We start from the raw sequence: 89,025 nt of genomic DNA on the forward strand, positions 1-89,025 counted from the left end.
GCGGAGCGAATTTGACATTCGTGAGCACCGAAGCGCAGGACTGACACCGAATGCGAGGGTTTGTCTACACGCTGAGCCGGCAATATGCCGGCTTTTCCTCTTTTACATTCTAAATTGTGTTTCATACAAACGCCGGTACATCCCGTCCATTGCCAGCAGGTCTTCATGCCTGCCTTGCTCCTTGATACCCTCTTTTGTCAAAACCACAATCCGGTCAGCATGCTGGATGGTCGCTAGGCGATGCGCAATAATAAACGTGGTTCGTCCTTCAGATAGTTCTTCAAGTGAGCCCTGAATAAAGGATTCTGTCTCCGTATCCAGAGAAGATGTGGCTTCATCTAAAATAAAAATTGGCGGATTTTTAAGAAAGATACGTGCAATGGAGATACGCTGTTTTTGTCCGCCAGATAACATCATTCCGCGTTCACCGATGATCGTATCAAGCCCATTTGGCAAGCTATTTACAAGATCCTTCAGTTGGGCTTTCTCCACTGCCTGCCACACTTCTTCATCAGATGCATCGAGTTTTCCGTATAAAATGTTTTCTCGGATGGTCCCATGGAATAAATAAATATCTTGCTGGACGACACCAATTTGTCTACGCAGCGAAGGCAGTGTCATCTTTCTTGTCTCTATGCCATCAATTGTAATGATTCCCTCCTGCCATTCGTAAAAGCGTGGCAGTAAACTGCAAAGCGTCGATTTCCCAGCACCAGAGGGACCTACGACCGCAATGGTCTCTCCTTGTTTCACCTCAAGATTGATGTCATGAAGAACCGGTTTGTCTGATTCATATTGAAAAGACACATGCTCAAAAACGATATCCCCTTTTAACTGATCAACTTCAATGGCATCATCCGCATCCTTTTCATCAGGTGATTGATCGATGAGTGATGCAAATCGTTTAAAGCCCGCTGCACCTTTTGGATACATTTCAATGACTGCATTGATTTGTTGAATGGGTCCTAAGAAGATGCCTGTTAATAGCACAAATGATACAAATTCCCCATACGTCATATTTTTTTGCAGCACAAACCATGCGCCGCATACAAGGCCAAACACTGTCACACTCTTAATAAGAAAATGACTGACAGCGGTATGCACAGCCATCATTTGATATGTGGTTAGCTTTGTCTTTCTAAATTGCTCGTTATGTTCAATAAATCGGTCCATTTCATGTGATTCATTTCCGAATGCTTTCACAACCCGTATGCCACTAATATTGTTTTCCACACGTGAATGGAATTGACCAATACTCGAGAACATTTTATCAAAAGCAGCAGACATTTTTTTCGTAAAGTAGACGGATAATCCGATCAAGAATGGAACGACAATAAATGTGAGAACTGCCAGCTGCCAATTAATCGACAGCATCAAGCCAAAGGCACCCGTGAGTGTCATGATCGCGATAAATAAATCCTCCGGGCCATGATGCGCAATTTCACCAATATCCATTAAATCATTTGTCATACGGGACACGAGTTTTCCCGTTTTCTTTTTGTCAAAGAAGCGAAAGGACATTCTTTGTACATGAGAAAATAGCTGATTCCTCATATCCGTTTCAATATTAATGCCTAATTTGTGCCCAAAATAGGTGACGACATAATGCATCGTAGAGCTGATCACGTATAAACTGAGGAGCAGAATGCCCCAAAACCAAATGGCATCCCAATCACCGTTTGGCAGCAAATCGTCCATCACTTTACTGATGGCAAGGGGAAAGGATAATTCGAGTAAGGCTGCCAGTACCGCACAGGAAAAATCTAATATAAACAGCCCCATATATGGTTTGTAGTATGAGAAGAAACGCTTTAACAATTGACAGACCTCCTACCGATTAGACATTTCTGTCAATATGTCAGCAAACTCTTCCGCTTGATTGGCTACTGCAATCGGATCGTAAGGCCAGAAGAACTCTGTATCCATTTGATAGGTCTGCTCTTTTTTGACAGATTCTAGACTCTTCCAAATAGAATTGTTTTTATCAAATGTTCCACCGTTGCTTTCATCAATGAAAATGTAATCTCCTGCATATTCAGGAAGGGTTTCATACGAAATGACTTCATACCCTGTCTTACTTTTTAAAATCGTATCTCTGACCTGTTTTGGCGGGTTTACCTGTAATTGCTGATATAATGCCTGCCCGCCTCGATAAATTCCGTTACCATATACATAGACATCATTTTTAAAAGCACCCATGATCGAGACTGTTTCATTCTCTTTTAAAGCAGACTTCACTTTTTTTCTAGCAGCCTCAATTCGTTGATCGAAGGCGGTGAGGAATGCTTTTCCTTCCTCTTCTTTATTTAAAATTTTTGCCAGCGTCGTTAATTCTTCATGTGCATCTTTGAAAGAACCGTAAGGATACACGATGGTAGGGGCTATTTTTTTGTACACATCATAGACTTTTTCATCCTGTACTGCTGTGATAATCAGATCAGGTTTTAAGCTAAGTGCTTTTTCAGCTGAACGCTCGTCACTGATGTCCTCTATTCCTTTTATCTTGCCCTTTAAGTGTACGTTCTTTAAATCCTGCGTTGTCGATCCAACAGGCTGAACGTCAAGTGCAATCACACTCCCTAAATATCCATCTACGAGAATTCGTTTAGGTTCAGCTGGAATCTCTATCTTTCCTTTCACTGTTTCAACCGTTTTCGTTTCTTGCTTTGATTCTGCTGTTTTGGCCTGTTCTTTATTGCCACAAGCCGTCAATATCATTAGAAGAATGACAGCACATATCCAATACGTCTTTTTCATCTCCATATTCCTCCTTCATTTTCGCCACTACAAATGAGAATAGTTATCAATTACTAGTCTCATGTATTCTATCAACCTCATCTGTCGTGGTCTATGGAGGATTCTCGCAACTTACATATGGACAATTGTTGGATAGGCTGGCTGTGTCAACTGAGAGACAAACCGGTCCATCAAAAGAAGTGCACGCTCTCCTTCATCAAATCGAAACTCCTCCAGTTTTACTGGATAAAAGGTACCATTTTTCACAGCCGATAATTGACGAAGAACATCACTTTCTTCCATTCGCTTGTCCATTTGCTTATACCACCCATATTGGTCAGAGACAATAAAAAACATATGATCCGCCTCGTATTCTCCAAGTCTCTCTAAAGGAATGACCGTATGTTGATTAGGAAGAAGAACTTCTTCTAAAATGGCTTTTGGAGGTTTTAAGCCAAGCGTTTCGTAAAGATAGAAGGCCCCTCTTGCCTCATAGGACCACATATACACTTTGTCATGTCCTCTCATTTCATAGATCGCAACGGTCTCGCCTTTTTCTCTAAAGGAAGACAGGGTGTTTCTTGCCTGTTGACTAAGCTGTTCAAATCGCTTCACCCAATCGTTTGCCTCATTTTCTCTTCCTAAAAGGTGTCCTATAGACAGTACCTCTTGTACAGCATGATGACCGGCGTATGGCAGAACAAGAACAGGTGCGATTTGCTCCAATCGCTTGATCAATGCAGGTTTTGAATAATAATAGTTAGGGACGATGATGACATCTAATTGAAGTGATTTAAAGACGTCATCAGGCGTGTGTTCATTTATGACGAGCGAACTAGCCAGATGTTCTTTGAGTATATCTGAATGGAGATCGGTTTCTTCGTCAATACAAACAGGCTCAATGCCTATTGCAACCAATGACCCGACAAATTGAAAAGCAGCAATCCGCTCTGGTCTTCGGTTCATTCGAAACTGACTGGGCGTTCTTCCTGTTTTTTGACGGAACTTCCTGCTGAAATATAAACTGTCTGCATACCCGACTTGCCGTGCTATGATTTGAATTTGATCGTCTGTTTGTAAAAGACGTTTTTTAGCTTCGTCTATTCGAATTTGTGCAATGTATTCTGTCACACTCATTCCCATACTTTGTTTGAAAAAGGTAGAAAAGTAACTCTCATGAAACCCCATCTTATGAGCTAAGTCTTTTCTTGTTAGTTTTTGATCATAATGCTCAGCCATATACTGCAAGATCATGTTAATCGAATAATGCACTTTTTCGTTGTATGGCTTGGATTGTTTGCGGAAAATGAACATGATTTCTTCCAGCCATTTCGCCTGTTCTTGTATGATTTGGCTCGTCTGTATTTGTTTGATGTAAGAAAAAAGGACGGCAGAGCCTTTCACCACTTCCCCGTTACCAGGGAGATGATCATGATTCACCTTATAGACCAATTCATTTTGTGCATCATGTGCCAGAGTGAATTGGTCAAATGTGACCGTATAGATCACTACTTGCTCGCTGGATAAAGATTCAACCATGACATCTATTCCTGAGCGGATCAACACACTGTCTTTGGCGTTTAGCTCATATCGAATTCCTTCCATGTCAAGTCTCACCGCACCGTCCGTAGTCAAGAACATCAGTGAAGATGTTTGCCATGAGTCCGTTTGTTTCACAGAAAGAGATCGTTTACTGCTTTCTTTCATGCGAAGAATTGTATGAGTATAGGCGGTCATTTTCTCTTTCTCCTTCCATATAAAAAAGTGCTAAAATAAACCATTTTAGCACTTCAATGTCTGACCGAATGGTGATTATCGCGCTCCAGCCGTTTGTAATTCTTTGTTTTTCTCTTTAAAGCGTTCATTATGTGAAGACACGTACGCTACTTTTTCTGCTTCTGGTTCGATGTATAGCTTTGCGCTATTGAGTGCATTGACTCCATCAACAAACGTACCGGCAATTAAACGCACTTTACTTTTATGTGTGCATAAGTCGCCAACTGCATAGACACCAGGTAAATTGGTTTCCATCTTTTCATTGACCTCGATGAGTCCCCACTCACCTTGCTTGAGTCCCCATTCTGATAGAACACTTAAATCGCCTTTCATGCCATGGTTGACGATGACAGCATCGGTTTCGATTCGTTCGATGTCGCCTGTTTCTAAGTGCTGAATGGTGACGGCTTCAATTTTGTCACCTTGACCATGAAGCTCTGTGAGTTCATGCGGTGTGAGAATGCGAGCACTGGATGCTTTCATGTTGGCGACGTTTTTTTCATGTCCGCCAAACATATCACGACGATGCACAACGGTCACACTTTCAGCAATTGGAACGAGGGCATTTGCCCAATCAACAGCTGAATCTCCGCCTCCAGAGATGACCACCCGCTTTCCTGCAAACGTCTTTAGCTCCTGCACGGTGTAATAAAGGTTTGTTACCTCATAACGGTCTGCATGCTCGATTTCAAGTTTTCGCTGAACTGGAATTCCGTGACCCATGGCTAAGATGAGGGTCTTTGTCAAATGACGATCGCCATTTTCAGCCGTCAGCAGGATATGACCATTCTCATCCCGCTCGAATTGCGTGATTTTTTGATTCAACGCAATCTCTGGTTCAAATGTTTTCGCCTGCGTTTCTAGCTGCTGAATCAGCTGTTCACCTCTTGTTGGTGGCAAACCGCCTACATCCCAAATAACTTTTTCAGGATAGAGGAGGATTTTTCCGCCAAGGCTTTCGTTATACTCCAGTACCTTCGTCTTTAAATCCCGCATCCCGCTATAAAAGGCGGTGTACATTCCTGCTGGACCGCCGCCAATAATGGTGACGTCAAACAATTCAAGCTGATCTGTCATTTGAGTCCCTCCGTTTTTTCATTGAATGATCTATTTATCATTGATATTGATTCTCATTATCATATGTATCTATTGTAGTCTACTCTAGCGAAGGGAATCAATAGCTTTCTATAAAAAAAGAACAGGACGAGCACTTTCTCGTCCTGTCATCCATCACACAATCGTTAATCCAAGGTCCTTTAATTCCAGCGAAACAAGCCTTGCAATCGCATCTGCTCCTTCTTTTGTAAAGTGCGTGCGATCCTCTATGCCTGTTGACAGCATAAAGTAAGAAGTCGTTTTCTCTATGCCGGAAATTTGATAAAACTGGAGACTAACTGTATTTAAATCAACGAGAAGAACTTCTTCTTCATCGGCTAGTTCTTTCATCGCGGCACAGTAATCAGGGAAATCATTGATATATTCTCCGTCTTTTTCATGAAAGCGGCCGACTGGCGTTAATAAAAGCGGTGTAGCTCCTTTCGCTCTTGCTCCGTGAATATATTGAGACAAATAGCTTTTATACGTTGTGAAAGGATCTGTATGCCGTTCGGGCTTCTCCGTTGAAGCATCATTGTGCCCCATTTGTGTAAACAGCCAGTCCCCAGGCTGAATGTCAGCCAATATTTTATCAAGCCGTCCTTCTTCAATGAATGTTTTTGAGCTTCTTCCACCGATTGCGCGGTTGTCGACGCTCACACCCTGCGCTGTGTAGCGATGTAAAAACTCTCCCCATCCTCCTTGAACAGGACGATCTGGATAAGATGCAACGGTTGAATCACCAGCTAAATAGATGGTTGTCATGTTCATACGCCTCCTTTTTCATTGAGCCACCTCTTCAAGAGCGATGCAGACGCTAGTGGCTACTGAAAAGATATGAAACCATTCACATCGCTTATTCAATGATTCTCTTTTTTGTGCTGAAAACCCTGCTTACGAGGAGATATGAGTGTATGAAATATGCGGCGGAAGTTCTATTTTTGTCTCAGTCGCTCTCTTTAATGCCTGAAGCATATAGCCAATGCCTTGATAGGGAGCGAGCGGATAATTCGCCTTTTGGTGAGGCTGTAATAAAGGATCGATCACTTTCCGATATTTCTTTCCGCCTAGTATGACTAACTCATCATATACAGCGAGATTTTTTTCATCAAATTGATGACTCAGTTCTTCTCGTGTCACCTGTTCCTTGTGCGGTTTGCCAAAAGCCACATCATAATTTTCATGAATCATGTCCCCCGCCTTTAGGAATCCGTGCTTTGCGGATAAAATCATCCAGTCTGAAAAGAATGTTTGAGCATAGATTTTCGTTCGCTGATGCAGCGGACTCAAGTAGACGAGATCCGCTGGCTGGCTTCCTGCCTCTGGATTCACGTCCCATATTTTCTTGGCGCCGCACGGGATGATACATATTCGCTTCATCTCTTATTCTCCTTTCTTCGCTGGTATGTTACATAGACGATACAGCCTAGTGCCGTTCCAAGTGTATTTAAGATCATATCATCTATATCACTGCTTCTTGTAATCATACCAGATTGTGAGAATATCCATTGAAGGATTTCAATGATCGCTGACAAGATCAACCCAGCCAGCACCGCCTTTTGAAAGCGACATTTCCGAAAAGCTTGATATAGAAAAAAACCGAGCGGCACAAATAAGAGAATGTTCCCTGCCAAATTTAACAAGACAAGGTTTGGATAGCCATGCTGAAAGGCGTGTAGGTTTTGTTGAATGGAGTGGAAGGGAATCAGATTGACGCTCACTTGATCTTTTGGTGCTGAAAAGCGATTCGGAAAGACCGTTAAATAAAAGAGAACATTCGTATATACAAATAGAAAAGCAAGGACCATTTCTGTTCGTAAATAGATAAAACGTTGCTGCTTTTTTGCCAGTCTATATCTCATATTTAGATAGAACGGGACGAGCAGAAGAAAATAAGCCATTGAAAACATAGCACTGGATGTCATACAAATAGCTGCCCCTTTCTTACATCATGCTTGACCATATTACAGGTTATTCAAGCTTTCCTGTATCTATTCATCACTTATTCTCACAATTCATGCGATATTGACAAATCGTCATTTTCTCGGTATACTGACTGACATTCAGTCATTTTAAGGTCGGTGATCCTGTGTCAAAACGAGAAAAAATTATGCTTGCTGCGATTGATGCCTTTAAAGAGAAGGGAATTGAAAAGACGACTATATCGGATATTGTGAAAACTGCAGGTGTTGCGCAAGGAACTTTTTATTTATATTTTCCTTCAAAGCTGTCTGTCATGCCTGCCATCGCTGAACATCTGATCGCACAGATGGTACCAGCCATTGAAATGGAACTCACTCAGCATGCGGATGTACTTGATCAAGCAGATGCGCTAGTTGAATTTATTTTCTCTTTTACAAGACAATACCGTGATGTTCTTGCCCTAACGTATTCAGGTTTAGCTGCCACCGAGCATTTAAAGGAATGGGAAGATATTTATGAACCGATTTACAAATGGGTCGCTTCTTTTTTAGAAAAGGCAAAACAGGACAAAAGAGTACGTGCGAACTTGAACTGTCAATATGCTGCGAAATTCATTATCGGTTTACTTGAATCATCAGCTGAGCAAATGTACTTATTTACAGAAACAGATACAGAAGAGGTTCTGATTCAAAAGCGAGAGGTCAAGCAATTCCTTCTTTACGCACTCGGCATAGAGACACCTTAACTTAGTACAGCACTTGCTGTACGCTCTTTTTTGGCTTCAAAATGACGAATCGTCAGTTTTAAGTTTTAGGAGGAAATACGATGAAAAAAAGCTGGATGTATGTTGCACTCACATGTTTATTTGAATTACTTTGGGTGTTTGGTTTAAATAGAGCTGATGCTGTGTGGGAGTGGGCGATCATTATCTGCCTGATCCCGGTTGATTTTTATTTTTTAATGAAAGCTTGCGAGAAGCTGCCGACAGGGACTGTGTACGCCGTGTTTGCAGGAGTTGGAACGATTGGTACATCTTTGATGGATTATGCGCTGTTCGGCGGTTCGTTTTCATTAGAAAAGCTTTTATTTATGGGTATTTTAATTCTCGGAATTATTGGACTGAAAGTGTCTGATGGAGATGCACATGAGCAGAAAGGAGAAGCGGTATAAATGGGCTGGTTTTTTGTACTGTTGGCCTCTGCCTGTGAAATTGGCGGAACCATTGGTCTCAATATGTTTAGTAAGAAAAAGCAACTCACGACAGGCATTATATTTGTCGGCGGATTTGCCTTATCCTTTTTGTTTTTGTACGCCTCGTTCTCTTCCGTTCAAGTCTCCGTTGCCTATACGGTTTGGATTGGACTTGGAACAGCGGGTTCTGTCTTGTTTAATATGATTCTATTTAAAGAGCCGAAAAACATGATTCGTATCCTCAGCTTGCTGCTGATTGTGATTGGCGTCGTTGGGCTGAAGTTATTTGCGTAATAGAAAAAGCAATGGAATAGATTATCCATTGCTTTTTAAGTTAATTTTTATACTTTTCTTGGTACGCTTTAAATTGTTTTTCGTATTTTTTCAACTTTTCCCCATCGACTTTTGAATTTAATTTCGGTTTCCGCTTTCCAATCACCATTACATCTTTATCTACAATAGGACTTGATAAAAAGATGTATGGTGCAAAACGATCACACTTCGTATGTGGAAGGGTGACGGATAATCTAGCGTATTCTTCTGTCGGGAATTGGTTTGAAATGTCAAGTTCCTTGAGTCCCTCTAATGCCGATATTGGCTCTAAAGACTCGTCCTTCACTTTTATATTTGATAAGCACAGATATTTTAAATGTTTGAGGTATCTTAAAGGTTGAAGAGTATTTAAATTTAATGTATTCCAAATCCCACCTGACAATTGCAACCATTCTAAACCAGTGTTTTTTTGCAAAGGAGCTATGTCATTCAACTTTGAAAAATCTGTTAAGGATAAAGATTTTAAAAAAGTGTTTTTTGATAGATCCCATAAACTTTGTGCCTTTGTATTCCATTCAAGTGACAATACCTCAACATCTTGAAGAGAACTGATGATTGATAAATCTTCTACTCTCAGTTCACGCATATAGAGCATTTTGGGATTAACTAAGCTCAAGATCGTATTGAATTCCTTTTGGCTCACTTTGTAAATCCACAATTTCGTCAAGTTAGAAAAAGAGTTCAACCTTTCAATATTTTTTGTTTTTCCTGTGATTACTAACTCTGTGGAATTTTCATCTATGTCGGCTAAATCATGAACAGCTTCTGGTCGTGCATCATGACGAAAAATATATTCAGGGTCTTCTTTTAACATTCTTTTACCTCCACACCTACTAATGATGGATATTTAAATGAATTTTATCAGAGTTTTGGAGTCAAAACATGATTCTTTCCGATCTTTCTGCCGAAGAAATAGAGGAAGGAATAAAAACTAGATGATCTTCTTTGTCCGTTTAACCACAATCCGCTAGTTATTACGCCTGTTTTCAATCCATTTTATAAAATCTTTATTATCTAAAATATGGAGCAACAACATATCAACGACTTCGCTTTCATTATACTCCATATATTCTGCACAGGTCTTGACGATAGCTTGTACTCTTTCATATAAACAAATAAAAGAACTCCAATTCATATACGAATTAGAGTCCTCATTATATGACTAATACAACTTTCCCACCTTAAAACCGAACCCGTTCATTAAAGATCTTTCTTTTTTATTTCTCGTTTAATGTGGATCATGCTGCTCAAGCAAGAAATCCATTGCGTAAATCGATTCGCCTTTTTCATCCAATAAAAAGTACACAATCAAAGGCTCTCCAAAGGACCCTATCTGCTGCGTGAACAAAACACATGTGAATTTTTCAATACCTATCGGAATCTTCCTTCTTAATAAAGGATGAAGAATAGGCGAAGTCCGAATTGTATCTATATCCACATCCCAACGTTCGTTTTTTAAAGTGGGATAATGCTCTACTAACAATTGGTGTAACATGTCGGTCGTGAGCGTTGCTTTTCCATCAAACTCATCATCTATTATGTTGGTGTTATACATCCGACGGTTGCTTATCCTTTGAAGCATTGATTCGTATTCCTTTTAAGACAAATCGTTTCTGGCCATCAAGAGTACAAGTGATCAATGTCAGTTCATTTTTCCCGCGATCCTTTAGTACATCAACATCCGTCGGTTCTATCGTAGCTGAGCTGACAATTTTGTATTCGTATGTTTCTGCTTGATGATGTAAGACGACTTTTTCTCCTTTAGGCACCTCTGGCAGCTGCCGGAAAAGCCGGTCGCCCCTATACCCTCTATGGCCTGCAATCGTGAAATTTCCTTCCCCTGGCATTTGATGAGATTTGATTTGAGTCAGTGCAATCCCTAAATTTTCTTTTGTTGTAACAGGAAGCACTTTTTCGTTTAAATCAATTGACGGGATTTCAAGCTCCATCGTATCTCGCAGGTCTTCTTCTGACACAGTTAAATGTGGAATAGAAGAAAGGGCATCACTGTCATTTTCTTCAATCATTTTCAATGCCTGTTCCATGGCTGCTGCCTCTTGAGACGTTCGCCACTCATATAGAAAAGGAACGGAGATGAGCATTAGTCCTGCGACCACCAAAAAGCTGCCTAATAAGGTTCTTTTTTTCATCAATACACTCGTTCCTTCCTTTTACTGAATGGTCCTTCTTCTGACTACAAGAAGAACAGTTCCAGACACTACTAGTAAAATCCCTGCATACATCAAATAACGTAGCCATTCTTCCCCAGTCTTTGGCAATTCACCGTTTGAGTCATGAGGCGGATGTTGATCCCCTTGATCTGAAGCTGGAGGATTTGTGTGGTCCACTTCATTCTTCATTGGAGCATTTTTCACAATCAATGTCTTGATCTCCACTTCGCCCATTTGAATTGTAAAAGCGAGTGGTTTTTTTAACGCTACATAACCATTTGGAGCTTTCGTCTCTGTGAGTGTATATTCACCAGGTTTAAGCCCTTTGACAATGGCTTCTCCGTCTTTTCCTGTTGTCACAGATTTGATGATTTTCCCAGCTTTTGTACGAATGTCAAAGGCTGCACCTTTTAAGGTTCTATCAGTCTGCTGGTCTACCTTTATGATACGCAGACTTCCTAAAATCAAGTGATTCTTCGCTGTTAATTGAAGAGGCTTCTGCTGATTTTTCTCAATCGTAAACCGGATCGGCTGATCATCTAATTCATAGCCATGAGGCGCTTTCGTTTCAACGAATTGATATTCTCCCGGTTTTAGATCGTTGATGTGAAGCTTTCCTTTTTGATCCGTTACAAGTGATTTCTTCAGCGTTTTCCCGTCTTTACTCTGAAGAGCAAACTCTGCGTTTTCCAGCGTGTGTCCCTCATCATCTACTTTGGTCAGTTCCACTGCTCCCGGCGTCAGTTTGTTGATCATTTCTACTTTTGTGGGTTTGTCTTGACCTAATCGAATCGTAAATGAGACAGGTGTCTGATCCAATTCATAGCCGGCAATGCTTGCTGTTTCGACAAATTGGTAGGTTCCTGGCTTCAGTTGATCGACTGTCAGTTGACCGTTTTTGTCTGTCTTTAAGTCTTTCTTCACACGCTGACCGTGCGCATCAATCAGGTCAAAGGTCACGCCAGCGAGCAATTGACCATCCTCCCCTTTTTTCTCAAGCTTCACAGCACTTGTCGTCCGAATATTTTCTTTTGTCACTTTCACCAGTTGATTTGGATTGAAATCAATCTTGAAGTCTACTGGTTCTGCATCAAGTTGATGTCCAAAAGGAGCCTTCGTTTCAACCAATTGGTAAGCGCCTGGTTTCAAATCGTTGACAGTGATGATGCCTTTTTCATTTGTTGTTAAACCTGACATCAATTCTTTACCATCGTCATTGAACAGGGTAAATTCTGCGCCTTTCAATCTTTCTTGTTCTTCCCCTATTTTTGTGAGTTCTACAGAACCTTTCTTGAGCTGATTGATGGCCTCCACTTGAATCAATTCTTTTTGACCTAATTCAACTTCAAAGACAAGTGGTTTCGTACTCAATTCATAGCCTTCAAGACTCTTTCTTTCAACAAATTGATAGGTTCCAGGTTTTAGACCTGTGAAGGTAATCTTTCCATCCTGATTGGTTGTAATCCCTTCTCCTCCTGCCACTATCTTTCCTTTGGCATCAGATAGATCAAAGACAACCCCTTTTAATGATTTCCCATCTTCACCTTTTTTGTGTAACAGCACTCCGCCAGTTGTGCGGCTATTTTCTTTTGTCACACTGACCAGCTTCTCAGGGTTAAATGGCATAGCAAAAGTGACAGGTGTTTCGTCAAGCTCATGACCGAATGGAGCCTTCGTTTCAACAAACTGATAGGTTCCAGGTTTCAGATCGTTGACGATGATCTTCCCGTTCTCATCTGTGACAAGACCTGTTTTTATCTCTTTTCCATTTGCATCTACTAGCTTGAATTCTGCTCCTTCAAGCACATCATTCTTTTCACCGAGTTTCGTGAGCTGGACAGCTCCAGTTTTGAGATCATTGATCACTTTGATCTCTGCCGGTTTTTTTTGTGCGATTTCGATGGTAAACGGATAAGGTTTATTTTTCTTTTGGTAACCATCAATACTCTCTGTCTCCACAAGCTGATATTTGCCCGGTTTGAGGTGATCGACCAAAAGCTTCCCATCTTCATCTGTTGTCAAATCTTTACGCACAACTTTGTCATTTTGATCCGTGATTTCAAATCGAACATCTTGAAGCTTCTTGCCATCTTCCCCTTCTTTCATCACTTCTAATGCACTTGTTTCATAGAGGTTCTTTTGTGAAATGATGACTGGTTCTTTTGGATCGAGTGGTACTTCAAATGTGATGGGTGTTTCATCTAATACATAACCGTCTGGTGCGTTTGTTTCGATGAGCTGATACGTACCCGGTCTTAGTTCATTGATCGTGATCTTGCCATCTTTTCCTGTGACAAGCGCACCATTTAGCTCATGCCCATCTTGATCTAAGAGCTTGAACTGTGCACCTTCTAGTCTCTCTCCGCCTTCACCTATTTTGCTCAATTCTGCAGAGCCTTTGATGATGTCATTTACTGCGGTGACAACCGTTGTTTCTGTTTGATTTTCTTTAATGGTGAACGGCCATTTTTGCTGATTTAATTGATAGCCTTTCGGTGCGTTTGTCTCAACAAAGTAATAAGAACCTGGCTCAAGATGTTTGAAAAGGATTTCTCCTTTTTCATCCGTTTTCAAATGGGTTTGGACGGTATCTCCAGATTCATTTCTCAGTTCAAATTCTGCATTTTCTAATGCCGTACCCGTCTCTTTGTCTTTTTTAGTGAGCTTCACATGCTGGCGGATTTCTTGGTTTTGCACCGTCATGCTATTTCCTGTTTTCGTTTGATCTCCTGATTCGTAAGGCTGATCAATCGTGACATTGATCGGTTCCTTCGTTTTCAAATAACCATCAGGTGCTTTCTCTTCTGTCACGATATAGTCACCATACAGAAGACGATCAAATCGAAGAGCTCCTTCTTCATCTGTTGTCTTTGTTCCAATGACGATACCGCTCGCAGCATCTGTCAGAGAAAAGCTTGCTCCTTTTAGCGCTTTTCCACTACTCGCATCTACCTTATGAATGGTTAAAGCGCCAATCGCTCCTGTGCCATCTCCCATGCCAGCGGTACGTTTGACCACAATTGAGGCTTCGGATTCCTTTTTGATTTCTTTTACATTTTCACCTCTAAACGTTACTTCGTTTTGAAGTGTACTTCCCACCTTATCTAAAATGAGAGATTGGTATTCTAAAATATAGGGTCTCGTGATTTCTTCTTTAAATTTGATTTGAAAAGAATCTGGATCGAATTCAAGGTCTAGTTCATAATCCTTCCCTTTTTCCAGCTCTTCCTTTTTGGTCACTTGCCCCTTTTCATCTATTGTTGTCGAGTACAGATGAAATGAGTTTTCTATAATGGCTTGGTTACTGCTCGGATGGTCGATAATCGTCGCATCTTGGACTGTTGATTGACCAAAGTTGATATTCAGTTTCCAATCAATGACTTTCCCTTGTTGATTTCCTGATTTGCTCGTGTATTTCCCTCCATTTGGAATGGACACCACAGCATTCACGTCTGATTCTTTCGTCTTTCTATCATAAAGGGTCGCTTTATTTTCGTAGGTTTTCTGTACTAAATCCATTCCTTCAACACTTGTTTGATACGTGATTTTGTATGGGGAATCAATGGCATGTTTGAAAATGACTTCGAAACCTGATTCTCCCTTTTCATTTTCAAGGAATTTGATGTCATAATGTTCTTTCGCTAATACTTCTTTTTCTTCCGCACCATTTTCCCCGCCTTGTAAATCAAGCGAGTAGACGATGATTGAATCTTTAAGCAAACGCTGATTTCCTTGAATGAAATCCTCGATTTTCGCCTCTTCTAGATGCTTCAAATTATAGTTCACACCGATATTCCATGTGATCTCTTTTTTCTTTGCATCATATGTTCCATTCTTGAACCCATTGGACTGCGTGTATGTGTCAGGCGTAAAGACAGATTGGTTTTCCTTCGTCAAATCCTTGCCTTCTTCATTTACCCATTCAAGTTTTACATGGTTACGCAAGTTCTTTTGATCTTTATCTGCTCTTTTTTCATAATCAAAAGACGTTGTATATGTGATAGTATGTTCTGTCTTGATTTCTTTTGTAAATTGAATATCAAATCCATTTGCATGTTCAACGATTTGATAATCTGTGCCTTCTTCAAGCACTGTATTACCTGTCGTCACTTTTAAACTATCTTTTTGCAGCGTCAATCCTTCGTTTGTAAACGTATCTTTTAATATCACGTTGTTCATGGTTTGTTGATCTTTGTTGAAGATGATACGCCATGGAATGGTTTTGTTCTTGTAATTCGGTGTTCCGTGGTTTTTCGTTAGGATTTGCTGATCAATTCTTTGCTTCGCTTGTTTGCTCTCTTTGCCAGCTGTTACAGTATTGATAATGTCTTCAGCTTCGAAAATTCGCTCGGTTGCTTTTGTTTGATATGTGATCAGGTAAGCCGATTGGATATCTTGATTGAATTGCAAGGTAAACCCGTTTTGTTCATCCTTTTTTTGAGGTTGAACCACGTAATTTTCAAATGCTTTTGTTCCTGCTTCATTGCCGTTCTGATCAATTGTGACTTCTTTGACTTGAATTGAGTCAGATATTAGCGCCTGTGTACCGTTAAAGAAGTCTTCTATCAAAGCATCCCTTTGAGCCAGCTTTTTTTCGTTATAGTTATACCGAATTTCCCAAGTAATCGTTTGAGTGACTTGATCGTAGTGGGCGGCTTTTTTATTTAAAGGACTGCCTCTTGTCACATTCACTGTTCCTTCTGCTGAACTAATCTCTTTATCAGCAGAGACAAGGGAGGCTTTATTACGAAATGCAGACTGATCTTGATTCGTAATGTCCGTTTCATACATTAAACGGTAAGCGAGATGCACGTCATCTTTAAATTCGATCGTGAAATCTTGACCATCTGCTGTTTGGCCGATGGTGTAGTGATTTTCGTCAAGCAGCTGTCCAAGCGATGTTTCACCATTTAGCTTTGTATCTACACGATAAAGCTTGATTGAATCTTTTTTTAACGCTTGACCTTCTTGAATCGGATCTAACAGTTTCGCTTGTTTCACATCATCTAAGTCCATATTAAAATCGACTGTCCATTGAATGGTTTCAGCATTGTAAGATCGATTGGGTTCTCCCTTTTTAGAGACATTCGGACCATTTGGAATGTATTGAATCGGAATCGATATCGTATCTTTGCCTTCAATCGGGGTAATCACCACTTCTTTTTCTTCAGTGATCACTGTTTGTTTATCTAATTGTGTCCATACTTGAAGTGTTCCTTGGATATTTGAATATTGTTTAATAAAATCTGTGAATTCGATAGAGGCATTTCCGCTTTCATCTACAGAAAAATAACCGATGATCGATTGATTAAATTTCATCTCGAGACGATCGATTTTTTCGTAAATGACTAATTCCTCTGGAACCTTGAAATGGAATTCATCCCCGCCATTATAGTTATGACCATTCGGGATGGCCCACTTATAGTTAATGGAAATCAGTGAGTTGACGTCAGGCTTATCAACTGAATTACCTTCCTGATCTTCAAAAATTAATTTCGCATCAGTAAGGAGATTTTCTTGTATCTGCATTTGTTTTGAAACACTTTGCAATCCTACACGATTAGACACATTCACTTTGTTTTTTAGTAACTCATCTTCATCGCTTTGTGTCTTTTGAACAGTTTCTTGATTGTTAGCAGCTTTGTCTTTCTCCGATGAGGTTGAATCATCTTTTGAAAGATTTTCTTTATGCTCATTTTGCTTTGTTTTCTCTTTTTTCTCAGCTATACTGGTGACGACAATATCTATAGATCCTTCTAAATTCGGATCAAGCTCAATATCCTCATTGAATGTGACCGTCACTTCATTTTGTTTTGAAACGGTATACTCACCAACAGGGATGTTATCGGCAGTAATGAGTTCTTTCTGCTCTTTCTCTACCTGCATGACTGAAGGAAGAGAGAGAATATACGGATATTGCTTTTTGAGATCAATTCCTTTGATAGACCAATGCACAATGGCCTTTCTAACTTGCTGATCTTCTATGTTTGATAACTTGTTGCCTTCGCTATCAGCAAACTCAATATTCCCATAGATATTCTCTTGAATGTCTTTAGCTTGTGCCCCTGCTAAAGGCAAGATTCCTAATATACTAGACTGTATGACTAACACGGTCATCAGTGCCACCGATAATATTCTTTTCAATACATCCACCCTTTTCTACAATTATTTTTCAACAACAATTAAAAAATCATTTGTATACTGTCTGATCAATCACTCCGCTTCTGATCAAATTTTTCTAAAAATTGCACCTTAAGACCCTATGAATAAAATGAGTTGATCAATCATGAGTTTGAAAGGTCATGATGAGTAGTAGATATAGTAGCTGGATAGGGGTCTATAGCAATGGGGAATAGTGAGAGGGAACATGAAAAGAATAAATGTGAATTTTTCTATTTATACTGGAATGAACAACAAATGATTAGTACATGCATATATAAGCATGTATTCACATATAGAACGTTCATATAAAACAAGCATGTATCATATGGTATGTATGGTGAGATAGTTCAGCATCATATAGATCGCATTCCTTCTACTCCCTTCCATATGTTAATCAAAAAGCCGATGCTTTTTATTCTTACATTTACCGTTTCAACAGCAAAAAAATAAACAAAATATCTAAAATGATCCATTTTTATAGGATTCTTGGCATATTTATCACCTTTCAATAGAAAAATATGGAGAATCAGGGCATAACATTTGTTTTCGTCTAATTTTTTTCTCTTTTATCATGAAAAGTGAAGACAAAACGATTTAGCCTAAACATTACAATCATTTCATGCCTATTTTGAGAATCAAATGTTCTTTAAGTGAACTTCATAATATAGAGGCAAGCTAAAGGAAGGAGTTAGTTGTTTGATGGAGCTCATTGATAATAAATCAAAGAGATGGATAAACATTTTAAAATTGCTTGTATCCAAAAATAAGTGGTGGAGCCTTCAAGAGATATCGAATGAACATATCGGTTCTGTTCGAGCCATTCAAAGCGATTTAGAACAAATGAAATCGTTCCAAACAGAGAATGGAGAAGCGTTAATCCACATAAAGCCAAGACAAGGCATATCCATTTGTAATACGCAGACGATACGAGTGGATTACTATATCAAAGAAATTCTAAAGGATACGATTGAAATTCGATTGATTGACGGCATTTTTTTTGAAGAAAACAGATCTTTCTATGAATGGATGGAAACGCTGAATATCAGTAGATCCACATTGTATAACACAATTCATAAAATCAACTCGATCCTTACATCCTATGACATCGAGTTACGCCCAGATAGTATGCAGTTTCATGGAAATGAGAAGGAGATTCGTCAATTCTTTGTTGAATTTTTATTTGAAGTGTATGGAAGCCGCCTTTGGCCATTTGATGATATTCAAAAACAAGACGCAGTGAATTTATTACAAGAACTATTTCAGGTGCTCGAAGTCAATGTACCAGATGTCGCGATAGATAAATACTGCCTGTGGCTCGGCGTTTCCATTCACCGAATGCGAAAAGGTTTTACAATCAGCCGTAAATATACATACTCAATGAATGAAGAAAAACAAACCTCTACAGCTAAAGGGATCTATGATCAAATCAAAAGATGGGAAGAGCACATCTGTCGAATGACCAAAGACGTATTTGATGTGACGCTGGATCACCATGAATTTGTCTTTTTGCTATTGATCGAACCAGCTATTGGACACTTTAAATCAATTGAGTCTGTCGAAGAAAAATTGACGTTCTTTCAGTCGCATACACCACGCCTCTATGATGCCATTCATTCATTTATCACCCAGTTGGAGTCGATTTTTCATCAAGAAATAGCGAATCGTAAGGTGATGACACTCGTTCTTCTCCAATATTATGTGTATTCCAATGAAATTACCGTGAGAGATGGATTCCTTTTCAAAAAGAAATCGAGCTATTTATCAGAGGTGAAAAAACAGTTTCCCTACTTCTATTCGAGGATTAGTCATATCATCCAAGAGTTAAAAACAGACGATATCCTCGCTTCTTTTGTGAAAAATGAACGGGAATTGATTCGTATCATTACATCTTCCTGGAGAGGGCTTGTTCATTTGGAGATGGAACGGAGAAACGTGCTGAACATTTTTGTTACTTCAACATTAGGTTATTATCATAGTTTGTTTATTGCTGATTTAATTAAATTAAGTGTGCCTCCTCTCATTCACATTTTCACAAGTCCAGAAAATACGTTAAATGATGTCACGATGGATCAACTTGGGATTGATATGATTGTGACCGATACTGAGCTTCCTCTTCAGTTCGGGCGATCTACGCTGCTGATCAGCTCTTTTCCAACAAAAAAAGAATTGGACAACTTGCACCGCAGATTGGTTGATATGACAAACTGATGTTCATCATAAAAAAAGCTGCTGAGACAAGCTCAAGCAGCTTTTTGGTTCTGTATTAATGAAGCACGATTTGTTCATTCATCAAATCAATGGCGTAAAGCGATTGCCCATATTCATCTAATAAAAGGTATACTTTGAGCGGGGCAGTGGTTTGATCTGTTTGCTGCGTGAATAGGACACAAGTGAATTTTTCAATCCCATCTGGCAGCTTGCTTTTCAGAAAAGGATGAAGAATAGGAGAGATTCGAAGGGTATCAACATCTTTCAGCCAAAGCTCATCTTGTAACGCAGGATAATGGTCAACCAAAAACTGACGAAACACTTCCAATGTACTCAAGGTAGATATCCTCACTTTCTTCTAACTTGGCTTCAAACTCACCTAAAAACAAACGGAACCAACTCATCATATGATCTCGGTACACGTATTTTCGCATACGGCTTGAGACATGATCACTCACTTTTTAGACTTGATACTGTAGATCAACTGTACTGTCACGAATGTTCAATATGTATAACGTTTCCTATGTCTTCTCATTGACTCCACCACGAATCCAAACAATGGACCTATGATCATATTCTTACCTGTTTTCTTTCGTGATGAAATGACAACTTCCTGCTACAATATTCCATTTTTCTGCAAAAAAGAGGGAGATGGGACAAAAAAAAGAACAGCTCCTCACTGTTCTTTTGGAAGTTATGAAAGGTCTGTCAAAGAGAACACTTCGCCGCTCACTGCATCAATGCCATCATGACAATCGAGCCTGCCGCATAAAACATATTGTTTTTGCACATCGTCATAGACATAGATAGGTATAAGTTCGAGGCGTTCTCTCAATGTTTCAAAGGCTTGTTTCTGAGTTATGGTGATTTCACTAGCTGTTTGAGATGGATTGAGTATCCCACATACTTGAAACATCTCTTTTTTATCTATGTAATTAATGGCTTCAAAAGTGTTGGCATCAATGAAGACCTTGATTTTATCCATAAATCCACAGCCTTCTTGTTCATTCGTTTTTAATATCGCATGGATGTATCCGTGATCACGTTGGAGTGTTTTTAGAACCCACTTTCCTGTATCCTTTGGATATTTTTGCGCCAAGAAGGTGCAGACTGCTTTGATACACTCATCCTGGTCTTCTTTTGATATCGGGAGGGAATCTGGTGATGATTCCAATGAGAAAGCTTGTTCAGCTGAAATGTTCTCATGAATGTCCATTTCTTTTTTTTCAAAGGCACTGTTTATCGGTTCATTCCACTCAATGACTTCATTCATGTGTATACAATGCGTTTCTTCACGCCCAATTTCAAACGGAAGAGTTCCTGTTCCATCGTTCTTCACATAGATTTCTTCTAACGCATAAATAGACCGGATTTGATTGTGCTCGAAGGAAGGCCATTGAAACAGCTGCACTTGCTGCTCAGCTAAGTTCTCCACCTGATCAAGGGAAAGCACATACTCCTCATCTTTCAGTAATGTTTTGGCTAAAAATGGACCGTGGTGTGTAAAGTACATGAGCTGTCCATGTTCATTCCATTTCACTTCGATTCTGCCTGAAGGTGTTACTTTCACACCATCTATTGCTTCTTCGAAAGAAAGTTCCCCTTTTTCCTTCTGATGCATATGAAAATGCTCTCCATAGATCAATCCTGTTTCTTGTTCGATCCATTGAATGACATGAGCTGGATAAGGTCTCTTAAACGTGACACCATGCTGCGCATAGGTTTTGTCCATAACAAAAATAACTGATTCGGTCTGTCCTGTATTCAAGTTCACTTCAATGACAGCTGTGCCGTCTGGGTTTAGATCATCGTCCTCAGGTTCCGTTTCATGAGAGGGAAACCATTCCATATTCAATGTATACACCGTTTCATTGAACATATTGACGTAGCGATGAAAACTGTGTCTTTTTAGATAGTAAAGATCTAAGCCAAATGTCACCTTTGTCTGGTCGATCAGTTGTTGAATGTTTGCATTCAATAAATTCACCTCAAAATGATGATGTTTTATGGAAGAATAAAAATAACGATAAAGATGAAAATGACGATTGCCATAAAAAATCCTAATGCGATTGCCATTATATTTGACTCTTTTGTGTAGCCTGTTAATTCACCTACAGTCGATCGGTCAATTTTTCTAAAACGAAAAAGCATGCTTATATTTAAAATGGCTAGAACCATCAAAAACAAGAAAATGATCAATGCAGGATCGACGTCACTGAATGCATTATCCACATTTTGTAAAGTGAATGATTGAATAAACATAATGACACTCAATATGATTTTCCACACATGATCTAACCGTTTTTCTTTTTCCCACTCTTTCCCTAATTTCTCTTTTTCATAAATAGCTACCTGCTCTAAAATAGGGATGAAAGACTTTGTTGTTCCTTTTCTGATAAAGCCTAAAATGCCTTGGATAAGGATTAAAATTCCTAAACAAAAAAGGAAATGTGTCAGTTGGATTTTAACAATTTGAATCAACATAAAAAAAATGATGATCATAAGTCCGACAAATAAATTAGAGATAGCGATTTGTTTTGTCCTCATCTTTTTTAGTGCAGCTTGTTCCATGTGATAAACTCCTCCTCGTTTCAAATTTTTCTGATAAACGCTCTATCCTTATTACGATTTTAACGAAAAAATGTTTCAATATTTTCCCTTTCAATTGTCAATTCGGCTTTTTCACAAATGAAAAGACGCCCACCATTCAATGAACGTCTTATCCTTCTTCATGAAATCAGCACATCATATTTGAGCTGTTCTGTCTTTTATTTGCTGGGCTGCCAAGTGTTTAAAGTCATCAATAGACAGCAGCTTTGACATTTTTTCTCCATGTTGTCTGATGTTCAGTGTTTTTTCTTGCATTTCTGTATCTCCAATGACAGCGATATAAGGAATTTTTTGCATTTGTGCTTCTCTCATTTTATAGCCGAGTTTTTCATCCCGTTCATCGATTGTGACTCTAATTCCGATATTTCTTAATTGCTGCCGCACCTCTATGCAGTAATCAAGGTGAACGCTTGAGACAGGTATGATTTGTACTTGGATTGGTGCGAGCCATAACGGGAAGACGCCCGCAAAATGTTCAATGAGAATACCAAGGAACCGGTCAAGTGAACCAAAAATGGCACTATGAATGACAACTGGCCGCACCTTTTCATTTTTCTCGTTGATATATGTTAAATCAAATTTCTCTGGCATTTGAAAATCCAGCTGAATTGTGGCGCACTGGTGGCTCCGCTTTAGTGCATCTTGAATATGAAAGTCGATCTTCGGACCATAAAATGCCCCATCTCCTTCATTTAAGTAGTAGTCAATCTTTAACTGATCAAGCACATTTTTTAGCGCTTTTTCGGATACATCCCAAATAGCGTCATCCCCTAATGCTTTTTCTGGACGAGTGGATAGTTCGACTGAATACTCAAAACCAAATGTCCGATATACGTAATCAACTAATTGGAAAATCTGTTTAATTTCAGCTTCAATTTGTTCTTCTCTCAAAAAAATATGGGCATCATCTTGGCAAAATGTTCTGACCCTGAACAATCCATTTAATGCTCCGCTGAATTCATGACGATGCACCTGACCAAATTCAGACATTCTAATTGGAAGGTCTCTATAGGAATATAAGTTATTTTTGAACATGAGCATATGCCCTGGACAGTTCATCGGCTTTAAAGCAAAACTTGTATCGTCTACTTCTGAGAAATACATATTCTCATGATAATGATCCCAATGACCTGACTTTTCCCAAAGTTCTTGGTTCATCATAAATGGCGTACTTACTTCTTCATATTGCGCTTTTCCTCGCACTTCTCTTGAAAAGGCCATTAATTCATTTCTGACAATCTGACCTTTTGGTAAATAAAACGGCATGCCTGGCGCTTCTTCTGAAAACATAAAGAGGGATAACTGTTTCCCTAATTTCCGGTGATCACGTTTATTTGCTTCTTCCATGAAATGAAGATAATCAGCTAGATGATTTGGATGCTGAAACGCTACACCATACACTCGCTGCAAGACATCCTGATTGCTATCTCCCCGCCAATAAGCCCCTGCCACACGTGTTAGTTTAAATGCCTTTAAATACCCTGTAGAAGGTAAATGGGGACCGCGGCACAAATCGATAAATTCTCCTTGCTGATAAATCGTGATGGCTTCTTGTCGAGGGAGACTTTTTAAAATATCCAGTTTATATGGATCATGTGCAAACATCACTTCAGCTTCTTTGTAAGAGACTTCCATTCTTTGAATAAGGTGATTCTCGTTTATGATGTTTTTCATCTCTTTTTCAATCATTGCCAAATCCTCTACGCTTAACGTTTGATTCAGCTTCATATCATAGTAAAATCCATTCTCAATGACAGGTCCGATCCCCAGTGTCACATTGTCATATAACCTTTTCACAGCTTGGGCTAATACATGTGTAGCTGTATGACGTAACACTTCCAGCCCTTCTTTTGAATCAAGTGTTAGAATCGAAACCCCCGCATCGTTGTTTAACGGATAACTTAAGTCCACTGTCTGATCATTGATCTTTCCCGCTACTGCTTTTTTTCTTAAACTTGGGCTAATATGGGAGGCAACCTCTGCGACTGTCGTACCTGCGGAGAACTCCTTGATCTTTCCATCTGGAAATTGAATTTTCACCATTTTTTCTCTCATCACTGACACACCTTTCTCTTTTTTGAAATAAAAAAACACACTCATCCCTCATAGAGGGACGAATGTGTAATCCGTGGTTCCACCCAAATTCCCATAACGCGTATTCGCTTTATGGCTCTGGTGCCGTAACGTGGCGTAGACGGTATTGGATACTGTAATGTTCCCCAATACAGCTCAAAGGTGGTAAGATAGCTTTTCTGCGTTAGGAAGATTTCACCGTGACTTCCCTCTCTGTGAACCGATAAAAGCTACTCATGTCCTTTTCAAAGCAATCATGCTATAAAAGTAAACAAAAAAAACACACCCATCCCTCATAAAGGGACGAATGTGTGATCCGTGGTTCCACCCAAATTCCCATAACGCGTATTCGCTTTATGGCTCTTGGTGCCGTAACGTGGCGTAGACGGTATTGGATACTGTAATTTCCCCAATACAGCTCAAAGGTGGTAAGACAACTTTTCTGCGTTAGGAAGATTTCACCGTGACTTCCCTCTCTGTGAACCAATAAAAGCTGCTCATGTCCTTTTCTTCGCTTTTGATTTCTCCATATATTACATGATGATGGGGAATGATGTAAAGATTTATTTTGTATAGTGCTATTGAATTTTATTCACTAAATGAAATGTCTTGTCATTTCACTGGGGCTATATTCGACTTGATACTTAGGAGATAACGCATTCTTCACTTCTTCCGTTATACACTCCCCTGCTTGATTAAATTTCTTTTCCATTTCTACCCCTTCTGGCAGCAAGTCATCTGTTTCTTCATCAAACCAACAACCATACTGTATGGCCCAATTCCATATTTTAGAGAATAGTACATCGCTTATAGGTACATCATCTCTTTCTAAATGACATTGACAATGTCCGCATTGAAAAGGTTCGCCACCATAGGTTCCTTCAATTTTCACATAAGGTTGGTGCTCAAAATCACGACAACATACCCATTTTTTGAATTCCCGACCAAATGTTGTCAGTTTTATCGAGTAATAACGCATGGACGTTCGTTTTCCTTTCATAGCAAAAACACCTTGATCAATCAGCTTCTTTAGCCGATACTCAATAAAATCATCTCCGATATATTGTTCTAAATGACCAAGGACTTCTCCAATTAAGCGTGGAGTTACAATGTATTCCTCTTCTGGCTCGGACAGATGAAGCCGCTTAGCCATTTTTACTAAATAAGCATCAAATTCATCTTCTGGTACGTTAATTGTTTGTTCACTTCGCCATATCCGCAGCGTATGATCTGTTTCGGCAATGTGAAGCCACTCTTCTTGTAATCGTTCTCTTTCTTCCTTGGAAATGGTGTGAAAGTGATTTTTACTTTCATAAATAATTTTAAATTTTTCAGATGGGATTTCCCCAGTATGTCGAAGGTCCATGCGAAACGTCTTTGTATTAAAATGGTGATCATATGCAATCGCTGTATTGATGACAGACACGTCCACGTTTTTTCCTTTTAATAAATAGATGGCAAATCGTAGACCTATTTGTTCATGTGCATTGTTGCCTATCCATATCATTAAATGTGATCCATCTTTTATATCCTTCACTTGTTGAATCATTATTTGCTGATCGATGACCATATCATCAAATCTACCAAACTCATTGGACATGACATGACGAAGCCACTCAATACGAGTCTCTTGTCCTTGACGTTCATGTAAGTGTGTAAGTGGGCCAATGGAGTAGATATCATCAAAGGTGATGATGTCTTCCACTGGTTTTTGCTTCATTTCTCGTAATGCTTGTTTTAAACTACCAGCAGTTGCTGCCCCAAATACGATATGTATCATTATTCGTCTCCCTTTATCTTACATTTTATATCATCTTCGCCTATTCATGGTTCTTACGTCAATTCTATTGAGTCAATTTCATTCAAAAGTACGACGATGAGAGGATAAGATCTATATAAAGAATGCAGAATTGAGGAGACTAGATTTTTTATAAAAAATGAAAAACCCCACGAAATGGGGCAGTTAGTTTACTGAGTTAACTTTGAGACTTTCTTTCTAATGATCTATTGATAGAAATACCCTCCAAAAGGGGAAATTCAGTTTATGTACTTCTTCACAAGTTCCCCTTCACAATCGTTCTTTTGGCTTTCTTGACAATTCTGCTGGTTGCTTTAGTATCAGAATCTTTTAACCACTGTTCACACAGGTTTATGACCCAATTTGGTTGTGTTTTACTAGCGTCATTGAGCCAGTTTCCTACAGAATCTTGAACATATGTTGATGGATCAGATTTGAGCAAGTCTAGAATAGGCTGTGCCCTCATTGGCTCTTGTTTTAATGACTCAATATGCTTTGTCCAAACACCTCTTGGGCGAATAGCTTCTACTGAGAATCGGCGAATATTTTCATCTTTACTTTTAGCCCATTCTGTTAAATGTTCTATACTTTGATCGAGCTGATCCGTTAGGCTTTCTCTCACTGACATCCACGCAATTTCTCGAACTCCAAAATGAGGATCAGCTGCAAATGGTTGAATGTACGCCAATTTCTCTTCCAAAGTTGATAAACGGTGTTTGTTCATATAAGCAGCCCAACAACGGACGCTATCAGATACATGGTGAGTAAATACCTGTAGCACTTCCGCTTGTTTTTCCCCATTCTCTTTCTGTAGCCATTCATCTAACAATTGACCGATAAGACGAATTGCTTTCATTCCAGACTCAGCCTTTTGTTGAGTGATCTTAGATGTTAAACCGTCTAAATGATGGTCTAAACCAACGGATGGCAAAACATGACGTAATAGCGTCACATGATTGACAGCCAGCCATTCAGTTAAATTCACACTCTCTATTTTTCCTTGATTCAAAAGGAACAAGACGTCATGAGGGATATCAGTCCCCTTTCGAGCACCTTTTCGATTGATGATCTCCTCGCTTATTTGCATTTATTTTCTCTCCTCGCCTAGTGGTGCTTTTGTTTGATATTCATCGTTTTTAAAAGAAATATATGAATGCCTTCAATCTTTGGATATTGCCCCCTATTGTATCAAATAAACAACTTTACTGGTGCATTCTTCAAATCAAAAAGGAACTACCCAAAATAAGTAGTCCCTTCCATACAAAATTGAATTTAAGTTACCTTCCTTGCTCGATCACCTTCAAACTCTTCTGCTGAGAAATTCTGTCAAACGCCACCATCAGTAAAGCGAGAAGAACCGTTCCAGCACTGATCCAGCTCAGGTGCAATATAGATGTCCTGCTCAATACAATCCCCCCTAACCCCGAGCCTAAAGCAAATCCGAATTGAATAAATGATGTATTGACACTTAATGCGATATCAGGAGATTTTGGAACAAGGGTTACAAGATATAGCTGCTGAGCTGGTGATGTACTCCATGTTGCGATCATCCATATCATGATAACAGCCACCATGACCACGAGATTCCCTGTGACAAATGCTAGTAGCATGAGCATCATGATTTGCAAGATGATGCCAGAAAAAATCGTGAAGATTGGTCCTTTTTTATCTGCTGCCATCCCTCCAAGGCTTGACCCTAAAAAGCTGCATATTCCCGCTAGTAACAAAATGCCACTGATTTCTGTGATGCTTAGGTTGGCTGATTTTTGCAGGAAGGGCGTTAAATAGGTAAATAACGTGGAATATCCCCCTACATAGAATAACGTGACTGCCACTGCAAGTAATATACGCTTGTCTTTTAAAATCGATAATTGCATACGAAGCGTCACCGGTTCTTGTTCTTTCATAGAAGGGATCCGCCTATACACCACAATCAGCGGAATAAGCGTGATCACTCCAATGGCTGCGAATAATCCTTTCCATCCGATCACACTGCTTAGAAATGTCCCGATTGGAACGCCTAAAACCAAGGAGCTGCTCAATCCCATTAAAATGATGCCAATCGCTGTTCCTCTTTTTTCCCGTTCTACAAGACGAGTTGCAACCGCCATCGCCACTACAATCGCCGTTCCCCCACTGATTCCTTGTAAAACTCTTGTGATCATGACCATTTCAAACGAATGACTGATACTTGTGATGAAGTTACTTAAAATAAAAATGATCAGCGTCCATGTTAATATTTTTCTGCGGTCCATATTGATGGTTAGTGCGATGACAATCGGTGCACCGATTGCGGCCGAAAGTGCTAAAGATGTGACCAATAAGCCAGCAGTAGACGTTGTGACATGTAAATCATGTGCGACCATTTGAATAATGCCCGTAATGATGTATTCGATCGTTCCGATTAAAAAAGCTGCTAAAGCAAGTAAATAGACAACGGTTTTATTTTGCATCGTGACGTTTCTCCTTTGGGCCATGTTTACGATTTGATTTCATTTTTAATAGGAATTTGAATTTCAATGAGTCTGCCTTCTTCATTTTCTGACAATGGGTAATAGATTTCTCGGCCCGGCTGATCATCTTTCACGCGGTATCCGTTATGTTCAATCCATGTCGCCAGGTCAACACAAGCAGTTTGTGCGGATGGAGAATGGGAATGAAATAAGAGTGTTGCCATGGTGTCTTCTGCAGGTAACGTGCGAATTGTCATTCCCTGAGGAAGAGAGCATCTTAACGATTTGACGGAATACCCCACCTCAAATTCGAACTCACTTTCTTTCTCCAGTGATTCTCTCCATAGCACCACTTGTGGTCCCGAGATCGATTCTTGTTGATGTTTATGTAATAAATGATGAAACATTTGAAAGAATGAAGGGATTTCTTCAACAGTTCCGTTGGATTGAAAAGACATGATGCGTTTACTTTCAACAGATTTAATGATGACCTCCTGTTCTTTTTCAACACACCCCTCTCGTTTGATGAGATGCATCCGCTCCTTAATACGGGCTAATTTCTGTTGTTCTCTCTCGATCAATTGCTGAATCTCACTCTCTTTCAAGAGAAACATGCCCTGAATTTGCTCTACTGAGATATCTTCACGAAGAAGCTGCCCCATTTGCTTTAACGTAAAGCCTAATTCCTTATAGAGAAAAATTCGATTGACCTCAAGTAACTGCTCAGCTGAGTAATAACGGTATCCCGAATCTTGATCGATCTGCTGAGGCTTTAATAAATCAATTTGGTCGTAATACCTTAAGGTTTTGACAGGCACTTTACTTAACATAGAAAAATCGCCGATCTTGAACATCCTGCATCTCCTCCGATTTGTTGATCTGATCACAGTATAAACCTTTCAGTTAAGGGGAAGGTCAACATGAAGTTGATTAAATTTTTCAAAAGCACAAAAAAACCTAGATTTCTCTAAAATCTAGGTTTTGCTCATTATCCTACTATTTTTTCTAACAATCCCATCTCTTCAACAATCTTTATATCATCCATAAATCGTTGCAAACTTACTTTATGTTCTTTCTTTTGTAAATCTGTTGAATAACCTAAGCATAGATTAAAAATACAATCTAACCTTTGTCCGACTCCACTATAAAAATAATTCGTCAATATTCCATTATTTTCACTTGCAAGAACCACAACTGTAGCGATCTCTAATACATATTCTATATCTTCTATAGAAATCGTTCGATCCTTTTTCTTAGCAGTCATGAATTCATGACTATGAATAGAACGAATCCTACCTTCAAGTAAATTGAGTATAGACCTTTTATAGATGACATACACACTGTGAATATGATGTTTATCAGGACAATAGGGATCTTGTAAAATGAATTTTATACGTTCATCTTCTTTTTCAATTTTTATTGCATCAAGATCATATAATAAAATATGATCAATTTCTTCTATTTTCATAGTAGGATACATGTGGGCTACATCTGTTTTGTTTTTCATTTGATCACCCCGAAATCTAGTCTCTCTTACTCCAAACGTTCCAATCTTTCAAGCCACTTGACAATAGCTCCGTTTTTAAAGAAATCGAGTATGACACCCTCGCAAAATCGTTCAGCTCTCAGAACCCCCATGATGAGAGCCAGTACACATTGCGAATTTAAATTGGAAACGTCCACATCCTCCATGTCGTTCATTCCCCATTCAATTCCATTTTCTTTGAGGATCTCTCTATAGCGGGTAATCTCCAGTTCTTGATGCTGTTCTGCAAAGGTATAGACATCCTCGATAAAACGACGGACCGTTTCGGAATAATTCACATAGGGCATCTGAATCGGGTGTTCCGCTGTTCCATCATTTTCTTGATCTATGACCCATTCACCAAGCCGCTCTCTTCGAAGCAACGGTATATATTTTGTTAAAAGGTCGAATTCATTCATCCTAATCCTCTCCATTTCTCAATAAGACCTATAGTAAAAACCCACAACTCTATATTAAAGTCATGGGCTATTTTTTATCTAACTAAATCTATTTCGAATCATAAAAAGGCCTTTATTTACCTAGTCTTACCATCGATACAACTTCTCTAAATTTATGACAGCAAACATTTCATTACAGAATCTTTCTTCCATATTTTCTTTAAATGAAAGATTATATACCATAAATACCACATATATCCTTTATAAATGAAGTAAACCTATGCTCATTTTTTCATTTGCTAAATAGTACGAGTATATCAATTCTGCGGGCAACTGTCTTATTTGTATATTCTGTAACCCGAGAGCATCTAACATTTCTATATTGACGTATCCCTTATTAATAATGCTATGTTGTTCAGTTGGAAACAGAAAGCAATTTTTAACATCTTGAATTCCATGATCATTAACAAATTTTTTAAATGCCAACTGATATAAGTACTGCTTTGTAATATCGCCAATTCCGGGTTGTCCCCGTAGTTCTTTGCCATGCGCAAGTTGAATATTATAATACTTAGCATCAAATATAATGAACTGGTGTGAGTTATTCTTCTTATGGATTGACACAAGGTCTGGAACGAGGGTTTCCCTAGCAGCCTTTTGAAACTCAGAACCATCATGCTTATAACCATTCCACTTTGGCCTTTCTATTAGTGAAATGAGCAGATCATAAGGATTGTATCCGTCAGTTAAAGTGATAGACAGTGAACCGAGTGGAGTTTGTAATTGATTGTCTAGTACTTCTGCACATACTTTTTCCCATACTAGATTAAAACTGTTTGTACCAAACATAGTGAAACAATCAATTTCTGCAAGAGCGCTACTATGTGCAACAAAGGCATATAATGTCTTTAGTAATATCTGCTTTCTTGTATTAAACTGCAAACTCAATTCATTTTGTATGCGGTAAAGTATATAGTCTGTTTCTCCAAAGTCACTTAGTTCTTCATCAGACACTTCAATCGGTAATATATCAAACAAATCCAACAAATCTGCATCTTGTAGTTCTCTAGAGCAAATACTTACAATAGATCCATGAAGTCTTTTAAAGTAGTCAAAATCATCATTAATACGTTTTTGTGTAAACAGTTCTGTGTAATATGGTCGATTATTACTGAGGTAAGTAAAGGTCTCATTTATCGTCTTGTCCCACAGTATTTCACCAGAACCATTAGTTTCAATTATATTTTTTGTATTCGTATATGCACCATTTTCGTAGTAGTCATTTAGCAAGAAAATCATAACAGCAAGCAAGTTGAAAGCACTGCTCTCACTGTTATCATTATACATACGAATAATTTGCTCCTTGGCATTATACTTTTCAAGAACTTTTATTATTTTTTTTAACTCTGGTAAAGGCTCATTATTAGTTAAGATATATTTAGGATAGCATTTTAATACAATACCCCAAACAGTTATTACTCCAACGAAAGTAAACACATAAAGATATTCGCTTTCACCAATCTCTACATCTACAACTTCAATATCTTCGTCCAAAAGATCTGACATATTTTTTTGATTATCCGTTGCTTTTACAGCCTTTAGAACACCAAACTCTTTCAAACGCTTAATAATACTTACGGTTTTTTCTTCCGAGCATTGAAAGATGCCCTGTAATTCAGTTTGATTGTATCTTTTCTGTTCTCGGACAAACTTCGATATCATTCTGCGCCGTCCTCTGTAATTATAGGAGTAGTAGCAGGGAATTTATTACTAATATTTTCGGCAAAGATAAATACACCCTTATCCTCAAATTCTTTGCAAATCGAAGAGTATTTTGTCTTGTCATTGCATCCATCAAAAAGAGTCTGGCGTTTTTGTTTTGCTGCGTCATCAAATAAATACATAATAACTTTGCTCTTAAATGCGGCGATAAACTTTGTTGGATTAATAGGCTCAGTTTCAGGAACGATTTTTTTTGACAGAAAATAAGGGCCAATCAACTTATCCTCATTCACTTTATATGAAAGAAGTTCAGTATTTATTGCCTTACGCAATTCATTCCACTCAACGCTTCTCTTGTTTGCACCTTTACCCAGTTCAACAGTTTTACCTACAATTTTTTCTTCACTATCATCAATACCTAAATAAGTGAAGTCCCACCTACGTTTGAATGCAGTATCCATCGGGAATACACCTTGGTCAGCACTATTCATAGTTGCCCATATAAACATATTATCTGGGATCTTGATTTCAGAATACTCTTTTGGCTTACCACCTAATTCTTTAGCAAGATATTTTTTAACATCCTCAGATGTTTGAATAGCATATTCACTAACATTATCATCATCACGGTCTAACAACTGAAATATATCACCAAATACAGCTGCAACATTCGCTCTGTTAATTTCTTCAACAATTAATAAATATGGCTTAGGATTATCTGACTGAGCATTTTTAAGTGCTTTAACATACGTCCTCATAAATGGGCCAGGAACGTATTCATATGTAATTTCGCTAGCAGGGTTTTTATTTGAAATCAGATTTACATATTGCCTAATCGCATGACCATGATTTCGTTCAACGCTATTATTACCACTAGTATCAGAGCCATCTTTAAATTTGTTATATAGCAAATCATATTTTTCTTGAGCCGTTTTATCATCCAATAGAACAGTTAAAATAGCCCTCTCATCTTCGCTTCCGATAAGATTTTTTGCTGAATCCACCATCGTAGGCTTGTAAGTTCCCACAAAGTTAGCATAAGAATAGTCAGGATGGAAAGTCACACGCTCGTACTTGCCACCATTTTTAAGTAAAGAATCCTTATCTCGATTTAAAGTATAACTTTTACCTGTTCCTGGAGCACCAAAGATAATTCTATTATGGTGGAAATCATTATTTTGATATCCCGTTCTAAATTTTAATAATTCAGCACTAGAAGAATCAGCAAGATAGTCATCATTGGATTCATGTGTCTCATCTGCTCCACTCTGCACTTCTTCATACTCGTCAATTCCTACAATTTTTGTAGTACTTAGAGACAAGAATGTAGAAACACGTTTTTGATAATCAGCAAGGTTTAGATCTGGATCGTTTGTAGAAGTAACTGTTCCATGCGAATAGTTCAAATATGGATTAGTTCCATCATTTAGTGAGGTTTTTAGAACTCGTAATGAACCCTTGGCTTCTTTATCACCATTAATGTCTACAGTAGCGGTGGTAGTTAAGAGTTTACGATAGATGCTATCTTGATTAAAAATTACACCTTGACCCCTATCATCCAGTTTAAATACTGCTGTTTCTGACAAAGCAGTTAACACAGATTTAAGTAATTTGTCTTCACGTTCACTTGTGGCAACATTCAATCCCAACCAATTAAGCAAAACTTTCTTATATTTCTCCTCTGCCACAACCATAGCGACATCAATAATATCCATATTCGTAGTAAAATGTATCTCTTTTGGATATCTCACACCGCCTGTTCTCTCAGAACTAACAGGCTTAGTATTATCCTGAAAAACAATTTTCCCCAATTTCCAATACAGTTCAAACGCTACAATAAGAGCTTCCATTTGTGATTTTAATAATTGATTGTTACCCACCGTTCTGCGGAATAGTTCATCTGAAATGCCATGACCACTATACACTGGTGAAGCGTATGCAACAAGCTGATTCATGACTTCATCGGAGATACGGATTGAATCACCATCTTGAACCGAATACTTTACTTCTGCCGGACGTCCTTCACTTTTCCAAATCAAAATAAAAAGGGCAAGTGTCGCTTTAACGTTGGGCAAAGATGACTTAATGCCAAGTTTTAAATCTATATCTTCATAAATCTCCATGTTTTCAGGCCTTTGCATATTTTGTATCCTCCTTATAGACTTCTATATCCTTCATAATTTCCTGAGCAATGGCTTTAGCTAATAAAGGTGGAACAGCATTTCCTACCTGTTTCATTTGAGATCCTTTAGTGCCAACAAAGTGAAAAGAGTCTGGGAAAGACTGTATGCGTGCCGCTTCACGAACAGTAATTGCACGATTCAAAAAAGGATGTGTAAACTTTCCTGATGATGGTGTATCAAATCGCGTCGTAATAGTAACAGATATTTCATCTTTTCTCATACGGGTCCATGTACCACTATAAATAGATTTTGTTAAGTGCTCTTCTGGAAGAACTTCCTTTCCACTATTTGGTGGAATTAATGACAACCTTTCTAAAGCTAAAGCAGAATGATTAGTTGCGACATGATTATATAAAATAGTCGATTCTTTTCTCAAAGTTTCTTGGTAAGAACTTTGTGGTGGGTTTCTATATTCTTGTTTTTCAGATCCCTCACCAGAAATCAAGTAAGATAAATCACTTATCGCATCCCAGATTGTTACTTTACCTTCTTGTGGTGTTGGAAGTGGAGGAGCAACATCTCCTTGCTTACCAATAATTATCGCACGTCTTCTATTTTGTGGCACTCCATAATCTGATGCATTTAACACTCCCATGTTTAATTCGTACCCCATATCATTAAAGAGTTTCTCTAGTTCATTCTTAAAATACCCGCGTTCAGCGGTAAGTAAATTAGGGACATTTTCCATTACAAAATACTTTGGACGTACTTTCTCAACAACTCTCACAAAAGATTTAAAAAGGAAATTACGTTCATCATGAATTGTTTTTCTCTGACCCTTCTGCGAAAATCCTTGACATGGTGGCCCTCCAATAATGACATCTATTTCCTCAAAATACCTTGAAAATGTTTTTTCAAGATCTAAAGTTGTTATATCAGCCACTAACATATCCGTATTAGGATGGTTTATTTTATAGGCATCTGCTATTGAGAAATCATACTCATTTGCAAATACTACATCAAACCCTATTTGTTCAAATCCCAAAGACATTCCTCCAACACCAGCAAATAAATCGATTACTTTAGGCTTCATTTGGCACCTCCTCGATACGCTTAGATGCAGCATTAAAATAATTTTCATCTAACTCAATTCCAATAAAATTTCTATTATGTCTTTTCGCTGCTACTCCCGTTGTTCCGCTACCCATAAATGGATCCAAGACAGTATCACCCTCCATAGATAAAATTTCCACAAAGTGTTCCATTAATTGTTCTGGCTTTTGAGTAGGGTGCTTACCATACTTTTTCTCCCCATTTGGTGTAATTGATGTTTCTATAAAATCATGTATTAAGCGACCTTCATTATTAAATGTACCTGTACGTGTCTTATAAGTGAAGTATAACCATGCTTCAGTTGAATTGACAAAATGGAGGTTCATATTTCGTGGCATTGGATTTAACTTATGCCAAACTCCAGTAGTCTTATAATAAAAACCACTTTTTTCTGCAAGCCTGATCAACGTTTCAACTTTAATAATTGCCATGAAAACAATCATTGAACCACCTTTTTTTAACACCCTAGAAGACTCCTTAAAAAGGTCGTCCATTGATTTTTGCCAATCACCAAAATTAAGGTCATCCCAACCAGCTGCTCCAAAAAAATTTTCTCTCATTTTCACAAGATTAGTATCTCTATTTTTCATAAAATTCCCTAAATTATATGGGGGATCAGTTATTATCAAATCAACAGTTGCATCTTCTAATTGCTTCATCGTTTCGATACAATCACCGTTGTATAAGCGTATTTCTGCCATAAAACTCTTCCTTCCAAAACTTATTCTATCGCGCTTTTTCCACTCTTGACCCATTCATCAACTTCTGAAAGTTTAAACTTCCACTGTCGTCCAATTTTACGAGCAGGGATATCTGTTTTTTTTATCCAATTTCGGATTGTATCTTTTGTAACCCCTAAATACTCTGAAATTTCTTCAAGGTTTGACCATTTTTCATTCATCTCATTCACCTCGGACATCAAACTGGTGATAATAATCATTAACAAGCAATTATAACATAAAAAAACAATGAATATAAATATTTTAATATAAAATCACACTATTTAATTGAAATAGATGGTAATAGATAAGAATAATCAATGATAAATATTGTTTATATTAAATAATAATTATTTCAATTCCATATTGAACCCATTATGGTTAGACTTTTGTTATTTTTTACATCCATCCTATCTCAACACCTCACAAAATTATCCCTTCAATCATCTCAACCCCACACCCATTTCTTCAGTCGATATGTTTCTCCAATAAATAAAAACAAGGATTTCCGTGACTAGGAGCACCCACCCCGCAACCGACAGAATGTTTCCCAATCTCGAAAATCCTTTATTTATAAGTGTTTTGTATAGTTCTATTTCTCTATCCTTGACATCAAGGACACACACTCCACATGGGACGTATGCGGAAACATATCCACTGGTTGCATGTATTCGATCTTGTAGTCTTTTGACATATATTCGAGGTCTTTTGCTAGTGTAGATGGGTTGCAAGAGACGTAGACAAAGCGTTTTGGTTTGACTTGTTTGACGGTGTCTAGGAAAGTGCGTTCGCAGCCTGTTCTTGGCGGGTCGACGACGATAACATCGGGACGGAAGCCTTCTTTGACCCATTTTGGCAGCCAGTGTTCGGCTGTGCCTGTCACATAAGTCGCGTTTTTCATGCCGTGTTTTTTGGCATTTTTCTTCGCGTCATCAATTGATTCTTTGATGACATCCATACCTCTTACTTCTTTTGCGCCATCTGAGATCCACATTCCAATGGTTCCAACACCGCAATACGCATCGACTACCTTTTCTTTGCCAGTCAGTTTGGCCGCTTTTTTCGCTTCGTCGTAAAGCTTTAATGTCTGCTTCGGATTCAATTGGAAGAAAGCCCGTGCACTCAATTCAAATGAGACGTCTCCTAAAAATTCTTGGATGACCATGTTGCCAGCTAGGTGCGATGTTTTATGCCCAAAGATGACTGATGTTTTTTCGCCATTGATATTGTGCATAATAGACGTCACTTCTGGCAGACGTTTTTGAATGGCTTCGGCGATTTCTTTTTTCTTTGGAAACTCAGGCTTTGATGTGACAAGGACGACTTGGACTTCACCTGTTTCAAAGCCGACACGCACAACAATCGAGCGCACGTCGCCTTTTCTTGTCCGCTCGTTGTAGACAGATACGCCGAATTTCTCTAAAATTTTGCGGACGACGCCTGTTGTTTTGTTCGTTTTCGGATGCTGGACGATACATTCCTTGATTGGGACAAGTTTATGAGAATTCAGCCCATAAAGCCCTGCGATGATGTCGCCGCTATGTGATCTTCCGACTTGGAACTGACTTTTATTCCGGTAGTGCCACGGATCTTCCATACCAATTGTTGGTCTAATGTCGATCTTTTCAACCGACAGCTTTGTATGACGCTCCATTGATTGAATGACAATATCGCGTTTTTCCTTTAACTGCTGCTCATACGCCAAATGTTGAAGCTGACAGCCTCCGCACTCTTCGTATACTGGGCACGGCGGTTTCACTCGATGTTCTGAGCGCTTGCGAACTTTCCTCACCGTACCTTCTGCATATTTCGCTTGAACATTCGTTGCTTCCACTACTACTTCCTCACCTGGAAGTGCACCTGGGACAAAGACCACTTGCTTTTTAAAATAACCGACCCCTTCCCCATTAATGCCAAGGCGTTTAATGGTAAGCGGGAACTGCTGCCCCTTTTGCAGAAGGGCTCCTTGCTGTTTTTCTTTCACGTTTATTCTCTCCGTTCTATTTAAACCTTTATCGGTTGTCCTCATTTTATTCCATCTGAATAGTATATCACGACTTGGACGAAGAGAGAAAATGCCTTTCAATTATTTGTCTGTCTCAATACTTCTCCATAAATAAAGGGAGGCGTAGCTTAAATACGGTGCCCACTCCTTGCTTAAAACTGCCATCTCTTCTTTTGTTGGCTTTTCTGGCAGGTCAAAGTGACGTTTGATCGCATTTTGAATCCCGATATCTGCCATTGGAAAGAGATTTGGTCTTCCAAGTCCATTCATGAGGACATTTTGAACCGTCCAAGGTCCAATCCCTCTAATCGGAAGCAGACGTTCTTCAATTTCAATATCCGGTAAGTCGTGTAATTCTTCTAAATCCAGAGAGCCGCTCACTATTCGCTTTGAGACATCAATGACATATTCCGCTTTTCGCTGACTGAATTGCAGTTTTCTCAAATCATCGGTTTCAAGTGATGCAATGGTTTCCGGTAAAGGGTCAAACCAAACGCCGTCGATTTGCTCACCATACGTATGAACAAACCGTTTCGTCAGCTCATAAGCAAATGCAAGATTGAGCTGTTGATGAATGATGCATTTCATCAAGCAATGATATAGATGGAAATCCAGCATAAGCGGCGTTCCGATATGACGTTCAAAAATGGGCGCAAGATTTGTTTGAGCAAAATGCTCATGCACGGCATGTAATTGATGCTCCATGCCAAATATCCGCTTCACCTCAGAAAGGATGGCTTCCTCCGGCCCGTTAGCCTGTACCCGGAACGAAGGTGCTTCTTTTGTTCCTGTCGCTTGAACGACTGCAATGTACGGTTTATGATTCAGCCTCATCGGTACTTTGATTTCTCTTTTATCCAGATCGACCGCCTTTAATGGATCGCTCGACAAACGTCTCAGCACTTGATCGAAGTGATAGGGCGGTTCAACCAATAGGTGTTTTTCCCACATGTTTTTCCTCTTCCTTTCTGTCAACACACGCAGATGTGATTGTTTCACTTTGCATGAATGATTCTCTATATTGAATACTTTTAAATATAAAGAGTACAAGAATTTATCAGTTATATCTTCCTTATTTATGGTCATTCTCCTTTTGGATAGATGAAAATTTTTAGTCGAATTCAGCTAAAATTCGACAGCAATCTTCAACATTTTAGGATCATTTTCCTTAAATTAGAAATAGAACCTATGGGTGATATCTTCTATTCCAAAAATATTTGTATAATTATGACATATCAAGGAGGTGAACAAAGGAATTAGCGGATTAGGCAATCATTTGTTTCATCTTGCAGGAACATATTTACCTCATTGATAACCGGCTTCACCTAGTTTCACGTTTTACTAAAAGAAGACCCAAAATTTAAAAACAAAGGAGATCCGACCAATGAAAAAAACAATTCTTTCTGTTGCCCTTGCCACTGCTGTTTCTTCGACACTACCAGTATTCGCTGACGCTGCTGAAAAAACATCATCAGCACCCGTCTCTACTACACTACAGCAAACTGTTTTAAACAAAGCTGCTGAAGGTAAAGCTGGAACGACAGCTAGTCCTAATGTTAACGTCAATTTTGATGTCCTTGGAATTGCCAATGCAATCATTAACGCAGTAAATGCAAATGCCAACCGTTCTGGATTCGTTAAAGGTGTAATGGAAAGCACATTCTATGCTGCTGGCGGCAGATATAACGTCATGGTCTTTAACCTAAGCCAAAACTATGAAGACCGCTTTAATGGCGTGAAAACTTTCGCTACTGCTAACCTTGGTAATGTTGTTTACGGTATTTGGGTTTTTGAGAGCGGTACATTTAAAAACAACGGAGATGGCGGCTGGGATAACTGGGCATTTAGAGGCTGGTTTGACCGTCAAAATAAATTCGTTACGTTCCATCGTCCTTAATTCTCGCTTTATCCATCAATCATACACGCACATTGGACCGATCTCATCGCTGAGATCGGCTTTTTTGTGGTGAAAACGTATAAGTTCACCGCTGCTGCTTCATGATATAATGCAAGTCTGGAGGGGTGCACATGCTGAAAAAACTTGCAGTGACAAAAAACGGCGACTTGATTGAACATGCAACATTGCAGCAGCTTTCAAGCCCCGATATTGCCTGGTATTGGATTGATTTTTATGCGCCAACGGAAAAGGAAGCAGCACTGTTAAAGGAATTTTTTCAGTTCCATCCGCTTGCGATTGAAGATTGCTTCCATTATTTACAGCGGCCAAAGCTTGATTTTTATGAAGGGTATTTATTTTTCGTCCTTCATGCCCTCAATCAAAAAACACTTCGATCTGAAGAAGTCGACCTGTTTGTTGGAGAAAACTATATCGTTACTTTTCATTTGAAGGAAGCACCCTACATTGATCGAGTCATTCGAAAGCTCAAAGGGTCTGATAAAGCGCGAGAGAGTGGTCCAGAGCATATGGCTTATATGCTGATTGACCAGCTCGTCGATGATTATTTTCCTATTATTTATCAAATTGAGGACAGGCTCAATGAAATCGAGGATGAAGAAGGGCATAAAACGTATGGTACATTAATGAACGAAGTATTCGGTATTCGATCCGATTTGCTCAAACTGCGCAGAACCATTATCCCGATGAGGGACCTCTTATATCGAATTGTGAACACGAATATGATGAAAAGCGATGCAAACCGGCAAGCATATTTTAATGATATTTATGATCATCTATTGAAACTAACAGAGATCGTTGAGTCAAATCGTGATATGACAGCCGATTTACGAGACAGCTATCAAACACTAAATTCCAACCGAATGAATGCCATCATGATGACACTGACCATTGTCTCGACGATTTTTATTCCACTCACCTTTATTGTTGGGGTGTATGGGATGAACTTTGATAACATGCCTGAATTACACTGGAAATATGGCTATTTTGGCGTACTGATTTTCATGGGTTTGCTTGTCTCAGGGATGCTTTTGTGGTTTAAACATAAAGGATGGTTTAGGATTTTCAAATAGTTTTTTGAGAGAAGTGCTTGAAAGGGAGATACTATGGAAAACTGGATTCCACTGTCAGACAAAGAACTAAAGTACGCATGGAAAACATTTGATCAAAAGTTTAAATTTAACCCAAGCATTTCTCGCTTTCCCGGTTTTCAAGCACCATCTCCTTACATCACATATGATATCTCTGCTTATTTCGCGGACCCTTCTCTCCTAAGTGCGGATGAAGACCTTGAAAAGAAGGCACTGCTGTCTTTTCAGGAGAATATCACCGGAACTGGCGAATATATGCTGGTACTTGATTGGCAGCATGAATGCTATTGGATCACACCATACGGCTCATTTGAAAAAGATGAATTTGGAGAATGGAGAGTTCCTGTGCTCCCAAATGGAGATGACTATTTCTTTTTATCAAAAGAGATGACCTGGGGTCTACTAGGACATCCTTGGGAGCAAAGCATCACGATTTTCGGTGAGGGCTTGATTGACTCCTTTACTCGTCATCGTCCCCTTTTGTTCCAGCGTAAAATAAGAGAAGGATAAGTCAAAAAGCTTGCAGTGTCTGCAAGCTTCGGATTGTTGACAAAGGGCTAAAATGTTGTTTATTTTAGCCCTTTGTCTTCTTTTCAGCGTGATAGAAAACCTTTGCAGTCTAGGAAGGACGAGTACTGGCGCGGAGCGAATGTCACATTCGTGAGCACCAGCACGCAGGACTGACAAAGAATGCGAGGGTTTGTCTACACGCTGAAGCTTGCAGATGTCTGCAAGCTTTTTTCTATAGCTGAGGGAGATGCCATACTTTTTCAAGCATGAGATCGTCTAAGCTTTTAAAGGTATATCCTTGTTTTTTTAAAGCAGTGATGGCATCATCAAGTGCCTCAGCATTGTCCCTTGAGACGGTATGAAGTAAGTAAATGGCACCCGGATGCGCCTGTTTCATCATTTGATTGTACGCATACTGTTTTCCTTTTTGATGGTGGATATGCCAATCTACAAACGCTACTGACCAGAAAACGCTTTGGTAGCCAAGCTGTTTCGTTTCCTTTAGTACCCTTTCACTGAACACCCCGCGCGGTGGACGAAGGTAGAGGTTATCTTGTTTTCCTGTGATTTTGTATACCGCTTCATTGACACGATCCAGTTCTTCTTTGATTTCTTTCGTGCTCTTTGTTGTTAAATCTGGATGGTGATAGGAATGGTTGCCAATAATATGACCTTCCTCTGCCATACGTTTGACGAGCTTGGGCTGGTCCTTTACGAAGTGCCCAGTCACAAAAAAGGTGCCTGGTACTTGATGCTTTTTCAGCACGTCCAAGATTTTGGGTGTGTACCCATTTTCATAGCCATTATCGAAAGTAAAATAAATCTCTTTCTTTTTCGTATTTCCTAAATAGAAAGCATCATATTTCTTTAAGAGTGTCGTCAGTTCCTTGCCGGCATCTGCTGGCTTGTGCCCTTTGCTTTTAGCAAATCCCCAATGAATAGGCTGATTAGACACGGCTTCTAAGTTTGAAAAAGGCATCGATACAAAAAGCGCACATAGACAGATCAGTATGCATTTTTTCATTTACGTCACTTCCCGGTTTTTCTTCTATTGTGCAGAATATACCGGGTACTCATACACTTTTTGACCTGCCAATTTAAAGAAAAAAGCCCGCATCAGCGCGAGCTATTCTTCCTTCCAATCGGTTTTAAACCGTTCATATTTCGCTTCTAGGTCGTCAATCATCTGGATGAGTCTGTCTATATCCTCAACGTCTGTGGATTCAGGATCTAATGAATCAATCACATTCATAAACATATCTAATCGGTTCTTTAAATAATCAACCTGCTGCTCTTTGCTGTCTGCTGCCTTGCCCATAGATACACTCCCTTTAGCATTTGTTTATAGCTTATCTTTTTTTCCTTTGTAAATCAATTGTGTCCCCTCTTGCGTATAACGGTGATGGGGCTTAAAATTAACTGTTGGCGGGTCTATGTTTGCCCGAATGAAAAGGAGATAGATACCATGAACCAAAAAACAGCACTTCGTCCGATTACACCTGCATTCGACCCTTGGGAAGCCTATCTCGATGTGCAGGATTACGGAGAAATGAAGCTGACAAATATTGAATTGACGACAACGACGTTGTGTAACATGAGATGTGAGCACTGTGCGGTTGGCTATACTTTGCAGCCAAAAGATCCGAATGCACTGCCACTCGATTTACTGCTTCGCCGTTTAGATGAAGTACCACTCTTGCGTTCCCTTAGCATTACAGGCGGAGAGCCGATGCTGTCTCTGAAATCTGTACGGGAATATGTCGTCCCTTTATTAAAGTATGCCCATGAACGCGGCGTCCGTACCCAAATTAATTCGAATTTAACGCTTGATTTGGCTCGATATGAAGAGATTATTCCATACTTGGATGTCCTACACATTTCACATAACTGGGGAACAGTCGAAGAGTTTGCTACGGTTGGTTTTGCAATGATGGACCGAAAGCCAACCTTTGAGCAGCGCGAAAAATTGTTTAACCGCATGATCGAGAATAGTCAGGCCCTTGTGAAAGCGGGTGTAACCGTATCTGCTGAAACGATGCTGAATAAGCGTACGCTTCCTTATATTGAACACATCCATCGTCAAATCGTGGACGAGATGAAATGCCAGCGCCACGAAGTTCATCCGATGTATCCAAGTGATTTTGCCAGCGCCCTTGAATCATTGTCGCTTCCGCAAATGCGGGATGCGATTCATCAGTTGCTCGATGTTCGTGATGAGAACACATGGATGCTGTTTGGCACATTGCCATTTTATTCATGCAGCACAGATGAAGAAGACCAGCGCCTCTTGACTCGATTGCGTCAAGCGAAAAATGTGACAGTACGAAATGACCCTGATGGCCGTTCACGGTTGAATGTGAATATTTTTGATGGGAATATTATTGTGACAGACTTTGGCGATACACCGCCATTAGGAAATATTGAAACCGATACGTTGCAATCAGCTTATACACGCTGGATGAACACAAAATTGGCAAATGAACTGAATTGTCATTGCCCAAGTGTGCAATGCCTTGGTCCGAATGTTCTTGTGAAAAACAGTTATTATCAAGATGTTGATTTTACTTCTCGTACAGCCAGGGGGTAACCGATAGATGGACGAAACATTTCTGACAGTGGTCAAGAACAAATACATTGAAATTCTCCTTGTTGGCCTCATTCTTTGGCTTGCCGTCTTTATGATCAACAAAGCGCTTCAGATTTTCTTTAAACGCACTGAATTCATTGAAGATAAAAAGAAAAAAACGATTGAGAGCTTGGTCAAATCAGTTTCAAAGTATACAGCTTCCATATGTTTTGTCTTATATGTGATTTCTTTATTCTTTCATGACTTTGGGAAGATTCTTGCGGGGGCTGGTGTGGCTGGAATTGTCATTGGTTTTGGTGCTCAAACCTTGATTCGTGACATTTTAGCTGGTATCTTCCTCATTTATGAACGGCAAATTCATAAAGGTGACTATGTGACGGTCAATAATCTTTTTAACGGAACCATTGAAGAAATTGGTCTCCGGTCTTTGCAAATTAGAGAATGGAGCGGCAAGCTGTTAACCATTTCAAACGGAGACATTCGTCAAATCCAAAACTACAATATGCACTACATGCGAATCACAGAGTCAGTCTTGATCAGCGCAAACCAAAATCCTGACATTGCTTTCAAGGCGCTAGAAACAGCATGTGATCAGTTAAATCAAATGCATCATGATTTACTGAAAAAAGATGAATTCCAAAACGCCATTGAACCTTTTCAGGTTCATGGCATTATGGGGCTCAATAAATTGAATCGCGGGATTGAGATCACCGTAAAAGGAATGGTCGAGGATGAAAAATACTTCGAAGCCGCCCTCGCTGTGCGAAAAGAAATGATCACACAACTTCATCAGCATGATGTGAAATTGCTTGAGGATCTCGTCTATCCACAGCCTGCAAAATAACCTCATTTTGATGGGGTTATTTTTTTGATTGTTTTTAGTTAACCAATTAACTAAAAGGAAGGATGTTTACATTGAGAAAAACTGAAGCGATTTTTTTTATTAAGCAAATGTATCAAGAGGTGTTAATCCAATTAGATATAGAAAAGGTGGAGACTTATTTTTCTTCAGATTATCAGCAAGTCACTGATGGAAAGGTCTCTTCCCTTGATGAATTTAAAAAGCATCTCTCCACATTAAAAGTCATGACCAAACAGCTCGACATCCCCGCCTTTCATGATATGTTGTTTGATGAAGAGACTCAGCAAGGGTGTTTTCGTTACACTGTACATGTTGAGCTGTCCACAGGAGACCACGGTCTAATAGATGTGATGGCGTTATTTACTTTATTAGATGGTAGAATCATTCGGTGTGATGAGCTGACTAGACCGCATGAGAAAAATAAGACGCTTGAACAACTTGGACATATCAGCTAAGGAATTCTTTTCTTTTCAGCCCTCTTACTTCTATCCTCTTGACTGATTCATGTATAATAGAAAGCAGATTGATTTCATGCAGCATGGGGACCCTCATACTGTGTATTTACTAAGTGAAAGAGAGTGAATAAGATGGGTCGTAAATGGAACAACATTAAAGAAAAGAAAGCATCAAAGGATGCCAATACAAGTCGTATTTACGCAAAATTCGGGCGTGAAATCTATGTGGCTGCCAAGCAAGGTGAGCCAAATCCAGAATCAAACCAAGCACTTCGTTTTGTCCTAGAACGTGCAAAAACATATAGTGTCCCAAAACACATTGTGGACCGTGCGATTGAAAAAGCAAAAGGCGGCGCAGAAGAGAACTTCGATGAGCTTCGTTACGAAGGATTTGGTCCAAACGGATCTATGGTGATCGTTGATGCCCTGACCAATAACGTCAACCGCACAGCGTCTGATGTTCGTGCAGCATTTGGGAAAAACGGCGGAAATATGGGCGTCAGTGGATCTGTTGCTTACATGTTTGACCAAACAGCGGTGATCGGTGTCGAGGGGAAAAGTGAAGAAGAAACGCTTGAACTTTTAATGGAAGCAGACATTGATGTACGTGACATTATGGAAGAAGATGATACGGTGATCGTCTATGCTGAACCAGATCAATTCCATCAAGTTCAAGAAGCGTTCAAACAGGCAGGCGTAGAAGAATTTACTGTCGCCGAAATCACAATGCTGCCTCAAAACGAAGTGACATTAGATGATGAATCGAAAGCACAATTCGAGAAACTAATCGATGTATTAGAAGAGCTTGAAGACGTGCAGCAAGTTTATCATAATGTGGATTTAGGGGAATAATCAGCTAAGCCATCGTAGTTGTTGGGTTCATTCAACTTCTGCGTTGGCTTTTTTATTGTCTAGGTAAGGTTTACGTTCTACTCAAGACCATGTAATATGAAGAAAGAGTCGTTTCCACAAATAACCAAGGAGCTGAGTTTCATTTTTAAAACATGGTGGTTTTCGTATTATGGCTTTATGATCCTCCCTTTTATTGGCCTATGCTTAATTTTCAACAACTTGACGATATTCACTAAAGTCTTTCTCTTTCTTTTCTTTGTATGGGTTTTATATAACGCCTTTGATTTTTACATTCATGAAATGAAAAAGAAAAAAGATAGGACATCTTAATCAAAAAACAGTCATCTCCCCTTGGTAAGAGGAGATGACTGTTTTTAATTCATCCCTTGAAACCCAAACGTCAGGTGATCCTGAACAGGAATCCAAGCGCCAATTCCTTGTGAGGTCACGTTTTTCACGACGAGTTTGCGTTTATTTCCTTTGAGCACAAGATACACTTCTCCGTAAGTAACCTTTCCTTTTTCGTTAATGGCTGGAGCGTATGCATGCAGGGTTGCTGCTTTTTTCGGAGATACATGGTAGGACTGATCTCGCTTTGTTCCTGCACCAATCACTGTGTCGAAGGCGAGCGGAAGTTTTGTTTTTTGGATGGCTTTTTGCATCATCAATGTTTTCACATCTTCTGGGTTTGGTACTTTTGCTGTGAGCCCTCCACTTACTTTTACTTGTTGCTTTTGCACATATTTGCCGATGGCTGTTTTGTTTCCGCCTCTATTATCAATGTGATTCGTGTTCACTTTTTTGTATTCCCAATTGGCGACGGTTTCGTTTGAATCATAGCTAAGTGCCCATCTTCCAAGAAAAATCGTTGCCCTGTAGCCAACTGCTAACGGTGTACCTGAGATACTGGATTCATTCAACATTTTAATCAAATGTGTATTTTCAATTGGTACACTTGTTGTTTTAAATAATTCGGCCGTCAGCTCGCTCGGCTGTAGCAGCGGTTGATCTTGTGACGCATTTGGATACGTATTTTCCTTTGAGATACTGGCGACAGACGATGGCACCTTAAACGGCTTTGCTGCCTCGGCTGGAAAACTGTATAGAAAACTTAAGGATAAGAGAACAACAAACATGATGCGGGGCATCTTTTTCATATCATCACTCTTTCTCATTCATTTTTCCATAGTATTTTCCCGAAAGACGTCCCTTATCCACAAAAGATTATAAAAGGAAAAATCCAATCGCCATAATGAAATAGGCAGCGAGCAATGTAGCACCTTCAAACCAGTTCGTATCCCCATCATTTGAAAGGATGACCGTTAGTAAAACAGAGGATGCCATGGCAATGAGCTCTGGTAATGAGAAGATCAGTGGCATTTGCTTTTCAAAAAACAGAGAGCTGATCACAAGGATCGGTGCGACCATCATGGCGACTTGAAGCGTAGAACCGAAAGCAATTTCGACCGCGACATCCATTTTGTTTTTATACGCCATAATGACAGCAGATGCGTGTTCTGCTGCATTACCGACAATCGCAACAATGATGACCCCGATAAACAGTTCACTCCAGCCAAACTGTTCTCCGACTGTGTCAAATGTATGGACGAGCCGCTCTGAAATATACGCCACAGCAATTGTCGCAAGGAGTAAAATCGCCGTGGCAAACTTCCCAGACCATTCTGGTGTTTCTTCTTCCGTCGCTGCTTCTCCTTCCGTAATTTCCTGCTTGGCAACATAAACACCTCTGTGGCTGACCAGTTTGAAATAGAGTGCTGCGACATAAAGCAAAATCATCACGATGCTAATGCCGATACTTAAAGCAAATTGACGATCTTCTGCCATCCCTATGGAAAAGACTTCTGGAATGACAAATGCCACAATAATCGCAAACATAAGCAGCCCAGAGTTATGCCTTGCATCGTGGACATTGAACTCTTGTCGTTTAAATTTCAATCCGCCAACGAAAAAAGACAATCCAGCCACGAGCAGTAAATTGCCGATCACTGAGCCAGTGAGTGAAGCAAGGACAATGGCGGTGAGTCCTTGTTTTAATGCAAAAAATGAAATGATTAATTCCACTGCATTTCCAAAAGTAGCGTTTAATAACCCACCAATTCTTGGTCCCGCTATAATGGCAAGACTCTCTGTCGCTCTTCCCATATAACTTGCAAGACCGATGATGGCGATACAATAGACGGCGAACATGACAGCCTGCGGAAAATGAAGAAAACTACCAATTACAGATAATGGAACACCGATTGCGACAATCACAAGAAACAAACGATTCATACAGCCAATCTCCTTTACATCATATCTGACTGTTATTCTTTCGTGAGTGCCGGCATCATATACATTTAGATTCGTTCGTGTGAAAGGGTGATATCAATCGTTCCTTTCACGGATTGCACCATGGAGCAATGCTTCAACGCAAGTTTCATTACTTTTTCCAGCTGTTCATCAGAGGTGCTGATGCTTTCAAAGATCATATGTAAATGAATATGAGTGATTTTGTTTACAGTTCCTTCTCTTGTCGTTTCAGGCGTAATGGTCAGTCCTTGATAGGATATTCGTTTTTTCCGGCATACATGAATGACCATTTCTCCAAAACAGCCCGCAATAGCCGAGGTGAACAATTGATACGGCCTGTATCCCGCTTCTTCATTTCCTGAAATATGTAGCTGCCTTTGATCAGCATTTGCGACCCACCGATCATTTTCGTATATCAGCTTCATTCCTTTTCCACCTTTCTATTGAAACCCCTATGGTTCCATTGTACGATGAAAGCATGAACTTGTAAGGAGCTTCTTATGTCGAGAATTCATTTTATGATTTTAATTTTACTTGTATCCGTATCTGGTTTTTCGCAGGGAGCGTTACTGCCAGTGATTTCGATTATTTTCGAACATGCCGGCACTTCCCCGACGTTAAACGGACTGCATGCCACCGGCTTATATCTCGGCGTGCTGCTTGCGTCTCCTTTTATGGAAGCGCCGCTGCGCCGCTTCGGATTTAAACCATTGATCGTCATTGGGGGCGCTGCTGTCTTTTTAAGTTTGTTTAGCTTTGTCTTTATTGAATCTTATGTCGTCTGGTTCTTCTTGCGGCTGATGATCGGCATCGGTGATCATATGCTTCATTTCTCCACACAGACGTGGGTAACCTACGCCTCATCATCTAGAAATCGCGGGCGAAATATTTCATTGTATGGGTTATCCTTTGGACTCGGTTTTGCCGCTGGCCCTTTTTTAACACCACTCATTGAAATCAATCCATCCTTGCCGTTTATTGTGTCTGGTGCAGTTAGTTTGTGTATTTGGCTGCTTGTGTTTGTTTTAAAAAATACATATCCTGATACAGGTGAAATGCAGACGTCAGAGCAGACAAATAGTTTGAAGCGCTTCAAGAAGGCGTTTCAATTTGGCTGGGTAGCGTTTATGATGCCGTTTTGCTATGGCTTTTTAGAGACGACGCTCAATAGTAATTTCCCTGTGTATGCATTGAGAAGCGGGGTGACGATAGATGCTGTTGCGTTTATTTTACCTGCGTTTGCGATTGGGAGTATTGTTTTTCAGCTTCCACTCGGGATGCTGAGTGACCGTTTCGGCAGACGACGAATGATTTTAGTTGTGACACTCGTCGGTTCATTCTTTTTCCTTTTAGCAGGGATTTTCATTCAGTCCGTTTTGGCTGTTGCGATCTGTTTCTTTATCGCAGGTATGGCTGTAGGTTCGACCTTCTCACTTGGCATCAGTTATATGACAGACTTATTGCCAAAGCATCTGCTGCCTGCTGGGAATTTGATGTGCGGGATGGCGTTTAGTGCAGGAAGTATTCTCGGTCCGGTTCTTGGCGGATTCTTTGTGCAGACGTTCGAGGGCATGAATTTACTTTACCTTGTCAGCATTGTGATTTTATTTGTATTTTGTTGTGTTCGATTTGGGAAGACGCTGGCAGTGGTTGAAAGTAACTAAATGGAGGATCTATTTTGTTTACATTTAACATTTCAGATGACTTAAAATTGGCATGTTTACAAGTAGCCGATGCAGATGCATTATTTGCACTTATCCAGCAGAATAAAGATCACTTGGGAGAGTGGCTACCATGGGTGAATCACTGTCATCGCATAGAAGATGTTCAATCATTTATTCAATCTGCCCGCGCTGCCTATGCTGAAAAAAAAGATATAGAAGCAGGTATCGTATTAAACGATCAATTAATCGGTGTATTCCGCATGACGTTTCAGCATCGGATAGGCAATATTGGGTATTGGATTGGTGAAGCTGCGCAAGGGCAAGGTATTGTGACCAAAACAGTGAAATGTATGACAGATGCCTTTGCTCCTGAAGTCGATGGATTTGAAATCTTTTGTCCTGTTGGGCATGTCAGAAGTGAACGTGTTGCGATGAAAGCAGGCTTTCAGCTCGATCCAAACTATCAGCCAAAGCCTGATGCAACTTTTCTCCTGAAGCGTTATATACGAAATTGAATCATTAAAAACTCCCCTGCACCTATGCAGAGGAGTTTTTTCATCTAGTGATACCCATTTTGCCCATTCGCACTTCCACTTGTTTTGTGCTTTGGCTGATGGCCTTTGTTTTGTTTTGTGTTGCTTCCGCCTTTTTTCGATTGTTTAGACACTCGTTATTCCCCCATCCGTCAAGATTGAACATGTTCGTTCTCCTTTAGGATGCCCGGATTTCTTCACACCTTGCCTGGTACGATTTTACGCTTATGTAAAAGCGCATTGAGCTCGCCGCCGAGGATGATCATAATGCCGGTTAAATAAAACCAGATCATTAATATAATGATTCCCCCAATGCTTCCGTACATCGCACTATAGTTGGCAAATTCGCCTACATAAAATGAGAACAGCATGCTGACGAGAATCCAGCCAACAGAAGCAAATATGGCGCCCGGCAGCACAAATTTCAATTTCAGCCTGATGTTAGGGGCAAAATAATATAGGGATGTAAAAACAATCAGTAAAATCAGTGGACTAATAATCCATCTCATGGCTGTCCAAATGGTGAGAAACGCATCTGACTGCCCTACCAATTTGGCAACGAATAAGCCAAGCTCTTTTCCAAAGACAGGCAGCATCAAGGCAAAAATAATCGTAAGCACCATCGCAATGGTTAAGATGATCGATGTTAAACGTACGAGAATGAAGGAACGATTTTCCTCAACTTCGTAAGCGTGGTTAAATGCTCTGACCACCGCATTAATGCCGTTGGATGCAGACCATAGGGCGGCAATAATCCCGAATGACAACAATCCGCCGTTACGGTTATTCAGCGTCTCTTCGGCAATGGATTCAATCATCGAAAGCGCTCCCTCTGGCGCATAACCAGAAATGACGCTTAGAACATCCTTTGATGTCAGCGGCAAATAACCAACAAGCGTCAGCACGAAGATGAGAAACGGAAATAATGAAAGCAAAAAGAAATACGCAAGTTCAGCTGATTTTGCCGGTCCTTCATGCAGCAAAAAGCGTCCAATTAACGCTTTAACAAAACCCATACGCCTCATCTCCAATGATCAATCTTTCTGTTTCTTTTGAAAGTGATCCTTTGTTTCTTCAATAATCTCTAATACCTTTGGTGTTGTTTCCTTTAACTGATTCACCTGTTCATTCAGAAAAGACAAATCATCTGAGACCGTTCTCATCAATTGCTTCGTTTCTTCCATTTTTTCCTTCACGCAAGCAGACATCTTGCCAGGCTCCAGGCGGTATTCATCCAGCTTTTGCTGGCAGTCATTCCATTTTTCTTTCAGTGCAGTTCTTGTTGGACGATGAAATAATGTCAGCAATATGCCGCAGGCTGCGCCTATAACAGCTCCCCGAAGCACGATTTGTTTGTTCTCTTCCATCTCATCTGATCTCCTTTCAGTTAAAGGTGTTTCTCTTTTTTTACATACGTCAAAAAACGATCAATTCCTGTTTCAATTAAATCATGTACTTCCTCAAAGTTCCCAGTGTAATAAGGATCTGGCACATCGTCTCGATCGTCGTCTTCTACAAAGTCAAGAAGACGGCCAATAAAGTGATGTTTTCCATAGCCGGCTAAACTGCGGAGGGCGCCTACATTTTCAGCATCCATCGCAATGATATAGTCGTATGTGGTGATATCCTTATCCATGATTTGTCTTGCCGTCATTCCTTCATAGCTGATGCCCTTTTCATCAAGCAGCTTTCGTGTTCCTTCATGCGGAGGACTGCCTTGATGCCAGCCGCCAATGCCTGCTGAATCAATCACAAAGTGTTCACTCAGCCCTTCGTCTTCGACTCGTTTTCTAAACATCGCCTCTGCCATCGGTGACCTGCAAATATTGCCGAGGCATACAAATAATACATGAATCATCCTTCATTCTCCTCCTATCTTTTCCCTAAGAGTCCCTTTGGAAAACCTTTTCTCTATCATATCAAGCCCTTTTTCTTTTGGAAACTTTGCAAGAAAAACTCCCATCGGCATTGACAAAATACACAAAAAAAGGAGAAACTTTAGGAGAATTACACAAACAAAGGGGGACATTAGATGGGAATCATTGAGCAATTTGTCACGACGATGAACAATTTTTTGTGGGGGCCTCCCCTATTAATTTTAATTGTTGGTACTGGAATCTACCTCACCTTTCGGATCCTCTTCATTCAAATTAGATTACTTCCTTATTCTTTAAAGCTCGCTTTTTCAAAACAAGACAAAACATCAGAGGGAGATATCTCCCATTTCCAAGCATTAATGACGGCTCTTGCTGCAACTGTCGGTACAGGGAATATCGTCGGTGTTGCCTCAGCTGTCATTGCAGGTGGTCCTGGTGCAGTATTTTGGATGTGGTTTGCTGCATTTTTCGGGATGGCCACCAAGTTTGCAGAAGCTGTTCTGGCTGTAAAATACAGGGTCAAAAACGAAAAAGGCGAAATGTCTGGCGGACCTATGTATTATTTAGAGCATGGCTTAAAACAGAAATGGCTAGGGGTGCTATTTGCTGTTTTCGGTGCCAGTGCTGCCTTTGGGATCGGCAACCTGGTACAGTCTAATTCCATCTCAGGCGTCATGAATTCTACTTTTCAAATTCCAACATGGGTAACAGGTATCATCATTACCGCCTTTACGGCACTCGTGATTTTAGGCGGAATCAAAAGTATCGGCCGAGTGACATCTATTTTTGTACCAGTCATGGCTTTATTTTACGTCATTTGCGGGCTCATCATTCTTGTCATGAATGCTGATCTTGTTCCTGGTGCTGTCAGTCTTATTTTCTCAGATGCCTTTACAGGTCAAGCCGTGGCAGGTGGTGCGATTGGAACCGTTATTCGCTGGGGTGTCGCACGAGGCGTCTTTTCCAATGAAGCTGGTCTTGGATCAGCACCAATTGCTGCTGCAGCTGCGAAAACGGATATGCCTGCCCGTCAAGCTCTCGTCTCTATGACGCAAGTGTTTATTGATACCATCATAGTATGTTCTATCACTGGCATTACGATTGTCATGGCAGATATGTATTTAACAGAAAAAAGTGATGCGCTGACTTCGTTATCCTTTGCTCACTTCCTCGGTCCAGCTGGCTCAACCATCGTGGCAATCGGGCTGCTCCTGTTTGCCTATTCAACCATCATTGGCTGGTCCTATTATGGAGAGAAATGCTTTACATATTTGGCGAAGGATTCGTACGTCATGTATTATCGCATCGTGTTTGTGATAGCTGTCTTTTTCGGTGCCGTGTTTAAGAATGACTTCGTCTGGGGCGTAGCAGATATGCTCAATGGACTGATGGCCATTCCAAACTTAATTGGACTCATCGGTTTATCAGGTGTTGTGGTGTTTGAATCCAAACGAATCATTGATAAGATCAAAGAGGAGAAAAAGGAAAAAAACATTTCAGTGTCGTCATAATAGCCCTTTTATTCTTTTGCTTTTCTGTTAAAATAGACATATTATTCGACACATGCAGGAAAGGACGTGCCGCCCTTGTCACAGCAAAAAGCGGCTGAAGTCAATCAGCTGATTGAAGACATTTCGCAAAAGCTCAATATGCTGAATATTGGAGTCATCAAAGCCGAAGACTTCAGTCCAGATAAGTATGAAGATATTGAATTTCTTCACCAAATGGTGATGAAAAAATCTTCATTCAGCCCAAGTGAAATGCAAGCCATTGCAAGCGAGCTGAAAAGCTTAAGAAAATAATCGTGCACCTGATACTGAATTGCGGTTGACGCCGCTTTCTTACATCCATGCACAGAAAAAGCCAGCACCTCGCAAGGTGCTGGCTTTGTTTATCCTGTCAAAACTACTTATTTGGCGAGCAGTTTTAATGATTCACGGTTAAATGCTGGAATGTCATCAGGTGTACGGCTTGTGACAAGCTGATCCTGACAAACGACGACTTCTTCATCTTTGAATTTGGCGCCTGCGTTTTCCATATCTACTTGAATGGATGTATAGCCGGTCGCGCCTCTTCCTTCCAGCGTCTTCGCTGTAATAAGCAATTGCGGTCCATGACAGATCGCAAATACTGGTTTTTTCTCGTCCATAAAGGCTTTAGTGAATTGCACGTAGCGTTCATCCGCACGCAGAATGTCTGGTGAGAAGCCGCCAGGAATCAGAAGTGCATCGAAGTCTTCTGGTTTCACGTTATCGATAGATGCATCGACTCTTACTTCTGCCTCTCCTTGCTTTCCTTTCACTGTTTTTCCTTTTTCGTTTTCAATTACTGTGATCTCATGGCCTGCGTCTTTAAAGGCTTTTGCAGGCTCGGTGAATTCAACATCCTCAAAGTAATCTGTTAAGACAACTGCAATTTTCTTACCCATGTAGAAACCCTCCTGCTTGATTATCGTTTACACTACACACTATACCCCCGCCAATTGAAATCAAACATCCTATCCCTATGAGAAAACCCTCTTTCAGAAAAATAAGCATTTAGACTCATTCACATTCCCTCAACAAGGTAATTCGTATGATTTATGTTATCTTTACAATAATCTGCAAAAAATAACTACAAAAGTTAACGAAACATTTCTACAATAGGTATTGTGGTCAAAAAAATTAGAAAGGCGGAGATCAGGTGAAGAAGCAAGCACATAGGTCTAAACGAAGGAAAAACCTGTCTATTCTGCTCACTTCCATGATGTTGATTAGTCTCATTCTCCCAGCAGTACCTACTCATGCAGAAACAGAAAGCGGCAGCGCCGTAAAGGTCAGTATCTTAGCCACAACGGATGTTCATGCGAACATGATGAATTACGATTATTACAGCGACAAAGAAACAAATGAATTCGGTTTGGCAAAAACAGCCGAGCTGATTGACAAGCACCGTTCACAAAATCCTAATACACTCCTTGTTGATAACGGAGACCTGATTCAAGGAACCCCTCTTGGAGAATACGTTTATAAAAATGAAAAAGACAGCATCATCAATCAAACAAAGGTTCACCCCATTATTCATACACTCAACAAATTAAAATATGATGCAGGTACACTCGGCAATCATGAATTTAACTACGGTTTATCTTTTCTTGACGGTACCATTGCGGGCGCCAACTTCCCGATTGTCAATGCGAACGTCAAAAAGTTAAACGGAGAACACCGATTTACTCCTTATGTCATTCAGGATAAAACCTTTAAAGATGCAAACGGAGCCTCCCAAACTGTGAAAGTCGGTTACATAGGATTCGTACCACCACAAATTATGACGTGGGATAAGAAACATTTAGATGGACAAGTTCAAGTGCAAGATATTGTGGAGTCTGCCAATGAAACCATTCCAGAAATGAAAGCAAAAGGCGCAGATGTCATCGTCGCTCTTGCTCATACAGGAATTGAAAAAACAGCTTCACCTAAAGGATCAGAAAATATGATCTTTGACCTTGCCACAAAAACAAAAGGCATTGATGCGATTGTGTCTGGCCACCAGCATGGCACATTCCCAAGCGCTGAATATAGCGGCGTTGACAAATTTGATGTCGCAAAGGGAACCATTAATGGCATTCCTGTCGTCATGTCAAAAAACTGGGGAAGCTACCTCGGAGTCATTGATTTAACACTAGAACCAGACGGCAGCAAATGGAAAGTCACAGACGGAACAGGCAAAATCGAATCCGTTGCCGGGGTGACATCTCAAAACAGTACAGTGAAAGATGCCATTCAAACAACTCACCAAAACACCCTGGATTACGTCAGAAAGCCAGTTGGAAAAACAGAAGCAGACATTAACAGCTTTTTCGCTCAAGTGATGGATGACCCTTCTATTCAAATCGTGACAGATGCCCAGAAATGGTATGCACAAGAAAAAATGAAAGATACTTCGTACAAAAACTTGCCGATTCTCTCTGCGGGTGCGCCATTTAAAGCCGGTGGACGCAACGGTGTGAACTATTATACAAATATCGCAAAAGGTGATTTAGCGATTAAAAACATCGGCGATCTCTATCTTTACGATAACACCGTACAGATTGTAAAACTAAAAGGCAGTGAAGTAAAAGACTGGCTTGAAATGTCTGCTGGTCAGTTTAACCAAATCAAACCAAATACTTCAAATGAACAGCCTATTTTAAACGAAGAATACCGCTCATATAATTTTGATGTGATCGATGGTGTGACGTACCAAGTAGATGTCACACAGCCTGCTAAATACAGCACAACAGGCACACTTGTTAACGCTAATGCGAACCGCATCAAAAACTTGTCTTACAACGGAAAACCCGTTTCTGACAATCAAGAATTTTTAATCGTGACAAACAACTACCGTGCATCTGGCGGCGGAGGCTTCCCGCACCTCACACAAGATAAAGTGGTGCTTGCCTCAGCAGATGAGAACCGCCAAGTGCTGATGGATTATATTATTGAACAAAAAACCATTAACCCAAGCGCAGATCAAAACTGGTCCATTGCACCAGTAAAAGGCGCAACAGTCACCTTTGAATCTTCTCTACTTGCAAAACCGTTCGCAGAGAAATCAAACAGCGTCGACTTTATTCGAAATGCCAGCACAGACGGACTTGGCGTGTACAAGCTAGCGTTTAAAGATGATGGTACAACAGAACCACCTGCAACAGACAATTGGCATTTAACGGTGATGCATACAAACGATACACATGCCCATCTGGATGATGCAGCAAGACGCGCAACTAAGATCAAAGAAGTTCGCGCCCAAAGCGAAAACAATATTTTATTAGACGCTGGAGATGTCTTCTCTGGTGATCTCTATTTCACAAAATGGCAAGGACTTGCCGATCTGAAACTGATGAACTTAATGAAATACGATGCCATGACGTTTGGGAATCATGAATTTGACAAAGGTCCATCTGTCCTTCGTCAATTCCTGACAGGTGATGCATCCAGCGTAGATGCTCAAAACCGTCACCAGTTTGAAAAACCGAACTTCCCGATCGTGTCATCAAACGTGAATGTCTCTAAGGAAAAACAGTTAAGCGATTTAGTGAAAAAACCAGCAACATTTAAAGCTGGTGAGAAAAAAGAAGCTGGCATTTACCCTTACATTCTACTTGACGTAAATGGTGAAAAGGTCGCTGTATTCGGTCTAACCACTGAAGACACAGCCATTACATCCAGCAGTGGTCCAAACATTCAATTTCAAGATGCATACAAAAAAGCAAAAGAAACAGTCAATACCATTCAAACTGAGGAAAAAATTAATAAAATTATTGCGCTTACACATATTGGCTATAACCGTGATCTAGAACTGGCTCAAAAAGTAGATGGCATTGATCTCATCATTGGCGGTCACACCCACACCCTTGTTGAAAAATTAAAGGTCATCAATAAAAAAGAACCTACGATTGTTGCGCAAGTAAAAGACTACGGACAATTTTTAGGAAAAGTAGACGTGGCCTTTGACAAAAAAGGCGTTGTACAGCCAAAAGAATCTACTTTTGACCTCATCACGATCGACGACTCTGTGAAAGAAGATGCGGACGCAAAAGCGATTCTTGATCAGTACAAAGCAGATATCCAAGATTTAAAAACCGAAAAAGTCGGGACGTCAGATGTCTTTTTAGATGGACAACGTGAACACGTCCGTGCAAAGGAAACGAACCTTGGAAACTTTATTGCAGATGGCATGTTAAAGAAAGCACAAGAATCTGCTGGGGCTGACCTTGCCATTACAAACGGCGGCGGTATTCGAGGCAGCATTGAAAAAGGAGATATCACATTAGGGGATATTTTAACCGTGATGCCTTTTGGAAACACACTATATGTCGCAGATTTAAAAGGCAGTCAAATTAAAAAAGCGCTTGAACAAGGTCTTTCAGGCATTGAAGAAGGCGGAGGCGCATTCCCTCATGTAGCCGGTATTGAATATACGTTTACACTGAGTAAACCAGCTGGCAGCAGACTGATTGATGTCAAATTGAAAGATCAAAAGGGCAATCTGACTGACATTGATGATCAGAAAACATACCGCGTGGCGACTAATGCATTTGTCGGCACAGGCGGTGATGGCTACAGCGTCTTTACAGAAGCGTCTCATGGTGAAGACTTAGGCTATGTTGACTATGAAATTTTCAAAGAGCAAATTGAACAGGCAGACGGTCATATTTCTCCAGTCATCGACCATCGAGTGAAAGAAGTATTCCTTCCTCGCTTGAAAGGAAAAGGCGCCTATGACATTCAAGATGATGAGAAATTCCAAACGTATGTGCAGCATACGAACAAAGCATTGCTCTATTTAGACAAAGCAACCGAAGCGAAAAAGGTTCAATTGTCTCTATCAAAAGGGCAGGTAGCTGAACTGAAGAAACGAGAGCAAGATCCAAACGTCACCATCTATCATGACAAAGTCGGTCTAGCATTACCGCTCTCCAATTTGTCAGAGCAACATGCAGATATATCGATGGCAAAAACAAATAAGGTGAAAAACGCATTAACCGACACTTACGATTTCCAAATCAAACAAGATCAGAAAAATGTGTCTACCTTTAAAGATCCCGTCACACTGTTCTTTACATTAGATGCGCCTGAAAAAGCGAAAAAACCAGGTGTCTATTATGTCGATCGTGAGAAAAACCGCTATGCCAAAACAAGTAACGGTTCATTCGAAAACGGGATTGTCTCAGGTAAAACGGAGCACTTTAGTGAATACACCGTACTCAATCAAAGTGAAGCTGCTGGAACAAGTCCAGACCAAAATGGCGGAGACGGTGGAACTTCTGCTCCAGGCGGTTCGGATCCAAGTCAGGATGGAAGCGGCTTACCAGGCGGCACACTGCCGAATACGGCAACGATGATGTATACAGCGGTATTGATTGGCTTACTCATGCTCGCCTCAGGCGGTATCCTTTATTACTACCAGCGCAAGCGCACACGAAACAAAGTATCATCTTAATAGAAAAAGGACAGAGCTTCGGCTCTGTCCTTTTTTCATGCAATGATTTTGTCTTCCTTTAACTAATTACGACTGAATAGTTTGTTCCATTTGAATAATGATTGGCTCGGAAAATAAAGATACCTTTAGCCCTTTCTCATTTTGTGCAAATGCCTTAACTTTGTATTCCCCATGATTTGTTGTCTTTAAATCATAAAATTTGTCTAGTGAATAGTTTTTTGCATCTATCTTTTTATTGTTTTGATAGACATACCAAGCAACTTTATTATCAGTCTCTGTTTTTGCAATAAATTTATAACTACCATCAACATTGTTTCTTTGAATCTCAATATCCAGACTTGGGTATCCTATATATTCCCTTATTTTCCCCTTTAATATTGGTGGAAATGCCTTTGCTACATCACTATGTTTATCATAATCTCCTAGGTCGAGATTATATTGTAATCCAGCATCATCTAGATCTTTCGTTAAAGGCAGTACATGTTTTTGATAATGCATTTCGCCTTTACCTAAATGTATCAAAATATTTGGCTTGTTGTGAGTTTTGATTATCATATTTTTCATTATCGTGTTTAAAAAAATATGATCTCCCTCTAAGTCATTCCCGGCCATAAATTTTACAACTTCGTTCGTTCTCGTTTGTTCTAGTAAATAGTCACCTAGTAAATATTGCGGAGAAGCAGAAATTATATAATCGAATCCGTATTTTATTCCATAATACATTGCAGCGTATCCACCTTTGCTAGATCCAGCAGATATGACTGTCTTTATGTCATTTTCTCCGATGATTTTCTTGATCAATTTTATTACCGAGCGTTCAATCGAAAAGTCCCTATTTTCACACAAATAATAAGAAGCCCTTGCCCCGAAATCATCTAATATGAACAATTTATTGCAATCAAACTCTTCTATCGTTCGAACATAGTTATAGCTAGGTGGTGAACCAATTTTTTGGAATGCAGAAAAGACAATGACAAGCGCATCTGTTTCTTTGAAAGATTTTCTAAATACATACTTTACACTCTTTTCACTATCGAAAGTTTTTTCATCCTTAAACATTCATTCACTCTCCACAAAATTTTTCATTATGTTATTTTCTTTTATATTTAGGAGGGACATTACTTCCTCGTTCTTACTTTCAATTTCTTGATCTTCTTTTAATGCACTTTTTTATAAAATAGAATACACCTATTCGATTTTCAAATTTTTCTTCTATTAGTACATCCTCCCTAAATCCTATATATATATTATCATTTCATTACAAAATAATATACAGAATTCGAGACCCAGCAACCTTTTTTTCTACTAATTTAATAGCAGAAACTCTTTTGCATACTGTCTTCATGTTCTAGATTAATTCATTTTCTGGAATAAGTATCAGACTGGGTAAAATGGTTTCCAAATCGGTGACTTCCGCTGATATCCACATTATCTTTTGATATCATTGGATTTTTACGTATCTTGAATGACTATCAATACACGAATCAAGATGTCTTCTTAAAAGAAAAGGACAGAGCGTCGGCTCTGTCCTTTTTTCCATCTCACTATCAATCTTGGGATAAATAAATCCAATGACGGTCATCAAATTCTTTCACATCATCTGACCCTATATGACGCAGCATTCTATTAAAGAACGTGATATCATCTTCATCATCAACGGCATATAAATCCTTTTGAACATATTCTCTCGTAATGAAATTCGTTAAGTTCGTGTTATTCACAAATTCAGCAAAGTAGGATTTCACAAGGGTTAAATCTTCTTCATTTAATGTTTCATCACTGATAATTGAAATATGAAACACATTCAAAATCGCTTGAATGTCTTCTTCATCCATATAACATAATGGCTCTAATTTTCTATCTTCTTCCGTAAACGGTTTTCGTGTGTCTTCAATGATGACATAACATAAAATCCTGTGATCTTTCATCACGCTAAAAATTTCTAAATCTCGTAATTTGAGTGGTCTATTCAGTCTGATCATTTGTCCTCCTAGAATGTTGCTCTTGTTTCCCTAAAACCTGAAATAGACAGAGCCTCGGCCCTGTCTACTTCTCTCTTCTAGCAAAATCCACGAATCTGAAACGATCTAGCCGGTGGCGGCTTTCGGTGTATTGGAATAGACTCGTATCCTCCAAGAACACATAATTTTTCACCACCACCACATGATCAAACCCGTTCAAATCGAGATACCTTTCATCCTCTTCTGTACATGGCTCGACCACAAATTCCTTTTGTGCGTAGCTAATCGAAACCCCAAGTTCTCCTTCAATATACTCGTAGATCGATCCTTCACAAATGTCCTTAGACAAGACCTGCACATGTTTTTGCAAAAAGTAATCTTTGTCTAAAATGACTTCTTCTCCGCTAATATTGCGAGAGCGAATGACTTCCCAAACGTCCTCCTGCCCACTGATTTTCAGCTGAGACTGAATATACTGATCTGGCTTGATTAAACCGAACTCGTGAACCGTTGTTACCGTCTTGCGTCCAAGCGTTTGGGAAAGCTCTTTAAAGCTGACAAGACCCGAAACTGGGAACTGCATTTTCTCTCGATTCAGCAATACTGAGCCTTTCCCACGAATTTTTTGGATATAGCCATTTTGCACAAGGATGTTTAATGCCTTTCTCACCGTCTCACGGGATGTGTCATACATGACAGACAGCTCATGTTCTGATGGGAGGATGCCTTTATCCTGCCATTCACCTTGTTCAATTCGTCTTGCGAGCTGATCATAAATCACTCGAAACTTATTCTCTTTCATTTTCCTTCCGCCCCATTTACTAGCGTTTGGTTAAATGATAAACGATTGACTCATATGGGCGCAACGTAAATCCCTTGATATCTGCCGGCACATCCTCATAATTGGACAGCAGAACTTGCCCTTCCATTTCATTGACATCCTTTGCAAGCTCATCTGGAAGTGTAAAGTCCGTCTCGCCTGCATAAAAATGGTTGATCACGAGAATCTTCTCATCTTTGCCTTCTCGGACATACGCAAACACCTTTGGATCATCTGCCAGCAGTAAAGTAAAGCTCCCATAGGTGATTACATCAAGTTCCTTACGAAGCCTGCAAAGGGCTTGATAATGATAAAAAATCGACGTCTCATCTTTTAAGGCAGCTTCTACTGAAATGCCGTTTTGAGCTGGTTCAATCCAAGACGTACCTTTTGAGAACCCCACATTTTTTTCCGACGTCCATTGCATAGGTGTCCTTGCGTTATCTCTTGATTTGACCTGTAAAATCGCCAAAGCTTCTTCCTTTGTTTTCCCTTTTTCAAGCATGACTTCGTACATATTGAGTGATTCGATATCGCGGTATGACGAAATGTCCTCAAAGCGAGGATTCTTCATCCCAATTTCTTCACCTTGATAAATATAAGGAGTGCCTTGCATCAAATGAATGGTGGTCGCCAGCATCTTCGCTGATTGCTGATGGTACGTGCCATCATCACCGTATCTAGACACGATGCGTGGCTGGTCATGGTTGCACCAAAAGAGTGCGTTCCAGCCGCCGCCCTCATGCATTTTCGTCTGCCATTCTGACAGAATTGATTTCAACTCTAGAAAATCAAATGGCGCAATGGCCCACTTTTCACCGTTAGGATAGTCGACTTTTAAATGATGAAAATTAAACGTCATATCCAGCTCCTGCCGATCAGGTCTTGTATACCGAATGCAGTCTGTAATATTCGTTGAAGACATTTCCCCCACGGTCATGCTATCGTATTTCGAAAACACTTCCTGATTCATTTCATGCAAAAATTCATGAATTCTCGGCCCATCTGTATAGTACATACGTCCATCACCTTGCACTGATTGCCCGGCATCATCTAAAAAGCGTTGATCCTTTGAAATGTTATTGATGACATCCAGTCTGAATCCATCGATCCCTTTTTCAAACCAAAAGTGCATGATGTCATATACTTTCCTGCGCACTTCATCATGTTCCCAATTGAGGTCTGCCTGGGTAACATCATATAAATGAAGATAATAGTCACCTGTCGCTTCATCTAATTCCCACGCTGGGCCGCCAAACTTTGACTGCCAGTCATTCGGAGGAGAGCCGTCCGCTTTCGGCTCCTTCCAAATATAATAGTCTCGATACGGGTTCTCCTTCGACTCTCGGGAGGCTTGAAACCACTCATGGAAGATAGATGTATGGTTCACAGCTAGATCCATGATGACACGAATCCCTCGTTCATGTGCTTCTTTCAGCATGTGCTCAAAATCGGCCATTGTGCCGTACATGTCATGGATTTTTGTATAATCACTAATATCATAACCGTTGTCATGCTGTGGTGACTCATACATAGGAGTCAGCCAAATACAATCCGCCCCTAGTTCTTTGATATAGTCGAGCTTTTTCGTCACGCCATTGATATCACCTGTACCAGAGCCTGTTGTGTCTAAAAAGCTCTTCGGATAGATTTGATAGACCACGGCTTTTTTCCACCACGGTTCGTTTGTTTGTTGATTCAATTTCCTTCACCACCACTAGTTAAGTTCTTGTGATACATCCTTCTTTTTAAGTTTTGCATATAAAAGGGTACCAATGAATGGGACGATCAGCACAATCACCATTCCGATGGCAAATGCCCCCCAATATTTCGGAATGATCGAGAAGATTCCTGGAATGCCTCCAACGCCGACTGAACTTGCCAGTACCCCTTGTGAGGCAATAAACATACCAGCTATCCCTGAACTGATCAGGGCAAAAATAAACGGGAATCTATAGCGCAAGTTCACCCCAAACATCGCCGGTTCAGTAATGCCCAAGTAAGCAGAAATACTTGATGTCAGCGAGAGCCCTTTTTGCTTTTCATCTTTTAAGACAAACATCATCGCAAGTGCCGCTGATCCTTGAGCAATATTAGACAGGGCGAGCATTGGCCATAGGAACGTGCCGTGCAGTTTTGAGTTAATCAGCTGAATATCGACCGCTAGAAACGTATGGTGCATGCCTGTAATGACTAACGCTGCATATAATCCGCCATATAAAAGGCCGCCAAGTGCTGCGAATTGCTGGAATACAGTGACGAGTCCAGATGTTAATACGTTTCCGATCGCAAATGTAACGGGACCAATGACGATAAATGATAAAAATCCAATGAGTAGTAATGTAATTGGTGCAACAACTAACAGCTGAATACTTTCAGGTGTCCGCTTTGTAATAAATAATTCGAGCTTTGCGAGTAAATAGGAGGCGACGAGTATCGGAAGAACCTGCCCTTGGTAACCTACCTTTTGTACTTCAAGTCCAAACAAATTCCAAACAGGAATGTCACCTGTCTTTTCCGCCGCACCATATCCCCACGCATTCAACAGATCTGGATGTACAAGCATCAGTCCAAGGACCATCCCTAAAAGTGGATTACCTCCAAACCGCTTGACAGCCGACCAACCGATTAATGCTGGCAAAAAGGTAAAGGCAGTGCCTGCAATCAAGTTGATCATATTTGCTAAATCCGCCCAAGCCGGATACACATCCACAATGGATTTTTGATCAAAGAAAATATCAGGAGCTGTTAAAATATTATTAATCCCCATCAATAAACCAGCTGTCACGATAGCTGGAAGGATTGGAATGAAGATATCTGCAAGCGTTTTCACAGCACGCTGCAGTGGATTTAATTTCTGATCAGAGGCACGCTTGACGTCCTCTTTTGTCGCTTCGCCGATTCCCGTCTGTTTGACCATTTCGGCATAAACCCGATTCACCACTCCTTGACCAATGACCACTTGGTATTGGCCATTCGCTGAGAAAGATCCCTTCACTTCATCAATTTGTTCTAGTGCTTTCTCATCCACCTTACCTTCATCTTTTAGCACAAAACGAAGTCTTGTCACACAATGTGTGGCTTGATCAATGTTTTCTTTGCCGCCAATGGCTTTCACAATCTGATCTGCCGCTGCCTGATAATCAGCCATGCTATCCCCTCCGAGATCGTTTTTTTATAAGAAAAAAGAATCAAAACTTGTATATACATGTTCACTTCATATTTCATATTTTATATTTGTATATACATGTAGTCAACAATAAAATGTAGCGCTTTCATAAAAAAAGCTCCCTCAATGTGCTCAGAGAGGCAGCGTGTCATCATCTTTTTTTATGCTCCGTTAGTTTTTCATAGACCCTATTCTTATAAAAGGAGGAGGCTGGACGAGCAAATGTTTGGCGCTTGGATGTGAGTTCATCAAGGCGTTTTTGTTTTTCCTCACATACGAGAGAGAGTTTTTTTCTTTCTTCTCCATCTATACTCGTTTTCAGTAACTCTTTGACCGTCATTAGTTCTTTTTTCAAAGCGGTTTCTTCCCCGGCAAAGCCAGCATTTTTCATGATTCGATAGCCCATCCTCAGTTCTTCAGGTACATGAGCAGCATCATCCTTTGGCAGAGGTTTCCCAAAACCTGCTAGTCCTTCAAAAGCTCCATGGTCCATCGCCTTTTTGATCCGTTCTTCTGACAATCTCTGCGCAAAATCCATGACACGTCTCCTTTCAGATCGTCTGATATTTTGGTTAAGCATAGCAAAAAAGCTGACTCTCTCACAAGAGCCAGCTTTCTCGTTATTTTTTGTCGATTTTAAAAGTAGATACCATTTGTGCCAAGTCCTCTGACATGTCAGAGAGCTGTTCAATCGCACTTGAAATTTGCTGCATGCCAGCACTTTGCTGTTCTGTTGCTGCCGCTACTTCTTGAGAGCTTGCCGCATGTTCTTCTGACACGACCGAAATTTGTTCAATCGATGTAGAAATTGTTTGATAAGCGCGTTCTACCTGCTTAATAGATTGAAGCAAATTGTTCGTTCTGCTTGCAAATTGAGACACTCCATCATAAATACCAGCGAAGTTCTGCGAGGTGCCTTTCATTTGCTCCCGGCCTTCTTCCACTGCTTTACTGCTTTCCTCCACGCTTTCAAGGACACGCTGACTATTTTCCTGTGTGCCAATGACTAAGTCTGAGACCGTTTTAGCTGCATCAGCTGACTGTTCAGCTAACTTACGGACTTCATCAGCCACAACAGCAAATCCTTTTCCTTCTTCTCCTACACGTGCAGCTTCAATAGAAGCATTCAGTGCAAGCAGATTCGTTTGCGCTGAAATGTCCGTAATAATGGAGATGACACTTTCAATTTCTGTTGAATGTGATTGCAATTCTTCTGCCGCCTGCTTTGAGCTTGTCATCATGTCGTGTAACATGTTGAGATGTTCAAGCACATGCTGCACCAATTTTTGACCAGATTCTGACTGCTCTTGTACTTCTGATGAAACAGATTTCATTTCATCCACTTCTTTTGTCACGCCTTCGATTTGAGTATCGATTTCCGCAACAGATGTTGTGCAGTCTGTAATGTTTGCGACTGAATCATTGATTCCTTCACTCATATTCGTCATCGCTTCTGACACTTGTTGTGCACTTTGACTAGATTCTGTTGTCACTGTGCGAAGCTGTGAAGACATTTTCGACACTTCACTTGATGAGTTTGAGATCTTTCCAATAAGCTCTTTGATCCGTCCCTGCATTTTCTGGAAGGAAGCTGCTAATTGACCGATCTCATCTTTACTTTGAACTTCTACCATGCCAGTTAAATCACCATCTGCAATTCGATCTGCTGATTCCATTAATGAACGTGCTGGTTTTGCAATTCTTCTTCCCATGAAGAATGAGAAGAGTAATCCACCGATGAGCACAATCGCAGATGCTACTGTAATATAAATTGTCAGCTTTTTCGTTGTTGCTGGAACAACAGACGCATCTAAGTCAATTCCTAAAATCCCCGTGAGTTCACCGCCTGAATCTTTAATTGGTAAAAAGACGGATTTATGAGTCCCGAACGAATCAACGTAAATATCACTTTTGACCATTTTATCTTCAGAAAGAGCTTGTTTCATTTCATCTGAAAAGACATAATCTTGATCAAAATCATTGTCTTGCCCTGTTAGTACGATGATTCTTTCTTTGCCGCCCTTATTTGATAACACGTATAAGTTCTCAAGCGTATGATCTTTTTGTAACTCTGTGAATTTCTTTTTGATCTCCACATAAATGGGATCATCCTTCCCGCTAATGCTAAGGACATTTCCATCAATATTATCGATTTCTTTTTTCGCTGTATCAATATCTGTTGTTAATCGATAATCAAATTGCTTTAATAATTGGGAAGATAAATCCTGGCTAACTAAATAAAATGTTAGAACGAATAATGCAACGGTTGCGAGTAATGTTACGACAACGACTGACATGATTTTGGAGGATATCGTAAGTCCTCCAAACTTCCTTTGTTTCGCCATTTTTTTCTACATCTCCACTCTCAATTTTAATTTAAGCCTCTACACTTTCAAATTGTCCACAAACAGATGCAATGACATCTTTTAAATAAGATACGATATGAGGGATATGCTCCGGTAACGTATAAGGTGAAATCACAAAAAATTTACTCACACTTAGATAAAATTCTTGACCTTCTTTGGCATTGACTTGTAAAAACTTCGTTGTATCGCCAAAGAACATTTCGTCTCTTTTCTCTCCAAGCTTTTCAAAGAGGATTTTGTTCAAATCATTGTTGCGCTCAATTTCCATAGCAGTTGCTTCACCAGACACTTCTTCCTTAAAACGAGGAGAGCCGTCTAGGTAAATTCTAAACAATGTAGCCATTCCGACATTGTCATCATTGACGACTTCTGCTTGTGGAATTTCCTGACGAAGTGCTTCTCTAAATGCAAGGTTCACCTCTAAAAATTGACCGAGCAAGCGCTGGTATCCTTCAATTCCAAACGTTAGCAGCACACTTAGCATGCTGATGGAGCTTCCCATTCTTGAGCATTCCAGTGTATAACCGGTATGGTATTCCCCGTATCCTCTATGTCCAACGTATGGTGTTTCTTGTTCTTCTAGGTCCAAGCGCTTTAAGTCAGCAGCGTTTTTCACTAAGAATAAACTAGATGTGTATGGTGTTTGTCCGAGTTTTTGAAAGTCAAAACACATCGTGTCAGCAAGAGAAAGATGCTGGAATTTCGCTTTGATTTCTTTTAGCATACGAAGAACACCGTCTGAGAATTGCAGCGGGTTTTCAGATACATCATACTCATTAAAGAAAGCAAAGAATCCACCAAGCGCCGAATCTGCATGAATATGCGGCACCTTGAGACCATACTTCTCAGCAATGGCTTCTGCCGTTTCACGCACCCCTTTTACATCATCAATTGCAATGGCATCTGTTGTTCCGGTTGTTGCCACAATATAAACGGGAATTCCGCCATTTTGGGCAACATGTTCCATTTGACAACGCAAATCTTCCATATCCATCGAATGATCTTTATTCGTCTTAATTCTGATTAAGTTGTCTGTGCCAATCCCTGTTGCTTCCATTGACTTAAATAAGCTGTAATGTGCTGCATCAGAACAAAACGCATAAAGATTTTGCGGGACACCTTTTCGTAATGACTCCGGTGCAACTTTCGCAATCGCTAAACGAAGTCCCGAGAAAATAGCCCCTTGACCTCCCCATGTTGTGTAGCCCCCGCTCACATTTGGATCATACCCGATGAGCTTAGACATCATTGAGACCACTCTGACCTCAGCTTCTGCGCCTGCTGGTCCATACACATCCCAAAGGTTGTTTCCGTTAACCAGCATAGCCGTCAGCATGCCTAGAATTCCTGGTGTACTTGCCATTGGCAAAATGTTCGTGAAGAAATACTTCGTGTGGTATGGATGATTATGTAAAAGCTTCAGTAATTCTTCATTCACAAGTTCCGCTTGTTGTCCGTTCATCGGAATTTGACTTGTTTCAGTGAGCTTTTTGTAAAAGTCCTCCTCACGATTCTTTTCACCTTTTAGGTGAGCACGGTTCGGATCCTTCAGGTCATCGACCCCCGAAATGATCTGTTCCATTAATTTAATGAGTTCTTTCCGCTCTTCTGCATTTCCGTCCTCACTCGGAAACCAGTTCTGAACGAGGTTCTGTGCTCGTACAGTCATATACTATCAATCCTTTCAATGGAAGATTTCCTGTCACTGTCTATATCGACCCCGTTTCAAAAGTTTATAGTGTCGAACTGTTCACTTAAGTATATTTAGATAATTTGTTCACCTGTCAAAAAGAATAAAACCCTTACAATACACATCAAAACCATTATGTTTGTGAAACAACAATATATATCAATATACTTTCTTGAAGGAATTATTATCCAGACAATTCAGCGGTTTATTCATTCATTTTTTTTACTTAACCTGCATAAACATTAATAAACACTGGAAATCCGCCTAAATGCACCATTGTAGAAATCAAATTAATTCTTTAGACTTGTGTCTTTTTACCTGTTTTATTGATATAGCAACAGGAAAATTACAGAATTTTCTGTAATTATTAGGATGAATTTCACAAAAAGTTTTTCGGAGATCGAATATTTTCGATGTCTTCCCATTTCTAGCTCGGACAGGTTGCCTTAGGTGCTCACCGGTTATGACTTTTTTATTTGTGCATTTCATGGTATATTCTAATGGTTCGTTTTCTTTCGTTCCGCCTCTTCCGTTTAACGGAGAAAAGGAGTGTTTAAATGAAAACATTTATTCAAAAAAGGGGCCTCGGCTTCTTTGTAATTGCAGCCATCTTGTTATGGCTCAAGACGTATACAGCTTATTTAATCGAATTTAAACTTGGTATATCAAATGTGCTTCAGCATATTTTGCTTTTTGTGAATCCTATTAGCTCCAGCTTGTTCTTTCTTGGCTTTGCTTTATTGTTCAAGAAAAAATGGCAGCCTGCCGCTATCATTGTGATTCACTTTTTCATGTCTTTTTTACTTTACGCAAATATCGTGTACTATCGATTCTTCAATGACTTTATCACGCTGCCTACAGTGATGCAGGCAGGAACGAATGGCGGACAATTAGGTGATAGTGCATTTTCACTCATGCGTTGGACTGATATGTTTTATTTTCTCGATACCATCATCTTGATCGTACTCGCAGTCCGCATGAAAAGACAGCAGCAAACAAGTACAGCGACTGTACCTGTTCAAAAAACAAAATCGTTTAGACTCGTTCTTGTGTCCTCTGTTCTGATTTTTGTTGTCAACTTAATCGCAGCAGAAATTGATCGCCCAGAGCTTTTATCAAGATCGTTCGACCGCAATTATTTAGTCAAATACTTGGGTGCTTATAATTTTACGGTGTTTGATGCCATTCAAAATGTGAAATCAAACAGCCAGCGTGCCCTGGCAAATTCAAGTGACGTAACAGATGTAGAGAATTATCTAAAGGCGAACAGCGCTGATCCTAACCCGGCTTATTACGGGAAAGCGAAAGGCATGAACGTCATTACAATTTCTCTTGAATCACTGCAAAACTTTGTCATTGATTACAAAGTGAATGGAAAAGAGGTCACTCCTTTCCTCAATTCATTAGCCCATGACAACAAAACGTTTTATTTTGATAACTTCTTCCATCAAACAGGACAAGGAAAGACATCTGATGCGGAATTTATGATGGATACGGGGCTTTTCCCATTATCACAAGGCTCTGTGTTTATTAACAAAGCTCAAAACACATATCAGGCGCTTCCTGGCATTTTGAAAAAGGACCAATACACGTCCGCTGAATTCCACGGAAATACGAAAACGTTCTGGAACCGAAATGAAATGTTTAAGTCCTTTGGATATGACAGATTTTACGATTCTGAGTACTACGATATGAATGAACAAGATACGAAGAACTATGGATTGAAAGACAAACCTTTCTTCAAAGAATCCATGCCAATGCTTGAAAATCTAAAACAGCCGTTTTATTCGAAATTCATTACGCTGTCAAACCACTTCCCATTTGGTATGGATGAAGGTGATACTGATTTTGAACCTGGCGACTTCGGAGACTCCGTCGTTGATAACTACTTCCAATCTGCTCATTATTTAGATGAAGCCATTGAACAGTTCTTTAATGACTTGAAGACATCTGGTCTCTATGACAATACCGTCGTCATTATGTACGGTGACCATTACGGCATATCAGAAAACCATAATGAAGCGATGGAAAAAGTGACTGGCGAAAAAATTGGAGACTATGAAAATGCCCAGCTTATGCGTGTGCCGCTCTTTATCCATGTGCCAGGCGTAAAAGGCGGACAGATTCATAAATACTCTGGTGAAGTCGATGTTGCGCCTACCCTTCTCCACCTGCTCGGAGATGATACGAAGAACTATTTAATGTCTGGTTCTGATATCTTATCGAAGAACTTTAAAGAGCTTGTGCCATTTAGAAACGGAGACTTCGTGTCTAAGGACTACACGAAAGTAGGCAACAACTATTACAGCAACAAAACAGGTGAAAAAATCGAGCCGACTGAAAAGGCATCACAAGAAAACGAAACGGTGAAAAAAATGCTAGAGACATCTGATAAGATTGTCACGGAAGATTTACTCCGTTTCTACAAACCTAAAGGCTTTACACCAATTGAGCGAAATGATTATGACTACACAAAGAAAGTACAGGATGAAAAAGATTCCTCTTCCGCCAAAGATGAATCCAGCTCGTCTTCCAAATAACTTTCTTATTTAAGGCCCCAGCCGATCCAAGATCAGCTGGGGCTTTTTACGTTTGATCCACATGGCACCGGGTATAGTTGAAGAAGGAGGGATTGATTAATCATGAAAAAAACAGCAGCTTTTGTCGTGACCGCTTCACTCGCTTCTTCCACCTTATTCGGTTTTAGCCCGGCGATTTCAGCGCACACCATAACCAAAACGGAGACAGAACAGTCCATTCCTCAAGGGCCGAAAGCAGCGCTAAACAGCATTTATCAGCTAGCACATCAAGGACAAATGCCATACTATGCAGAAGGACTCAAAATAGGGGTTCAAACAAAAAAAGACGTTCGGCATAAACTAGGACAGCCTTATCCAGAAACCGGTCAAAGCGGCTTTGATTTGTATCATGCTGAGATGGGCAACCCTGGATTTGCTTTTCACTATGACAAAAAAGGCAAGATTAACGAAATCCGTTATTTTGGAACAAATGTAGAAAAAGAAACGAATATCGGAGGAATGACTCCTTCCCTATTAAAGAAACAGCTTGGATCAGCAGATTCAGTCAGCACCATCCCGCAAACAAAAGAGAAAAAATACGTTTATCAGACCGGTGATTATGAGCTCGAATTTATCGTCGGACATGATCCAGATATCAGTCAGCATTCGTTAACAGTCTTGCATATCAACCTTATAAAAAGTGATTCTTAAATAAAAAGCATCCTGAGCAAAAACTCAGGATGCTTTTCTTTATTATGATGCCACTTCTAAATGCGGCTTTCTTTTCAGTTTTCGCTTAAGGACTGGACCTGCTACATAATCAAGGCCCAGTTTTCCGGCATTTCCTTTCGCTGCCATAATGAAGACGGCGATCAGAAGAAGAAGCGGGTTAACAGAGACGGTTCCAGCTAGTAAGAAAGAGACATTCATCACGCTTCCAAAAAAGGCTGCTGTTGTTGTGAACAATCCAACAATTAGTCCTAGACCAACTAAGATTTCTCCCCACATGACCATGGCACTGAAGAGTCCGGCATTTGGCAACGCGACATTTTCTAAAAACCAGACATAGAACGGATAAACAAGATGTCCATCTTTCACAACAGGTTCAGCTATGGCAAATTGCAAATATCCTGATGCATCGAATCCGCCTGTTAGTTTTCCAATACCAGATGTCAGCCAAGTCCATCCGATATAAAGTCTTGCTGCCAAAAGGATAACCGCTGCCCATACATTCGTTTGTAAGAATTTTGTAAACATGATGATGCCTCCTTTTAAATTATGTGAAATATTTCACATTTTCTTTATGATCTTATTATACTACTTAATATACATTTGTGATCTTTTTCACATATATATTCACAAATTGTTCATGAATATCTAGTTGAGGTAAACTTTTCTCTTGTTATCACCGTCTAAGTTATTTCAGACAGTAAAAAGGGGCTACATTTTGTATGAAAACATTATTTCATTTTGCTTATTTACAGGCCATCTCTTGTCTATTTCCTGTCATGATCTTTACGGCGCTTGCCCTATCAAAGGTCGTGTCTATTCCTTTTCTTCATCGATATGATGTTATTCTTCTGCTTTGCCTCATGGCACAGCTTCTCATGCTGATGCTACGGCTTGAAACGCTGACAGAGTTGAAGGTTATTTGTCTCTTTCATGTGATTGGAATAGGCTTAGAAATCTACAAAGTACATATGGGTTCATGGTCCTATCCTGAAGAGGCTTATACGAAAATCTTTGGGGTTCCGCTCTATAGCGGTTTTATGTATGCGAGCGTGGCAAGCTATATTTATCAGGCACTGACTCGACTTCACGTGAAGGTGAAAGCATGGCCTCAGCCGTATCTTTCGATTGGGATCAGTTTATGTATTTACCTCAATTTCTTTACTCATCACTGGATCTATGATTTACGCTGGTGGCTGACATTACTCCTAGTGGTTGTGTTTCGAAAAACAGCCGTTTCCTTTCAGGTCGGTTCATCGACCTTTCGCATGCCGCTTGTTATCTCGTTTTTGCTGATTGGCTTTTTTATTTGGGTGGCCGAAAATGTCACGACATTTTTAGGAGCATGGCAATATCCAAATCAGCAGCATGCTTGGTCTCTCGTCCATCTTGGTAAAATCAGTTCATGGTTTTTACTTGTTGTCATCAGCATTGTACTTGTGATCGAACAGCGAAAACAAAAAAACGTTCAGCCCATTTGATCTGGCTGAACGCTTTTGTTAGTCCCGATCGACTTCCTTGCGAAGATCATCGGCGACAAATTCGACATTTGTTCCAATGATGATTTGTACGGAAGTTTTTCCTGACGTCAGTACCCCTTTGGCACCTGCTTTTTTCAATGTACCTTCATTTAATAAATTGGTATCTTCTACTGTTAAACGAAGACGGGTCGCACAATGGTCAATTGTGGTGATATTGCCTTTGCCGCCTAGTCCCTCTACGAGCATACTTGCTCCGGCAGTATGTGTATCATCCCCTGAAATATCTTCGATGTCATCATCTTCCCTGCCCGGTGTTTTTAGCTTTAACAATTTAATCAGGAAATAGAAAACAACAAAGTAAATCACGCCATAGATGACCCCAACCACAAGTAACAGAATTGGTTTTTGCGCAATTCCAAAACTTAAAACGTAATCAATCGCACCGGCTGAAAAAGCGAAACCGCTATGAATGCCTAAGGTGTTGACAATAAAGAGCGAAAGACCCGTTAATATCGCATGAACACCATATAAAAGTGGAGATAAAAACATAAATGAGAATTCAATTGGTTCTGTGATCCCTGTAATAAATGACGTCAGTGCCATCCCAATCATAAGACCGGCTGTTGCTTTTCGTTTTTCAGGCTTTGCGGTCACAACCATCGCGAGACATGCCGCCGGCAGCCCGAACATCATCACTGGGAAGAAACCAGTCATAAAGACACCTGCACTTGGATCGCCTTTGAAGAACCGCGCTAAATCACCAGTCGCTCCGCTGAATTCACCGAATTGAAACCAAAATAGATTATTCAGCACATGGTGAAGTCCTAATGGAATGAGCAAGCGGTTAAAGAAGCCAAACAGCCCGGCACCCGTTGCTCCAAGACTTAAAATCCACTCCCCTAAATCATTGATCACACTTTGAATTGGAGGCCATACATAACCAAAAACGGCTGCTAATAGAATGGTAAAAAGTGCTGTCATAATAGGCACAAGCCGTCTTCCACTAAAGAAACCTAAGTATTCAGGCAGTTTTGTGTCCTTAAATTTATTGTAAACGTAACCTGCCAAAAGTCCGCACAAAATACCACCCAATACCCCCATATTGTTGGTCGAATTGATCGACGTGGTACCAGCTGACAAAATAAAATAAGAGATCGCTCCAGATAACGCCGCTGCTCCGTTACCATCCTTTGAAATACCAATCGCTACACCCATAGCAAAAATTAAAGCCAAATTCGCAAAAATTGCATTTCCTGCCGCATGAATAAACGGGATGTTGAATACATCTTCCCGCCCAATAGCCAAAATGATACCCGCTGCAGGAAGCACAGCGATTGGAAGCATAAATGATTTTCCTAACTTTTGAAAAAACTGAAACACCATCTTATTTCTCCCCCCTTCGTCATCATCATGAACAAATCTCTCATGATGTTCATAAAAAATATATCATATGCACATCTAGTTATCTATACCAATTTGTCTACATCTCACCCAAATCTCAGCCTTTACTCTTTTGGCGTAAAATGTGGTAAGCTATTGAATAGAATGAAGTTATAGAAAGCGGGAATGAACAGTGATTGTCAAACATGATCATGAGTTAGAAGCCTTAAAAAAAGTCGGCCGAATTGTCGCTTTGGCAAGAGAAGAAATGAAAAGCCAAGCGAAACCAGGCATGTCTACAAAAGAATTAGATTTGATTGGGAAAAAAATATTAGAAGAGCATGGAGCCAATTCAGCTCCTGAAAAAGAATATGATTTCCCCGGTACGACTTGCATCAGTGTCAATGATGAAGTCGCACATGGCATTCCAAGTGAAAAAACCATTTTACAAGAGGGCGACCTTATTAATATTGATATCTCAGCAGAGCTTGATGGATATTATTCCGATACTGGGATTTCATTCGTTTTAGGTACAGGAGATGCTCGTCTTGAAGCATTATGCCAGTGTGCAGAGGATGCATTCCTTGAAGGATTAAAGCACGCGAAAGCCGGAAAAAGACAAAATCAAATTGGCCGTGCAGTCTACAATACAGCCAAAGAACAAGGATTTACCGTCATTAAAAACCTGACAGGACACGGCATTGGGAAAAGCCTGCATGAAGCACCTAACCATATTTTGAACTATTATGATCCATTCGATAATGCTTTGTTTAAGAATGGGACAGTCATCGCCTTTGAACCTTTCATTTCAACAAATGCTGAATCGATTTATCAAGCAGATGACGGCTGGACATTTAAAACACCTGATAAGAGCCTGGTCGCACAGATTGAACATACGATTGTGATCACAAAAGACGAACCGATTATTTTAACAAAGCTGTAAGCAAGCGGGTCCCTTCCTTCACTGGAGGGGATTTTTTCATGCCCGTTTCACGAATCTGTCACGACTAAACAAAAATGCCTGTGGTAAAATAGGCAAAGATATGCGAAAGGGGTCTTATTTGATATGTGGTTCATCATCATCGGTGTTATCTTCTTTATTGAAAGTATTATTTTAACGGTTGTAGGTATTAAGAAAAAACAATCCATGATGACCTACCTCGGGATTGTCATCATGATTATGACAGTCGGCATGATCATCGTTACCCTCAACCCGCCAAATTCATAAATGATTATTTCCAGCATATACATGGATCATAGGCAGATAGAATCAGTTTTCATTTCTAAACACCTGCACACTTTTCACGTCCTTTTTTGAGATGTTACAATGCAGGCAGTTTCCATTGAAAGGAGTTTTCTATCATGCATTATGGTAGCAAAGGCTGGTATGTCGAAGAATTAAAGAAGCTTGGTGTGACCAAGCATGAAGGAAGAAAGCTTCAAAGCTTTAAAACTTATTTCCTTGCAAATCTTCTTGAGCAAAAGAAAACGAGCTCTTAAATGTTGAAAAGCCGTACATCCATATCAGATGTACGGCTTTTTTATATGGGCTGAACACGTTTTTCTAAAGACTTCCTGACCACATCTGCTAAGGCATCTACGTCAAGAACTGCTTTCAGCCTGTTTTGATCTACTTGACGGTATTTAACTTCATTGACTTCGTGGACAGTGATGGGATGGGGCGCTTTTTCGACTAACACAAGAGCTTCATCAGGAGAGACCATTCCTTCTTTCAGCACACGCAAATAAAAACCGGTATATCCCGTTTGCTGCACTTCCTTCACAAGCTTCATGTTTCCATGCTTAAGAGAGAGCTTCACACACGGCTGTCTTGGCTGACTGACCTCAACAATCGCTTCCCCAAACTGAAATACATCTCCAATACGGACTTCTGTCTCTACAAGCTGATGCACGGTCACGTTCTCACCGAAAGCTGCCTCCTGTAACGACACTCCTAAAAATTGCTCAAAATAAGTATAGTGATCATATGGAAAGACGCAAATGGCTTTATCATCACCTCCGTGATGGACCAAATCACCCTGACCATCTCCATCAAAATTGAGCTTACTCAAATAAACAGGCTCGTGAATACGCTTTTTGTTGATGGCTGTTTTGATTTCTTTACCATTCACATAGGTGGTGATAGGTTGTCCTACTTGAATTCCTTCAATGTCGTACCTTGTCTGCCCCACTCTTGCCATCTCCTTTGATTGTCTGATTGTTTTTATTTTACATGGTTTGACAGTCAAATCATAGTCGGTACGTGAAGGAACGAGGCAGGTTATGGTACGATGAGAAAAAAGGAGAGATGACATTGGTTCATTATCACGCTATTGTAAAAGGACGAGTGCAAGGAGTCGGTTTTCGATATTTTGTTCAAGGAGAGGCCGTCAATCGAGGGATAAAAGGCTGGGTACGCAACACAGATGAGGGTCACGTGGAGTTAAAAGTAGAAGGAGAGCAGCAGGAGGTGTTTGACTTTTTAGAGACCGTCCGTAAAGGTAGTCCTTTTTCAAAAGTCACACATTTGGACATGGAGCCGCTCACCGAGTTCGCCCATTATCAAGACTTTCGGATTAGAGGATAGTTGATGTGTACTCTTTATTTCACAACAGTAAATGGGTTTGCAACATCATAACCAATCAAGGTTGTACGTGAAGCATCTTTGTAGAGACTCACATGAACATCATAGTTGGCTGACCCACTGTTAGGAAGTAATAAACGAGTAGGTGCTGCGAAAGCGTTTTGTCCAGAGATAGACCCTTCGTGTGTAAAGACTGGTGTCACTGGGAAAGTAAGTTTTCGAATAGCAGCTGTATAATAAAGTGTTTCATTTGTTGTTGCGGTCATGTTGACGTTGACCTGAGGATGGAGCGAAGTATAAGTTGAACGATCGGTTGTCACCTTTAAATCGATGACATTCTGAACCATTGTTCCAGTCGTTGCTTTAGCTCTTTCATTACCTAGTGGTAGAAATCCGTTGAAACTGAATACAGCCAAAAATATGAGCAACGTTATTTTTTTCATCTATATTCCCCCTTTTTGATTTCACCGACATTAAACCATCATTTTCCAAATTAAACAACATTCAAAAGACTCATTTCATACAAAAAACCTAGCTTTTCGCTAGGCTCTTTCCGTCCCGTGGTATGGTTTTTCCTGATAAAAATAATTCGGTTTCACGATCGTATTGTCATAGTGACGATGGAAGATATGCGTAGCAGCTGGTGATACTGGCGGAATCAGCCATGTCCAATCACCAGTCAGCTTACGGTCAGCCTTTTCTTCCTGTTTTTCAAATTGTTTGAACTGATGGGCAGCTGTATGATGATCCACAATGGTCACCCCTGCCTCGCGATAAGAGTGCAGAACCGCGACATTCAACTCGACAATGGCTTTGTCCTTCCAAAGTGACGCATTCTTTGTCGTGTCCAGTCCTAAAATAGAAGCGACTTTTTTCAGCATATTGTAGCGGTTTTCGTCAGCTAGATTTCGTGCGCCAATTTCTGTTCCCATATACCATCCATTAAACGGTGCCGCATTGTAATGAATGCCGCCAATTTCTAATTTCATATCAGCAATAATCGGAACAGCATACCATTTCAGTCCTAAATCACCGAACCCATCATATTCAGGATGAGTGATCTCTACCTCTTGAACGATCTCTTTCGGAAGATCATACAGAACCGGCGGCTGATCTTTTAGCTGAAACATAAGTGGCAGAAGGTCAAAATGCGTGCCTTCGCCTTTCCAGCCATGCGCTTCACACAACTTGGTTAATTCAAGTGATGCCTCGTCCCCAATGATGCCATATTCCGACTCATATCCCGCATAACGAACGAGTTGATGATTATAAATAACGACTTCCTTCCGTCCCTTATTCTCTGGTGGGAAGATGGTAATGGACGGTTTGATTTTACCCCCATTTGTCGCATACTCAATATGATGAAAGAGTGCCTCTTTCACCTCATCTTCTGTTGTCACGTGCCGGCAGTCATGCACATGCAGTGTTGACCAAAACAAGCGCCCAATGCACCGGTTGCTGTTGCGCCATGCCATTTTTGCCCCGTGAGCTAATTCTTCCTGCGTATGAGTATACATACCGTCAGACTCAATTTCTTTTTTTATTTCATGCAGACGTGCTGCTTTTTCTTCATTTGACTTGCCTAATTCTTCATAGCATACAGAAATAAAAGCTTCTGCTTCATTCCACAACGCTTCTTGGTTACTCAAACATACTCGCCTCACTTTAATACGAATATATCCATTGTAGCGGTTTCTATTGATAAATTCACTTGTTTCAAACCATTTTTTATCATATCGTGCGACGATTGTCCTTAGACAATGGATGAATCAATGACTTCAAGGGTCTTTTGGAGCCAGCGAACATACCCTTTTTCCCTTTCAATTGCTCTTGTCAGCACTAAATAATGCCCGAATTGTGTTGAATGCAGTGATTGGGCAGATGGATCTTCTTCTGTTAAAACGTTCAGTTTCTGTTCAAGCATCTCTACTTTCTTTGTTCGCTCCAGCAGCTGATGTGAGAAGAGATCGGCCGCTTCTTTTTGATCCATAGATGAGATAAAGAACGTTTTTAACATAAATTCATCTTTTGTTGTGTCTGGAATCGGGCCTTTTTTCCTTAACCACTCATGCAGTTCTCTTTTTCCTGCATCAGTGATTTGATAAACCTTCTTCTCTAGCTTCTTTCCTTGTATGTGAATATCAAATTCAATAAAACCCTCTTCTGTTAGCCGCTTTAATTCAGGGTATATTTGACTATGCTTCGCACTCCAAAACTGTCCAAGGGAATCTTCAAAGTGTTTCTTCATATCGTATCCCGTCAGCTCACGCTGATCTAGTAAGCCAAGAATGGCATATTTCAGTACTCTCATGACATGCCTCCAACGCATATTCTTTGACAATAGTATACCATACACCCTAAAATAAACATGTAAATCATGACATGTTTGAAACAACATCATTTTAATTGAAAGAAGGAATAAACATGGATCAATTCGTTGGACTTCATATGATTTATACGTATGAAAATGGCTGGGAATATGAGATTTACATTAAAAATGATCACACCATTGATTACCGCATTCATAGCGGAATGGTTGGAGGCCGCTGGGTTCGTGATCAAGAAGTGAATATTGTGAAACTGACAAAAGGGGTATACAAAGTTTCCTGGACGGAACCGACTGGGACAGACGTGTCTTTGAATTTTATGCCTGAGGAAAAACGCATGCATGGCGTCATTTTCTTCCCAAAATGGGTGCATGAACGTCCAGATATCACCGTCTGCTATCAAAATGACTATATCGACCTCATGAAAGAATCCCGTGAAAAATATGAAACCTATCCGAAGTATGTCGTACCAGAATTCGCAGACATTACGTACATCCACCATGCTGAGGTAAACGATGAAACGATTATCGCAGAAGCACCGTATGAAGGTTTGACAGATGAGATCAGAGCTGGACGAAAATAGAAAAAGCGGCACGCACTGTGCCGCTTCTAGGGTGGTTGACAAAGGGCTAAAATGAACTTGATTTTAGTCCTTTTTATTTATACCTAACGTCTTTTGAGATAACAAGAATCGGTAAACTGGTAGTTCATCGCCTACTTTTGATGCAATAAAACCTGATGACATATAGCTGTCTTTTGATTCTGGTTCAAGGGCAAGTGACAACAAATTGGTCTCTGGCTGTGCAGTCACATATACCTTTGTTCCTTTTGGCAGTTGACGTTTCTTTTCAACGAGCCTCGTTTCAAGCTGAATATCTGTTTTGCTTGTTTCCACTCGTTTTGTCACCTCATAGGCTTGAACTGGCACTTTCATGCCAACAGGCAATGTCACACTTTTTAACCCTAAAGTTCTGAGCTTTCTATCTACTCCTTCATGTCCTGGGAGAATAAGATAAGCTGTCGGCCGTTCTCTTGTCAATACAGGAACCGCATCACTTGCACTATGAAAACGTACCGGGACATTGGTGGTTTGTCCTTTCTCAAGATCCACCATTTCAAGTGAATCGTTCACAGGCGCCTTGAAAGCATCTTGAATGACTACTTGATCATCATCATTTGGTTGAAGACCTTTTTTCACAAGTTTCAGCCGCTCCGTCACCATTTGCTGCTTCACCTGCTTAGCATGCTTCACTGTTGTCTCAATGATTTTTTCATGAGTGGTGACTTGTGCTGCCACACGCCGAGTAAAGTCCTCTCTGCCAATTCCAATCCCCCTACTTTCTACAAGAAATGATAAAGCTGGTGAAAGCGCCAGGGCATTTCGGCCAATTCGTGCATCGGTTCCGCCTTCATAAAGGTCGATCTTTCCGTCCTTCCCTCTTGTGTTTGTATAATATAAATCGTTGGAAAATCCTTTATTCGTCAATGTTTCACGTACTCCGTTGACGTACAATTCATTTGACGTGAAACGAATGCTTTCAGGAATGTTCAAATTCTTACCGGATAATATCAGCAAATCGTGATACTTGAGAGCACCTATTGCACCGATATCTTCAAACTGCTTTTGACCGACATCATATTCATGGGCATCAATGACGACCTCGGGCGCATAGCGATTAAATTCTTGATGAAGGGCTGTCAGCTCTGGAGATTCTAATGTCATGTGGTCACGGTTGCCATCCATTCCGTTTGCAAGTCTGCGGTCAAATGCATAAGAACCATCTGGGTTGATTCTTGGGACAATGATGACGTTGACATGGCTCAGTATACGCTCTCCTTCATCACCTGCTAGTCGTTTGGCGATGACAAGGGCAGATTCACCGGAGGCTGGTTCATTTCCGTGTATTTGTGCTTGAAGCCAGATCGTTGGCTTTTTTGACAGTGGAGAGATGTGGCGATCCTTTGTAAAATAGAGGGCTGGAATGGACCTGCCTTCAATGGATGTTCCAATCTGTTTCTGCGTGGCGTAAGGACTTTTACTGACAATGTCACGTAAAAAATCTTGAAGCTCTTCTTGTGTGGTAAATGCTTTTCCTTTTTTCTGAAAAGCAGGGGTATCAAACGTTTCGTCAGGCTCAGGATACAGTTTTTGAACCGAGGCTGGCTGCTCATAGCTTTTTCCATAATAAGGGGTCTCTGCATTCGCTGAAGCTGGGGTCACCATCGACAAACTTCCTGCCATGAGGCATACAGCAGCAAAAAGAATGGTACTTTTCTGTTTGGACATGCTATCCTCTCCCTTCGTTGATTTGCATTATAAAGAAAAAAACAGCAAAAGTGTCAGCATTTTTCAAAAATATATCTTTTGGAGGAATCATGCATGTCTTTATATAGGGCAAATGAATGGAGCTTGCCCTGCAATAGGACCTAAAAAAGAGCGCCTGCATGAGCAGCAGACACTCTTCTCATTACCAGATCGAAATGGCCCCAATGAGAACCGCCATCACTGTCATGGCGACGACTGCAAGAACCGCCCATTTCATACCAAATTTCTGATGCTGATCTAGTGATACCCCAACGAGTCCAACAAGTAAATGAGTCGATGGAACAAGTGGGCTTAACATATGAATCGGCTGACCAATGATAGATGCTCTCGCAATCTCAATTTTATCGACACCGTATGCTGCCGCTGTTTCTGATAGGATCGGCAGTACCCCATAAAAGTATGCATCATTCGGCATAAAGAAAGTGAAGATCCCGCTTGTTAGCGCGACAATGACTGGAATAAACCCGCCAAGCTGCTCTGGAATAGCTGAAACAATCGAAATCGCCATTTCATCAACCATTTTCGTCCCAGTTAAGATGCCTGTAAAAACACCTGCCGCAAAAATCATCGAAGCAATCGCCAAAACATTTGTTGAATGAGCCGCAATCCGCTCACGCTGCTGCTCTAAATTCGGATAGTTCACGATAATGGCAACACAGAAGGCAAGAACAAACAGAACCGTTAAGCTTACTTTTCCAGACACAAGCAAGAGAACCAATAGCAAAGTCAGTGTCAGGTTAAACCACCAAAGTTTCGGTCGCTTAATATCATCTTGCAGTGCCGCTGCCATTTCATTGGCATGAATCGGCTGTTCAAGCTCAATAACACCAAGACGTTTTCTTTCAGACTTCCCAAGAAAGTATGCCACCACAATCATGCTCAAAACCCCTGCACCAATGACTGGAATCATCGGGCCAAATAAAAGTGATGGATCAACGCCAAGTGCACTTGCCGCTCTAGGTGTTGCCCCTCCCCATGGAATCGTATTCATAATCCCCATGCCGACTCCGGCGATACCCGCTAAAATAATCGGACGAATGCCAAGCAGTGTAAATAACGGAAGCATGGCTGTTGTTGTAATCATGTACGTTGTGGTTCCATCACCGTCAAGTGCGACAAGCATCGTCAGGACAGCTGTTCCGACAACAATTTTTAATGGATCGCCTTTGACGATGTTTAAAATTTTTGCCACCATCGGATCAAATAAACCTGCATCAATCATAATCCCGAAGTACAAAATGGCAAACATGATCATGACCGCCGTTGGTGCAACTTGCTGTACACCTTTGACAATCATGTCTGAAATTTCTGTAAAATGAAAACCTGCAATAAGAGCAAATGCAATCGGTGTTAATACCAATGCCGTTAGAACAGACATACGTTTCGTCATAATTAAAACCATAAATACAATCATCATAAGAAATCCTAAGATCGCTAACATTTTGTTCACCCCTTATGTTGTATACGCTTTCATTAAATGTTGGTATCCCATTTCCAACCCTTTCTGTCATGATATCTGACGCCTGAATTGAAGTAAATATTATGAATTTTAATTCTTTTTTGGTCGATAAATGCTTTTTGTTCATTTTGTGCAATTGTTGTTCTTTGTTGGTTCCATGAAAAAAAAGCGGTCTCATTTGACCGCTTGTTCTCCTTGTATAAATTGCTCATATCGCCTTAATTGCTCTTCCATAAAGACCTTTGCTTCTTTACTGTTCATATAACGGCTTGTCCAGCCTTTTTGTTTTAACTGCTTTTTCCACGACTTCGTTTGCGTCATTTTTTGAAGAAGCTGATCCCATGCTCGAATGTCGTGCTGATTCATTTGCTTTGGTCCCATCACACCACGCCAATGAGAGAAGATGAGCGGAATCCCCTGTTCTTTCCAAGTGGGCACGTCTTTGAAGCCTTCTAAACGCTGATTCGTTGTGGTCGCAACAAGCTTCAGTCTTTTCTTTTCATAATCATGGCGAACCTCTGTAATGGTCGTAGTTGCCGCATCTACCTCATGGTCAATGAGTGCTTGAAATAAATCATCTGCACTATCAAATTTTAAAAACTGAATGCGGTACGGATCAATTCCTGCCATTTCGGCAGCCCGTGCGAATGAGATTTGATCATCATTTCCAAAGTCCGGGGCAAACCCAATTTTTAAGGAATCTGGTTTATTTTTTAATGCGTGTAATAGCTCTTTTCCATTTGAGAAAGGAGAATCAACTGGCACTGCGACTACCTGCCACTCTTCCGCAAGAATAGCAAGCGGGGTGACATCATTCATGGTCACGTTACTGCTGCCCAGCAAATTACGGCTTAATAATAAGCTTGAATTTAAACTAATATAATTGGCATCTCGCTCCATCATATAGGTCCATCCTTTATCAACCGTTCCGCCTCTTTGATAAAGAATATGCACAGGCTCTTCCACTAGCTTTTCTTGTTCTAGCACGGTTTTCATCACTTGAGCTGTTTGGTCAAATCCGCCATCAGGTACACCTGATACCACAATGTATAATGGGCTGTGCTCCAGGAAAGAATCTTTTGCTGTTTTTTCATTAAAGGTGAGCGTTGTACAAAGGCAGACCAAAATGAGTAAGAGTATTCCTTTTTTCATTTTTATGACTCCGTTTGTTTTTTGGCGGGATAATATTTCCGTTCTGGTCTACCAATGATTCCATACGCCAGCTCTGCCCGGCATTCTCCCGTTGTCACAAGATACTCTACGTATCGTCTTGCTGTTGTGCGTGATGCGCCCATTTTTTCTCCGAGTTCTTCCGCTGTAATTCCGTTCATCTCTGTTGCCATGAATGTTTTCACTTTGTCCAAAGTCAATGAATTAATGCCTGTTGGCAAGTCTCGCTCATCCTTTTGCTGCGATTCTTCCTGCATCTGACCAAAAAACAGATCAATCATCGTTTGATTGACTTCCTCTTTTGAATTGATTAACTCTCTCTTCTCTTTATATTCGGTTAAAACCTGCGTGAATTTTTGGGCGGTCACTGGTTTGATTAAATAATGAACCACTCCATAATGCAATGCGTCTCTTAACAGCATCGTTTCCGTTGCAGCCGTGATAATGATCACATCCACTTCAGGATGGCGCTCTCTTAACAGCGGCAAAAGGTTCGTGCCGAGCTCATCAGGCATGTAGACATCAAGTAAAATGAGATCCACTTGTTCTTTTTGAAGTGCCTCCCACAGATCCTTTGCACTCTTTGCCTTACCGGCCACTTGAAAGCCTTGCACCTTTTGTATATAAGATTCATGAATCGCAGCGATTCGAAAATCATCTTCCGCAATAAGTACCTTGATCACAACCTATTCCCCCTTTGTGCCTTTCGGTATGTAAACAGTGAAGATGGCACCGCCTTCTTTTTGGTTCGCAACTTCAATCCAGCCCCCAAGTTCATCTAGCACTTCTTTGACATTGGCAAGTCCATAACCTCGCCCTTCTCCCTTTGATGAATGTCCTCTTGTGAAAAGTTGTGAAATGGCTCCTTCATCTACACCGTCCCCTGAATCAGATACCTCTATGATAATATCAAATCCAATATCTGTGATGAACAAGCTGACTTCTCTTTTCTCCTTATTCAATACAGCCTCAAACGCATTGTCTACGAGATTGCCAATGATGGTAATAAAGTGAGATAAGCTTAAATGGGCTGGGAGCGGCTCCAATGAACTATTTTCATCAATGTGAAAATGAACCTTTTTCTCAGATGCCTTTCCTAACTTCCCAAGTAAAATGGCTTGTATCTTCGGAGAGCGAATTTGCTTCATGAGTAAATCATGCTGGCGATTTTGAAGTGTATACTCTTCTTTAATTAACTCAATGGCTTCATCCACTTGTTTCAACTCAAGCAAGCCTAAAATAGCGTACAGTTTATTCGAAAATTCGTGTGTTTGTGCTCTCAAGTCTTCTGAATATTGACTGACCTCTGTCAATGTATCCAGCAGCTTTGTCAGCTCTGTTTTCTCCCTGAAGCTCACAATTCCTCCAAATACTCGATTGTCCTGCACCACTTTTTTGACATTTAGCACGAAGGTTTTCTCATTGACGACTGATTCTATGTTAGGTTCAATCGTCTCAACCTTTAGATAGGAAAGAAGGTTGGCATTTGGCAACACTTGATCAATATGAAGAGGCAGCGTTGAAGAGACGCGCAGCATCTGTTCAGCTGACGTATTCATCATCGTAATGGCACCTTTACGGTCAAATGCAATGATTCCCTCTTTAATCGCATGCAGCATCGCTTCTCTTTCTCGATATAATGAAGCAATTTCATGCGGTTCAAGCCCTAATATATCTTTTCGAATACTCCTTGTTAAAAAAATCGCTCCAAAAACCCCAGGCAAGAGCACAAGAAGGGCAATATAACTTAATTTGAAGAGTTGATGAGCTGTCGCTTGATCGATATCTCTTTTTAAAAATTCGACGCTGACGGTCCCAATAATTTCTTCATGACTGCCAGTTTCTTTCATAATCGGAGCACTTCCTCTGACAACGGTTTCACCATCAGAATCACCCGTTGATATGGAAGTTCCTCCAAATAGCAGTGTACTTCTTCCTTCCGACACACTGATGGTTTTCCCTACATCCTCATGATTCGTATGAAAAAGAACCTTTCCTTTTTGATTGGTGATAAAAATGGCATGCGCTCTTACTTGCTCCTTCATTTGCTCAAGCACAGCCTGTTCTTCATTTTGCGAATCTCCCGTGGCCACCGATGTTTTAATAGGCGGCATATAAGATATCGTTCTAGCAGTTTGCACCGCCAGCTGTTCAGCTTGGCTCTGCCTTTCTGATGTCTGCAAAAAACCAAAACAAATGGTCAATAAGGCAATAACAACAAGTAAAAGACCAATAATTAACCCCAAAATTTTTGTTTGTAAAGTGACTTTCCTTTTGCCCATCCTCACCGCCACAACCCCTAATTCAGTAGATTCACCCGAATAGACTCTAAGAAAATCATATCATTTTTTCTCATGAAGTTAAGAGAAAATTCACACAGACAAAAAAGGATGACTCAGTATTGAGTCATCCCTGTGTGCCTATTACGTGATGGATAAACCAGCACTTGCATAGCCTGCTACAGTATTCACTAAGGAAAGACCAGTAGCTGTTGCCGAGAATACGACAAGCAATCTTGTTTGCGGTGTGACTGGTACACTTAAACCAGTAGCGATACCGTTTGAAATAGCCCCTATCGTTAAAATACCGGTTAACGCCGGTGCCAATGTAACGCTCGCTACTTGAGTGAAGCTGTTATCTGGTGTTGGTGAAGCAAACAGACTAGCCGTCACAGTAATATTTGTGCCAACTAGAGAAAGGGCTGCAGTCGTGCTAAAATAGCCGGCAAATGACGTAATGGTTCCAGCTCTTGGAACGGAGAATGCCATGTTTAACAATGTTCCTGCTGCTCCGGTTAAATCAATGATTCCGCCTACAATACTGACACCTGTCGCCGAGTTACCGAATCCGACCAAGCTAGATGTTCCAACTAGACCGCCTGCGATTGTGGTTAAAACAGCTGGCGTACCAGATGCAAATGGAATAATCGCACTTGATCCTGTCGCACCTGTGGCGCCTGTTGCACCGGTTGCGCCCGTGGCACCTGTTCCTGTAGCCCCTGTTGCACCCGTATCTCCTGTTACACCTGTGGCGCCTGTGACTCCGGTTGCTCCTGTCGGACCTGTATCTCCGGTGGCACCGGTTGCTCCCGTGGCGCCTGTCACACCTGCGGCTGCCAATAACGTGTAATCTGGAGACGTATCTGGTGTGCCAGTTGGTGGTGCTGTATTTACGACATAAGTTCCACCTTCATATGTCACCACTTGACCTACTGTATAGGTTGGAGCTGTTGCTGGGTCAAATGCCAAAATACCAGCTAACCCTACTCCGGTTGCCCCGGTATCTCCCGTT

General features: G+C 40.3%; 82 protein-coding genes and 2 other annotated features. Of the genes, 24 read left to right on the forward strand and 58 right to left on the reverse strand.

The features are described from left to right. Positions 1-102: 102 nt before the first annotated feature. From ACTJJD_RS17050 to ACTJJD_RS17080, 7 genes are all read right to left on the reverse strand, one after another. Complete coding sequence (locus ACTJJD_RS17050; protein WP_440608683.1) at positions 103-1,818, reverse strand: ABC transporter ATP-binding protein; 1,716 nt, start codon at positions 1,816-1,818, stop codon at positions 103-105. 12 nt (positions 1,819-1,830) lie between these two features. Next, positions 1,831-2,757: an ABC transporter substrate-binding protein gene (locus ACTJJD_RS17055; protein ID WP_170916876.1), complete on the reverse strand. Its 927-nt coding sequence runs from the start codon at positions 2,755-2,757 to the stop codon at positions 1,831-1,833. 111 nt (positions 2,758-2,868) lie between these two features. Then, positions 2,869-4,473: a helix-turn-helix domain-containing protein gene (locus tag ACTJJD_RS17060; protein WP_440608684.1), complete on the reverse strand. Its 1,605-nt coding sequence runs from the start codon at positions 4,471-4,473 to the stop codon at positions 2,869-2,871. Positions 4,474-4,548: 75 nt separating this feature from the next. After that, the gene (locus tag ACTJJD_RS17065; RefSeq protein ID WP_024720272.1) at positions 4,549-5,589 is read right to left on the reverse strand and encodes an NAD(P)/FAD-dependent oxidoreductase; all 1,041 of its coding nucleotides are present in this window, start codon (positions 5,587-5,589) and stop codon (positions 4,549-4,551) included. 153 nt (positions 5,590-5,742) lie between these two features. Then, positions 5,743-6,372, reverse strand: a complete 630-nt coding sequence (locus ACTJJD_RS17070; RefSeq protein WP_048002709.1) for a rhamnogalacturonan acetylesterase — start codon at positions 6,370-6,372, stop codon at positions 5,743-5,745. A 129-nt stretch (positions 6,373-6,501) separates the two neighbouring features. Next, on the reverse strand, positions 6,502-6,987 hold the full coding sequence (locus ACTJJD_RS17075; protein WP_268450711.1) for a DUF6884 domain-containing protein: 486 nt from the start codon (positions 6,985-6,987) through the stop codon (positions 6,502-6,504). Then, entirely contained in the window at positions 6,984-7,532 is a 549-nt protein-coding gene (locus ACTJJD_RS17080; protein ID WP_268450709.1) for a VanZ family protein, read from the reverse strand. Before ACTJJD_RS17080 ends, ACTJJD_RS17075 begins: the two co-directional genes overlap by 4 nt. Before the next feature lie 164 nt (positions 7,533-7,696). Here ACTJJD_RS17080 and ACTJJD_RS17085 point away from each other — a divergent pair, with 164 nt between their 5' ends. The 3 genes from ACTJJD_RS17085 (at position 7,697) to ACTJJD_RS17095 (ending at position 9,015) form a co-directional block, all read left to right on the forward strand. Next, positions 7,697-8,275, forward strand: a complete 579-nt coding sequence (locus ACTJJD_RS17085; protein ID WP_017358820.1) for a TetR family transcriptional regulator — start codon at positions 7,697-7,699, stop codon at positions 8,273-8,275. An 80-nt stretch (positions 8,276-8,355) separates the two neighbouring features. Then, positions 8,356-8,700 carry a DMT family transporter gene (locus ACTJJD_RS17090; protein ID WP_003217798.1) on the forward strand — a complete coding sequence of 115 codons (345 nt, stop codon included), beginning with the start codon at positions 8,356-8,358 and terminating at the stop codon, positions 8,698-8,700. Further along, positions 8,701-9,015, forward strand: a complete 315-nt coding sequence (locus ACTJJD_RS17095) for a DMT family transporter (RefSeq protein WP_017358818.1) — start codon at positions 8,701-8,703, stop codon at positions 9,013-9,015. A 40-nt stretch (positions 9,016-9,055) separates the two neighbouring features. Here ACTJJD_RS17095 and ACTJJD_RS17100 read toward each other — a convergent pair whose 3' ends face one another. The 4 genes from ACTJJD_RS17100 to ACTJJD_RS17115 all read right to left on the reverse strand — a co-directional run bounded on the left by ACTJJD_RS17100 (position 9,056) and on the right by ACTJJD_RS17115 (position 17,369). Beyond that, entirely contained in the window at positions 9,056-9,868 is an 813-nt protein-coding gene (locus ACTJJD_RS17100) for a leucine-rich repeat domain-containing protein (RefSeq protein ID WP_268450705.1), read from the reverse strand. A gap of 414 nt (positions 9,869-10,282) precedes the next feature. After that, on the reverse strand, positions 10,283-10,609 hold the full coding sequence (locus tag ACTJJD_RS17105; protein WP_048002713.1) for a hypothetical protein: 327 nt from the start codon (positions 10,607-10,609) through the stop codon (positions 10,283-10,285). Next, positions 10,602-11,204 (reverse strand): class D sortase, encoded by a 603-nt coding sequence (locus ACTJJD_RS17110; protein WP_440608685.1) that lies wholly within the window; start codon positions 11,202-11,204, stop codon positions 10,602-10,604. The genes ACTJJD_RS17105 and ACTJJD_RS17110 overlap by 8 nt, the downstream gene beginning before the upstream one ends. Positions 11,205-11,225: 21 nt before the next feature. Next, positions 11,226-17,369, reverse strand: a complete 6,144-nt coding sequence (locus tag ACTJJD_RS17115) for a SpaA isopeptide-forming pilin-related protein (protein WP_440608686.1) — start codon at positions 17,367-17,369, stop codon at positions 11,226-11,228. Positions 17,370-18,086: 717 nt separating this feature from the next. Between ACTJJD_RS17115 and ACTJJD_RS17120 the strand changes: the two genes are divergently transcribed. Continuing rightward, positions 18,087-19,595: a helix-turn-helix domain-containing protein gene (locus ACTJJD_RS17120; RefSeq protein WP_440608687.1), complete on the forward strand. Its 1,509-nt coding sequence runs from the start codon at positions 18,087-18,089 to the stop codon at positions 19,593-19,595. Positions 19,596-19,650: 55 nt separating this feature from the next. On the opposite strand, the gene ACTJJD_RS17125 is transcribed toward ACTJJD_RS17120, so the two are convergent. The 17 genes from ACTJJD_RS17125 to ACTJJD_RS17205 all read right to left on the reverse strand — a co-directional run bounded on the left by ACTJJD_RS17125 (position 19,651) and on the right by ACTJJD_RS17205 (position 39,085). Beyond that, positions 19,651-19,932: a hypothetical protein gene (locus tag ACTJJD_RS17125; RefSeq protein WP_017366847.1), complete on the reverse strand. Its 282-nt coding sequence runs from the start codon at positions 19,930-19,932 to the stop codon at positions 19,651-19,653. A gap of 357 nt (positions 19,933-20,289) precedes the next feature. Then, positions 20,290-21,573, reverse strand: coding sequence for a hypothetical protein (locus ACTJJD_RS17130; protein WP_440608688.1), 1,284 nt, complete (start codon positions 21,571-21,573; stop codon positions 20,290-20,292). A gap of 26 nt (positions 21,574-21,599) precedes the next feature. After that, the gene (locus ACTJJD_RS17135) at positions 21,600-22,166 is read right to left on the reverse strand and encodes a hypothetical protein (protein WP_025206950.1); all 567 of its coding nucleotides are present in this window, start codon (positions 22,164-22,166) and stop codon (positions 21,600-21,602) included. A gap of 174 nt (positions 22,167-22,340) precedes the next feature. Beyond that, positions 22,341-24,260 carry a threonine--tRNA ligase gene (gene thrS / locus ACTJJD_RS17140; RefSeq protein WP_116307691.1) on the reverse strand — a complete coding sequence of 640 codons (1,920 nt, stop codon included), beginning with the start codon at positions 24,258-24,260 and terminating at the stop codon, positions 22,341-22,343. Between the two features lie 51 nt (positions 24,261-24,311). Next, positions 24,312-24,536, reverse strand: a binding site (T-box leader). 38 nt (positions 24,537-24,574) lie between these two features. Then, positions 24,575-24,799: a binding site (T-box leader), on the reverse strand. 74 nt (positions 24,800-24,873) lie between these two features. After that, positions 24,874-26,058 carry a DUF1835 domain-containing protein gene (locus tag ACTJJD_RS17145; RefSeq protein WP_440608689.1) on the reverse strand — a complete coding sequence of 395 codons (1,185 nt, stop codon included), beginning with the start codon at positions 26,056-26,058 and terminating at the stop codon, positions 24,874-24,876. Between the two features lie 274 nt (positions 26,059-26,332). Next, the gene (locus ACTJJD_RS17150) at positions 26,333-27,163 is read right to left on the reverse strand and encodes a DNA alkylation repair protein (RefSeq protein WP_440608690.1); all 831 of its coding nucleotides are present in this window, start codon (positions 27,161-27,163) and stop codon (positions 26,333-26,335) included. A 190-nt stretch (positions 27,164-27,353) separates the two neighbouring features. Beyond that, positions 27,354-28,529: an MFS transporter gene (locus ACTJJD_RS17155; protein WP_440608691.1), complete on the reverse strand. Its 1,176-nt coding sequence runs from the start codon at positions 28,527-28,529 to the stop codon at positions 27,354-27,356. Positions 28,530-28,555: 26 nt separating this feature from the next. Next, a complete protein-coding gene (locus ACTJJD_RS17160; protein ID WP_024720257.1) occupies positions 28,556-29,383 on the reverse strand; it encodes a MerR family transcriptional regulator in 828 nt (275 codons plus the stop codon). A 134-nt stretch (positions 29,384-29,517) separates the two neighbouring features. Further along, complete coding sequence (locus ACTJJD_RS17165; protein ID WP_440608692.1) at positions 29,518-30,036, reverse strand: hypothetical protein; 519 nt, start codon at positions 30,034-30,036, stop codon at positions 29,518-29,520. Between the two features lie 26 nt (positions 30,037-30,062). After that, complete coding sequence (locus ACTJJD_RS17170; protein ID WP_410685316.1) at positions 30,063-30,473, reverse strand: DUF6508 domain-containing protein; 411 nt, start codon at positions 30,471-30,473, stop codon at positions 30,063-30,065. 240 nt (positions 30,474-30,713) lie between these two features. After that, on the reverse strand, positions 30,714-32,174 hold the full coding sequence (locus ACTJJD_RS17175; protein ID WP_440608693.1) for an LlaJI family restriction endonuclease: 1,461 nt from the start codon (positions 32,172-32,174) through the stop codon (positions 30,714-30,716). Next, on the reverse strand, positions 32,171-34,315 hold the full coding sequence (locus ACTJJD_RS17180; protein ID WP_440608694.1) for an AAA family ATPase: 2,145 nt from the start codon (positions 34,313-34,315) through the stop codon (positions 32,171-32,173). The genes ACTJJD_RS17175 and ACTJJD_RS17180 overlap by 4 nt, the downstream gene beginning before the upstream one ends. Then, on the reverse strand, positions 34,302-35,390 hold the full coding sequence (locus ACTJJD_RS17185) for a DNA cytosine methyltransferase (protein WP_440608695.1): 1,089 nt from the start codon (positions 35,388-35,390) through the stop codon (positions 34,302-34,304). Before ACTJJD_RS17185 ends, ACTJJD_RS17180 begins: the two co-directional genes overlap by 14 nt. Beyond that, the gene (locus ACTJJD_RS17190) at positions 35,380-36,111 is read right to left on the reverse strand and encodes a DNA-methyltransferase (RefSeq protein WP_236810295.1); all 732 of its coding nucleotides are present in this window, start codon (positions 36,109-36,111) and stop codon (positions 35,380-35,382) included. Before ACTJJD_RS17190 ends, ACTJJD_RS17185 begins: the two co-directional genes overlap by 11 nt. Positions 36,112-36,131: 20 nt before the next feature. Beyond that, a complete protein-coding gene (locus tag ACTJJD_RS17195) occupies positions 36,132-36,311 on the reverse strand; it encodes a helix-turn-helix domain-containing protein (RefSeq protein ID WP_236810294.1) in 180 nt (59 codons plus the stop codon). Positions 36,312-36,721: 410 nt separating this feature from the next. Then, positions 36,722-38,113, reverse strand: a complete 1,392-nt coding sequence (gene rlmD / locus ACTJJD_RS17200; RefSeq protein ID WP_440608696.1) for a 23S rRNA (uracil(1939)-C(5))-methyltransferase RlmD — start codon at positions 38,111-38,113, stop codon at positions 36,722-36,724. Positions 38,114-38,215: 102 nt separating this feature from the next. Next, a complete protein-coding gene (locus tag ACTJJD_RS17205; protein WP_048002092.1) occupies positions 38,216-39,085 on the reverse strand; it encodes a DNA-3-methyladenine glycosylase family protein in 870 nt (289 codons plus the stop codon). Positions 39,086-39,518: 433 nt separating this feature from the next. Here ACTJJD_RS17205 and ACTJJD_RS17210 point away from each other — a divergent pair, with 433 nt between their 5' ends. The 3 genes from ACTJJD_RS17210 to ACTJJD_RS17220 all read left to right on the forward strand — a co-directional run bounded on the left by ACTJJD_RS17210 (position 39,519) and on the right by ACTJJD_RS17220 (position 41,650). Continuing rightward, positions 39,519-40,031, forward strand: coding sequence for a hypothetical protein (locus tag ACTJJD_RS17210; protein WP_017366836.1), 513 nt, complete (start codon positions 39,519-39,521; stop codon positions 40,029-40,031). Positions 40,032-40,162: 131 nt separating this feature from the next. Further along, complete coding sequence (gene corA / locus ACTJJD_RS17215; RefSeq protein ID WP_007496624.1) at positions 40,163-41,122, forward strand: magnesium/cobalt transporter CorA; 960 nt, start codon at positions 40,163-40,165, stop codon at positions 41,120-41,122. A gap of 33 nt (positions 41,123-41,155) precedes the next feature. Then, entirely contained in the window at positions 41,156-41,650 is a 495-nt protein-coding gene (locus ACTJJD_RS17220) for a DUF2716 domain-containing protein (RefSeq protein ID WP_440608697.1), read from the forward strand. A gap of 232 nt (positions 41,651-41,882) precedes the next feature. Here ACTJJD_RS17220 and pdaA read toward each other — a convergent pair whose 3' ends face one another. Both pdaA and ACTJJD_RS17230 read right to left on the reverse strand, forming a co-directional pair. Beyond that, a complete protein-coding gene (gene pdaA / locus ACTJJD_RS17225) occupies positions 41,883-42,674 on the reverse strand; it encodes a delta-lactam-biosynthetic de-N-acetylase (RefSeq protein ID WP_019743543.1) in 792 nt (263 codons plus the stop codon). A gap of 102 nt (positions 42,675-42,776) precedes the next feature. Beyond that, positions 42,777-42,968, reverse strand: a complete 192-nt coding sequence (locus tag ACTJJD_RS17230; protein ID WP_003218031.1) for an SE1561 family protein — start codon at positions 42,966-42,968, stop codon at positions 42,777-42,779. Between the two features lie 147 nt (positions 42,969-43,115). Between ACTJJD_RS17230 and yfkAB the strand changes: the two genes are divergently transcribed. The 4 genes from yfkAB (at position 43,116) to ACTJJD_RS17250 (ending at position 46,406) form a co-directional block, all read left to right on the forward strand. After that, positions 43,116-44,237 (forward strand): radical SAM/CxCxxxxC motif protein YfkAB, encoded by a 1,122-nt coding sequence (gene yfkAB, locus ACTJJD_RS17235; protein WP_366968837.1) that lies wholly within the window; start codon positions 43,116-43,118, stop codon positions 44,235-44,237. A 7-nt stretch (positions 44,238-44,244) separates the two neighbouring features. Next, entirely contained in the window at positions 44,245-45,081 is an 837-nt protein-coding gene (locus ACTJJD_RS17240) for a mechanosensitive ion channel family protein (protein WP_025206933.1), read from the forward strand. 62 nt (positions 45,082-45,143) lie between these two features. Further along, positions 45,144-45,554, forward strand: a complete 411-nt coding sequence (locus ACTJJD_RS17245; RefSeq protein ID WP_224562626.1) for a nuclear transport factor 2 family protein — start codon at positions 45,144-45,146, stop codon at positions 45,552-45,554. Between the two features lie 132 nt (positions 45,555-45,686). Further along, complete coding sequence (locus tag ACTJJD_RS17250) at positions 45,687-46,406, forward strand: YebC/PmpR family DNA-binding transcriptional regulator (RefSeq protein ID WP_007496614.1); 720 nt, start codon at positions 45,687-45,689, stop codon at positions 46,404-46,406. Between the two features lie 374 nt (positions 46,407-46,780). Here the strand turns inward: ACTJJD_RS17250 and ACTJJD_RS17255 are convergent, their stop codons facing one another. The 3 genes from ACTJJD_RS17255 to ACTJJD_RS17265 all read right to left on the reverse strand — a co-directional run bounded on the left by ACTJJD_RS17255 (position 46,781) and on the right by ACTJJD_RS17265 (position 49,141). Next, positions 46,781-47,563, reverse strand: coding sequence for a YfkD famly protein (locus ACTJJD_RS17255; protein WP_017366830.1), 783 nt, complete (start codon positions 47,561-47,563; stop codon positions 46,781-46,783). A gap of 67 nt (positions 47,564-47,630) precedes the next feature. After that, entirely contained in the window at positions 47,631-48,698 is a 1,068-nt protein-coding gene (cax, locus tag ACTJJD_RS17260; protein ID WP_440600507.1) for a calcium/proton exchanger, read from the reverse strand. 65 nt (positions 48,699-48,763) lie between these two features. Beyond that, positions 48,764-49,141: an OsmC family protein gene (locus ACTJJD_RS17265; RefSeq protein ID WP_041090698.1), complete on the reverse strand. Its 378-nt coding sequence runs from the start codon at positions 49,139-49,141 to the stop codon at positions 48,764-48,766. Between the two features lie 75 nt (positions 49,142-49,216). Here ACTJJD_RS17265 and ACTJJD_RS17270 point away from each other — a divergent pair, with 75 nt between their 5' ends. Together ACTJJD_RS17270 and ACTJJD_RS17275 are read left to right on the forward strand one after the other, a co-directional pair. After that, on the forward strand, positions 49,217-50,380 hold the full coding sequence (locus ACTJJD_RS17270; protein ID WP_008341750.1) for an MFS transporter: 1,164 nt from the start codon (positions 49,217-49,219) through the stop codon (positions 50,378-50,380). Positions 50,381-50,394: 14 nt separating this feature from the next. After that, positions 50,395-50,895 (forward strand): GNAT family N-acetyltransferase, encoded by a 501-nt coding sequence (locus tag ACTJJD_RS17275; protein WP_440608698.1) that lies wholly within the window; start codon positions 50,395-50,397, stop codon positions 50,893-50,895. 40 nt (positions 50,896-50,935) lie between these two features. Here the strand turns inward: ACTJJD_RS17275 and ACTJJD_RS17280 are convergent, their stop codons facing one another. From ACTJJD_RS17280 to ACTJJD_RS17295, 4 genes are read right to left on the reverse strand one after another with little or no spacing between them, the layout of a single operon-like run. Next, positions 50,936-51,079 carry a hypothetical protein gene (locus ACTJJD_RS17280; protein WP_162484020.1) on the reverse strand — a complete coding sequence of 48 codons (144 nt, stop codon included), beginning with the start codon at positions 51,077-51,079 and terminating at the stop codon, positions 50,936-50,938. Between the two features lie 31 nt (positions 51,080-51,110). Continuing rightward, the gene (locus ACTJJD_RS17285) at positions 51,111-51,929 is read right to left on the reverse strand and encodes a YihY/virulence factor BrkB family protein (protein WP_008341753.1); all 819 of its coding nucleotides are present in this window, start codon (positions 51,927-51,929) and stop codon (positions 51,111-51,113) included. 18 nt (positions 51,930-51,947) lie between these two features. Continuing rightward, complete coding sequence (locus ACTJJD_RS17290; protein ID WP_035391343.1) at positions 51,948-52,280, reverse strand: hypothetical protein; 333 nt, start codon at positions 52,278-52,280, stop codon at positions 51,948-51,950. A 20-nt stretch (positions 52,281-52,300) separates the two neighbouring features. After that, positions 52,301-52,771 carry a low molecular weight protein-tyrosine-phosphatase gene (locus ACTJJD_RS17295; RefSeq protein WP_008341755.1) on the reverse strand — a complete coding sequence of 157 codons (471 nt, stop codon included), beginning with the start codon at positions 52,769-52,771 and terminating at the stop codon, positions 52,301-52,303. Between the two features lie 174 nt (positions 52,772-52,945). Between ACTJJD_RS17295 and ACTJJD_RS17300 the strand changes: the two genes are divergently transcribed. After that, the gene (locus ACTJJD_RS17300) at positions 52,946-54,301 is read left to right on the forward strand and encodes an alanine/glycine:cation symporter family protein (RefSeq protein WP_039168032.1); all 1,356 of its coding nucleotides are present in this window, start codon (positions 52,946-52,948) and stop codon (positions 54,299-54,301) included. Between the two features lie 75 nt (positions 54,302-54,376). After that, positions 54,377-54,592: a DUF1128 domain-containing protein gene (locus ACTJJD_RS17305; protein WP_008341757.1), complete on the forward strand. Its 216-nt coding sequence runs from the start codon at positions 54,377-54,379 to the stop codon at positions 54,590-54,592. A 107-nt stretch (positions 54,593-54,699) separates the two neighbouring features. Here ACTJJD_RS17305 and ACTJJD_RS17310 read toward each other — a convergent pair whose 3' ends face one another. Further along, positions 54,700-55,218 (reverse strand): type 1 glutamine amidotransferase domain-containing protein, encoded by a 519-nt coding sequence (locus ACTJJD_RS17310; protein WP_440608699.1) that lies wholly within the window; start codon positions 55,216-55,218, stop codon positions 54,700-54,702. Positions 55,219-55,472: 254 nt separating this feature from the next. On the opposite strand from ACTJJD_RS17310, the gene ACTJJD_RS17315 reads away from it, so the two are divergent. Next, a complete protein-coding gene (locus tag ACTJJD_RS17315; protein ID WP_440600505.1) occupies positions 55,473-59,753 on the forward strand; it encodes a multifunctional 2',3'-cyclic-nucleotide 2'-phosphodiesterase/3'-nucleotidase/5'-nucleotidase in 4,281 nt (1,426 codons plus the stop codon). Between the two features lie 66 nt (positions 59,754-59,819). Here the strand turns inward: ACTJJD_RS17315 and ACTJJD_RS17320 are convergent, their stop codons facing one another. The 8 genes from ACTJJD_RS17320 to ACTJJD_RS17355 all read right to left on the reverse strand — a co-directional run bounded on the left by ACTJJD_RS17320 (position 59,820) and on the right by ACTJJD_RS17355 (position 69,738). Next, positions 59,820-60,812: a Two component regulator three Y domain-containing protein gene (locus tag ACTJJD_RS17320; protein WP_440608700.1), complete on the reverse strand. Its 993-nt coding sequence runs from the start codon at positions 60,810-60,812 to the stop codon at positions 59,820-59,822. 488 nt (positions 60,813-61,300) lie between these two features. After that, on the reverse strand, positions 61,301-61,735 hold the full coding sequence (locus ACTJJD_RS17325; protein WP_046342946.1) for a hypothetical protein: 435 nt from the start codon (positions 61,733-61,735) through the stop codon (positions 61,301-61,303). A 64-nt stretch (positions 61,736-61,799) separates the two neighbouring features. After that, positions 61,800-62,516 carry a trehalose operon repressor gene (gene treR / locus ACTJJD_RS17330; protein ID WP_007496585.1) on the reverse strand — a complete coding sequence of 239 codons (717 nt, stop codon included), beginning with the start codon at positions 62,514-62,516 and terminating at the stop codon, positions 61,800-61,802. 19 nt (positions 62,517-62,535) lie between these two features. Continuing rightward, positions 62,536-64,236 (reverse strand): alpha,alpha-phosphotrehalase, encoded by a 1,701-nt coding sequence (treC, locus tag ACTJJD_RS17335; protein WP_366968831.1) that lies wholly within the window; start codon positions 64,234-64,236, stop codon positions 62,536-62,538. Positions 64,237-64,251: 15 nt separating this feature from the next. Then, positions 64,252-65,685, reverse strand: coding sequence for a PTS system trehalose-specific EIIBC component (gene treP / locus ACTJJD_RS17340; protein ID WP_017358785.1), 1,434 nt, complete (start codon positions 65,683-65,685; stop codon positions 64,252-64,254). Positions 65,686-65,854: 169 nt separating this feature from the next. Continuing rightward, positions 65,855-66,241, reverse strand: coding sequence for a J-domain-containing protein (locus ACTJJD_RS17345; protein WP_008341761.1), 387 nt, complete (start codon positions 66,239-66,241; stop codon positions 65,855-65,857). Between the two features lie 82 nt (positions 66,242-66,323). After that, positions 66,324-68,048 carry a methyl-accepting chemotaxis protein gene (locus tag ACTJJD_RS17350; RefSeq protein WP_440608701.1) on the reverse strand — a complete coding sequence of 575 codons (1,725 nt, stop codon included), beginning with the start codon at positions 68,046-68,048 and terminating at the stop codon, positions 66,324-66,326. Positions 68,049-68,079: 31 nt separating this feature from the next. Next, positions 68,080-69,738: a pyridoxal phosphate-dependent decarboxylase family protein gene (locus tag ACTJJD_RS17355; RefSeq protein ID WP_440600503.1), complete on the reverse strand. Its 1,659-nt coding sequence runs from the start codon at positions 69,736-69,738 to the stop codon at positions 68,080-68,082. 578 nt (positions 69,739-70,316) lie between these two features. Between ACTJJD_RS17355 and ACTJJD_RS17360 the strand changes: the two genes are divergently transcribed. Together ACTJJD_RS17360 and ACTJJD_RS17365 are read left to right on the forward strand one after the other, a co-directional pair. After that, on the forward strand, positions 70,317-72,299 hold the full coding sequence (locus tag ACTJJD_RS17360; protein WP_008341764.1) for an LTA synthase family protein: 1,983 nt from the start codon (positions 70,317-70,319) through the stop codon (positions 72,297-72,299). Between the two features lie 102 nt (positions 72,300-72,401). Next, entirely contained in the window at positions 72,402-72,989 is a 588-nt protein-coding gene (locus tag ACTJJD_RS17365; protein WP_440600502.1) for a YjgB family protein, read from the forward strand. A 42-nt stretch (positions 72,990-73,031) separates the two neighbouring features. On the opposite strand, the gene ACTJJD_RS17370 is transcribed toward ACTJJD_RS17365, so the two are convergent. Continuing rightward, positions 73,032-73,535 carry a DoxX family protein gene (locus ACTJJD_RS17370; protein WP_007496570.1) on the reverse strand — a complete coding sequence of 168 codons (504 nt, stop codon included), beginning with the start codon at positions 73,533-73,535 and terminating at the stop codon, positions 73,032-73,034. A 194-nt stretch (positions 73,536-73,729) separates the two neighbouring features. On the opposite strand from ACTJJD_RS17370, the gene ACTJJD_RS17375 reads away from it, so the two are divergent. Continuing rightward, on the forward strand, positions 73,730-74,488 hold the full coding sequence (locus ACTJJD_RS17375; protein ID WP_440608702.1) for a DUF817 domain-containing protein: 759 nt from the start codon (positions 73,730-73,732) through the stop codon (positions 74,486-74,488). A gap of 18 nt (positions 74,489-74,506) precedes the next feature. On the opposite strand, the gene nagE is transcribed toward ACTJJD_RS17375, so the two are convergent. After that, positions 74,507-75,871, reverse strand: coding sequence for an N-acetylglucosamine-specific PTS transporter subunit IIBC (gene nagE, locus ACTJJD_RS17380; RefSeq protein WP_125590590.1), 1,365 nt, complete (start codon positions 75,869-75,871; stop codon positions 74,507-74,509). Positions 75,872-76,061: 190 nt separating this feature from the next. Between nagE and map the strand changes: the two genes are divergently transcribed. The 3 genes from map to ACTJJD_RS17395 all read left to right on the forward strand — a co-directional run bounded on the left by map (position 76,062) and on the right by ACTJJD_RS17395 (position 77,368). Then, on the forward strand, positions 76,062-76,811 hold the full coding sequence (gene map, locus ACTJJD_RS17385; RefSeq protein WP_008341769.1) for a type I methionyl aminopeptidase: 750 nt from the start codon (positions 76,062-76,064) through the stop codon (positions 76,809-76,811). A gap of 123 nt (positions 76,812-76,934) precedes the next feature. Beyond that, complete coding sequence (locus tag ACTJJD_RS17390) at positions 76,935-77,096, forward strand: hypothetical protein (protein ID WP_008341770.1); 162 nt, start codon at positions 76,935-76,937, stop codon at positions 77,094-77,096. 134 nt (positions 77,097-77,230) lie between these two features. Continuing rightward, the gene (locus tag ACTJJD_RS17395; protein WP_008341771.1) at positions 77,231-77,368 is read left to right on the forward strand and encodes a YflJ family protein; all 138 of its coding nucleotides are present in this window, start codon (positions 77,231-77,233) and stop codon (positions 77,366-77,368) included. A gap of 41 nt (positions 77,369-77,409) precedes the next feature. Here ACTJJD_RS17395 and ACTJJD_RS17400 read toward each other — a convergent pair whose 3' ends face one another. Further along, positions 77,410-78,060: an MOSC domain-containing protein gene (locus tag ACTJJD_RS17400; protein ID WP_017358777.1), complete on the reverse strand. Its 651-nt coding sequence runs from the start codon at positions 78,058-78,060 to the stop codon at positions 77,410-77,412. Positions 78,061-78,182: 122 nt separating this feature from the next. Here ACTJJD_RS17400 and ACTJJD_RS17405 point away from each other — a divergent pair, with 122 nt between their 5' ends. Then, positions 78,183-78,455, forward strand: coding sequence for an acylphosphatase (locus tag ACTJJD_RS17405; protein WP_017358776.1), 273 nt, complete (start codon positions 78,183-78,185; stop codon positions 78,453-78,455). A gap of 14 nt (positions 78,456-78,469) precedes the next feature. Here ACTJJD_RS17405 and ACTJJD_RS17410 read toward each other — a convergent pair whose 3' ends face one another. The 3 genes from ACTJJD_RS17410 to ACTJJD_RS17420 form a co-directional block, all read right to left on the reverse strand. Further along, a complete protein-coding gene (locus ACTJJD_RS17410; protein ID WP_017358775.1) occupies positions 78,470-78,895 on the reverse strand; it encodes a hypothetical protein in 426 nt (141 codons plus the stop codon). 99 nt (positions 78,896-78,994) lie between these two features. Then, a complete protein-coding gene (locus tag ACTJJD_RS17415) occupies positions 78,995-80,101 on the reverse strand; it encodes a nitric oxide synthase oxygenase (protein ID WP_024719345.1) in 1,107 nt (368 codons plus the stop codon). 104 nt (positions 80,102-80,205) lie between these two features. Then, a complete protein-coding gene (locus ACTJJD_RS17420) occupies positions 80,206-80,763 on the reverse strand; it encodes a PadR family transcriptional regulator (RefSeq protein ID WP_081114442.1) in 558 nt (185 codons plus the stop codon). 113 nt (positions 80,764-80,876) lie between these two features. Here ACTJJD_RS17420 and ACTJJD_RS17425 point away from each other — a divergent pair, with 113 nt between their 5' ends. After that, positions 80,877-81,362 carry a phenolic acid decarboxylase gene (locus ACTJJD_RS17425; RefSeq protein WP_440608703.1) on the forward strand — a complete coding sequence of 162 codons (486 nt, stop codon included), beginning with the start codon at positions 80,877-80,879 and terminating at the stop codon, positions 81,360-81,362. Positions 81,363-81,425: 63 nt separating this feature from the next. On the opposite strand, the gene ACTJJD_RS17430 is transcribed toward ACTJJD_RS17425, so the two are convergent. The 6 genes from ACTJJD_RS17430 to ACTJJD_RS17455 all read right to left on the reverse strand — a co-directional run. Continuing rightward, positions 81,426-83,066: a M14 family metallopeptidase gene (locus ACTJJD_RS17430; RefSeq protein ID WP_440608704.1), complete on the reverse strand. Its 1,641-nt coding sequence runs from the start codon at positions 83,064-83,066 to the stop codon at positions 81,426-81,428. A gap of 181 nt (positions 83,067-83,247) precedes the next feature. After that, entirely contained in the window at positions 83,248-84,546 is a 1,299-nt protein-coding gene (locus tag ACTJJD_RS17435; protein WP_056408464.1) for a citrate:proton symporter, read from the reverse strand. A 192-nt stretch (positions 84,547-84,738) separates the two neighbouring features. After that, positions 84,739-85,716: a tripartite tricarboxylate transporter substrate-binding protein gene (locus ACTJJD_RS17440; RefSeq protein WP_281215885.1), complete on the reverse strand. Its 978-nt coding sequence runs from the start codon at positions 85,714-85,716 to the stop codon at positions 84,739-84,741. Positions 85,717-85,718: 2 nt separating this feature from the next. Next, positions 85,719-86,417: a response regulator gene (locus ACTJJD_RS17445; RefSeq protein ID WP_144667956.1), complete on the reverse strand. Its 699-nt coding sequence runs from the start codon at positions 86,415-86,417 to the stop codon at positions 85,719-85,721. Between the two features lie 3 nt (positions 86,418-86,420). Beyond that, complete coding sequence (locus tag ACTJJD_RS17450) at positions 86,421-88,016, reverse strand: sensor histidine kinase (protein ID WP_265153666.1); 1,596 nt, start codon at positions 88,014-88,016, stop codon at positions 86,421-86,423. Between the two features lie 141 nt (positions 88,017-88,157). Continuing rightward, positions 88,158-89,025, reverse strand: an 868-nt coding sequence (locus ACTJJD_RS17455; protein WP_440608705.1) for an exosporium glycoprotein BclB-related protein, incomplete at its 5' end; no start/stop codon positions are given.

The organism is Bacillus sp. 22446, assembly GCF_052044955.1.
GTDB classification, from domain to species: domain Bacteria; phylum Bacillota; class Bacilli; order Bacillales; family Bacillaceae; genus Bacillus; species Bacillus altitudinis.

Bases quoted from the DNA above. Each gene is read 5' to 3' on its own strand.
- ACTJJD_RS17375 (WP_440608702.1), top strand. From the start codon at position 73,730: ATGAAAACATTATTTCATTTTGCTTATTTACAGGCCATCTCTTGTCTA.
- ACTJJD_RS17170 (WP_410685316.1), bottom strand. From the start codon at position 30,473: ATGAATGAATTCGACCTTTTAACAAAATATATACCGTTGCTTCGAAGA.
- ACTJJD_RS17110 (WP_440608685.1), bottom strand. From the start codon at position 11,204: ATGAAAAAAAGAACCTTATTAGGCAGCTTTTTGGTGGTCGCAGGACTA.
- ACTJJD_RS17310 (WP_440608699.1), bottom strand. From the start codon at position 55,218: ATGGGTAAGAAAATTGCAGTTGTCTTAACAGATTACTTTGAGGATGTT.
- ACTJJD_RS17135 (WP_025206950.1), bottom strand. From the start codon at position 22,166: ATGGAACAAGCTGCACTAAAAAAGATGAGGACAAAACAAATCGCTATC.
- cax (WP_440600507.1), bottom strand. From the start codon at position 48,698: ATGAATCGTTTGTTTCTTGTGATTGTCGCAATCGGTGTTCCATTATCT.
- treR (WP_007496585.1), bottom strand. From the start codon at position 62,516: ATGAAAGAGAATAAGTTTCGAGTGATTTATGATCAGCTCGCAAGACGA.
- ACTJJD_RS17250 (WP_007496614.1), top strand. From the start codon at position 45,687: ATGGGTCGTAAATGGAACAACATTAAAGAAAAGAAAGCATCAAAGGAT.
- ACTJJD_RS17080 (WP_268450709.1), bottom strand. From the start codon at position 7,532: ATGACATCCAGTGCTATGTTTTCAATGGCTTATTTTCTTCTGCTCGTC.
- pdaA (WP_019743543.1), bottom strand. From the start codon at position 42,674: ATGAAAAAATGCATACTGATCTGTCTATGTGCGCTTTTTGTATCGATG.
- ACTJJD_RS17255 (WP_017366830.1), bottom strand. From the start codon at position 47,563: ATGAAAAAGATGCCCCGCATCATGTTTGTTGTTCTCTTATCCTTAAGT.
- corA (WP_007496624.1), top strand. From the start codon at position 40,163: ATGCTGAAAAAACTTGCAGTGACAAAAAACGGCGACTTGATTGAACAT.
- ACTJJD_RS17100 (WP_268450705.1), bottom strand. From the start codon at position 9,868: ATGTTAAAAGAAGACCCTGAATATATTTTTCGTCATGATGCACGACCA.
- ACTJJD_RS17065 (WP_024720272.1), bottom strand. From the start codon at position 5,589: ATGACAGATCAGCTTGAATTGTTTGACGTCACCATTATTGGCGGCGGT.
- ACTJJD_RS17290 (WP_035391343.1), bottom strand. From the start codon at position 52,280: ATGGAAGAGAACAAACAAATCGTGCTTCGGGGAGCTGTTATAGGCGCA.
- ACTJJD_RS17095 (WP_017358818.1), top strand. From the start codon at position 8,701: ATGGGCTGGTTTTTTGTACTGTTGGCCTCTGCCTGTGAAATTGGCGGA.
- ACTJJD_RS17370 (WP_007496570.1), bottom strand. From the start codon at position 73,535: ATGTTTACAAAATTCTTACAAACGAATGTATGGGCAGCGGTTATCCTT.
- ACTJJD_RS17220 (WP_440608697.1), top strand. From the start codon at position 41,156: ATGGAAAACTGGATTCCACTGTCAGACAAAGAACTAAAGTACGCATGG.
- ACTJJD_RS17155 (WP_440608691.1), bottom strand. From the start codon at position 28,529: ATGCAAAATAAAACCGTTGTCTATTTACTTGCTTTAGCAGCTTTTTTA.
- ACTJJD_RS17060 (WP_440608684.1), bottom strand. From the start codon at position 4,473: ATGACCGCCTATACTCATACAATTCTTCGCATGAAAGAAAGCAGTAAA.
- ACTJJD_RS17350 (WP_440608701.1), bottom strand. From the start codon at position 68,048: ATGGCGAAACAAAGGAAGTTTGGAGGACTTACGATATCCTCCAAAATC.
- ACTJJD_RS17395 (WP_008341771.1), top strand. From the start codon at position 77,231: ATGCATTATGGTAGCAAAGGCTGGTATGTCGAAGAATTAAAGAAGCTT.
- ACTJJD_RS17175 (WP_440608693.1), bottom strand. From the start codon at position 32,174: ATGATATCGAAGTTTGTCCGAGAACAGAAAAGATACAATCAAACTGAA.
- ACTJJD_RS17195 (WP_236810294.1), bottom strand. From the start codon at position 36,311: ATGAATGAAAAATGGTCAAACCTTGAAGAAATTTCAGAGTATTTAGGG.
- ACTJJD_RS17180 (WP_440608694.1), bottom strand. From the start codon at position 34,315: ATGCAAAGGCCTGAAAACATGGAGATTTATGAAGATATAGATTTAAAA.
- ACTJJD_RS17430 (WP_440608704.1), bottom strand. From the start codon at position 83,066: ATGTCCAAACAGAAAAGTACCATTCTTTTTGCTGCTGTATGCCTCATG.
- ACTJJD_RS17360 (WP_008341764.1), top strand. From the start codon at position 70,317: ATGAAAACATTTATTCAAAAAAGGGGCCTCGGCTTCTTTGTAATTGCA.
- ACTJJD_RS17295 (WP_008341755.1), bottom strand. From the start codon at position 52,771: ATGATTCATGTATTATTTGTATGCCTCGGCAATATTTGCAGGTCACCG.
- ACTJJD_RS17265 (WP_041090698.1), bottom strand. From the start codon at position 49,141: ATGAAGCTGATATACGAAAATGATCGGTGGGTCGCAAATGCTGATCAA.
- ACTJJD_RS17355 (WP_440600503.1), bottom strand. From the start codon at position 69,738: ATGACTGTACGAGCACAGAACCTCGTTCAGAACTGGTTTCCGAGTGAG.
- ACTJJD_RS17150 (WP_440608690.1), bottom strand. From the start codon at position 27,163: ATGCAAATAAGCGAGGAGATCATCAATCGAAAAGGTGCTCGAAAGGGG.
- ACTJJD_RS17145 (WP_440608689.1), bottom strand. From the start codon at position 26,058: ATGATACATATCGTATTTGGGGCAGCAACTGCTGGTAGTTTAAAACAA.
- ACTJJD_RS17450 (WP_265153666.1), bottom strand. From the start codon at position 88,016: ATGGGCAAAAGGAAAGTCACTTTACAAACAAAAATTTTGGGGTTAATT.
- thrS (WP_116307691.1), bottom strand. From the start codon at position 24,260: ATGAGAGAAAAAATGGTGAAAATTCAATTTCCAGATGGAAAGATCAAG.
- ACTJJD_RS17425 (WP_440608703.1), top strand. From the start codon at position 80,877: ATGGATCAATTCGTTGGACTTCATATGATTTATACGTATGAAAATGGC.
- ACTJJD_RS17230 (WP_003218031.1), bottom strand. From the start codon at position 42,968: ATGGGCAAGGCAGCAGACAGCAAAGAGCAGCAGGTTGATTATTTAAAG.
- ACTJJD_RS17185 (WP_440608695.1), bottom strand. From the start codon at position 35,390: ATGAAGCCTAAAGTAATCGATTTATTTGCTGGTGTTGGAGGAATGTCT.
- ACTJJD_RS17105 (WP_048002713.1), bottom strand. From the start codon at position 10,609: ATGTATAACACCAACATAATAGATGATGAGTTTGATGGAAAAGCAACG.
- ACTJJD_RS17270 (WP_008341750.1), top strand. From the start codon at position 49,217: ATGTCGAGAATTCATTTTATGATTTTAATTTTACTTGTATCCGTATCT.
- ACTJJD_RS17280 (WP_162484020.1), bottom strand. From the start codon at position 51,079: ATGTTCAATCTTGACGGATGGGGGAATAACGAGTGTCTAAACAATCGA.
- yfkAB (WP_366968837.1), top strand. From the start codon at position 43,116: ATGAACCAAAAAACAGCACTTCGTCCGATTACACCTGCATTCGACCCT.
- ACTJJD_RS17345 (WP_008341761.1), bottom strand. From the start codon at position 66,241: ATGGATTTTGCGCAGAGATTGTCAGAAGAACGGATCAAAAAGGCGATG.
- ACTJJD_RS17070 (WP_048002709.1), bottom strand. From the start codon at position 6,372: ATGACAACCATCTATTTAGCTGGTGATTCAACCGTTGCATCTTATCCA.
- treP (WP_017358785.1), bottom strand. From the start codon at position 65,685: ATGGCTGATTATCAGGCAGCGGCAGATCAGATTGTGAAAGCCATTGGC.
- ACTJJD_RS17285 (WP_008341753.1), bottom strand. From the start codon at position 51,929: ATGGGTTTTGTTAAAGCGTTAATTGGACGCTTTTTGCTGCATGAAGGA.
- ACTJJD_RS17190 (WP_236810295.1), bottom strand. From the start codon at position 36,111: ATGGCAGAAATACGCTTATACAACGGTGATTGTATCGAAACGATGAAG.
- ACTJJD_RS17365 (WP_440600502.1), top strand. From the start codon at position 72,402: ATGAAAAAAACAGCAGCTTTTGTCGTGACCGCTTCACTCGCTTCTTCC.
- ACTJJD_RS17120 (WP_440608687.1), top strand. From the start codon at position 18,087: ATGGAGCTCATTGATAATAAATCAAAGAGATGGATAAACATTTTAAAA.
- ACTJJD_RS17440 (WP_281215885.1), bottom strand. From the start codon at position 85,716: ATGAAAAAAGGAATACTCTTACTCATTTTGGTCTGCCTTTGTACAACG.
- ACTJJD_RS17165 (WP_440608692.1), bottom strand. From the start codon at position 30,036: ATGAAAAACAAAACAGATGTAGCCCACATGTATCCTACTATGAAAATA.
- ACTJJD_RS17390 (WP_008341770.1), top strand. From the start codon at position 76,935: ATGTGGTTCATCATCATCGGTGTTATCTTCTTTATTGAAAGTATTATT.
- ACTJJD_RS17410 (WP_017358775.1), bottom strand. From the start codon at position 78,895: ATGAAAAAAATAACGTTGCTCATATTTTTGGCTGTATTCAGTTTCAAC.
- ACTJJD_RS17320 (WP_440608700.1), bottom strand. From the start codon at position 60,812: ATGTTTAAGGATGAAAAAACTTTCGATAGTGAAAAGAGTGTAAAGTAT.
- ACTJJD_RS17160 (WP_024720257.1), bottom strand. From the start codon at position 29,383: ATGTTCAAGATCGGCGATTTTTCTATGTTAAGTAAAGTGCCTGTCAAA.
- ACTJJD_RS17205 (WP_048002092.1), bottom strand. From the start codon at position 39,085: ATGTGGGAAAAACACCTATTGGTTGAACCGCCCTATCACTTCGATCAA.
- ACTJJD_RS17300 (WP_039168032.1), top strand. From the start codon at position 52,946: ATGGGAATCATTGAGCAATTTGTCACGACGATGAACAATTTTTTGTGG.
- ACTJJD_RS17420 (WP_081114442.1), bottom strand. From the start codon at position 80,763: ATGAGAGTACTGAAATATGCCATTCTTGGCTTACTAGATCAGCGTGAG.
- ACTJJD_RS17090 (WP_003217798.1), top strand. From the start codon at position 8,356: ATGAAAAAAAGCTGGATGTATGTTGCACTCACATGTTTATTTGAATTA.
- ACTJJD_RS17240 (WP_025206933.1), top strand. From the start codon at position 44,245: ATGGACGAAACATTTCTGACAGTGGTCAAGAACAAATACATTGAAATT.
- ACTJJD_RS17435 (WP_056408464.1), bottom strand. From the start codon at position 84,546: ATGTTAGCGATCTTAGGATTTCTTATGATGATTGTATTTATGGTTTTA.
- ACTJJD_RS17210 (WP_017366836.1), top strand. From the start codon at position 39,519: ATGAAAAAAACAATTCTTTCTGTTGCCCTTGCCACTGCTGTTTCTTCG.
- ACTJJD_RS17075 (WP_268450711.1), bottom strand. From the start codon at position 6,987: ATGAAGCGAATATGTATCATCCCGTGCGGCGCCAAGAAAATATGGGAC.
- ACTJJD_RS17055 (WP_170916876.1), bottom strand. From the start codon at position 2,757: ATGAAAAAGACGTATTGGATATGTGCTGTCATTCTTCTAATGATATTG.
- nagE (WP_125590590.1), bottom strand. From the start codon at position 75,871: ATGGTGTTTCAGTTTTTTCAAAAGTTAGGAAAATCATTTATGCTTCCA.
- ACTJJD_RS17325 (WP_046342946.1), bottom strand. From the start codon at position 61,735: ATGATCAGACTGAATAGACCACTCAAATTACGAGATTTAGAAATTTTT.
- ACTJJD_RS17245 (WP_224562626.1), top strand. From the start codon at position 45,144: ATGTTTACATTGAGAAAAACTGAAGCGATTTTTTTTATTAAGCAAATG.